The sequence below is a fragment of the Kribbella sp. NPDC004138 genome, assembly GCF_053603655.1.
This window is the reverse complement of the sequence record NZ_JBSGFZ010000002.1, coordinates 1-112,237: the sequence shown is the minus strand read 5'-3', so window position 1 is coordinate 112,237 and position 112,237 is coordinate 1. Positions and strand designations below refer to the sequence as shown.

At 67.8% G+C, this 112,237-nt stretch carries 103 protein-coding genes, 2 tRNA genes and 4 pseudogenes; 45 read left to right on the top strand and 64 right to left on the bottom strand.

Translation table 11 applies throughout. The features are described 5' to 3' along the window. Positions 1 to 21 precede the first annotated feature (21 nt). Positions 22 to 591: an OsmC family protein gene (locus ACWEOO_RS02570; RefSeq protein WP_359939087.1), complete on the bottom strand. Its 570-nt coding sequence runs from the start codon at positions 589 to 591 to the stop codon at positions 22 to 24. Positions 592 to 603: 12 nt separating this feature from the next. Further along, positions 604 to 1,785: an NAD(P)/FAD-dependent oxidoreductase gene (locus ACWEOO_RS02565; RefSeq protein ID WP_452141444.1), complete on the bottom strand. Its 1,182-nt coding sequence runs from the start codon at positions 1,783 to 1,785 to the stop codon at positions 604 to 606. A gap of 148 nt (positions 1,786 to 1,933) precedes the next feature. Here ACWEOO_RS02565 and ACWEOO_RS02560 point away from each other — a divergent pair, with 148 nt between their 5' ends. Then, on the top strand, positions 1,934 to 2,611 hold the full coding sequence (locus ACWEOO_RS02560; protein ID WP_452141443.1) for an AzlC family ABC transporter permease: 678 nt from the start codon (positions 1,934 to 1,936) through the stop codon (positions 2,609 to 2,611). Next, positions 2,608 to 2,925, top strand: coding sequence for an AzlD domain-containing protein (locus ACWEOO_RS02555; RefSeq protein WP_359939096.1), 318 nt, complete (start codon positions 2,608 to 2,610; stop codon positions 2,923 to 2,925). The genes ACWEOO_RS02560 and ACWEOO_RS02555 overlap by 4 nt, the downstream gene beginning before the upstream one ends. Before the next feature lie 1,465 nt (positions 2,926 to 4,390). Here the strand turns inward: ACWEOO_RS02555 and ACWEOO_RS02550 are convergent. Further along, entirely contained in the window at positions 4,391 to 5,302 is a 912-nt protein-coding gene (locus tag ACWEOO_RS02550) for an NAD(P)H-binding protein (RefSeq protein WP_452141442.1), read from the bottom strand. A 457-nt stretch (positions 5,303 to 5,759) separates the two neighbouring features. Here ACWEOO_RS02550 and ACWEOO_RS02545 point away from each other — a divergent pair, with 457 nt between their 5' ends. Both ACWEOO_RS02545 and ACWEOO_RS02540 read left to right on the top strand, forming a co-directional pair. Then, a complete protein-coding gene (locus ACWEOO_RS02545; protein ID WP_452141441.1) occupies positions 5,760 to 6,662 on the top strand; it encodes an NmrA family NAD(P)-binding protein in 903 nt (300 codons plus the stop codon). 59 nt (positions 6,663 to 6,721) lie between these two features. After that, positions 6,722 to 7,528 carry an alpha/beta hydrolase gene (locus ACWEOO_RS02540; RefSeq protein WP_452141440.1) on the top strand — a complete coding sequence of 269 codons (807 nt, stop codon included), beginning with the start codon at positions 6,722 to 6,724 and terminating at the stop codon, positions 7,526 to 7,528. A gap of 108 nt (positions 7,529 to 7,636) precedes the next feature. Here ACWEOO_RS02540 and ACWEOO_RS02535 read toward each other — a convergent pair whose 3' ends face one another. The 7 genes from ACWEOO_RS02535 to ACWEOO_RS02505 all read right to left on the bottom strand — a co-directional run bounded on the left by ACWEOO_RS02535 (position 7,637) and on the right by ACWEOO_RS02505 (position 14,705). Then, positions 7,637 to 8,620: an MBL fold metallo-hydrolase gene (locus tag ACWEOO_RS02535; RefSeq protein ID WP_452141439.1), complete on the bottom strand. Its 984-nt coding sequence runs from the start codon at positions 8,618 to 8,620 to the stop codon at positions 7,637 to 7,639. A gap of 171 nt (positions 8,621 to 8,791) precedes the next feature. Continuing rightward, positions 8,792 to 9,328, bottom strand: coding sequence for a carbonic anhydrase (locus tag ACWEOO_RS02530; RefSeq protein ID WP_452141438.1), 537 nt, complete (start codon positions 9,326 to 9,328; stop codon positions 8,792 to 8,794). Between the two features lie 128 nt (positions 9,329 to 9,456). Then, positions 9,457 to 9,963: a carbonic anhydrase gene (locus ACWEOO_RS02525; RefSeq protein WP_452141437.1), complete on the bottom strand. Its 507-nt coding sequence runs from the start codon at positions 9,961 to 9,963 to the stop codon at positions 9,457 to 9,459. Between the two features lie 53 nt (positions 9,964 to 10,016). Then, a complete protein-coding gene (locus tag ACWEOO_RS02520; protein WP_452141436.1) occupies positions 10,017 to 11,690 on the bottom strand; it encodes an FAD-dependent oxidoreductase in 1,674 nt (557 codons plus the stop codon). A 91-nt stretch (positions 11,691 to 11,781) separates the two neighbouring features. Further along, positions 11,782 to 12,627: an alpha/beta hydrolase gene (locus ACWEOO_RS02515; RefSeq protein WP_452141435.1), complete on the bottom strand. Its 846-nt coding sequence runs from the start codon at positions 12,625 to 12,627 to the stop codon at positions 11,782 to 11,784. A 76-nt stretch (positions 12,628 to 12,703) separates the two neighbouring features. After that, positions 12,704 to 13,534 (bottom strand): alpha/beta fold hydrolase, encoded by an 831-nt coding sequence (locus ACWEOO_RS02510; protein ID WP_452141434.1) that lies wholly within the window; start codon positions 13,532 to 13,534, stop codon positions 12,704 to 12,706. Positions 13,535 to 13,700: 166 nt separating this feature from the next. After that, on the bottom strand, positions 13,701 to 14,705 hold the full coding sequence (locus tag ACWEOO_RS02505) for a helix-turn-helix domain-containing protein (RefSeq protein ID WP_452141433.1): 1,005 nt from the start codon (positions 14,703 to 14,705) through the stop codon (positions 13,701 to 13,703). 125 nt (positions 14,706 to 14,830) lie between these two features. Here ACWEOO_RS02505 and ACWEOO_RS02500 point away from each other — a divergent pair, with 125 nt between their 5' ends. Both ACWEOO_RS02500 and ACWEOO_RS02495 read left to right on the top strand, forming a co-directional pair. Next, positions 14,831 to 15,310, top strand: a complete 480-nt coding sequence (locus ACWEOO_RS02500; RefSeq protein ID WP_452141432.1) for a winged helix-turn-helix transcriptional regulator — start codon at positions 14,831 to 14,833, stop codon at positions 15,308 to 15,310. 48 nt (positions 15,311 to 15,358) lie between these two features. Beyond that, positions 15,359 to 15,778 carry a VOC family protein gene (locus tag ACWEOO_RS02495; protein ID WP_452141431.1) on the top strand — a complete coding sequence of 140 codons (420 nt, stop codon included), beginning with the start codon at positions 15,359 to 15,361 and terminating at the stop codon, positions 15,776 to 15,778. A 52-nt stretch (positions 15,779 to 15,830) separates the two neighbouring features. Here ACWEOO_RS02495 and ACWEOO_RS02490 read toward each other — a convergent pair whose 3' ends face one another. Further along, complete coding sequence (locus tag ACWEOO_RS02490) at positions 15,831 to 16,859, bottom strand: hypothetical protein (protein WP_452141430.1); 1,029 nt, start codon at positions 16,857 to 16,859, stop codon at positions 15,831 to 15,833. 28 nt (positions 16,860 to 16,887) lie between these two features. On the opposite strand from ACWEOO_RS02490, the gene ACWEOO_RS02485 reads away from it, so the two are divergent. Further along, positions 16,888 to 17,358, top strand: coding sequence for a winged helix-turn-helix transcriptional regulator (locus ACWEOO_RS02485; RefSeq protein ID WP_452141429.1), 471 nt, complete (start codon positions 16,888 to 16,890; stop codon positions 17,356 to 17,358). Between the two features lie 51 nt (positions 17,359 to 17,409). Here the strand turns inward: ACWEOO_RS02485 and ACWEOO_RS02480 are convergent, their stop codons facing one another. Then, entirely contained in the window at positions 17,410 to 18,285 is an 876-nt protein-coding gene (locus ACWEOO_RS02480; protein WP_452141428.1) for an alpha/beta fold hydrolase, read from the bottom strand. A 281-nt stretch (positions 18,286 to 18,566) separates the two neighbouring features. Here ACWEOO_RS02480 and ACWEOO_RS02475 point away from each other — a divergent pair, with 281 nt between their 5' ends. Together ACWEOO_RS02475 and ACWEOO_RS02470 are read left to right on the top strand one after the other, a co-directional pair. Beyond that, positions 18,567 to 19,127, top strand: a complete 561-nt coding sequence (locus tag ACWEOO_RS02475) for a TetR/AcrR family transcriptional regulator (protein ID WP_452141427.1) — start codon at positions 18,567 to 18,569, stop codon at positions 19,125 to 19,127. A gap of 617 nt (positions 19,128 to 19,744) precedes the next feature. Then, a pseudogene (locus ACWEOO_RS02470) lies at positions 19,745 to 20,458 on the top strand (transposase); the annotation flags it as partial. On the opposite strand, the gene ACWEOO_RS02465 reads toward ACWEOO_RS02470, so the two are convergent. The 3 genes from ACWEOO_RS02465 to ACWEOO_RS02455 form a co-directional block, all read right to left on the bottom strand. After that, positions 20,413 to 20,598, bottom strand: a complete 186-nt coding sequence (locus ACWEOO_RS02465; RefSeq protein WP_452141711.1) for a hypothetical protein — start codon at positions 20,596 to 20,598, stop codon at positions 20,413 to 20,415. The pseudogene ACWEOO_RS02470 and the gene ACWEOO_RS02465 sit on opposite strands and share 46 nt — an antisense overlap. Beyond that, positions 20,598 to 21,212, bottom strand: a complete 615-nt coding sequence (locus ACWEOO_RS02460; RefSeq protein ID WP_452141426.1) for a type IV toxin-antitoxin system AbiEi family antitoxin domain-containing protein — start codon at positions 21,210 to 21,212, stop codon at positions 20,598 to 20,600. Before ACWEOO_RS02460 ends, ACWEOO_RS02465 begins: the two co-directional genes overlap by 1 nt. A gap of 177 nt (positions 21,213 to 21,389) precedes the next feature. Continuing rightward, the gene (locus ACWEOO_RS02455) at positions 21,390 to 22,085 is read right to left on the bottom strand and encodes a type IV toxin-antitoxin system AbiEi family antitoxin domain-containing protein (protein ID WP_452141425.1); all 696 of its coding nucleotides are present in this window, start codon (positions 22,083 to 22,085) and stop codon (positions 21,390 to 21,392) included. 350 nt (positions 22,086 to 22,435) lie between these two features. On the opposite strand from ACWEOO_RS02455, the pseudogene ACWEOO_RS02450 reads away from it, so the two are divergent. Next, positions 22,436 to 23,161, top strand: a pseudogene (locus ACWEOO_RS02450) (TIGR02677 family protein); the annotation flags it as partial. Positions 23,162 to 23,227: 66 nt separating this feature from the next. Here ACWEOO_RS02450 and ACWEOO_RS02445 read toward each other — a convergent pair. Then, positions 23,228 to 23,881: pseudogene (locus tag ACWEOO_RS02445) on the bottom strand (MBL fold metallo-hydrolase); the annotation flags it as partial. 15 nt (positions 23,882 to 23,896) lie between these two features. Next, positions 23,897 to 25,144, bottom strand: coding sequence for a M24 family metallopeptidase (locus ACWEOO_RS02440; RefSeq protein ID WP_452141424.1), 1,248 nt, complete (start codon positions 25,142 to 25,144; stop codon positions 23,897 to 23,899). A gap of 120 nt (positions 25,145 to 25,264) precedes the next feature. On the opposite strand from ACWEOO_RS02440, the gene ACWEOO_RS02435 reads away from it, so the two are divergent. After that, the gene (locus ACWEOO_RS02435) at positions 25,265 to 25,777 is read left to right on the top strand and encodes a ricin-type beta-trefoil lectin domain protein (protein ID WP_452141423.1); all 513 of its coding nucleotides are present in this window, start codon (positions 25,265 to 25,267) and stop codon (positions 25,775 to 25,777) included. Between the two features lie 113 nt (positions 25,778 to 25,890). Here ACWEOO_RS02435 and ACWEOO_RS02430 read toward each other — a convergent pair whose 3' ends face one another. From ACWEOO_RS02430 to ACWEOO_RS02400, 7 genes are all read right to left on the bottom strand, one after another. Further along, the gene (locus ACWEOO_RS02430; protein WP_452141422.1) at positions 25,891 to 27,954 is read right to left on the bottom strand and encodes a family 20 glycosylhydrolase; all 2,064 of its coding nucleotides are present in this window, start codon (positions 27,952 to 27,954) and stop codon (positions 25,891 to 25,893) included. 1 nt (position 27,955) lies between these two features. Next, positions 27,956 to 29,410 carry a sulfatase family protein gene (locus tag ACWEOO_RS02425; protein WP_452141421.1) on the bottom strand — a complete coding sequence of 485 codons (1,455 nt, stop codon included), beginning with the start codon at positions 29,408 to 29,410 and terminating at the stop codon, positions 27,956 to 27,958. Positions 29,411 to 29,414: 4 nt separating this feature from the next. After that, positions 29,415 to 29,570 (bottom strand): hypothetical protein, encoded by a 156-nt coding sequence (locus ACWEOO_RS02420; RefSeq protein ID WP_452141420.1) that lies wholly within the window; start codon positions 29,568 to 29,570, stop codon positions 29,415 to 29,417. A 64-nt stretch (positions 29,571 to 29,634) separates the two neighbouring features. Next, on the bottom strand, positions 29,635 to 30,402 hold the full coding sequence (locus tag ACWEOO_RS02415; RefSeq protein ID WP_452141419.1) for an ABC transporter substrate-binding protein: 768 nt from the start codon (positions 30,400 to 30,402) through the stop codon (positions 29,635 to 29,637). Next, on the bottom strand, positions 30,399 to 31,181 hold the full coding sequence (locus tag ACWEOO_RS02410; RefSeq protein ID WP_452141418.1) for an ABC transporter ATP-binding protein: 783 nt from the start codon (positions 31,179 to 31,181) through the stop codon (positions 30,399 to 30,401). Before ACWEOO_RS02410 ends, ACWEOO_RS02415 begins: the two co-directional genes overlap by 4 nt. Beyond that, positions 31,178 to 32,005: an ABC transporter permease gene (locus ACWEOO_RS02405; RefSeq protein ID WP_452141417.1), complete on the bottom strand. Its 828-nt coding sequence runs from the start codon at positions 32,003 to 32,005 to the stop codon at positions 31,178 to 31,180. The genes ACWEOO_RS02410 and ACWEOO_RS02405 overlap by 4 nt, the downstream gene beginning before the upstream one ends. Continuing rightward, positions 32,002 to 32,619, bottom strand: coding sequence for a PadR family transcriptional regulator (locus ACWEOO_RS02400; protein WP_452141416.1), 618 nt, complete (start codon positions 32,617 to 32,619; stop codon positions 32,002 to 32,004). The genes ACWEOO_RS02405 and ACWEOO_RS02400 overlap by 4 nt, the downstream gene beginning before the upstream one ends. Before the next feature lie 261 nt (positions 32,620 to 32,880). On the opposite strand from ACWEOO_RS02400, the gene ACWEOO_RS02395 reads away from it, so the two are divergent. Further along, positions 32,881 to 34,374: a family 20 glycosylhydrolase gene (locus tag ACWEOO_RS02395; protein ID WP_452141415.1), complete on the top strand. Its 1,494-nt coding sequence runs from the start codon at positions 32,881 to 32,883 to the stop codon at positions 34,372 to 34,374. Positions 34,375 to 34,457: 83 nt separating this feature from the next. Here ACWEOO_RS02395 and ACWEOO_RS02390 read toward each other — a convergent pair whose 3' ends face one another. The 6 genes and pseudogenes from ACWEOO_RS02390 to ACWEOO_RS02365 form a co-directional block, all read right to left on the bottom strand. Next, the gene (locus ACWEOO_RS02390; protein ID WP_452141414.1) at positions 34,458 to 34,844 is read right to left on the bottom strand and encodes a hypothetical protein; all 387 of its coding nucleotides are present in this window, start codon (positions 34,842 to 34,844) and stop codon (positions 34,458 to 34,460) included. Positions 34,845 to 34,855: 11 nt separating this feature from the next. Continuing rightward, a complete protein-coding gene (locus ACWEOO_RS02385) occupies positions 34,856 to 35,284 on the bottom strand; it encodes a hypothetical protein (protein WP_452141704.1) in 429 nt (142 codons plus the stop codon). 6 nt (positions 35,285 to 35,290) lie between these two features. Next, positions 35,291 to 35,449, bottom strand: a pseudogene (locus tag ACWEOO_RS02380) (TetR family transcriptional regulator); the annotation flags it as partial. Positions 35,450 to 35,542: 93 nt separating this feature from the next. Then, entirely contained in the window at positions 35,543 to 35,992 is a 450-nt protein-coding gene (locus ACWEOO_RS02375) for a hypothetical protein (protein ID WP_452141413.1), read from the bottom strand. 3 nt (positions 35,993 to 35,995) lie between these two features. Then, positions 35,996 to 36,595, bottom strand: coding sequence for a TetR/AcrR family transcriptional regulator (locus ACWEOO_RS02370; RefSeq protein ID WP_452141412.1), 600 nt, complete (start codon positions 36,593 to 36,595; stop codon positions 35,996 to 35,998). 56 nt (positions 36,596 to 36,651) lie between these two features. Beyond that, positions 36,652 to 37,419 carry an IclR family transcriptional regulator gene (locus ACWEOO_RS02365; RefSeq protein WP_452141411.1) on the bottom strand — a complete coding sequence of 256 codons (768 nt, stop codon included), beginning with the start codon at positions 37,417 to 37,419 and terminating at the stop codon, positions 36,652 to 36,654. A gap of 148 nt (positions 37,420 to 37,567) precedes the next feature. Here ACWEOO_RS02365 and ACWEOO_RS02360 point away from each other — a divergent pair, with 148 nt between their 5' ends. The 8 genes from ACWEOO_RS02360 to ACWEOO_RS02325 are packed head-to-tail and all read left to right on the top strand — an operon-like array spanning position 37,568 to position 48,010. Then, entirely contained in the window at positions 37,568 to 38,866 is a 1,299-nt protein-coding gene (locus tag ACWEOO_RS02360) for an ABC transporter substrate-binding protein (RefSeq protein WP_452141410.1), read from the top strand. Beyond that, on the top strand, positions 38,863 to 39,807 hold the full coding sequence (locus ACWEOO_RS02355) for a carbohydrate ABC transporter permease (RefSeq protein WP_452141409.1): 945 nt from the start codon (positions 38,863 to 38,865) through the stop codon (positions 39,805 to 39,807). The genes ACWEOO_RS02360 and ACWEOO_RS02355 overlap by 4 nt, the downstream gene beginning before the upstream one ends. Then, entirely contained in the window at positions 39,804 to 40,634 is an 831-nt protein-coding gene (locus tag ACWEOO_RS02350) for a carbohydrate ABC transporter permease (RefSeq protein WP_452141408.1), read from the top strand. Before ACWEOO_RS02355 ends, ACWEOO_RS02350 begins: the two co-directional genes overlap by 4 nt. A gap of 18 nt (positions 40,635 to 40,652) precedes the next feature. Beyond that, positions 40,653 to 43,154 (top strand): glycoside hydrolase family 38 N-terminal domain-containing protein, encoded by a 2,502-nt coding sequence (locus tag ACWEOO_RS02345; protein ID WP_452141407.1) that lies wholly within the window; start codon positions 40,653 to 40,655, stop codon positions 43,152 to 43,154. Next, positions 43,151 to 44,359 carry an enolase C-terminal domain-like protein gene (locus ACWEOO_RS02340; RefSeq protein WP_452141406.1) on the top strand — a complete coding sequence of 403 codons (1,209 nt, stop codon included), beginning with the start codon at positions 43,151 to 43,153 and terminating at the stop codon, positions 44,357 to 44,359. The genes ACWEOO_RS02345 and ACWEOO_RS02340 overlap by 4 nt, the downstream gene beginning before the upstream one ends. Next, positions 44,353 to 45,006 (top strand): RraA family protein, encoded by a 654-nt coding sequence (locus ACWEOO_RS02335; protein WP_452141405.1) that lies wholly within the window; start codon positions 44,353 to 44,355, stop codon positions 45,004 to 45,006. Before ACWEOO_RS02340 ends, ACWEOO_RS02335 begins: the two co-directional genes overlap by 7 nt. Positions 45,007 to 45,032: 26 nt before the next feature. Then, positions 45,033 to 45,833 (top strand): SDR family NAD(P)-dependent oxidoreductase, encoded by an 801-nt coding sequence (locus ACWEOO_RS02330; RefSeq protein ID WP_452141404.1) that lies wholly within the window; start codon positions 45,033 to 45,035, stop codon positions 45,831 to 45,833. Continuing rightward, positions 45,833 to 48,010, top strand: coding sequence for a DUF5054 domain-containing protein (locus ACWEOO_RS02325; protein ID WP_452141403.1), 2,178 nt, complete (start codon positions 45,833 to 45,835; stop codon positions 48,008 to 48,010). The genes ACWEOO_RS02330 and ACWEOO_RS02325 overlap by 1 nt, the downstream gene beginning before the upstream one ends. Before the next feature lie 305 nt (positions 48,011 to 48,315). Here ACWEOO_RS02325 and ACWEOO_RS02320 read toward each other — a convergent pair. The 3 genes from ACWEOO_RS02320 to tenA form a co-directional block, all read right to left on the bottom strand. Next, positions 48,316 to 48,388: transfer RNA gene (locus ACWEOO_RS02320), tRNA-Lys, on the bottom strand. Between the two features lie 60 nt (positions 48,389 to 48,448). Further along, positions 48,449 to 49,996 (bottom strand): phytoene desaturase family protein, encoded by a 1,548-nt coding sequence (locus ACWEOO_RS02315; protein WP_452141402.1) that lies wholly within the window; start codon positions 49,994 to 49,996, stop codon positions 48,449 to 48,451. After that, positions 49,993 to 50,655, bottom strand: coding sequence for a thiaminase II (gene tenA, locus ACWEOO_RS02310; protein WP_452141401.1), 663 nt, complete (start codon positions 50,653 to 50,655; stop codon positions 49,993 to 49,995). Before tenA ends, ACWEOO_RS02315 begins: the two co-directional genes overlap by 4 nt. A gap of 92 nt (positions 50,656 to 50,747) precedes the next feature. Between tenA and ACWEOO_RS02305 the strand changes: the two genes are divergently transcribed. Next, the gene (locus ACWEOO_RS02305; protein ID WP_363711982.1) at positions 50,748 to 52,472 is read left to right on the top strand and encodes an aminotransferase class V-fold PLP-dependent enzyme; all 1,725 of its coding nucleotides are present in this window, start codon (positions 50,748 to 50,750) and stop codon (positions 52,470 to 52,472) included. On the opposite strand, the gene ACWEOO_RS02300 is transcribed toward ACWEOO_RS02305, so the two are convergent. Next, complete coding sequence (locus ACWEOO_RS02300; protein WP_452141400.1) at positions 52,473 to 53,561, bottom strand: ankyrin repeat domain-containing protein; 1,089 nt, start codon at positions 53,559 to 53,561, stop codon at positions 52,473 to 52,475. Between the two features lie 113 nt (positions 53,562 to 53,674). Next, positions 53,675 to 54,640 (bottom strand): SMP-30/gluconolactonase/LRE family protein, encoded by a 966-nt coding sequence (locus tag ACWEOO_RS02295; protein WP_452141399.1) that lies wholly within the window; start codon positions 54,638 to 54,640, stop codon positions 53,675 to 53,677. A gap of 145 nt (positions 54,641 to 54,785) precedes the next feature. Here ACWEOO_RS02295 and ACWEOO_RS02290 point away from each other — a divergent pair, with 145 nt between their 5' ends. Genes ACWEOO_RS02290 through ACWEOO_RS02280 form a run of 3 tightly spaced genes read left to right on the top strand, consistent with a single transcriptional unit; the run spans position 54,786 to position 57,605 of the window. Then, the gene (locus ACWEOO_RS02290; protein WP_452141398.1) at positions 54,786 to 55,958 is read left to right on the top strand and encodes a sensor histidine kinase; all 1,173 of its coding nucleotides are present in this window, start codon (positions 54,786 to 54,788) and stop codon (positions 55,956 to 55,958) included. Next, positions 55,955 to 56,599 (top strand): response regulator, encoded by a 645-nt coding sequence (locus ACWEOO_RS02285; RefSeq protein ID WP_452141397.1) that lies wholly within the window; start codon positions 55,955 to 55,957, stop codon positions 56,597 to 56,599. The genes ACWEOO_RS02290 and ACWEOO_RS02285 overlap by 4 nt, the downstream gene beginning before the upstream one ends. Before the next feature lie 13 nt (positions 56,600 to 56,612). Next, positions 56,613 to 57,605: a cation diffusion facilitator family transporter gene (locus tag ACWEOO_RS02280; protein WP_452141396.1), complete on the top strand. Its 993-nt coding sequence runs from the start codon at positions 56,613 to 56,615 to the stop codon at positions 57,603 to 57,605. Here ACWEOO_RS02280 and ACWEOO_RS02275 read toward each other — a convergent pair. The 6 genes from ACWEOO_RS02275 to ACWEOO_RS02250 form a co-directional block, all read right to left on the bottom strand. Beyond that, the gene (locus tag ACWEOO_RS02275; protein ID WP_359939147.1) at positions 57,602 to 57,952 is read right to left on the bottom strand and encodes a thioesterase family protein; all 351 of its coding nucleotides are present in this window, start codon (positions 57,950 to 57,952) and stop codon (positions 57,602 to 57,604) included. The genes ACWEOO_RS02280 and ACWEOO_RS02275 overlap by 4 nt on opposite strands. 189 nt (positions 57,953 to 58,141) lie before the next feature. After that, the gene (locus ACWEOO_RS02270; protein ID WP_452141395.1) at positions 58,142 to 58,918 is read right to left on the bottom strand and encodes a hypothetical protein; all 777 of its coding nucleotides are present in this window, start codon (positions 58,916 to 58,918) and stop codon (positions 58,142 to 58,144) included. Between the two features lie 15 nt (positions 58,919 to 58,933). After that, on the bottom strand, positions 58,934 to 59,422 hold the full coding sequence (locus ACWEOO_RS02265) for a SigE family RNA polymerase sigma factor (protein WP_452141394.1): 489 nt from the start codon (positions 59,420 to 59,422) through the stop codon (positions 58,934 to 58,936). A 616-nt stretch (positions 59,423 to 60,038) separates the two neighbouring features. Continuing rightward, a tRNA-His gene (locus tag ACWEOO_RS02260) sits at positions 60,039 to 60,111 on the bottom strand. Positions 60,112 to 60,190: 79 nt separating this feature from the next. Beyond that, the gene (orn, locus tag ACWEOO_RS02255; protein ID WP_359939156.1) at positions 60,191 to 60,814 is read right to left on the bottom strand and encodes an oligoribonuclease; all 624 of its coding nucleotides are present in this window, start codon (positions 60,812 to 60,814) and stop codon (positions 60,191 to 60,193) included. A 51-nt stretch (positions 60,815 to 60,865) separates the two neighbouring features. Beyond that, on the bottom strand, positions 60,866 to 61,771 hold the full coding sequence (locus ACWEOO_RS02250; RefSeq protein ID WP_452141393.1) for a class I SAM-dependent methyltransferase: 906 nt from the start codon (positions 61,769 to 61,771) through the stop codon (positions 60,866 to 60,868). A 77-nt stretch (positions 61,772 to 61,848) separates the two neighbouring features. Between ACWEOO_RS02250 and ACWEOO_RS02245 the strand changes: the two genes are divergently transcribed. Continuing rightward, positions 61,849 to 62,328 carry a GNAT family N-acetyltransferase gene (locus ACWEOO_RS02245; protein WP_452141392.1) on the top strand — a complete coding sequence of 160 codons (480 nt, stop codon included), beginning with the start codon at positions 61,849 to 61,851 and terminating at the stop codon, positions 62,326 to 62,328. Between the two features lie 24 nt (positions 62,329 to 62,352). On the opposite strand, the gene ACWEOO_RS02240 is transcribed toward ACWEOO_RS02245, so the two are convergent. From ACWEOO_RS02240 to ACWEOO_RS02230, 3 genes are all read right to left on the bottom strand, one after another. Further along, entirely contained in the window at positions 62,353 to 62,556 is a 204-nt protein-coding gene (locus ACWEOO_RS02240) for a cold-shock protein (RefSeq protein WP_130381366.1), read from the bottom strand. A 94-nt stretch (positions 62,557 to 62,650) separates the two neighbouring features. After that, a complete protein-coding gene (locus ACWEOO_RS02235; protein WP_452141391.1) occupies positions 62,651 to 63,445 on the bottom strand; it encodes a hypothetical protein in 795 nt (264 codons plus the stop codon). Between the two features lie 12 nt (positions 63,446 to 63,457). Beyond that, the gene (locus ACWEOO_RS02230) at positions 63,458 to 64,012 is read right to left on the bottom strand and encodes a dihydrofolate reductase family protein (RefSeq protein ID WP_452141390.1); all 555 of its coding nucleotides are present in this window, start codon (positions 64,010 to 64,012) and stop codon (positions 63,458 to 63,460) included. 191 nt (positions 64,013 to 64,203) lie between these two features. Between ACWEOO_RS02230 and ACWEOO_RS02225 the strand changes: the two genes are divergently transcribed. Next, positions 64,204 to 65,175, top strand: a complete 972-nt coding sequence (locus tag ACWEOO_RS02225) for a 2-dehydropantoate 2-reductase (RefSeq protein WP_452141389.1) — start codon at positions 64,204 to 64,206, stop codon at positions 65,173 to 65,175. Between the two features lie 53 nt (positions 65,176 to 65,228). Here the strand turns inward: ACWEOO_RS02225 and ACWEOO_RS02220 are convergent, their stop codons facing one another. The 3 genes from ACWEOO_RS02220 to ACWEOO_RS02210 are packed head-to-tail and all read right to left on the bottom strand — an operon-like array spanning position 65,229 to position 68,382. Further along, a complete protein-coding gene (locus ACWEOO_RS02220; protein WP_452141388.1) occupies positions 65,229 to 66,581 on the bottom strand; it encodes an ABC transporter substrate-binding protein in 1,353 nt (450 codons plus the stop codon). 11 nt (positions 66,582 to 66,592) lie between these two features. After that, on the bottom strand, positions 66,593 to 67,456 hold the full coding sequence (locus tag ACWEOO_RS02215) for a carbohydrate ABC transporter permease (protein WP_452141387.1): 864 nt from the start codon (positions 67,454 to 67,456) through the stop codon (positions 66,593 to 66,595). Continuing rightward, positions 67,453 to 68,382: a carbohydrate ABC transporter permease gene (locus ACWEOO_RS02210; RefSeq protein ID WP_452141386.1), complete on the bottom strand. Its 930-nt coding sequence runs from the start codon at positions 68,380 to 68,382 to the stop codon at positions 67,453 to 67,455. The genes ACWEOO_RS02215 and ACWEOO_RS02210 overlap by 4 nt, the downstream gene beginning before the upstream one ends. 135 nt (positions 68,383 to 68,517) lie before the next feature. On the opposite strand from ACWEOO_RS02210, the gene ACWEOO_RS02205 reads away from it, so the two are divergent. Beyond that, entirely contained in the window at positions 68,518 to 69,555 is a 1,038-nt protein-coding gene (locus tag ACWEOO_RS02205) for a LacI family DNA-binding transcriptional regulator (protein WP_452141385.1), read from the top strand. An 81-nt stretch (positions 69,556 to 69,636) separates the two neighbouring features. Here the strand turns inward: ACWEOO_RS02205 and sucD are convergent, their stop codons facing one another. Both sucD and sucC read right to left on the bottom strand, forming a co-directional pair. Further along, positions 69,637 to 70,536 carry a succinate--CoA ligase subunit alpha gene (sucD, locus tag ACWEOO_RS02200; protein ID WP_452141384.1) on the bottom strand — a complete coding sequence of 300 codons (900 nt, stop codon included), beginning with the start codon at positions 70,534 to 70,536 and terminating at the stop codon, positions 69,637 to 69,639. A 1-nt stretch (position 70,537) separates the two neighbouring features. Continuing rightward, positions 70,538 to 71,707 carry an ADP-forming succinate--CoA ligase subunit beta gene (sucC, locus tag ACWEOO_RS02195; protein WP_452141383.1) on the bottom strand — a complete coding sequence of 390 codons (1,170 nt, stop codon included), beginning with the start codon at positions 71,705 to 71,707 and terminating at the stop codon, positions 70,538 to 70,540. A gap of 133 nt (positions 71,708 to 71,840) precedes the next feature. Here sucC and ACWEOO_RS02190 point away from each other — a divergent pair, with 133 nt between their 5' ends. Beyond that, positions 71,841 to 73,175, top strand: coding sequence for an MFS transporter (locus ACWEOO_RS02190; RefSeq protein WP_452141382.1), 1,335 nt, complete (start codon positions 71,841 to 71,843; stop codon positions 73,173 to 73,175). 89 nt (positions 73,176 to 73,264) lie between these two features. Continuing rightward, positions 73,265 to 73,735: a hypothetical protein gene (locus ACWEOO_RS02185; RefSeq protein ID WP_452141381.1), complete on the top strand. Its 471-nt coding sequence runs from the start codon at positions 73,265 to 73,267 to the stop codon at positions 73,733 to 73,735. Here the strand turns inward: ACWEOO_RS02185 and ACWEOO_RS02180 are convergent. Beyond that, the gene (locus ACWEOO_RS02180) at positions 73,687 to 73,944 is read right to left on the bottom strand and encodes a hypothetical protein (RefSeq protein ID WP_363712031.1); all 258 of its coding nucleotides are present in this window, start codon (positions 73,942 to 73,944) and stop codon (positions 73,687 to 73,689) included. The two genes, ACWEOO_RS02185 and ACWEOO_RS02180, sit on opposite strands and share 49 nt — an antisense overlap. Positions 73,945 to 74,066: 122 nt before the next feature. On the opposite strand from ACWEOO_RS02180, the gene ACWEOO_RS02175 reads away from it, so the two are divergent. From ACWEOO_RS02175 to ACWEOO_RS02150, 6 genes are all read left to right on the top strand, one after another. Next, the gene (locus tag ACWEOO_RS02175) at positions 74,067 to 75,776 is read left to right on the top strand and encodes a thiamine pyrophosphate-binding protein (RefSeq protein ID WP_363712033.1); all 1,710 of its coding nucleotides are present in this window, start codon (positions 74,067 to 74,069) and stop codon (positions 75,774 to 75,776) included. 12 nt (positions 75,777 to 75,788) lie between these two features. Continuing rightward, positions 75,789 to 77,027, top strand: coding sequence for a formyl-CoA transferase (gene frc, locus ACWEOO_RS02170; RefSeq protein WP_452141380.1), 1,239 nt, complete (start codon positions 75,789 to 75,791; stop codon positions 77,025 to 77,027). Between the two features lie 73 nt (positions 77,028 to 77,100). Continuing rightward, positions 77,101 to 79,248, top strand: a complete 2,148-nt coding sequence (locus tag ACWEOO_RS02165; protein ID WP_452141379.1) for an acetate--CoA ligase family protein — start codon at positions 77,101 to 77,103, stop codon at positions 79,246 to 79,248. Between the two features lie 64 nt (positions 79,249 to 79,312). Further along, complete coding sequence (locus ACWEOO_RS02160) at positions 79,313 to 80,809, top strand: Nramp family divalent metal transporter (RefSeq protein WP_452141378.1); 1,497 nt, start codon at positions 79,313 to 79,315, stop codon at positions 80,807 to 80,809. Between the two features lies 1 nt (position 80,810). Beyond that, complete coding sequence (locus ACWEOO_RS02155) at positions 80,811 to 81,344, top strand: hypothetical protein (protein ID WP_452141377.1); 534 nt, start codon at positions 80,811 to 80,813, stop codon at positions 81,342 to 81,344. A 605-nt stretch (positions 81,345 to 81,949) separates the two neighbouring features. Beyond that, complete coding sequence (locus tag ACWEOO_RS02150) at positions 81,950 to 82,798, top strand: GNAT family N-acetyltransferase (protein WP_452141376.1); 849 nt, start codon at positions 81,950 to 81,952, stop codon at positions 82,796 to 82,798. Here ACWEOO_RS02150 and ACWEOO_RS02145 read toward each other — a convergent pair. The 3 genes from ACWEOO_RS02145 to ACWEOO_RS02135 form a co-directional block, all read right to left on the bottom strand. Then, positions 82,795 to 83,544 (bottom strand): GntR family transcriptional regulator, encoded by a 750-nt coding sequence (locus ACWEOO_RS02145; protein ID WP_452141375.1) that lies wholly within the window; start codon positions 83,542 to 83,544, stop codon positions 82,795 to 82,797. The genes ACWEOO_RS02150 and ACWEOO_RS02145 overlap by 4 nt on opposite strands. Positions 83,545 to 83,644: 100 nt before the next feature. Next, a complete protein-coding gene (locus ACWEOO_RS02140; protein WP_359939217.1) occupies positions 83,645 to 83,812 on the bottom strand; it encodes a hypothetical protein in 168 nt (55 codons plus the stop codon). A gap of 141 nt (positions 83,813 to 83,953) precedes the next feature. Beyond that, a complete protein-coding gene (locus ACWEOO_RS02135; protein ID WP_452141374.1) occupies positions 83,954 to 84,925 on the bottom strand; it encodes a LysR family transcriptional regulator in 972 nt (323 codons plus the stop codon). Between the two features lie 169 nt (positions 84,926 to 85,094). Between ACWEOO_RS02135 and ACWEOO_RS02130 the strand changes: the two genes are divergently transcribed. After that, a complete protein-coding gene (locus ACWEOO_RS02130) occupies positions 85,095 to 85,862 on the top strand; it encodes an alpha/beta fold hydrolase (RefSeq protein WP_452141373.1) in 768 nt (255 codons plus the stop codon). Here ACWEOO_RS02130 and ACWEOO_RS02125 read toward each other — a convergent pair. The 8 genes from ACWEOO_RS02125 to ACWEOO_RS02090 form a co-directional block, all read right to left on the bottom strand. Continuing rightward, positions 85,844 to 86,917, bottom strand: a complete 1,074-nt coding sequence (locus tag ACWEOO_RS02125) for an acyltransferase family protein (protein WP_452141372.1) — start codon at positions 86,915 to 86,917, stop codon at positions 85,844 to 85,846. The two genes, ACWEOO_RS02130 and ACWEOO_RS02125, sit on opposite strands and share 19 nt — an antisense overlap. A gap of 83 nt (positions 86,918 to 87,000) precedes the next feature. Next, positions 87,001 to 87,696 carry a YdcF family protein gene (locus ACWEOO_RS02120; protein WP_452141371.1) on the bottom strand — a complete coding sequence of 232 codons (696 nt, stop codon included), beginning with the start codon at positions 87,694 to 87,696 and terminating at the stop codon, positions 87,001 to 87,003. Beyond that, a complete protein-coding gene (locus ACWEOO_RS02115; protein ID WP_452141370.1) occupies positions 87,689 to 88,147 on the bottom strand; it encodes a maleylpyruvate isomerase N-terminal domain-containing protein in 459 nt (152 codons plus the stop codon). Before ACWEOO_RS02115 ends, ACWEOO_RS02120 begins: the two co-directional genes overlap by 8 nt. Positions 88,148 to 88,207: 60 nt before the next feature. After that, the gene (dnaN, locus tag ACWEOO_RS02110; protein ID WP_452141369.1) at positions 88,208 to 89,341 is read right to left on the bottom strand and encodes a DNA polymerase III subunit beta; all 1,134 of its coding nucleotides are present in this window, start codon (positions 89,339 to 89,341) and stop codon (positions 88,208 to 88,210) included. A 100-nt stretch (positions 89,342 to 89,441) separates the two neighbouring features. Continuing rightward, entirely contained in the window at positions 89,442 to 90,284 is an 843-nt protein-coding gene (locus ACWEOO_RS02105; RefSeq protein ID WP_452141368.1) for a S1 family peptidase, read from the bottom strand. A 106-nt stretch (positions 90,285 to 90,390) separates the two neighbouring features. Beyond that, positions 90,391 to 90,999 (bottom strand): AAA family ATPase, encoded by a 609-nt coding sequence (locus ACWEOO_RS02100; protein WP_452141367.1) that lies wholly within the window; start codon positions 90,997 to 90,999, stop codon positions 90,391 to 90,393. A 110-nt stretch (positions 91,000 to 91,109) separates the two neighbouring features. Continuing rightward, positions 91,110 to 91,598: a DUF1269 domain-containing protein gene (locus ACWEOO_RS02095; RefSeq protein ID WP_452141366.1), complete on the bottom strand. Its 489-nt coding sequence runs from the start codon at positions 91,596 to 91,598 to the stop codon at positions 91,110 to 91,112. Positions 91,599 to 91,729: 131 nt separating this feature from the next. Continuing rightward, positions 91,730 to 93,337 (bottom strand): ABC-F family ATP-binding cassette domain-containing protein, encoded by a 1,608-nt coding sequence (locus tag ACWEOO_RS02090; RefSeq protein ID WP_452141365.1) that lies wholly within the window; start codon positions 93,335 to 93,337, stop codon positions 91,730 to 91,732. A gap of 240 nt (positions 93,338 to 93,577) precedes the next feature. Here ACWEOO_RS02090 and ACWEOO_RS02085 point away from each other — a divergent pair, with 240 nt between their 5' ends. The 7 genes from ACWEOO_RS02085 to ACWEOO_RS02055 all read left to right on the top strand — a co-directional run bounded on the left by ACWEOO_RS02085 (position 93,578) and on the right by ACWEOO_RS02055 (position 105,937). Next, positions 93,578 to 95,905 (top strand): molybdopterin-containing oxidoreductase family protein, encoded by a 2,328-nt coding sequence (locus ACWEOO_RS02085; RefSeq protein ID WP_452141364.1) that lies wholly within the window; start codon positions 93,578 to 93,580, stop codon positions 95,903 to 95,905. Between the two features lie 222 nt (positions 95,906 to 96,127). Further along, complete coding sequence (locus ACWEOO_RS02080; protein ID WP_452141363.1) at positions 96,128 to 98,524, top strand: LuxR C-terminal-related transcriptional regulator; 2,397 nt, start codon at positions 96,128 to 96,130, stop codon at positions 98,522 to 98,524. A gap of 87 nt (positions 98,525 to 98,611) precedes the next feature. Continuing rightward, positions 98,612 to 100,066 carry a cytochrome ubiquinol oxidase subunit I gene (locus tag ACWEOO_RS02075; protein WP_452141362.1) on the top strand — a complete coding sequence of 485 codons (1,455 nt, stop codon included), beginning with the start codon at positions 98,612 to 98,614 and terminating at the stop codon, positions 100,064 to 100,066. Next, positions 100,063 to 101,103: a cytochrome d ubiquinol oxidase subunit II gene (locus ACWEOO_RS02070; RefSeq protein ID WP_452141361.1), complete on the top strand. Its 1,041-nt coding sequence runs from the start codon at positions 100,063 to 100,065 to the stop codon at positions 101,101 to 101,103. The genes ACWEOO_RS02075 and ACWEOO_RS02070 overlap by 4 nt, the downstream gene beginning before the upstream one ends. Positions 101,104 to 101,181: 78 nt before the next feature. Continuing rightward, a complete protein-coding gene (locus ACWEOO_RS02065) occupies positions 101,182 to 103,038 on the top strand; it encodes a glycoside hydrolase family 15 protein (RefSeq protein ID WP_452141360.1) in 1,857 nt (618 codons plus the stop codon). After that, positions 103,035 to 104,372, top strand: a complete 1,338-nt coding sequence (locus tag ACWEOO_RS02060) for an NAD(P)/FAD-dependent oxidoreductase (protein WP_452141359.1) — start codon at positions 103,035 to 103,037, stop codon at positions 104,370 to 104,372. The genes ACWEOO_RS02065 and ACWEOO_RS02060 overlap by 4 nt, the downstream gene beginning before the upstream one ends. Before the next feature lie 11 nt (positions 104,373 to 104,383). Beyond that, complete coding sequence (locus tag ACWEOO_RS02055) at positions 104,384 to 105,937, top strand: GMC family oxidoreductase (RefSeq protein ID WP_452141358.1); 1,554 nt, start codon at positions 104,384 to 104,386, stop codon at positions 105,935 to 105,937. A gap of 12 nt (positions 105,938 to 105,949) precedes the next feature. Here ACWEOO_RS02055 and zwf read toward each other — a convergent pair whose 3' ends face one another. Together zwf and ACWEOO_RS02045 are read right to left on the bottom strand one after the other, a co-directional pair. Beyond that, positions 105,950 to 107,353 carry a glucose-6-phosphate dehydrogenase gene (zwf, locus tag ACWEOO_RS02050; RefSeq protein ID WP_452141357.1) on the bottom strand — a complete coding sequence of 468 codons (1,404 nt, stop codon included), beginning with the start codon at positions 107,351 to 107,353 and terminating at the stop codon, positions 105,950 to 105,952. Between the two features lie 39 nt (positions 107,354 to 107,392). Next, positions 107,393 to 107,689 (bottom strand): hypothetical protein, encoded by a 297-nt coding sequence (locus tag ACWEOO_RS02045; RefSeq protein ID WP_452141356.1) that lies wholly within the window; start codon positions 107,687 to 107,689, stop codon positions 107,393 to 107,395. A 167-nt stretch (positions 107,690 to 107,856) separates the two neighbouring features. Here ACWEOO_RS02045 and ACWEOO_RS02040 point away from each other — a divergent pair, with 167 nt between their 5' ends. Continuing rightward, positions 107,857 to 109,110 (top strand): Na/Pi symporter, encoded by a 1,254-nt coding sequence (locus ACWEOO_RS02040; RefSeq protein WP_452141355.1) that lies wholly within the window; start codon positions 107,857 to 107,859, stop codon positions 109,108 to 109,110. A gap of 54 nt (positions 109,111 to 109,164) precedes the next feature. Beyond that, entirely contained in the window at positions 109,165 to 110,046 is an 882-nt protein-coding gene (locus ACWEOO_RS02035) for a universal stress protein (protein ID WP_452141354.1), read from the top strand. Positions 110,047 to 110,071: 25 nt separating this feature from the next. Here ACWEOO_RS02035 and ACWEOO_RS02030 read toward each other — a convergent pair whose 3' ends face one another. Continuing rightward, positions 110,072 to 112,159, bottom strand: coding sequence for an alkyl/aryl-sulfatase (locus ACWEOO_RS02030; RefSeq protein WP_452141353.1), 2,088 nt, complete (start codon positions 112,157 to 112,159; stop codon positions 110,072 to 110,074). Between the last annotated feature and the right edge of the window lie 78 nt (positions 112,160 to 112,237).

The window sequence follows — 112,237 nt, the reverse complement described above, 5'->3', positions numbered from 1 at the left end:
GCAGACCGGCCCTGTGGGGGATCAGGCGGTCGCGACGTCGACCGATACCGGGACGCCGTGCGTCATGACGTCGTACACCGCGGAGCGCTTCATCGACTGCGCGACCAGCGCCTTGAGCTTGTCGGCTTCAGCGTCGCCCTTGACGTGGAAGACCACGCGGATCGTTTCGTAGCCGTTGCGCACCTCGGGGTCGAGTCCGAGGATACCGAGCAGGTTGATGTCGCCCTCGACGGTCGACGTGACCTCCTCGAGGTCGATGCCGCGGGCCGCCGCGATGTTCGCGAGTCCGGCGGTCAGGCAGGCGGCGAGCGCGTGCAGCAGATGCTCGGCCGGCGTGGGTCCTTGGTCGGTGCCGCACAGCACCGGCGGGTGGTCGGCGTCGAAGTGGAAGTCCGCGGTACGGGCGTTCTCCTGACCGGCCCCGTAGTAGCGGTTGATCGTGCCGCGGTTGTGGGTGCCGCTGATCCACCGGTTGGTGGCGCGGAACTGGAACCGGGCGATTTCGGGTTGGGCCTTGACGGCGTCGAGGGTCGCGAACAGTGCGGCGGTGTCGACCCCGTTGCGGTGGCTGTCGGTGGCGGTTGCGGTCATGGTGCGGTCCTTTCAAGCGGCGAGATGCGCTGTGAGTCCGGGAAACGAGGCCAGTTCGTCGGCCTCACGCTCGAGTGCCTCGCTGAGCCGCAGCTGCAGTTCGACGAAGCGGTCGGGCGCTGGGAAGGCGGTCAGGGCGCGGGTCAGGTCGAACACCTCGCGCGCCATCAGATCGCGGTTCTGCTGGTACGACGTCATCGCGACCGGCTCGTCGCGCGGGTCGCCAAGACTGTCGTTGACGGCGGTCGCCAGGAGCTCGGCGTCCCGGAACGCGTCGGTGATGCCGTGCCCGGTGATCGGGTCCCGGTGGTAGCCGGCGTCGCCGACGAGCGCCCAGCCGGGGCCGTGGGCCTGGCGACGGTAGTTCGGCAGATCGGCGGTACCGCGGAGTCTCGTGGTGACCTCGCCGACTTGCTCGCCCAGGCGGGGTACGAGTTCTTCGAGCTGCTGGACGAAGACGGGGATGCGCGCCGAGCCCGCCGTACGGATCGGTTCGAGGAGCGGGGTCGGACGGATCAGCCAGACGCAGGCGGTGTCGTCATGCGTCGGGAAGACACCGGCGAAGGTGTCCTTTGCGATGTGGAACTCGTAGGTGTCGGGTCTGAGTCCGGTCACGTACGTGTAGAAGACCGCGCAGGGTGAGGTGAAGTGCTCGAGCGTCTCGGCGCCGAAGTACCCGGCCATCCGCGACCTCCTGCCGTCTGCGCCGATGACGATGCGAGCAGGTAGCTCGATCAGTTCGCCACTCGCGGTTCGACCGGTGATGCCGGTGACGCGCCCGTTGTCCGAGCGCAGTACGCCGGTCGCTGTCACGCCCGTGTGGAGTTCGGCCCCCGCCTCGACGGCTGCGTCGGCGAGCAGGCCGTCGAGGATGTGGCGGCGTGGCGCGACGAGCGCATCCACGCCCGCGCGTTCCTTGATCCGCCGTACCTTTGTCTCGCCCTGCGCATCGAACAGCACCTGGGTGATCGCGGGTGCGCCGCTCGCGAGCACGCGATCGAGCAGTCCCCAGCGCGACAGCTGGACCACACCGCCGCGCAGCAGCCCGTGGGTCGACAGCGTGTCGCTCGGCAGTTGCGCCTTGTCGACCATCACGACGTTGCGGCCCAGCTCGGCCAGCAACTTCGCGGTAGCCGCACCGGCACAGCGTGCGCCTACGACGAGTACGTCGTACATCTTCTGCCCCCATCTCATCGTGATGGGACGACTCTGCGTTGTTGCGGCGGGCAGATGCTTGGAGAGGATGTGGAGACCGGGTGGAGGGACAATCTCCACGAGTTCTCCACATTTCCTGCTGTCGCCGGCCAAGCGGTCTACGCGCGACCGGCCTGAAGGTTGTGGCATGAGGACTCTTGTCGACAGCCGGCCATCTGAGCTGGCGTTACGCGACACCGCGTCGGTGGCGCTGGGGCTGGGCACGTTCGGTGTGACCCTCGGGGTGACCATGTCCGCTCTCGGAATCGGCGCGCTGCCCGGCCTGATCGGTGCGGCCGCTGTGTACGGCGGCAGCGCGCAACTGACCGCGGTGACACTCATCCACACCGGTGCCGCGTTTCTGGCAGTTGTCGTGTCGGCGGCGATCGTGAACGCGCGGATGCTTCTGTACGGCGCGTCGCTGTCGCCGCGGTTCAGCGACCAGCCGACCTGGTTCCGCTGGCTGGCGCCGCAGTTCATCATCGACCAGACGTACCTGCTGTCCGGCGCGCGGCCCGAGCTCGTCGGGCGCGCGTTCCGGCGCTACTGGGGATCTCTCGGCGCGTTCATCCTGGTGGTGTGGTGCGGCTCGATCGCTGTCGGCATGGTCGCCGGCCCCGCGCTACCGGACCTGCCGCACCTCACCTTCGTCGGCACCGCGATGTTCCTCGGCCTCCTGGCACCCCGGCTGACCAGCCGCCCTGCTGTCACTGCCGCTCTGACCGGCGGACTGGTCGCTGCCGTGGTTGCCCTGGTCCGCCCGGAGCTCGGCATCCTCTGTGGAGCCATGAGCGGCGTCATCGCCGGATCGGCGGCCCGACGATGACCGCGCTCCTCGCCCTCCTCGCTCTGGGCGCTATCAGCTGGGTACTCCGCATCACCTTCATCACCCTGGTCCCGGCCGACCGGCTACCTGCCCGCCTCCGCGACGGACTCGAGTACCTGGCGCCGGCGGTGCTCTCGTCGATCATCGCGGTGGAGCTCATGCGCCTCGTCCACGACGCAGAACCCCTCGACCTGACAATCCTCCTGGCCGGCGCCGCCACCATCGGCTGGGTAGCCCACCGCACCCGAAACATCTCCCTCGCCTGCGGGCTGGGCGTCGCCGTCGTACTCATCCTCGACTACGCACCCCTCTGAGCCCAGGCCTACCCGGCGCGGTGTTGTTCGGCCAGGGCGGGCAACGTCAGCCGCTCGGGCGACGAGCTCGAGGAGGTCGCGTCGGAACCGCCATCGCTTCGCTGTCTCGATCGCCGGGATCCGGCCGTCGCGGGCGCGGGCCTTCGTCTCGGCGATCGGCAGGTCGAGGATTCGCGCCGCGTCGCGGAGGCCGACCAGGACGTGGTCACCAGTCGGGGGGCACTGGCCGGCGTACGGCGAGGGTCGGGCGAGTTGGTGGCGCCACAGGATCTGGTGCCGGCATACGGGGAGCAGGGGGTTGCCGGTGGCCGCGAGTGTGCGCGTGTGGATCAGGGCCCACAGGTCGGCGGTGGTGCAGTCGAAGATCGCGATCGCCTCGTGCATGGTGATCGGTTGGGCCAGGTATTCGACGTCGCTGGTTCGGTAGCGGCGGTGGCGGTGCCCGGGGTGGAGGGTGAGGATTCCGGCCTTCGCGAGCAGCTGGACTCGTTGCCGGGTGTCCTGGAGCACGGCCGCGGCTTGGGATGCGGTGAGCATCGGGTCGGCGGCGAGGCGAGGCTCGCCGCTGCCCGGCCTCCGAGGCGGACTTGGTGCGTCCGGTGGCGGTGACGTCGCGGACGTGGCCGTCATGGTCTCGGAAGTTGGCCTTCGACAGGTAGCGGATCGGCTTGCCCTTGTCGTCGGCCTTGTCGACTCGGGAGGAGATGCTTCCCCAGGAGCCGATCTCGAGCGGTGGTCTCGACATGTCATGCCTCCAACCGGAATGAGGTTGGTGGCTCAACGCTGGCCCGCAGGGTCGGAACCGAGGCGATGTGATGTGACGCACAGTCACGATCAGATGAAGAGGCCGCGGTCGTTCAGTGCCGACGGCTTGGTGCTATTTCGGTCCAAAGAGGGACATAAAGGGGTAGCAGCAGGCATGAAGAAGCCCAGGACACTTGCGTGGCCTGGGCTGTTGTGCGCCGCCAGGGACTCGAACCCCGAACCCGCTGATTTCCACCTGAGGTTGATCAGCGTTCGCCGATGGTGAGTGAAAACTCTTGTTGGTAAGGGATCCAGGGATGGTGTTGTACTCATTGGTCCTCATCGCCAGCCATCCTCCCGCGCTGATTGAGGTGCGTAAAGAGACGCGTGGTCGGAGCGTACAGCTGAGACAGCGAGCGAGTTCAAGGCGGGGAACGTGGTCGCTTGGTGTGTCGGCTCGGTGATGAATGCGCGACAGGCTCCCCCCAGACCGCGATCCCGAACCAGCCGCCCGGCATGCTGGCGCGGTGGACAAGGATCGCTGACCAGACCGGTTCTTCGCGACGCGTTGACGCGGGATCGTTGGCAGAACTCCGCTGTTGTGCATCAGCACAACTGATGCACTGGTCCACAGGAAGAACAGTGGATCGCGGCCGGCCGGATCGGGGTGATGTGTGTTCACGGCTGCGGCGCTGCGGTTGGCGACGCTCCTACCGTGAGATCATCCGAAGAGGCCGCGGTGCTCGGCGATGTAGTGTCCGACGGATTCGGCGGGCGTCCCGGTGACGTTTTCGACGTCGTCGGTATGCCGGTTGTAGCGGTTAGCCCGGTGTAGTTCCGCCACGGTGACGATGTGATCGGTCACGTGTGCGGAGATGCCCAACGACTTGATCGCGTTGCGGAAGTCATCTAGCGACATGTCTACGGCGGACACAGGTCGATCGAGACCCAGGGCGTACTGCTTGGCCAGGCCGTTGATGTCAAGGAGCGTAGGTCCGGTCAGTTCATAGACCTGACCGATGTGCCCAGCCGGACTTTGCAGAATCATGGCGACTACGCGCGCAACGTCGGTGGCCGCGACCGGCGAGGTGCGCCCCGTCCCGAACGGCAGCATCAGTTCTCCGCGTTCAGCGATCGATCGTCGTGACAGCAGGGTGAACAGCGGGTTGTCCAGGAACACCGTCGGCCGAACATGGACGGCCGGCACACCAGACCAGTTCATGATTTGTTCCGACAGCCAGTGCCAGCGTTGGTGGTTTGATTCTTCTGTGCTCGTCGAGGTCATCTCTGAGACAGTCATTTGCGACATGTTGACCAACACTTCGAGATCGCCGCGTTCGGTGGCGGCAGCGCACATGACGGCGGCGGCCTCGAGGTAGTCCGCGGAGACTGCCATGTTGAAGAACACCCGGGCCGCCCCCTTCAGGGCCGCGGCGACATCACCTGGATTGGTGAGGTCACCGACGACGATGTCCACGCCGCGATCTCGAAGTGCGTCGGCCCGGCCGTCGTCGCGGTGAACCATTGCACGCACGGATTCGCCGCTGTCGCACAAGAGGTTGGCGACGAGACGACCGATATTGCTGACTCCGCCGCCAACGCCGGTGAGGAGGTACAGACTGCGTTCAGCCATGGTCAGCCGCCTGAGCGAGCGAGCGGGCTCCCCGCTGAAGGGTCATCGCCACCGCAGGGCCGCTTGATACCGTCATCAGGCCTATCTCCATTTCAAGTGGAAGACATGTTCTTTCGCGTGCACCAAGGCGGTGAGCGCGCCAGCGACACCGTATGCGCACGCGGACGGCTGCGTCGGCGCTGTGCAGGCCCGGCATAGTGGCGTGCACACGATGACGACTGCAGGCGATGATCTGGAACTGCAGCTGGCGATCATTTCCTTGACCCTGGAGTGGTGCTCTCCGCGCCCTGGGCATGCGTCATCCCGTGCACGGTCTTATGCACCAAGTGCACGGGATTTGCTTGGCGGAACTGCCTGGCGGGTCCTCCCTATAGCGTCGATATCTGGCCACTCCCCACAATCGAGCGTCGGCGCTTCCGGTCGGCGTGAAACGCCTGCAGATCGATCGGAGCATTTCATGACACGTGTACTGGTGACTGGGGCAACCGGGGCAACCGGGCGCGCCACCGTCCGCGCTCTCCATGGCAGCGATGTCCAGGTTCGCGCGCTGGTGCACAACAATGACGCCCGCGCCGAACCGCTTCGCGAGCTTGGCGCCGAAGTTGTCACGGGTGATCTGCTCGACTTCGACAGTGTGATCTCAGCCCTGGAAGCCGTCGATGCCGCGTACTTCGTCTATCCGGTGCAACCTCAGTTGATCGACGCCACCGCGTACTTCGCCCAGGCGGCGCGCGAGGCAGGGGTGCGAGCAATCGTCAACATGTCGCAGCGTCCCGCCCGCCGCGAATCGAGAAGCCACGCGTCCTTGAACCATTGGATCGCCGAGCGGGTCTTCGACAGGTCCGAAGTGCCGGTCACACACCTGCGTCCGAGTCTGTTCGCCGACTGGCTGCTGTATGCCGGTCAGGTGGACCGCATCATCGATGCGAACGTGCTGGCGCTGCCGTTCGGCAGTTCACGATTCTCGCCAATCGCTGCCGAGGATCAAGGGCGAGTCATCGCGACGATACTTGCCGATCCCGGCCCGCACGCTGGGCAGGTCTACTACCTCAACGGACCTGAGATCATGACAGGCAAGACCATCGCCGAAGCCGTCGGCGACGTGCTTGGACGGACCATCTCCTACTATCCGATGCCGGTCGCTGACTTCCAAGCCATCGTCACAGAGATCCCCTACCTGTCCAAGTTCTTTGCACAACACATCGGTGCTGTCGCCGACGATTTGGCGAACGGTGTCTTCGAGGCAACCAACACCACCGTTGAAGACATCACCGGCGGCGCTCCTATGAGCGTCCGCGACTTCGTCCGGCTCCACATTGACGAGTTCGCACCCCGCGGCCCAGTCACTGACGCATCGTAAACCAGCGTGCCTTACGCCGCTCATGTCCCCAACACCCAACCAAACTTGAGGGAACTCCGATGACATCACCCACCAAAGCCCACTCGGTCCTCTTCATCCATGGGCTGTGGATCCACTCCAGCGCCTGGCAGCCTTGGCTGGAGTTGTTCGAGCACAACGGCTACAGGGCATCGGCGCCGGGCTGGCCCGGCGACTCGCCGACCGTCGAGGAGACTCGCGCCCGCCCCGATGCCATGAACGACATCGGCATCACTGACATCGTCGACCACTACGCAAGCCTTATCGATCCAGCCGCACCGAAGCCGATCATCATCGGGCACTCCTTCGGCGGACTGATCGCCCAGGAGCTTCTGGCTATCGGCCACGCTGCGGCAGCCGTCGCCATCGACCCGGCCGCCATCAAGGGCGCCAAAGCCCTCCCGTTCGCACAACTGAAATCGGCCTTCCCCGTCCTGGGCAACCCGGCCAACCGTCACCGTGCCGTGGCGCTGACCTCCAAACAGTTCCGCTACGCATTCGGCAACACCCTGACCGAAGAGGAGTCCGACGCGCTCCACGCCAACTGGTCAATTCCAGGTCCCGGACGCCCCCTTTTCGAAGAGGCCGGCGCCAACCTCACGCGACACTCCGCGACCACGGTTGACACACACGTCGCCGACCGCGGTCCGCTGTTGTTGACCTCAGGCACAGAGGATCACGTCGTACCCCTCAAAGTCACACAGCAGGTGCACGAGTTGTACGCCGCGGGGCCGGCCGAGACCGACCTCCACATCTTCGACGGGCGCGGCCACTCGCTGACGATCGACAACGGATGGAAGGACGTCGCCGACGTCGCTCTCGAATGGCTCGATCGCAAACGACTCTAGCTTACCGGAGCCGAACGGTGGCCTCGGGGCGAGGAATGGACTCAGCCGACCGTCACCCGGAGGGAAGATCGTCCAGGGGAAATACGGATCATCAACGGCAGATTTCGGTCAAGTGCTGACCAGGCGGTAGGTGGTGCCGCTGCTACTGGGTATCCACGCGTCGGGGAGTGAGGCAGCGAGAGTGTGCTGAGCCCGCCATCCTGTGCAGTGCCCCGACGCGATCAGCTGCGGCGCGAGTTCGGTCAGTGCTGCGACGGTGGGTGCAATGACGGGCTCGAACGCCGGGCCACTGAGGTGCAGTCCACCGATCAGCGCGTGGACGCGGTCGACGCCGGTCAGGCGTTGCGCGTGCCGCAAGATGTTGATTACTCCAGCGTGGCCGCAACCGGTGAGTACCACCAACCCGTGGCCGCGCAGATGCATCACCAACGCTTGGTCATCCACAACCATGGGATCGTGGCGCCACCCCTGGCCGGTCCAGATTTGGTGCTGCGGCGGCATACCGTGCTCAAACTCCGTGGTGCGGTCGATCTCGCCAGTGACCAAGACGCTACCGTTCACAAGGAGCGAGGGTTGCCTCCGCTCGATGACCTCGAACCCTTCCCCGTTCAGGGCTCGTTTGCTCAGCGTGGGCATTTCGTGCGCCCCGTCCGGCGTCAGCAGCCTTCGCCGGCTCCATACCTGCGGGTGGAGCACCATTGGCATTTTCCTTGCGCCGAGTCGATCTGCCATGCCGGTCAGTCCGCCGGCATGATCGAAGTGACCATGGCTGAGTACCACGCCTTGGATGCTGGTGAGGTCGATGTCCAAGCGGTCAGCGTTGCTGACCATCGCCGTTGGTGAGAGGCCGGCGTCGAACAGCAAGCGCGTTTCCCGTTTGCCTTCACGAATCGCCACCATTGCGGAGAATCCGTGCTCGGCCAGGAGGCCGACCGAGGTGTGACCGCCGTCGAACTGGCCAGCTGGAGTGTCGACTGCTCCGAACCCAGCTCGGGTGACCCCCGCGCTACTGGTCAGCAGTGCGTCGAAGACGTTGTCCACCACCGTGGTGATCCGGATCTCGTCGACCGGAGCGAGAGCAATTGGGTCCACTGCATCCCTGTGGACTGGCCGTGGAGCGGAATCGGCGACGTCCCGCGGCGTCGCGTTCGTCGAGTCGCACATGGTTTCTGCTTTCGTCGTTGTGCACGGCGAGCGCCCCGTAGTCAGGATGCAGTGAGGTCGGGTTCGGCTGCTCTGCACTGACATCGCCTTGGGCAGAGTTCAGTCGGTCGGTAGCGGGCTGGGAGCGACGACAGTCTCGACCAAGCCTGTAGAGACGTCGTAGACCAAGCCGGACACCAAGAACTCGCCGCCTCGGATCTCCTTCTTGATGACCTCGACGTCGACTTGAACCGAGGCGATCGGGTCGCTGACCGATTTGGCTTCGAGGTCCTGGGCCCGGATCTCGAAGTACTCCGTCAGCAGATCTGGGCAATTGGCCAAGTCCGTCATCCCGCAATCGGTGTGGTGCAGTATGACCAGGTTCCACGCGCCTGCATGCCTGCTGTCCGCGTTCGCCTGACCGACCTTCCCTAGCATCACCATGGTGCGCAGCGTCGCGGGGGTGATCCGGCCTCCGACGTTTCGGATCACCGCTGCTTCACCCAGTTCGATCCCCAGCACGTAGGCCGGATCGACGCGCGGATCGACACACCCCACAACCGTCATGTTGCCGCTGGGGTTGAGGGCTAGGCCGGTGGTGAATCGCCCTGCAGCAAAGTGTGCGTTGCGGCTGGTCAGATCGTGAATCTCGGTCATCACGCCTCCTGCGAACAGTTTCGTGGTGGATAGGTTCCCTGTAGATCGCCGGCAACGGGCGGGTGAGACCCGCATGGTTCGCCACGGCTCACAGGTCTGGCGTACGCACCGCCTCAGCGGATGAGGCCTTACACAGACTCGACTCGTCCGGTCATCACGTCGTACACGAACCCGGAGACCTGGGCGCCCGCCAATTTGGGCTCGGAGAGCAGTACGGCGACGTCATGGGCAACTGCTTCCCGGGGGTCGCCAACTGTCTGCTCGGCCAAGTGATTCTCGTCGAGTTCGAAGTAGTCGGACAGCAGGTTCGGCTGGTCCTCCAGCAAAGTGATCCCACAGTTCGTGTGCTGAAGGACGATCAGGTTCCAGCCGGGACCGAGATCGGAACCAGCGGCCTGGGTCACTTTGCGGAGCATGACCAGCTCCATGAGCGTCCGCTTGGTGACGCGACCGCCGACATTACGGATGGCCGCGAGTTCGCCCGGTTGAGCCCCGAGTACGGCTGTTGGGTCGACCCGTGGGTCGACGCAGCCGATGACGATCGTCTTCAGTGAGGGCATCATGCGCAGGCCAGAGGTGAACTGGTGCGCTGCGAAGTCCTCGTTTCGCGTGGTCACGGTCTCGATTACGTCCATTTTGTGCTCCTTGGAATCTTGTCTTTGACTTGCTCTGTGTGCCGATTGAGGTCTCACAGCGAGATCCCGATGGCAGCATGAATCGATCTGACCGCGCTGGCGCCTTCACCCACTGCAGCGGCGACCCTCTTCATGGAGCCGACACGGACGTCGCCGGCTGCGAAAACGCCAGGTGTGCTGGTCTCGAAGGGAAGGGGCGCACGTCCGAGAACCTTCCAGACCTGACCGAGTCCATGCGGGTCCAACTGCGCGTCGGTTCGTATGAATCCGTCGGTATCCATGGCAATCCCACGCAGCCAGGCCGTAGCCGGGTCCGCACCGATGAAACAGAACAGGCCGCGGCAGGTTTGCTCGACACTGCTCATTGTGGTGCGGTCCACGAGATTGATGGTCTCGAGGGTTGCTCGGCCCGCCACGCTGCTGATCTCGGTCGACGTCCGCACTGTGATCTGTGGGTCAGCGGCCAGTCGGTCGACGAGGTAGGCGGACATGCCGGAGGCTACGTCATCGCCGCGAACGGCAACAGTGACCTCGCACCCGTGTGACGACAGGTAGAGGGCGGCTTGGCCGGCTGAGTTGGCGCCACCGACGACCGTGACGGGTGCATCGGCACAAGCTTGCGCCTCCAGCTTGGTCGCGGCGTAGTAGATGCCGGCGCCTTCGAACTGTGTCCATCCCAGGAGCGGCAGCGCACGGTAGTTGGCGCCAGTGGCAATAAGGGTGGCCCGTGTGTCGATTCCGGTCCCGTCGGCGAGGGCAACGCGCAAATACTCTCCTCCGCAGTCGAGGTCGGCGACCTGGCAGGGGCTGAAGAGCCGTGCCCCGAACTTGAGGGCTTGGAGCGTGGCCTTCTGGGCGAGTTCCTGGCCGCTGAGGCCGGAGGGAAAACCCAGGTAGTTTTCGATGCGTGAACTGGATGCGGCCTGGCCGCCGGGACCGACAGCGTCGAGCAGGACTGTGTCCAGGCCTTCAGAAGCCGCATACACAGCGGCCGCCAGACCGGCAGGGCCGGCACCAATGATGGTGAGGTCGACCGGGTCGTGTTGTGTCGTTCGGTAGGACAGGCCCAGCATCTGTGCGAGTTGGCCGGGAGTCGCCTGGCGCAGAACGTGGTCGGGCGTGATCGCGGCGGGTAGATCCGTGCTCGCCAGTGGCGTCGAGGACATGATCGCCTGACCCGCCAAAGTCCCGGCATCGAGCCACAGGTGCGGCAGTCGTTGCCGGGCGGCGTAGGTGCGAAGCGCCAACGCTTCGGCTGACATCGCGTTGCCGATGATCTCGAGTCCGCGGGCGGCGATCCCGTCGCGGAGTACATCCCGGCGGGCCAGAAAGGTTCTGAGCAGGACGTCGGAGACGCTGGGATCATCGGCCATCATCCGGCGGAACTGAGGCGGAGAGATGCGGTGGATCCGCCCTGATTCGACCACGCGGGCTACGAGATAGGCAGTCTGGCCGGTCAGCAAATTGAGTTCGCCGAGGAATCCGCCCGGACCGTAACTGGCGATGATTGCCTCAGGTTCGTCGCGGGTGGGCGGAGAGACGAGCTCGATTCGGCCTGCGTCAATGACGATCAGGTCATAAGCCGGGTCGCCTGGTCTGAACACCACGTCGCCCGCGCGTACGTCCTGGGTCACCCCATAAACGATTAGCCGGTCCAGTTGCGACGCGGTGAGTCGCGGCGAGGCGAGTGATTCTCCGGCCGGCAGGTTGGGTTCAGGTTCGGTCATCGGTCGCCTTGTCTGAGCGGGGGTAGGCGGGGACGCGCCTTGCCGGGGCCTGCTCCCCCGCCCGATTCGGCCGGGGGAGCAGGCGCGACTTTCAGCGGCAGGCTGTGAGCGTGGCTGCTGTGACGACCAGGTCAGTGACCACCGCGGGCCGATACACCATCGACAGGTGTGGCGCTTTGAATTGGACGACGTGCGCTCCGGCGCGGGCGGCCATGATCCGCTGTTCGGCCGGCGGGATCACCTGATCCTCGGTGCCGATCAAATCCCACGACGGGATCGTCTTCCAGGCCGGGACGCCGGTCACGGCCTCGTCGAGTGCGCTGGCGACCAGGGGATGCTGTGCCTCCGCGAGCTCAGCCGCCTTGGCCGCTGGGATCCCGCCTGCGAAGATCTGCGGGAACAGGTCCTTCTTCACGTACAGGTCGTAGTTGGTGCCACCGTTGATGGGAACGATGTCGAACACTGTCCGCGGGTCGTCGACGGCCAGCGCGGAACCGTCCTTCGCCCTGGTCAGCTGGTTGAGCGTGTCTCCCTGGTCAGGGATGTAGGCGTCGATGTACACGAGCGCCTTGACGTTCTTGTTGCCGGTCGCGGCCTTGGTGATCAGGATGCCGGCGTAGGAGTGCCCCACCAACACGATGGGTCCTGACAAGGTGGCGAGGTGGTCCGCGAGGTAAGCGGAATCGGAGGCGACCCCGCGCAACGGGTTGGGTACCACGTCGACCGGGTATCCCAATGCACGCAGTCGCGCGGTGACGGAGTCCCAGCTCGATTCGTTGGCCCAAGCGCCGTGCACGAGCACGATCGTGGGTTTGACGATGCGATACTGCGTCGACGCCTCGGCGGTGGCGCTCGAGACACTCGCCGCGGTCAGAACCAGCAGGCCTGCGGCCAACGCGCCGGCCACTGCTCGGGTGAACTTTCTGATGCTGTGCATGATGTTCCTTTGGTGTTGTACCGATCCGGGGTGAGCCTCTGGCAGCCCGGGGTGCAGGGGAGACCGGAGTCCCTTGTTACTTCAAGAAGTCCAGGAGGGCGGCGTTCACCTGGTCGGCGTGCGTCCAGATGATGGCGTGCGGGCCGCCCCCGACGACGACGTGCGTCAGGTCCTTGATCAGACCTGGGAGCCGGTTGCCGGTGAAGACCGGTGGCAGGATGCGATCCTGGTCGCCCTGCATGACCAGCACGGGGACGTCGAGGTTCGGCAGATCGTCGCGGAAGTCGGTAAGCCAGGTGGGAATGCAGACCACCGCGCCCGTGGCGGATGCGGATGTGGCGGTGTTCCAGCTGGACCGGAAACGCTCCTCGCTGACCAAGCTGCCGCCGTACACGTCGTAGTTGTAGAAGGCCTCGAGGAAGCCGGTCATAAAGGCCGGCCGGTCGCCTTTGGCCGCGGCCACGAAACCGTCGAACAGGCTTTGGTCGAGGCCGTCAGGATTGTCGTCGGTCTTGAGCAGGAACGGCGGAACAGGTGCGATTAGCACCGCATTCTTCACTCGGCCGGACCCGTAGGTGCCGATGTAGCGGGTGACTTCGCCGGTGCCCATCGAGAACCCGGCCAAGGTGATGTCGTGCAAGTCGAGCGTGCGGATCAGTACGTCGAGGTCCGCGGCGAAGGTGTCGTAGTCGTAGCCGACGGCCGGTTGGCTGGACCGTCCGAATCCGCGCCGATCGTACGCGATCACCCGATGCCCGGCGTCGAGCAGTGCAGCCTCCTGCTTCTCCCAGGACCGCCCGTCGAGCGGATACCCATGGATCAGGACAACGGGCGCCCCTACGCCGTGGTCCTCGTAGTACAGCTCGATGTCCCCTGAATTTTCCTGGCCCACCCTGATGTGCGGCATGATGCCTCTCCACTGCGCTGACCGTGATCCGGGGCCGGACGGCCCGGCCTTCATCACGCTAAGTGGATCTACGTGCGGCCGGTGCGTCGCACACGAAGGCGTGCACGCGCTGCCGAAGACCGTGCACACCGTGCAGACAGCGGCGGAAGACGCACGGCCTCGGCGGCTACTGCGGCGGTGAGATCACGGTCGCGACACCAGTGACACCAGCCGGATCATGGTGTGCCATGGTCCGCCACTCGCGCGGTGAGAGCCCATAGACAGCACGGAATACGCGGCCGAAGCTGGACGGGTCGGTGAAACCCCAGCGCCGCGCGATCGTTGCTATCGTCAACGATCGCATCCCGGGCCGGGCGAGGTCCTCGCGGCATCCCTCCAGCCTCTGTCTGCGGATCCAGTCACCGAGGGAGATCCCGCCGGCAGCGAGGACGTTGTAGAGATGGCGCACCGAGATGTGGTGCTCGGCGGCGATTTGGCCGGGGTTAAGCCCAGGGTCGCCCAGACGGGCCCGGATGTACTCCAGGATCCGCAACTGCAACGTCGCCTGCCGCGGTTCCTTTCCGAATGCGGTGGCATCCAGGTGGGTCGTAATGAGCGCGCGGACCAGCTCGACGCTCGGGTGGCTCACCGAGGCTGCGTCAGGGTGGGTATAGATCTCGGGGCGGCTCGCCAGCCTATGCAGATAGGTGGCGGCCAGGTCGGCGATCGGATGCCCTGGGCTGAGCGTCGTGGCGCAGATCTGCCTGATCGCGTCGTGCGGCAGGCCCAGGGCGGCGATGGGAATCCGGAAGAAGTGCTGGCGGATCCCGTCAGGGTCGACCAGCGTGTAAGGCACAGTCGAGTCATAGATGACAAGATCCCGCGGGTTCAGCACCGCTTCCCGGCCATCCTGGATTACCAGGCTTGAACCAGTCAGCTGCAGTCCCAGGAAGATGCTCGGCGCAAGGTCGTCCCGGGTCAAGGCCAACGTCCGCTCTACGGTGAGCGCGTTCGAGCGGACCGAACACACCGTGAGCTGTCCGAGCTGGCTGATTGCCCCGTACGCGGCTGCCGGCCCAGCCTCGGTCGGGAAGTCGATCTCGACGCGGACGATCGTGCTCGCAATGGTCTCCCGTACCGCCTCGGCGCGATCAGCGGCAGGGACGCTTCGCGCATCAAGAATGACCGTCATACCGCCACCTTCGATCCCGGCACCACTCACAAGCGTGAACCCGGCGCTGGCTTATGTTTGGATAAGTCAGCTGCGACGGTACGCGCCAGACTGTTGTCGACGCAAGTCAGGTCTACACTCATGACATGACAGATCTACTCAGCCACCGGGAGGCCTGGTCGATGGCCAATTGCCCTGTCGCCGCCTCCATGGATGTTGTCGGCACGCGTTCGGCGATCCTGATCCTGCGGGAGGCGATTTTCGGCACCCGCCGATTCGAGGACTTTGTCCGCCGAGTCGGTATCGGTGAGCCGGCTGCGGCGGCGCGGCTCAAGGAGCTGACTGCCGCCGGTCTGCTGGAGCGGGTGCCCTACCGGGAGCCTGGTCAGCGGACGCGGCACGAATACCAACTGACCGCCAAGGGAGTGGACTTCCAGCCGGTTGTGTTCGCCTTGCTCCAGTGGGGGTCGAAATGGGAGACCGATGAAGCGGGCCCGCCTGTGCTTGCGACTCACCGCGCCTGCGGTGCGGCTGTCGGAGTCCGTATTCGCTGCGACGCCGGCCACGATGTGGAGCCGGGTGACGTCGTGATCGAGGCGGGCCCGGGGCTGATCACACTTTCCTGACTGCCCGCGCTGGTTCGGTTTGAAAACAAACCAAGGAAGGAATGGTCGATGACCGCTCGAGTCGCTCCGTACCTCAACTTCGGTGGCAACGCGCGTGAAGCGATGGAGTTCTATCAGTCGATCTTCGGCGGCGCTCTGGAGATCACGACCTACGCAGATCTTCACCGCGCACAGGACGCCCGCCAGGAGAATCTGGTTGCTCACTCGATGCTGAAAGGAGCGAGCGGCGTCATGCTGATGGGCTCGGACGCCGCGACTCCTGCGGAGTACGAGCCGGGCGGTTCCTTCTCAGTAGCGCTTGGCGGCGACGAGGCGGAGGTTACCGCGTACTGGGCCAGGCTCTCCGAGAGCGGAACGGTCACTGTGCCGTTCGCGAAGTCTGCATGGGGAGCGCTTCACGGACAATGCGTCGACAAGTTCGGCACAGCCTGGCTGGTGAACGTCACGGCCGGAGAGCAGATGCCGTGATCTCCGGCCGAGGCTGCACAGGTCGCGCCAAGTCGCCGACCGCGCAGTTCTGTCACCCGGCGACTGTCTGCATCTCCGGCTCATCGGCGCTCTCCCTCACACCGCGTGCTAGTACCCACTGCCGGAGCAGCACCAAGCCGAGGCCGGCCAGAAACCAGATAGCGAGGACGACGAGCGAGGACCCGGCATGCGATCCGTCGAAGTAGCCGAAGTCATTGATGGCTCGCACGGCTGCGCCGGGGGGAAGCTTCGCGGAGACAGCCTGGGCCCATCCAGGCAGCAGGTCGAATCCGATGGTCGCTCCGCTGGCCGCGTTGCCGACGGTTGTGAGGGTGAGTACAGCCAGACCTATTCCTGCCGGGCCGAGCCAAGCCCCGAGAGCCTTGGTTGCGAACGCGCTAGCGGCCGACAGAAGGACGAGCGACACGGCCAGGAGCGGGAAGGGTGGCGTGAGCGAGCCGTAGATGGGACCTGCGATTGCAGCGGCGATGACGCCGATCGCAACGGCGAAGCCGGCCATCGCGTAGAGCCGGTGGACCAGGCGAACCGTTGCGGCCGCTCCGGTGAGGCCTTGGGCCAAGACGAACGAGGCGAGCGTGACACCGAAGACCACATAGAACGCGGACAGTCCGCGTGCGTCATACCTCACGAGGGGGACGATGTCGCTTTCCTCGACGGTGAATCCGGCCTTACTGGCCAGGCCGCCGACGAGCTGTCGGGCTGTACCGCTTTCACTGAGCCCACTGGCACCGGCATACTCGAGCTGCAGTGTGGTCGGCGAGATCGTACCGATCACGGCGATCGCGTCTCCCTTGCGTACCAGAGCTGCACCCTCTTGGATGCTGGCGACTTGGCGGACGTCCACCGAGTCGCCCAAACCGCTTCGCGTCGTTGCGGTCAGCTGTGGCCCGACCGCAGCTAGCGGCAGGCTGTGCGGTGCCGGTGCTCGCTGGAGCCCGACATAGACCGCGATGAATGCAGAGCCGATGATCAGCCCCGTGAGCACCAGCGGGATCCAGGTTTTGTGCTGGGTGACTTCGGGGTCCGCCGTGCCAGAGCTCGGAACAGACGATGATGACATGACGACTTCCTCGGTTAGAGTGATTTGAATGTCAAACGAAGCGAAGCCGACTGCTGCTGGTTCGGGAGACAGACCGCAGCGTGACTCGCTGGCCGTCGCTCTAGACGCGATCAACGACCGATGGTCCTTGCACATCGTGCGAGCCGTCGCCTTCGGCGCCTCGCGATACACCGACATCCCGCGAGACGTCGGCGCCCCTAGAGACGTACTTGCCTCGCGGCTTCGGAAACTCACCGAATCCGGGATCCTGCAACCTCGCTCACCCGAGAACGGCCGCCTGGCTGGGTATGAACTCACGCAGAAGGGTCGCGACCTCGGGCAGGTCATCTTGGTGCTCAAGCGCTGGGGAGATACCCACCGCGAGAACGCCGTGCCCCAGGTCGACTTCATCCATGACGTCTGCGGCGAAGTGTTCGTCGCCGAAGTCTGCTGCCAGGCGTGCGGCAGGCCGATCCAGTCGGGGGAGTTCTCTGTCGATCACACTTCTCAGGGATGCTGACGGGGCGGGGGCTGTTGCCCCCCGCGCCCGCCGCTGCGCCACGGTGAACCATCAGATCTCGGCGATCATGGCCGCGATCACGGCCGGCTGATCCCACTGAGGCCAGTGAGCAGCATTCGGAACCTCTCGCAGCACTGCCTTCGCGAACAGCGAGTGCAGATGCTGCGCGACCCCGCTGTTCAAATACGGATCATGATCACCGAAAGCAACGGTCACCGGGATGTCGAGTCCGGTGAGTTGACCGCTCGCGATCTGGGCGTTCTGTTCACGAATCCCCGGGAACAGGTCGGCGGTCCAGGCCCGAATTGCGGAGATTGCATCCGTTTGATTTGCGTCGCCATAGAATTGCGGAAGAATAGCCAATCCACCGACGCCGGCGGGATCGGGTGGTCCCGGGTTCAACCTTCTGTCGGTGTAGGTGAGCATCCATCCGAGAATATTGGGGTCGGCGACGATCTCGTCCGCCAGCCGCGCCAGATGAGGGTCGGCCAGAAGACGGATGAATTCAGGAAACTCCAGCGTTGGGGAGTCCCCGAAGAAGGTGTTCAGCAATACCATCCCGCTGACCAGGCTCGGGTTGGCCAGCGTGAACCTGATCGCGACGGGACCACCGATGTCGTGCCCGACCAGGACGGCATCGTTCAACTCGAGAGCGTCGATGACCGCGGCCAACTCGCTTTCGCGTTGGCCGGACTGTATCGGCCAGATTGCGTCTCGCCCAGATAGACCGTGGCCAAGGAAGTCGAAGGTGACGACATGCCGCCCCGCCAACTCCGGCAGGAGGCGGTTGTAGATCCGTGAGTCGTCGGGGAAGCCGTGGGTCATCACGACCGCGGGGCCCTCGCCAGCGTACTCGTTGACGTGAACGTATCCCTTGGCAGTGGCTACCTGGTGTTCGGTCACGGCTAGCGAATCGGGGCTCTTCATGCTAATCCTTCTGATGGTCAGACTGCAGGTGAATGAAGATTCTTCTGCGGATCCCAATGCACGATATGGATGATCAACCAGACAAGACGTTAGGCCCCTTTGTCACCCCGTGCGCTTCACGCGGGAATCCACTGCGCGGAATGTAGACAAGTCTGCACGCACTGCAGAGTCTTTTGATCGATCACGCAATGCGACGCATGACGGTGAACCGATCGGCTATCGAAGTATGCATCGACTGATAACGTGTCTTTCGTCGGGAATTTCGGCGAGTGGAGAAGCGCATGGCGACGAAGATGCGGCTGACCGTGGCGGAGCGGAGCAAGGAGGTGTTGCGGGCGGCGATCCACGCCTTCGGCGCGTCCGGATATGCGGGTACGAAGACCGGTGAGATCGCCCGGCTGGCAGGCGTCTCGCAGCCGTATGTGATCCGGCTGTTCGGGACCAAGCAGCAGCTCTTCCTGGCCGCCGTGCAAGCGGTGTGCGACACGATTGAGCAGACCTTCCGGCAGGCTGCCGACGAGATGGCCGACCTGGAGAGCATCGCCGCGGCATACGAGACGCTGATGGTCGACCGCGAGATGCTGCTGGTTCTGCTGCACGGGTTCTCGGCCGGCGCCGAGTCGGCGATCGGCGATACCGTCCGCGAACGCTTCGGTGGAATCTACCGGCTGGTGCGCGAGCTCACTGGCGTCTCACCGATCGAAGCTCGGGACTTCCTCGCCACCGGCATGCTCCGGACGATGCTGTCGGCGCTTCGGATCAGTGACCCGGCCGCGCCAAGTCTGCCCTGGGGCGAGGAGCTCAACTGCACTTTCCTGAACGACCCCCGGACACCGAGCTAGGCCTCGGCGGAACAGCCTCCCCCGAGGCGAACCAGATCAGAGCCGTGGCGAGCACGAGCACGTTGACGGCGCTCAGCACAGCGGCCCTCGAACTCCTACAGCCTCTTCCGGCCGACGCACGGCCAGGTCGCGAGGGTGGCGGCTCGCAGGAGATGGCAACAATCCTGCCGTTTGCACATTTGGTGCCGCTGTCCACCGAGAACACGGAACGGTTCGCGAAGCCCCATCCAACGAACCAGAACCCACTCGCCAGCAAGACAGTTCAGAAGCCATACAGGTATCGCCTGGTGTTGAAGGCCTCGCAGCTGCCTTCGAGGAGTTCCTCAACCATCGCCCCTACGGGCGGATGGTCGATAGAGCCGAGGCCGTCCTCAACGATTGCCGGCGACGCCATGGCTGCTCTCCTCGGCGAGCATGGAGATGATCTGGTCCGCGTCACCCAGAACCGGAATGTTGGCGTGGTCGCTCGAGAAGATGATCTACCTGGTGCACTTCGCCTTGCGGATGCGCGGTATGACGTCCTCGTAGATGAACCGGTTGTCGAGGTCGGGCCCTGACCCTGGTTCTTGGACACGCTGATTCCAGCAGTTGCTGGGGTAAGCGAGATGATCCTGACTATGGCCCGCAAGAACTACTCCGAGCAGTTCCGTCGGCAGGCCGTCGACTTGTACGAGTCCACCCCGGGCGCGACGCTGAAGGGCATCGCGGCTGATCTCGGGGTCGAACGAGCGACCCTGAAGCGTTGGGTCGACCAGTACGGAACGGGCAAGCAGACGACCGCCGATGGGACCATGACCACCCGCCGCGTGAGCAGCCGAGCAAGCGGCTCGCGGCCGCCGTCGGGGCTGGAGACTGCGGAGGAGAAGATCGCCCGTCTCGAGGCTGAGAACGCCGCGTTGCGGGCGGAAAGACCAAGCTCAGCACCGAGCGAGAGATCCTGCGCCAGGCGGCCAAGTATTTCGCCGGGGAGACGCGCTGGTGACCCGCTTCCAGTTCGTCGCCGACTACTCCACCACCTCCTGCGCTGACCGGAGTGTGAAGCGGCTGTGTGAGCTCGTCGAGATCGAGCGATCGTCGTACTACGCCTGGCTGAAGGCCGCTCCCGCCCGGCAGGCGCGGGCCGCAGCCGATGCTCAGCTCGCCGACCGTATCCGGTCGATCCACGACGAGGACGACACCGTCGGCGCGCCGCGGGTGACCGCGGAGCCAACGACGGTGCTCCCGCAGGTCGGCGGGTGAACCACAAACGGGTCGCCCGCGTCATGCGCGAGCACGGCATCCGCGGCTACAGCAGTCCGCCCTTGAGAACGAAGTGTTCGCGGCCGGCTGGAGATGTGGCCAGCCGATAGAGAAATCGCTCAAGGATGTACTCAACCATGACTTCGTCGGTGGCGCGCAGTTGTCGGCGCGCTGAGTTCCGCAAGTCGTTGTAGACGCGACCGGTCGTGGTGTTGCGGGCTGGATTGACCATCAGGCGAGCACCGCTTCAACGGCTGGCCGGATGACGGAGAGGGCGTGCAGTTCACGCGCAACGCGTTGAAGGTTCCCGACCCCGTCAGGCCCGCTCGTTCGTAGGTAGCGGCCGAGTGCCCCGAGGGCGCGTGTGTGGCCGATTCGATTGCGGTGGCGCATGGCATCAACCACGCTGCGGGCAGCGTCGTAGACCGGCACGGACTCTCCTGGCGCGGCCTCGTACTGCTCGATGTTGAGGTCGAAGGTCTTGGCCGCGTATTGCGCGACCACCACGGGTGGATAGGAGATTGCCGGGCGGCGAGTGCCGCGCGGTACGGCGATGTGTACGGCGGCTGGTATGTCGTCGATCAGATCGTGCAGCGCGAGAGCGGACTCGCAGCAGACGACTGCGTGGGATGCTCGTGTGTGAACCGCCAGCAGATCGAGGTGCGCGGTCTCGGGGGCGTCCGACCGCCGGTAGACACCACGCGAGAGCTCGAGCGCGGTGCCTTCGCTGACCAGCGTCGCCAGATCCCGTGACGGCAGCCCGGCGTGGCGCGCCTGCGCCGTGGTGAAAGTGGCCGGCAGCATCGCCAGCCGTTGGCGTGCGCGAGTCGACTCCACAGACGTCATGTATCAAATCATACCCTGCGATGGCATCGAAGGGTGCGATTTGATACACACATTGGATCTCCGCCTCACAACTGATCAGGACAGACTGTGTCCGTGATCTGGTCGGCGACCGGGTAGAGCCGGAGGGAGGAGTGACCAGCGGGCGGCGCAGATGGAGCCGGTCGGCCCCATGCTCAGTCATGGTCCCATCCTTGCGGGCTCAGCCTGGCCAGCTCGAACAGGTCGTTCGCCAGGGGACTTGCCGCCGCTTCTGTGTCGCGCTGCGATGGGGCTGAGGTGGCACGTGAGCCGGTCGGCTGTGACGAGCTTGCCGGCGCGTGCGGCGTCGCGTACGGCGTCGGCGACCAGGGACAGGTAGGTTCGGAGCTCGACCAGATCCGCGATGGGGCGCTCGACGGTCAGGGTGGGGACTCCGTCGACGTGGATTACGTCGTCACGGGTCAGTTGCCGGATGCGCAGGCGCACGCCGGGAAGCTGGGTTCCTCTGCGTGCGGGCACCATGAAGTCGAAGCCGTCGAGGAAGAAGTCGCCGATGTCGTGGACGATCGCCGCCGTGATGCCGGCCGTCACGACCGATGCGACACCGGCGCTGGTGCGGGGTGCGGTCGTTCCACCAAGGGCCAGCCAGGTCGCGTAGATCGCCTCGTGGTCTTGTGGTGGCGCTCCGGCCATGCGGTAGACGCCTTGTGCCACACGCTCGATCGCGCCGGCCGACGCCATTCGGGAGAGCTGCTTGCGGGAGACGCCGGCGTCTTTGGCCTGCGCAGTGGTGACTAGGCCCCACCGGCGTTCCGCGATGGAGCCGAGCCGTGCCAGCGTCGGATCAGCAACGATTGTGCCCAGTTCCGGGGACAAATGTTGTCGCAGGTGCAAGCTGCCTTGTCCAAGCCAGTTAGCCCGAATGACGAGCCTCCGAGACCGATGACGCCACATCCCCCCGACGCCCCCAGCCGTGGCGTCATCCAGACCTCGGCTGTCCGTCATATCGTTCGACGTCACTCTCTGTTACAGAACTGCCGAGTCCGAATCAGCTCGTCCAGAGGCTGTGCATCGGATCGATTGCGCCGAGATCGGTGTGCCTCAGGGTGGAAGAGTCCGAGGGCGAAGTGCGACGTACGTGGCACCGGCGAACTCGCCGGCCGGGACCTGGCACGCCTTCCGCTGCGTCGTAGTGTCGGTGACTCTCGGTACGCTGGCGTCGGCCGGTTCCGGAGGAGGGTCCCGTGGATGCAGAGTTCACGCCGTTCAGTTACCTGACGGCGCCCAACGAGCGTCTGTACCGGGCCGTGATGGACGCGTTCGTGCAGGCCAAGCGGCGGTTCGTCGTCCATCTGCGGCCGGAGGACGTGCGTACGTCGATGCGGGACGTGGCGGAGCTGCCGGCGATCACCGACGCGCTCGGGCGGCTGGTGGAGTGGGGCAACCTGCGCGCGGACCCGGACACCAGTCGCGTGACGTCGGTCGAGGACTTCCACCGATCGCGTTTCCTGTACCAGTTGACCGTCCGTGGCGAGGCGGTCGAGCAGGCGGTCGCGGCGTACGACGAGGCGCTCGGCCGGCGCGGCGCGCTGCAGGCGGTCGCACTGACGGACATCGCGATGCAGCTCCGCGCGCTCGCCGAACTGTCCCAGGTCGCCGAACCCGATGCGGCGAAGGTGCATCTGCTCCTCAGGGGATTGGTCGACCGGTTCACCGATCTGGCCGGAAACGCCCAGGCCTTCATGAGCTCGCTGCAGCGCACGATCGATCTGCACGACGCGGACGCCGACGTCTTCCGTGCGTACAAGGATCGGCTGATCGACTATCTGGAACGGTTCATCAAGGATCTGGTGAGTACCGGCGCCGAGATCGCCGCCCTCGTCGGCGAGTTGGAGCGCCGCGACGTCGGTACCTTGCTGGACGTCGCGGCCTGGCGGGAGGCCGAGGACGCCGGTATGGCCGTCGCCGGCCGGGCCGTGACCGGGCACGACCGTGTAGAGGTCGGGCAGAGCCGAGCGCATGCGATGCAGGGAGGCCAGGTAGGGATCAGGCCCGCCTTGCAGGAGCATCGGCGCGATGCCGGCGTGGCAGAGATAGTTGCCCGTCCACGCCACACCCGCATCGGGGACGTAGACGATCGTGTCACCCGGCCCGTTGCCCGGACCGAACTGCCAGAGCTTGACGACCCGTTCACCGAGGTCGATTTCGGCCCGGCCGTCGAACGATACGTCAGGCTTGCGCCAGTTGGTGATCGCGTCGAGCAGCGCCTCGTCGCCAGACATGTTTTGCGACCTGAGCTCGCGCTCGCAGGCCGGATCGGACGTGTTGTCCTTGGTGAGGCGTGAGGACCGTACGACGACGTCGTCGGGGAATGCGGCGCTGCCGAAGGTGTGGTCTCTGTGGTTGGTCGTGGTGACGAGGTACCGCACCGGTACGTCGGTGAGCTCGGCGGCGATCTGCTGGATCCGCTGGGCCACTCCGGCGGTGATACCGGCGTCGACGACCAGCGCGGCGCGCCGGCCGATGACGATCCCGGTGTTGTCCTCGGGCGGCTGATTCGCCAGCAGGGCATGGAGACCGTGGCCGAGCTCGCTGATGGTGAACTCCAGACCGACCGGGCTGAGATTCTCCGCCTGGTATCTGTCGGGGCGGGCGGCGAGCTCGCGGTCCTGGACGGGATGAGTGGGCATAAGGTGTCTCCCTCGTCAGCGGCGCAGGAGCTGCGCGGTGAACGTGTTCAGCTCGATCGGGTCCTCTGCGCCGACCACGACGGTGCCGCCGAGGTTGACCAGATGACCGTTGATGACGCAGTTCGGCTCGAAGGAGAACGTCATGCCCGGCTGCAGCGGTAGGTCGCGACCGACGGTCGGGACCTCACCGAGTCCGCCGTACACCGCGGCCGGTGGGAAGGTGCGCAGACCCCGGCCGAACCCGCAGACCGTGCCGTACGGGTTGAGGCCGTGGACCATCGGGTGCACGTTCCACCCGCCGGCGTCCTCGAGGACGGCGAGCATGGCGTCCGCGACGTTGCCGAAGGTGTTGCCGGGACGGAGAGTCTCCAGCCCGACGTCGTAGCCGGCGCGGGCGATCTTGGCGGCTGTCTCGATGTCGGGGTGGACGTCGCCGACGGCGATGGCTACCTGGCTCTGGGTCTCGCGCCGGGCGACGGAGTTGAGGACCTCTGCCATGACGACGTCGCCGTTCCTGATCACCTGACGCTGCTGTGGTCGGTATGCCCAGGGCGCGTCACCCCACGAGACGACCGAGGCGCCGGTGTTGATCAGGATGTGCGGTTGCGCGCCGCGGCGGTATCCGGTGGCCATACCGGCCGCGAGTACGTCGGCGTCGGTGGCGCCGGGGTGCGCCGCCAGCAGCATCGCTTCCGCGATCTCGTCGCCAACGGCCGCGGTGTACTCGACCAGTGCGAGCTCCTCGTCGGAGTTGGGCAGCATCCGCAGCAGCAGCGGGAGCCACGCAGGCTTGAAAGTTGCCTTCGGGAACTCTTCGGCCAACGGGGCGTAGAGAGCAAGCGGAAGGATCGGGAGGATGTGCCAGGGCGGGTACGGCTCGAGACCGACGACACCGATCCTGCCTTCCTGGACGTGATGTTCACGGACCAGCGCGGCGACGTGCGCAGGATCCTTTCCGACCCGGATGTCCTTGGGGGAGATCCACAGGTCGTCCCCGCGCTTGGTCGCCTCGATGTGGTCTGTGACGTGCATCGGCGACCAGACGAGCTGGATCGGGTCCGCATCGCCGAAGAACATCACAATGGTCCCCGGCCGGTCGTTGCTGAAGTAGTTGTCCGGCGCGAACGGCGCCGCTGGAATTCCCTCGTGCTCGCCATACACCAGTAGGGCGTCGAGGCCTTCGACGGCCATCACGTCTCGAGCCAGCGCCCAGCGCCGGTCGCGTTCGGCCTGGCTGTACGTCGGAATTCGGTCCATGGTCATGTCTCAGATCTTCCTCTATGAACCTAGAGGAATGGCAAGTTGAGCCGATGTGATCTGTCGGACATGCGTCGTGTATCTCTACGATGCTAGAGTCTCGCTCGATCGAAAGGTAGGGTGTTGATGAATACAACTGTGCGCAAGCGCCTGGGCTCGACCGTCGCTGCGACGGTCCTGGTAGGCGGTGCGGTGATCGTGTCCGCGAGTCCAGCGCAGGCGATCGTGTACTACACCGTGAAGAACGTCCACAGCCACACGTGCCTGACCGCCGGTGCGAAGCAGAGCAACGGCGCAGCGTCGGTCTTCGTTGCGTCGTGCAACGGCAGTACGTCCCAGCAGTGGACCCAGTCGGGCTCGGACAGTGCCAATTTCCATCTGCTGAAGAATCGGGCGACAGGGCTGTGCCTGATGACGGACCACAAGAGCCATGTCAATGCGGTGTGGGCGAGCGGGTGCGACATCACGCAGCTCGACCAGGTCTGGCAGCACGACTTCACCTCCAGCGGGGGATACATCGTCAACCGCCGTGACTACATCACCAAGATACGAACGAGCCCTCGGGCCGGTGCGGTCTACGCGGACGACACCGATCAGACCGAGTGGTCGTACTTCCAGTGGACCTACTCGTACGTGTAGGCCGTGCAGGCGGGTCGGAGTACAGGGGACCGACCCGCCTGCCGCGCGAGCGGATCACCGAGGGCCTGAGCGTCACCTTGGTGCTGGAGTGAGACGCCCAGAAAACACGGTGATCATCGCTTGAGCGGGTGCGCCGATACGTCGAAGGTCACAGGGCTTTCGATGGGTGCCTGGCCGGGACGGTTGATCGACAGCGTTGCGGCGTACCGTCCGGGTGCGTCGAACGTGCGCGTGACGGCTGTGTGGAACGGGCCGTTCAGTCGCATCTCGGGGATACTGCCTTCCTGGGTCGGGGTCAGCGTGACTGGCTCGGTTATGCCGTCGCTCCATTTGACGGTCGTGACAAGTCCGGTCGAGGTCTCCCCGGGCGCGGTGACGACCCACTCGACCGTGGCCGGTGTACCCACCGTCGTCGTCCGATCGTTCCCGCGGGCGGCGATCGTCCAGGCCACGTCGGCGGTCGGGAAGAAGTTCGTTCCGTTGACAGTCAGCCGGCCTCCGAGTTTCGCCAGGCGTCCGGTGAAATCGCCGTAGTCGCGCAGGGCCTGTGGGGTCCAGCCGACTTCGGCCGTTGCGGCGATCCGGGGATAGGCGTAGTACTCCGCCTGGTCGACACGGCGGATGAACTCGCCCCACAGGGCGGACTCGACGCCGAGGACGCTGGACTCGGCGATCCCCGGGATGAACGTCCCCGGATCCCAGTTGTAGTGGCGGTCGAGTCCGCAGGGGCCACCGCAGGCCCAGGTCCCGCCGACAGGCTGGCGGGAGTCCTGCTTCTGCGGCACGTAGGTGTTCGCAGCCGGTGAGAGTACGACCTTCGCGCCCCGCTTCCGCACTGCGTCCGCGACGGCCGACCGGTTGCCGCTCCAGAACTGGATGACTGCGTTGCCCTGAGGGAGCGCGGCGCCGGAGTACTCGTTCCAGCCCATCACGGTCTTGCCGAGCGCAGCAGCCTGAGCCGAGAAGCGGTCGACCATCGTGACGTAGTCGGCGTGGCTCGTCACGTGGGCCTCGTCGCCGCCGATGTGCAGGTACGGACCGGGCGTCATCCTCGCGATCTCGGTGAGGACTTGCTGGACGAACTCGTACGTGACCTCGCTGCGCGCGTCGAGCGAGGAGTACCCCACACTCGGAGTGCCGTTGTGGGGAACCGTCTCCTGGCCCGCCGCCGGCCGTGGTTGCGACCCGGCCGTGTTGAGCTGCGGGATCGCGTGCAGGGCGGCGTTGATGTGAGAGGGTACGTCGATCTCGGGGATCACGGTCATCCCGTTCGCGCCGGCGTACCGGACGATCTCGGCATAGTCGGCCTTGGTGTAGTAGCCGGTGAGACCGAGTTCGGTGCCCATCAGTTTGCCGCTCGCGTTGTAGGTCACCGCTGTCGCGCCGCTGACCTTGGTGAGCAGGCCGTAGTCGATGCCGGCCGGGTTGTCGGCCGGGTTGCCGATGGCGATTCGCCATCCCTGGTCGTCGGTGAGGTGGAGGTGAAGACGGTTGATCTTGAACCTCGCCGCGTCGTCGATGTACCGCTTCACCTCGGGCACCGGGTAGAAGCTCCGCGCGACGTCGAGCATCACACCGCGGTGCGCGAACCGTGGATGGTCGGTGATCGACACCGACGGCACCGTCCAGGAGTAGTTCAAGCGTGTCGGCGACTCGATCCATTGAGGCAGCAGTTGGCGCAGCGTCTGCACCGCGTTGAGTGCGCCGTTCGTCGTACTCGCCACCAGGTCGACCCGCTGCTTCGAGACGGCGAGGTGATAGCCCTCTGCCTCGTGGCCCGCGGGACCGGCGCCGGGGCGCACTCGCACGACGATCGGGGCCGGGCTGTTGCCTCTCGGCAGGTCCGGTATCGCGGTGTCGGGTACAGGTGTCACCGGAAGGGCGTAGCCAGTCGCAGGCCGCAGCGCCGAGGCGAGATACCTCGCCGGAGCGACGGCTGCCGGCCCCGCCGCGAGGATTCGTGTTCCGGCGTCGAGGTGGAAGGGCTCGCCGGCGGAGTCGGTCACCGAGACCGGCTTCGGGACCAGACCGAGTCCGGGCGCGGTCGCGGCGCCCTGGTCTCCGTCGGTGGCTGTGGCCGCTGTCGCAGCTGGCATCGCTGCGGACAAGGCAGCGGCGATCAGGACGCCGGCCAGAGTGAGTCGGCGGCGTCGTCTCGAGGTTGTGAGAGTGGGCATGTCAGTCCTTCCCGGTCGGGCGGTTCGCGGGTTGGTCGTCGTACGGTGTATCGCCGTAGTGGTACTGGAGTCTTGTCAGCTCTGTCTCGAGTTGGTCGCGGATGCCGGCGTGGGTGGGATCGTCGGCGATGTTGTGGAGTTCGCGCGGATCCGCCTGCAAGTCGTACATCTCCCACTCGGGTGGATAGGTGGTGTCCGCGGAGCCTTCGACTCCCAGGCCGTCGGCGTAGAAGTAGACGAGCTTGTGAGTCCGGGTCCGTACGCCGTAATGCGCCCAGGCGTGATGGTGAGGGTCGTCGTGTTCCCAGTAGCGGTAGTACATGGACTGCGGCCAGTCGGCCGGCGTACGCCCGCCGAGCGCAGGACGGAAACTGCGACCTTGCGAGGTGGGTAGCTCCCGATCGGCAGCGATCCCGCACAGGTCGAGCAGCGTTGCCGCGACGTCCACGTTGGTGGTGATCCCGTCGGGCGTGCTGCCTGCGGCGATCTCGCGTGGCCAGCGGACCAGGAACGGCATCTGCAGTGACTCGTCGTAGATGAATCGCTTGTCGTACCAGCCGTGGTCCCCGAGGAAGAAGCCCTGGTCGGAGGTGTAGACGACGATCGTGTTGTCGCGCAGTCCGCTCTCGTCGAGGTAGTCCAGGACGCGTCCCACGTTGTCGTCGACCGACTGGACGCACTGCAGGTAGTCGCGCAGGTAGCGCTGGTACATCCATCGGGTCCGGTCTGCCCTGCGCTCGTCGGGCTTCAATTCGGCGGGTAGTTCTTCCTTGACGTCGCCGGCCTCGAGGTCGTCGGCGATGGTCATGGTTGCGGCCCGAACGGCGGCGCTCCTGGTCGCGTAGTCGTCGAACAAGGTGTCCGGCTCAGGGATCGAGCCGATCGGGTAGAGGTCCTTGTGCTTGGGGTCCGGGATCCAAGGACGGTGCGGCGCCTTGTGATGGATCATCAGGCAGAACGGCTGCCCGGGTTCGAGGCGGGCCAGCCAGTCCAGGCTGAGGTCGGTCACGATGTCGGTGGCGTACCCCGGCGCCACCTCTTCTCCGTGGGGGGAGATCATCAGCGGGTCGACGTACTCGCCCTGTCCGGGGAAGATGCGCCAGTCGTCGAAGTCCTGGGGGAGTGCCTGCTCGGACTCGCCCAGGTGCCACTTGCCGAACAGCGCCGTGCGGTATCCATGCCGGCGAAGCACCGCCGGGTACGTCGGGGTGCGGTGGTCGAACTCGGCGTAGATCGACGACACTCCGTTGACGTGGCTGTAGGTGCCGGTCAGCAGTGAAGCCCGGGACGGCGAGCAGACGGCGTTGGTGCAGTACATGGCATCGAGGCGTGCACCATCGGCCGCGATCCGGTCGATGTGCGGCGTGCTGTTGATCCTGCTGCCGTACGCCGAGATGGCATGGGCGGCGTGGTCGTCGGTGAGGATGAAGACGATGTTCGGCCGGTGTGGAGGCATGTGCTCAGGCCTTCGCGTACTCGGCGCCGAGGTAGAACTCCTTGGCCGGTGCGGGGTTCTTGACCTTGCCGATTCTGGCGAACAGCTTGCCAAGGGTGTCCAGCCAGCCGTCGATCGTCCCATCGGTGCTCTTGGCAACCAATTCGTCGGTGCCGAGCACCTTGACGTACCTGGCCTCCGACTCCAGCCCGGCCTTCGGTGCCTTGAGGAAGCCGGCGAGCAGGTCAACGGTTTCTGTTCGGTGCTCGTGGTTCCACTGGTTCGCCTCCTTGGCGACGCCCTGGAACCGCTGGAGCAGATCGGCGCGCTGGGTGATATCGGGCGGCGACGAGCGCGGACGGGAAGGCGAGCTCGGGAAAGACGGTCGACTTGACCAGTTCGACCAGGTCCGGTTTCCGGGCGGCGACGGTCGCCACATGCGGGTACCAGATCGCGGCCGCCTGGATCTGTCCGGAGATGAAGGCGGAGATGGCCGTCGGCGGGTCCATCACGACGCGCTTGATGTCGCTCATCGTCATCCCCTCCTTCTCCAGCGCGAGGTTGAGCAGCATGTCGCCGCTGGTTCCCTCGGGGACGCCGACGGGCTTGCCGGCGAGATCCCTGAGGCTCGCGGTTCCCGGTTGTGCGATGACCCTGTCGGCCTGTCCGAGCGACACCAGCGCGACGACCTTGGCCTTGCCCGACATCGGCAGCCACAGTGCGCCCGGACCGATGTAGGCGAAGTCGACGTCGCCTGTGCCGAGTGCCTGGATCGCGAGCGGGCCGCTGGTGAAGACGCTCGTCCGTGCACGCAGCCCGTGCTTCGCCCAGACTCCTTGCTGATCCGCGACGGCGACCGTCGATGCGCCGTTGCCGTCCGCGATGTAGCCGACCTTCACGTCGGTCAGCTTGCCCTGGCCTGCTGCGCTGCCCGAGCAGTTGGTGATCAGTGGGGCCGTGGCCAGGGCGGCGACACTGCCCAGCAGGGTCCGGCGGGAGAGCTGCGTGTTCATGCGATGTCCTTGGTGTCCTGGTGGTAGACGGAGTTCCAGACGTGGTTGCGTAAACGGGCGAAGTCGTCCGACAGACGAAGTACCTCGGTTCTCGGATACGGCAGGTCGACAGGGATGATCGAGTGGATCCGGCCGGGGCGCGCGGCCATCACAACGACTCGGTTGGCCAGGTACACGGCCTCTTCGACGTCGTGCGTGATGAACATGACGGTGCGCTTCTCCTCGGTCCAGGTCGCGAGCAGTTGGTCCTGCATCCGTACCCGGGTGAGGGCGTCCAGGGCCCCGAACGGTTCGTCCATCAGGAGAACCGTGGGATCGACGGCGTAGGCGCGGGCGATCGCGCAGCGCTGTTTCATCCCGCCGGACAAGTTCTTCGGCAACGCGTCGGCGAAGTCCGTCAGCCCGACCAAGCCGAGGATCTCGTCGACTCGGCGGCGTCGCTCGGCCGTGGGCATCCCGCCGAGCTCGAGCCCGAACTCGACGTTCTTGCGAACGGTGAGCCAGGGAAACAGCGCGTACTGCTGGAAGATGACGCCACGCTCCGGACCTGGTCCGCTGACGGTCGTCCCGTCCACCCGGACGACGCCTGACGTCGGCCGCAGTAGCCCGGCAGCCAGGTTGAGCAGGGTGGACTTGCCGCAGCCCGACGGTCCGACCACGGTCACGAACTCGTTGTCGGAGATGTCGAGGCTGACCCGGTCGACTGCCGTGAAGGGCGCGCCGTTCAGCTCGAACACGCTGGAGACCGAGTCGAAGGCGATCTTGGGCTGTGCGTTCATCGGCGCTCCTGCCAGGAGGTGAGTCGCCGGTCGGCCCAGAGCAGGCACCGGTCCATCAGGAGACCGAGAACGCCGATGGTGACGAGTCCGACGAAGATGGTCGCGATGTCGTAGTACACCTGTGCTTGCTGCATGCGATAGCCGAGACCCTGCTGCGCCGCGATGAGCTCCGCGGCGACCAGCGTTGCCCAGGAGGCACCGAGCCCCTGCCGCATCCCGACGAGGATGAACGGTACCGAGGCCGGTACGGCGATCCGGCGGAAGATCACCCAGTCGCTCGCGCCGAGCACCCGGCCGGCGTTGATCAGCGTGCGGTCGACGGTCACCACGCCCTGGAACGTCGCGATCACACACACCAGGAAGCTCGCGAGGGTGATGACGAAGATCTTCGGTATTTCGCCGATGCCCATCAACACGATCGCGAGCGGGATGATGGCCAGCGGTGGAATGGTGCGGAAAAACTGGATCCAGGGTTCCAGGACCGCCCGCGCGGTCCGGTACCAACCCATCAGGAAGCCGACCGGGACTGCCAACCCGCAGCCGATCACGAAGCCGATCAGCACCCGGCGGAGGCTTGCGGCGACGTCGGTCAGCAGCGTTCCGTCGCCGGCGAGTTCGCCGAACCGGACAGCCACATCGAGCGGACCCGGCAAGGTCGTCGGATTGAGTACCGAAGCCAGCCACCACAACGCGACACCGGCGCACACCGAGGCGATGCTGATCAGGCCCGAACGAGAGGGCTGCCGCGGGGTGGGTTCGCCGACGTCCTCGGCGCTTTCTGCTGCAGTCGCGACGGGCTTCGCGCCGGTGCTGACCGGGGTCATGACGAGGTCCCTTCGACAGGTGCCGATCTGAGTTGAGCCGGTCGGCCCCCGTTCTGCTTGATCAGGGTCAGTTCGCGCTCGGTCAGTTCGAGCCACGAGATGTACAGCGAGGTCGATGCCCAGCCGCGGGAGTGCGACAGCCAGTCGATGTACGCGAGCCAGTCGGGTTCGATGGACAGCACCGGGTCGACGTCGGCCGATCCGCCGAAGGGTCCCTGCTCGTCGGCGCGTTGCTTGATCCGGTAGGCGAGTTCGGTGCGGACGATCTCCAGCGCGTAGTCGACACCGAGTTGCCCGGCGAAGTTCAACCGCACGATGAACGCCGGATCCATCGGCCTCGGCGCCGGCACGAACGGCTCGCCGGCCCAGTCGATCAACGCGTTCTCGCCGGCCTCCGTGAGGCTGTAGACCTTGCCGTCCGGACCCGTGTCGCGACGGTCCACGGTCGCTTCGATCCAGCCCCGTTCGGTCAGGTCCGCGAGCGCCCGGTAGATCGGCGACATGCTCGCTCGGCGCCCGAGAAAGATGCCGTCCCGCCGGAGCCAGCGGCCGAGGTCGTAACCGGTCGCCGGCCGCCGGGCCAACAAGCCGAGCAATGCGTAGTCCGGGTTCATCGTCTCTCCGTCGTCTGAATGCCTTGGGAATGACCAAGTGGGCATACCTTGCCACGGCGATTCGCGGGTATGTCAAGGGGCGAGCTACAACCACGCGGGTATAGAGATGCACGCATGCCTCGAACTTGACGGATGCGCGAACATGCGCGATTCTTCATGTATTGCGCTCATTCGATCAGGATGGCGCGAGCCTGACCCGCCGCGAGCACCTCGGCCGGACACCTGTGGAGTTTCTGTGACTCGACGTTGGAGACTGATCCGATGCGCGCGGTGAACGCGATGCCGAGCGTTGTCCCCGGGCTGCAGCAGTGGATCGGCGGGGTCGGTGAGGTCCGGCTCGCTGCCGGGCTGCGGATCAGCCTGAGCCCCGACGACGCTGTGGCGCTACGCGGTGTCGCCGACGAGCTCAGCGCGGACCTGAAGGAGCTCACGGGGTGGACCGTGCCCACGGTCTTGTCCATCGAGCCTCGACCGCGAGACATCGCGCTCACGCTGGATGCGGCCGCTGACGTGGGGCCGACCGCGGTCGCCGCCGCCGAGGGATACCGGCTGGACGTGACCGACGGGGTGCGCATCACCAGTCGCACGTCGACCGGGGTCTACTGGGGCACCCGGAGCCTGCTGCAGATGCTGATCCGGCAGAACCACGGGGAGGTGACGCTCCCCGTGGGCAGCGCGGTCGACTGGCCCGACTACGCGGTCCGGGGATTCATGCTCGATATCGGACGGCGTTGGTTCGGCCAACAGTTCATCCGCGACTACGTCCGCCACCTGAGCTGGTTCAAGCTCAACACGTTCCAGGTGCATCTCAACGACAACGGGTTCGGAGGTCCTGGCGGCGACTGGTCGAAGGCACAGTCGGCATTCCGGCTCGCGACCGACAACCCGCGGTTCGCCGGTCTGGCCGCTGAGGACGGTGCCTTTACCCGCGCGGATTGGGACCACCTCGAGGACGTTGCCGCCGCACACCGCGTCACGATCGTTCCGGAGATCGACGCCCCGGCACATGCCCGCGCGTTCATCGAGTTCGACCACAGCCTCGGACTCAACGGCGGCAACTCGGACCATCTCGACCTCGGCAAACCCGGGACGACCCTTTTCATGAGGGAGGTCTTCGACGAGTTCGTGCCGTGGTTCCGCGGACCGGCCGTGCACATCGGGGCCGACGAGTACCCGCGCGAGTACGAGCCGCAATACCGCCAGTACTTCAACGACATGGCCATGCACGTGCGCGGGTTGGGCAAGGACGCCTGGGCGTGGGGAAGCTTCTCGAGGATGGCCGGCAGCGCTGCTGGATACGACCGGAACGTGACGATCAGCTCGTGGAACAACGGGTGGTACGGGCCGCAGGAAGCGGTGGCCGACGGCTACACGTTCATCAATACCAATGACGACCTGCTCTACATCGTCCCGTTCGCGGACTATTACCACGGAAACGGGCTCGACGGCCGTTGGCTGTTCGACAACTGGCAGCCGAACGTCTTCCCGGGCGGCCAGTCGGTGACCCCCGGAGAGCCACTGCTGCGTGGGGCGCTATCGGCGGTATGGAACGATCTGGTGAACAACGCCTACGACGCCACGGACGTGCACAGCCTCGTGGAGCCGACCTTCGGCGTTCTCGCTCAGAAGATGTGGCGGGGCACCGAGCCCGGCACGACTCACGAGACCTTCATGAGCCGCCTGTCCGGGCTCGGTATCGGCCCCGGCTCGGAGATGCTCACGACCACCTTGCCGCAGCCGAAGACCCACGTCTGAAGCTGGTCCTCGGCTCCACGGCGCCCTTGCCGGCCGGCCGTGCCCTGCAGGAGCGTTTCCGGTAGGTGCCCGATGGCGGGACGTCAGATCATGGTGGTCCAGATCTCCGTAGATGCCGAATTGCCGACGAAGGGATTGTTGACGGCCCAGAGCAGTCCGCTGTTGTTCTCCGGGACATCGAAGTCGCACAGCACCCAACCGGCGTCCGCGCCGCGATCGTTGAAGCACCGTCGGGCCCAGCCCGGTCCTTGGATCGTGCCGGCCGCGCTGTCGCCGTTCGCCTTGGTGTCCTTGACCCAGACTCGGTCGCCGTACTCGTGGAAACAGGCGGTCGCCCCAGTCGTCGATACGCACCACAGACCCAGGTCGCCGTAGGGCGGCGGGCCGCTCGGGGTCCCTGTCGTCACGGCTTCCGCTGTGTTGGTCGATCCCGCCGTGACCAGTGCTGCCGCTGCGATGATCGCGGCCATCTTGCGCCTCATCATGCGACACCTGCCAGGGTGTGCAGCCAGCCATCGATCGGGCCTCGTACTTCCTCGAGGTCCGCCAGTTCCCTGTCGGCACGGAGGCCGTAGATGCGGTCGAAGAGCAGTCCTTCGAGGAGCGCGACGAGATCTTGCGCGGCTGCCTGCGGGTCGGTGGCGCCGAGGGTTTCGAGCAGACGTGCGGCGACATCAGGATTGAAGAAGCACGTTGCCAGAGCGGCCCGGAGTGCCTCGTCCTGCTGAGCGTCGGCGAGAAGTGCGTAGCGGGCCAGAACGTCCCGGCGGCGAGACTTGAGCAGACCTCGGAGTTGCGCGGCGACCAATTCGGCGGCGCCTCCCATCGTCGGTGGGTCTTGGTGCTCCGGATCCTTCAGTGCGGCGAAGGCATCTCGCGTGACGGTTGCCAGGTGATCAACGGTGGCCATCAGGAGCTCCTGCCGGCTCCGGAAGTAGTACGACGTCGAGCCCTGGGCGATCCCGAGCCTCTTGTCGACAGTCTGGTGAGTCAGTGCGTGGCTCCCTCCCTCCGCGGCCAGATCGAGCGCAGCCGCGCAGATCTCCGTACGGTGAGACGACTGAGCTGAGGGCATCTCTCCTCCGATTCCTCTGGATCGTCGATTGTTGACTCTAGGATCATAGAGGATCGATGTGGTGAGTGAAAGGCGAGATGCGGGGGCTGCCGGTCAGGCGTCGAACCAGGCCATTGAGGTCATCTTCCAGCCGGCGGGGGTGTGGATGAACTGGGTGGTCTTGTAGCCGGTGCCTTCGAACGGCTCGCCGTCGCGGAAGCCGGACTTGCGGTACTCGCTGAGGCGGTGTCCGATCGTGCCACAGATCTCGGTCTGCTCGGAGACCTCCCATTCGGAGAACTCGGTGAGTGTCCCGTCGGTAAGCATCCGTTCCCGGGGCTCGATGAAGGTGTCGAGCGTGTAGATGATTGGCCCGGCTCCGACGTTCGCGATGATGATGCCTTCAGGGATGAAGACTTCGCGGACCGCCTGTACGTCGGGGTGCCGGCCGCCGGTGTTCGTGAACGCGCCAAGGAAGGTACGCATCAACTCGTCGAGTTCGGCCTTGGCGGCCCTGTCGGAAGTTCCTGGTTGCGCGGGCTGATGCCGTTCAGACGAAGGCATCGATCAACCCTGGTTCTGGAGGGCCTCGAGCCAGAGAGCTATCGGCCGGCGGAGGTTGTTGAGGCTTGAGCGAGTACCGGGGGAGATGCTCACCCGGGAACCGTAGACGCGATCGAAGAGGAGACCCTCGAGCAGGCTCAGGAGGTCGCGCGCGGCGCGGGCCGGATGTGGTGCGCCGAGTGATTTCATCAGCTCGGTGGCTGGTTTGTGGCCGAAGAGGCAACCGGCCAGCCCGGTGCGCAGCTCCTCGTTGTCGAGAGTGTCCGGGGCCAGTGCGTACCGGGCCAGGACGTCGCGACGGCGTGGGCCGAGGAGCGAGTCGAGGTACTTGGCAAGGAAGGTCGCTGCGTTCGCGGTGGTGAGGTCGGTTGGCCGGTGAGCAGCCTGGGCCGACTGGAAAGCGTCCCGCGTCAGTTCCGTGAGATGCATGATGGTTGCCTGGACCAATTGCTCGCGGGTCCTGAAGTAGTACGAGGTCGAGCCCTGCGCGATGCCGAGTTCCTTGTCGATCTTCTGATGGGTCAGGGCGTGGTTGCCGCCCTCGGCCGCGAGAGTGAGTGCGGCTTCGCAGATCTCCGTGCGGCGGTTCGATGTTCTCGGCATGCCCGGAAGTCTAGTTCCTCTACAATGCTAGTGCTCGGCCGCGAACCGGAGGGCCCTCAGGCGGGGGTGGGCGGGAACGTGTCGGCGAGGCGGTGGAGGAGTTCGGCGACCTCTGTGGTGCGTTCCAGCGGCAGCCTCGCGGACGGGGCCGAGACGCTGATGGCGTTGCTCGCGCCGGGCGTCGGGAGCACGATCGCGACCGCACGCATCAGATCGGCGCTCTCCTCGTCGTCCACCGCGAAGCCGTTGGCGCGAATGGTTTCAAGCTCGGAGCGGAGCTTGCGCCGGTCGGTGATGGTGGCCGGTGTGAGCGAGCGCAATGGTGCCGGCAGCAACTGATCGACCTCCTCCCAGGAGCGCTGGGCCAACATCGCCTTGCCCATCGCGGTCGCGTGCGCGGGGAGCCGCCGACCGACTGCGCTGTACATCCGCAGCGGGTGCGGCGACTCACGTTTGGCGAGGTACACGACGTCGGCGCCGTCCAGTCGTCCCAGGTGCGAGGCTTCCTGCAGCTGATCGGTCAAGGCGGTCAGGATCGGCTGGACCATTTCGACGATCTTGTCCACGTCGACGTACCGCGTGCCCGCCAGCAGCGCTCGGAGACCGATGCGGTAGCGGCTGTGCGAGATCTCGTCGGTCTCGACCCAGCCGCGGCGCTCCATCGTGCCGAGCAGCTTGTGCAGGCTGCTTTTCGGCATGCCCAGCCGGCGGGCGATGTCGGACAGCGTCAGCCGCTCCTCGGTCCCGGCCAGGAGTTCGAGCACATCCAAGGTCCGCTCGGCGGACTTCACACCCTGTGGTGCCCCGTTCACTGTCGCACTCATGAGGTCACTATAAGCGATTGTTCCAAATGAGGAACGACGATTCCATCCGTGAACCTTGACACGCTCCAGCAGCAACCCTAGCGTGTACAAACAGAAACAGTGTTCCCATATGGGAACATCTCATCCAGATTCGAGCAGAGGAGCTCCCATGAGTTTCCGGACTTGGACGGCCGCGGGCCTCGTCCTGATCGCCGCCGCAGCGACCGCCGGGTGCGGCGGCGGCGGAGGCAAAGAGGCCTCGAACGACGGCCCCGTGACGATCACCTACGCCGCCCCTGGGAACGGCGACGGCCTGGCCCATGGCGAAGGTCCGATCATCAAGGCGTTCGAGCGGGCGAATCCCCAGATCACCGTCAAGATCGAGGAGATCCCGTTCGCGGAGTACAACACCAAGCTCACCACCGTGTTCCGCGGCGGGCAGGGCCCGGATCTGGGACGCGTGAACCACACCGACATCCAGACGTTCGCCGGTGGCGGCTTCCTGGCGCCGCTGGACGACGTCATCCGATCGGACAAGATCGCGATCGACTCGTTCATTCCCGCGCTGGTCGACACCGGCAAGGTCGGCGGCAAGCAGATGACGCTGCCGCTGACCACCGACACCCGAGTCCTCTTCTACAACCCGAGACTGCTGAAGTCCAAGGGGATCGCCAAGCCACCGGCCACCTGGGACGAACTGATCAGCGATGTCCAGAAGTTCGCCGGCAGCGGCGTGTACGGCTACGGCTTCCCCAGCGACAGCGACTACGCCCTCACCTACGAGACCGTCGGTCCGTACATGAAAGCTGCCGGTGGCGAGATCCTCAGCGGTGACGACGAGCCACAGGCCAAGGCGGCTGAGTCCGCAGGCACCGTCGACGCCGTCAAGCTGATCCAGGAACTGGTCAAGACGAAGGCTGTCCCGCCAGGTACCAGCAACATGAAGGCCGACGCGCTGTACCAGCTGTTCTCCCAGAACAAGATCGCCTTCATGCTCGGCGGTCCCTGGGTTCGTACGGCGTTGCAGACCAACAAGCCGGCGATCGCCTACGGAACCGACTACGCGACCGCCCCGGTCCCGGTGAAGACCGCGGGTGACCCCTCAGGGTCGACCGCAGGTGGCTGGCAGATCGGCGTGTTCAAGAACTCCAAGCACCAGGAAGCGGCCGGCAAACTGCTTGCCTTCATGCTCGAGCACGACAACCTCGTCGCGATCAACAAGGCAGAGGCGTTCCCGCCGCTCAAGGACGGACTCACCGCCAAGCCGTGGTCGGACGATCCCTTCTACCAGGCGTACGAGGACGTCCTGCCGCATTCGGGACTTCCGCTGCCCCCGATCGCCCGGATCGCCGAGGTGTCGGCGGCGTTCGAGAAGACCGTGCTGCCGGTCATCGTCGATCCCAGCAAGCCGGCCGAGCCCGCTCTGAAGGACTTCGACGAGCAGGTGAACCAACGGATCCTCGGATGAGCGTGCGAGAGCGCTCGGCCGCCCAGGCGGCCGAGACCGCGGTGCCGGTAAGGCCTTCTCGCCTTCGTCCGGACAGCAGGTCGCGCCACGAGCGAGCCTGGCCGTACGCGGTCCCGGCGTTCGGGGCGTTGCTCCTGGTCCTGGCGTACCCCTTGGCCTACAACGTCTGGGTCAGTTTCCATGTCCAGCGGCTGAGCCCGTCCGACGGTCGGTTCGTCGGCTTGAGCAACTACCAGCGCGTGTTCGACAGCGGCGCGCTGACCGACACGCTTGGCCGGACGATGGTCTTCACGGTGGGATCGCTGGTCTGCCAGTTCGTCGTGGGCCTCGCGACCGCGCTGGCGCTGGAAGCCTTTCCCCGGGCAGCGAAGGTGATTCGGCCGCTCCTGCTCGCGCCGTGGGTGATGCCGGGAGTCGCGGTGGCGGCGATCTGGCTGTCGATCCTGAACCCACTCACCGGCCTCGGCAGCCGGCTTCTCGACCTGGTCGGGCTGCCGCCGGTGCAGTGGCTGGCAACAGGGTGGTCGGCCATGCTGAGCCTGATCGTCGTGAACACGTGGAAGTCGGCGCCGTACTGGATGCTGATGCTCTCGGCGGCGCTCAAGACGGTGCCGCGAGAGGTCGTAGAAGCCGCCAGGGCAGACGGCGCGTCGTACTTCCGCGTCGTCTGGCATGTACAACTACCCGGGATCCGGCCTGTCCTCGCCACCACGTCATTGCTGGCCTTCGTCTGGACCTTCAACTACTTCGACCTCGCCTACCTGCTCACCAACGGCGGTCCGAACGACGCGACCAGCACGCTGCCGTTCGCGATCTGGGAGTCGGCGCTGAAGTTCAACCGGTTCGACCAGGCGGCCGCGTACTCGGTGGTCTCGATCCTGCTGACCGGAATCGCGATCGGCTTCTATCTCCGAGTCTCCCGACGGCAGGCGGCAGCATGAGCGCGCACCGCGTCTTTCGTTTCCCCTGGGGCGCCGGCCTGGTCCTGGCCGTGGTGCTGGCCGGCACGTTGCTGCCGGTGTACTGGATGGTCGCGTCGTCGCTGAAATCGGCGGGCGAGCTGAGCGCGATCCCGGCGACACTCTGGCCGCATTCCCTCAGCCTCGACCAGTACCGGAAGGTCCTGGCGGAGGGGTCGTTGTTCGCGGCGACCGCCCACTCGCTCTTCATCGCCGCGACAACCACACTGCTCGTCGTCGTCCTGGGCTGCTCGGCCGCGTACGCCGTCACTCACCTGAGGTTCCGGCTGGGACGGACGATGCTGTCGCTCGCCCTGGTCACACAGCTGCTGCCGCAGGCCGCCACGCTGGTTCCCGTCTTCATCCTCTGGACGAAGCTCGGCCTGGTGAATCAGTTGCCCGGCGTGCCCCTCGCGTACGTCGCCTTCCAGTTGCCCGTCGCGGTCTGGATCATCACCGGACACTTCGCCGCGATTCCGAACGAGGTCATCGAGGCCGCGCAGATCGACGGGAGTGGATCGGTGCGAACGCTGACCTGGATCGTCATACCCATGGCCGCGCCCGGCATCGCCGCGGTGGCGATCTGGTGCGTCATCGGTTGCTGGAGCGAACTCCTGTTCGCGCTGATCCTGCTGGGCGGCGACACGCACACTGTCCCAGTCGCGCTGGCGGGCCTGATCGGCCAGCACGTCACCGATGCCGGTCAACTGCTCGCGGCCGCCACCCTCGCGGCGCTGCCGCCGCTCGTCTTGTTCTTCTTCGTCCAGAAGTACTTCTCGAACAGCCTGGCCGGATCGGTCAAGGGCTGACCCGAAGGGATATACCCCATGCCCACTCGCTCCGTCGCGATCATCCCGACCTCCCACCTGGACCTGTTCTGGCTGGGTGACTACCGCAACTGCCTTCGACGCGGCGACGAGGTGATCCGCTCCTACCTCGACCGGGCGATCGAGTCCGGCGACGAGACCTTCGTCATCGACACCGCGATCTTCGCCGAGCACTTCCTGGCCGAGAACCCTGCCTACGAAGGCAAGGTACGAAAGTTGCTGGCCGAGGGCCGGCTCGAGATCGGCGCGGCCTACATCGACCGCTGGGAGAACCTGGTGCTCGGCGAGTCGATCATCCGCAACATCCAGATCGGCCGGGCCTGGGCCCGCGAACGGCTCGGCGTGGACGCCCAACTGGCGGCCCATCCCGACCTGCCCGGACTGAACGCTCAGACAGGTCAGATCTACGCGCAGGCAGGGATCCGGTACTACGTGACCAGCCGGAAGATCTTCCACGAGGGAAGGATCTGGCGCCATCGTGGTCCTGACGGCTCCGCGATGACCATGGTCACCTGGCCGCAGCACTACGTCTTCCTCGCACTCAACGAGTCCGGTCTCGACCCGCGCACGCATGGTTCGTTCCTGGAGGGCCGAACGCTCAGCTTCGACGATCTGGAGAGCCGGTATCCGCACGGTGTCGTCGCCGTCTCCGGATCGGCCGGCGATCTCACCGCCGCCGGGGACTTCACCACCCGCTACGGCAAGGACCTCCGCGAGTACGTGGGCCAGTACCGCGCCGAGGAGCCGGATCTGACCATCAGTTACGCGATCCCGGCGACCGTCGTAGCGCCGTACCTCGCGACCGATACCCCGCTGCTGGAAGTGTCCGGCTCACTGCCGAGCGTATGGGGCGTGGCGCCGGACGAGGAGATGCGGTTCTTCCACCGCGTCCGCCGACTCGAAGCCTTGCTGCTGGACGGCGAGACAGCGAGCGCGATCGGCGTCGCGGCTGGTCGCACACCGCTGCCGGAGTCCGCCAAGAAGTGGCGCGGCCTGTACGGCGAGGACGCGTTCTTCGACCAGGACGACTACGCCCCGGACGGACGCGAATGGGAATGGCTCTGGCGCATGCACGTCTTCACCCAGGATCACAACGGCGGCGGGATGGACGGGCAACTGTCGATCTTCCAGAAGAAGGTCCGGCATGACCGCGCCCTGGGTTTCGCGAGCGAGGTCCTGGACCATGCCGTCGGCCGGGGCGAGTCGGACCAGCCGGCCCTCGTGCGCACGAGGCTGGGCGACTCCGACCGGCACCTGATGCTGGACGAGTCACTCTCCGAACACCTGGCCAAGTGGCTGGCGAGGTGCCCGGAGGACAGCGTGCAGTTCCTCGAAGGGCCCGGCGACACGTGCCAGGCCGTCCTTCGGACGGCCGCGGGCGCGGGCGTCGGTTGCGGACCGATTGACCCCGCGCCGATCACCCGAGCGCCGGAGGTCCACGAGACCGAAGCGGTCATCACCATCCACACGGACCACGTCGACGTCTCGATCGACAGGGCAACGGGCCGCCTCGATCTGCGCGATGCGGTCACCGGGGCCCTGTGGACCGTCCCGGTCGGCGGTGCGTACGCCGTACCTGAGCATGGCAACGACGTCACGCTGGCGACCGACGAGACCGCCGCGACGCCGGCCGTCCTGGAGTCGGTCGAGCTCACGGATCGCGGACCGGTCGTGGCTCGTGTCATTATCCGCTGGCAGTTGCTGGACGTTGTCTTCACCAGCGCCGTCCGGGTGTGGGCCGGCGAGCCACGCGTCGATCTCGAGACGACGGTGGACTGGCCCGGCTTCGAGAACTGGCAGATCAGGTTGCCGCTGGCAACGGCTGACCGGTCCACGGTGTCGCACGGAACCCCGTTCCACGGCTCGGGCTGGGATGAGGTCGATGCCCGCATGAGGCCGTTGATGCCGGATGAGATCTCCCCGGAGAACCTGCGGGCCTACCGCGAGGTCCAGCACTGGTTGCACGTGGATGCACCGGAAGGTGGGCTCGCCATTCTCACCGAGCACCCTGCCTTCCGTCACGCCGGAGAGCGACTGGAGGCGGTTCTGCTCCGGACGGCGCCGTCCTGTGGAGATCCGCGGATGGCCTGGGCGAACCCCGGCCGGACGGCTTGGACGCTCCGACTGGTTCCCACCGGCGCGGGCATTGCGAGGGCGGAGGTCGCGGAGATGGCGGATGTGGCCTGGCGTGCTCCCCGGATCGTGCCGGATGCAAGCCCCCAGGTTGTGGAACTCCTGCGCAACGAGGGCGACGACGTACGGCTGTCCGCGCTGTTTCTCGACCAGTACGGCGCGAACGCCCGCCTGGTCAACCAGTCGGACGCGCCGGCAACCGTACGCCTCACCGGTGCGGCGGTCGGAGCGTCGGCCGATCTCGTCGATCTCGACGACAACGTCGTGGAGACAGTCGAGAGCATCGACGGCGAGGTACGACTCACCTTGCCGCCGTGGCGCATCCAGACCCTTCGCCTCGGACAGATCCGCCAGGGAGAACAATCATGACAAAGCTCACGATCGCGAGCGTCGAAGCGTTCGAGGTGACGGTGCCGATCGAGGCTCCGCTGCGCCATTCGTACGGCGTGCACGAGGCGTTCACCCGGACGATCGTCCGGGTCCACACCACGGACGGTCTGGTAGGGCTGTCCGAAACCGCCGCGTCCGCGGCCGAGGTCGAGCGGGCCGGAACGATCGTCCTCGGCATGAGCGCACTGGAGACCGGAGCGATCCGGATGCGGGTCACTCAACGCTTCTACTGGAGCAAGAACCCGCTGGTGGCGGCCGCACTCGAGATGGCGTGCATCGACATCGTCGGCAAGGCGCTCGACGTCCCGGCGTACCAGGTTCTCGGCGGGGCGTTGCGGGACTCCATCGACCTGGCCGCGTACTGCTTCTACCGGCACCCATCGGCCGCGGAGCCGGCGGTCACGACGCCCGACGAGATGGCCGAGCATGCCGCCGACCTGGTGCGCAGGTACGGGTTCGGTACGGTGAAGCTCAAGGCCGGCGTGCAGGATCCGGCGACCGAGGTGGCGACCCTGCAGGCGATCAGGGACCACTTGCCGGACGTCCGGCTACGGATCGACCCGAACGGCGCCTGGGCGACCGGGACCGCGCTGGGGCTGCTCGACGCTCTCGCCGAGATCGGCCTGGAGTACCTGGAGGACCCGGTCGCGGGCCAGGCCGGGATGGGCCTGGTTCGGTCGAAGGCCTCGATGCCGCTGTCGACCAACATGTGCGTCGTCGACTTCCAGGACCTACCGGGAGCCTTGGCGCTCGGCAGCGTCGACATCGTGCTGTCCGATCCCTGGTACTGGGGCGGGCCGCTGGAGACCAAGGCACTCGCCGCCATCTGCCAGATCCACGGCCTCGGTGTCGGCATGCACTCGGGAATCGAGCTCGGGATCGGGATGGCGATCATGGCCCACACCGGCGTGACCATCCCCGAGCTGACCCTCGCCGTCGACGCCCACTACCACCACCTGGTCGACGACGTCATCGCCGGACCGCGGCTGCTGCCCGACGGCGACGGCCGGCTCGAGCCGCCGGCGGGCGCAGGGTGGGGCATTGAGCTGGACGACGACAAGGTGGCCCGGTACAGGGAACTGCATGCGACGGGCAGATTCGCCAACCTGTACGTCGAAGGAGACTCGGGACAGGGTGCGGATCCGTTCCGGCCGAGCTGGACGCCGGTGATGCCGGCATGGTGACCATCGACCTGCAGAAAGTCCGCTCCGAGCTCGGATCGGCGATTCTGTCCGATGCGCTGGACGCGCGGGGTCTCCGAGCGCAGTGTCTGGCGCCCGGCCTCGTCCCGCTCGACCCGGACACCGTGCTGGCCGGTTGGGCTTTCCCGGTCAGCATTCACCGCGTGTACGACGTACCCGAACGTCCGTTCGCCGGGTTGGTCGCAGCGCTCGACGCGATCGCTGCCGACGAGGTCTTCGTGACCCCGACACAGCGTGCCACCGACATCGCCGTCTGGGGTGAACTGTTGTCGACCGCATGTCAGGCTCGTGGCGCAGCGGGTGCGATCACCGACGGCCTGGTGCGCGACACCCGACAGGTACGTGGGCTGGGGTTTCCGGTCGTCTCCGCCGGAACGATCCCGTACGACAGCCTCGGACGGCATGAGATCGACCAGCACCGGGTGCCCTGTGTGATCGACGGCGTCCGGATCGAGCCCGGCGATCTGATTGTCGCTGATGCCGACGGCGTCGTTGTGGCACCCGCCGGGATCGCCGGCGAAGTGGTGGCCGCGGCCTTCGCCAAACGGGCCGGCGAGGTGAAGTTCCGGGCCGCGGTCGCTGAGGGCATGTCGGCCTCGACCGCGTTCGCGACCTTCGGCGTACTCTGACCCACGGTCTCACTGGAGGACCCACCATGTACTTCGACCGGCCTCTCTCCGGCCTGCGCGCGTTGATCACCGGAGCCGCGCAGGGCATCGGCGAGGCGATCGTGCGTGCCTTCTTCGCTGCCGGAGCCGACTGCGTTCTCCACGATCGCGACCAGCAGACCGGAGCAGCGCTGGCGGCAGAACTGGGCTGCCAGTTCGTTGCCGGTGATCTTGCCGATCGGGCAGCACCCGACCGGATCATGGACGCTGTCACGGCGCTGGGCGGACTGGACGTCTTGGTCAACAACGCTGGTATCGAAATCCCCGCTCGACTCGATCAACTCGAGTCCGACGCGTTCGCGGAGGTCCTCGAGGTCAACCTGATCGCGCCGACGGCGCTGAGCCGCTTGAGTCTGCCGTTGCTGCGGCAGAGCGCCAACGCTTCGATCATCAACGTGACGTCCATCCACGAGTCCGTGCCGGTCAGCGGGAACGGCGCGTACGCCGCGGTCAAAGCCGGCCTCTCCTCCTTCACCCGCACGGCGGCTGTCGAGCTCGGGCCGGAGCGCATCCGCGTCAACGCGATCGCCCCGGGCGCGATCCGTACCCGGATGAACTCCGACCTGATCGATACCATCGGTTCGCAACAGTTCGCCCGATGGATCCCGTTGGGCCGGGTCGGCGCCCCCGACGAGATCGCGGACGTCGCGGTCTTCCTCGCGAGTCCGGCCGCCCGCTACATCACCGGAACCTCGCTCGTCGTCGACGGCGGCTACAGCAACAACCTCGTCCGCTACCCACGCGAGGCCGAATCCGGACCGACCTCCCACACGACAAAGGACTTCTGATGCTGGTTGACAGCTGGCGGGCCGGCGAGCAGGACGCCGAGACCTCAGGCGGATCGTCGGATTTCGCCAAGATTCATGTGGTCTTCAAGACGCATCTGGACGTCGGGTTCACCGACTTCGCGGCGAACGTACTCAGGCGCTACCGGGACGAGTTCATCCCGGGGGCGATCCGTCTTGCCCGCGATCTGGCCGAGCGGTCCGGACGCCCGGAGTTCGTCTGGACCACCGGTGCCTGGCTGATCGCGCACGCGCTCCGCGAGGGCACGGCCGCGCAGCGCGCGGATCTCGACGCGGCGATCCGGGAGGGCTTCGTGTCCTGGCACGCCTACCCGCTGACCACGCAGACCGAGCTGCTCTCGCGCAGCCTGCTCGATCACTGCATGACCTATTCGGCCCGGCTGGACGCAGATTACGGCCGGGTCACGACCGCGGCGAAGATGACCGACGTTCCCGGTCACACGATCGGTCTGGTCCCCGCCCTCGCGGCCGCCGGGGTGCAGTACTTGCACATCGGCGTCAACCCGGCGTCCCCGGTACCGGACGTTCCCGCGAACGCCCGCTGGCGTGCGCCGGACGGCAGCGAAGTCGTGCTGTCCTACGACCCCGAGTACGGATCCGACCCGGCACGCGCGCTGCCGCGTGCGGTCCCCGGATCGGACGAGGGTCTGTTCTTGTCGTTCACCAACGACAACCAGGGGCCGCCCCTCGCAGAGGACGTCCGGGCGCTGCACGCGCGTTACCCGGACGCCGAGGTGATCGCATCGGATCTGAACGCCTTCGGCCGGGCCGCGCGGGAGTCGCGCACCAATCTGCCGGTCCTCACCCAGGAGATCGGCGATTCGTGGATCTACGGGATGGCGGCCGATCCGATCACGACGGCGGCACTGAAGCGCCTCGGCCGGCTGCGCGAGACCTGGATCGCCGATGGTGACCTTGTCCTGGACAGCGACGCGGAACGAGCCCTGTCCGAGCAGCTGATGCTCGTCGCCGAGCACACCTGCGGCGGGGACCACAAGCACTTCCTGCCCGACTACGTCTCGTACGACAAGGAGGTGTTCCGTCAGCGGCGCGAACGTGACGTGATCCAGCTCGACGAGACCATCCCGCCGATACTGGCCTACACGAAGCTGTTCATACCTGCCCGCGACGAGCCACACCGCTACTCCGAGGCGATCGCCACCTTCGACGAGAAGCGCCACAACGCGCTGGCAGCGGCTCAGGCGCTACCCGAGCCGCTGCGCGCCGCGGCAACTGCTGAACTGGACCTGGCCGTGCCGGTGGCGCCGGACAGTGCGACCGCTGTGGGCAGCACCGTCGACAGCGAGCGACTGCGGCTTCGTGTCGGCAGCGACGGATCGCTGGCCGGACTGCTCCTCGACGGCTGCGAACTCATCGCGGACGACGCCGATACCGTCGGCCAAGCATCACGCGCTCTGGGCGCCTACGAATACTGGACCTACGGCGCGGCCGATGTGCAGCGATGGCTGGATGCCTACAGCCGCGACCCCTACCGCAACGGCTTCTGGGCGTTCCCGGATTTCGGCAAGCCCGGGCTCGACCTGCTCCGTCCGGTGCCCAGGACACGGCGCTTCCTCCCGCGGGTCCTGGACAGCATGGCCTGGCAGGCGGCCGATGCCGTGCACGTGCGCAGTCGCCTCCGCCTCGACGAGGAGGCCTGCGAGAACGCCGGCGGCCCGCGCACCATCACTCTCGAACATGCCGTCACGCCTTCGGACGAGCCGTACACGGCGAGCGTGCGCACCACCCTCTGGCTCGGCGACAAAGACGCGTTCTACGCCCCGGAATCCTCCTGGCTGCGCTTCAACCCTGCTGCCCGTACGCCGAGCCGGTGGCGACTGCACAAGTCCGGAGTCCCGATCGATCCGCTCGACGTCGTCCGCGACGGCGGGCGGACCTGGCACGCGATCGAATCAGCCCGTTACGCGGATGACTCGGACGAGATCGCGATCGAGCCCCTCGACGCTCCCGTGGTGAGCATCGGGCGGCCGAGGTTGTACGAGTTCGACAATGATCCGGGCGACCCGTCTACCGGTTTCGCTTTCACGTTGCACAACAACGCGTGGGGGACGAACTTCCGCCCCTGGTTCGATGACGACGCCCGGTTCGAGGTCGTGACCACGCTGCGCCGCAGCGGATCCTCGGCCGCTCGCCGATAGACCCCCGGCAGGCCCGACTCAGCGAGTCCGGCCTGCCGTTGGTCTTGGTGACGATTTCTGCCCAGGTGCGGTGGCTTCGGCATGCTTGCCTCCAAGCGCGGTGCGTGCGTTGCCTGTTCACCGCACGGCCGGTGCAGAGGACCGCAAGTTCGATGACACCCGAGGCCGATGTGACGTGACACACAGTCACGAGCAGCTCAAGGCCGCAGGGCTGGGTCGATGGGAGACCCGCGGCAGAAAGGTCGAGTAAAAGGTGACCTGTGGGCATGAAGAAGCCCAAGTCACCTGCGTGACCTGGGCTGTTGTGCGCCGCCAGGGACTCGAACCCCGAACCCGCTGATTAAGAGTCAGCTGCTCTGCCAATTGAGCTAGCGGCGCTTGGTGTTGCCTTCGAACGAAGAGGATCGTAGCAGGGGGATCGGGGAGATGCGAAATCGGTTAGCGGGTGAGGATGGTCATGGCTGCGTTGTGGCCGCCGAGGCCGGAGACGGCGCCGCCTCGGCGGGCGCCGGAGCCGCAGATGAGGAGGTTCGGGACGTCGGTTTCGGTGCCCCAGCGGCCGGCGTCGGCGGGGTCGGTGGCCCAGGGCCATTGGAGGTCGCCGTGGAAGATGTGGCCGCCGGGCATGCCGACGGACTCCTCGATGTCGTACGGCGTCTTGGCCTCGACGCACAGGTTGCCGTCGGCGTCCCGGGCGATGCAGTCGTCGAGGGGTTCCGCGAGGTACGACTGGAGGCCGGCGAGCACCCGGCGTACGGACTCGGACCGGGATGAATCGTTGTCGGAGGCAAACAATCGGGCGGGGAAGTGCACGCCGAACACGGTGAGGGTGTGGTGGCCGGAGGCAATCAGGTCGGGGGAGAGGATCGACGGGTCGGTCAGCGAGTGGCAGTACACCTCCGACGGCGGTACGGCGGGCAGCTCGCCCGCCGCGGCGGAGCGGTACGCGGCCTCGAGCTGGCTGTAGTCCTCGTCGATGTGGAACGTGCCGGCGAAGGCCTGTGCCGGGTCGTCACCTGACTTGAGCGCGGGGAGGTGATTCAGCAGCAGGTTGACCTTCAGCTGCGACCCCTCCGGCTTCTCGATATCGGTCTGACCGCGCAGCGTGGCCAGTGTCGGCGGGGCGACGTTCGAGAGCACCCAGGAGCAGTCCACGGATCGCTCACCGTCACCACCGAGCCAGGTGACCGATCCGCGGGTCCCGTCGACCTGGACCGACGTCACTGCCGCGTCGGTGACCAGGGAGGCGCCGGCGCGTCGTGCTGCTGCCGCCAGCGCGTCGGTGACCGCTCCCATACCGCCCACCGGCACCCGCCACTCGCCGGTGCCGTTGCCGATCAGGTGGTACAGGAAGCACCGGTTCTGGATGAGTGACTCGTCGTGCAGCCCGGCGAACGTGCCGATGATCGCGTCGGTCGCGACAACCCCGCGGACGGTGTCGTCGGTGAAGCGCCGTTCGATGGTCTCGCCGAGCGGCCGCTCGACCAGCTCGTCCCACAATGCGCCGTCGACCCGGGAGCGGAGGTCAGCCGCCGTCCTGAGCGGCTCCAGCAGCGTGGGAGCAACAGCAGCGGCCACTGAGCCGACCGCGCCGTAGAACGCCGCCCACGCGTCGTATTCCGCGTCACCGCCGGTCAGCGCAGCGAACGAGGCACGGGTGGCCGCCCCCTCGCAACGCTCGACCATGAGGCCGACGTCGCGCCCGTCACGGCGTACCGGGGTGTACGACGCGACTGTCCTGGACCGGAGCTCGAGACCGAGGCCCAGGTCGGCCACGATCTTGTCGGGCAGCAGGCTGACCAGGTACGAGTAGCGCGACAGCCGGGCGTCCACGCCCGGGAACACGCGCTGGCTGACCGCGGCGCCGCCGGTGTGCGGCTGCTGCTCGAGAACGAGGGTAGAGAGCCCGGACTGGGCCAGATACGCGGCCGCGACGAGCCCGTTGTGCCCGCCGCCGACAATCACGACGTCGTAGAAGTCCTTCATCCCACCGGCCAATCGAGTTTGTTGTACGCGGCGTCCCAGAACATCCATTCGTAGCGGCACGTCATGGCGAAGTGCTGATGACAGCGTTCCCGCTCAACTGCTCCGACGTCCAGTCCGTCCGTGACGGCGAGTACCGACTCGACGACTGCGTCGAACTCCTCCGAGCCGTACGTCTCGATCCATTTCCGGTACGCCGGGTCGGGGGACGACCGCTTGAGCAGCTCACGCCCCACGTCGCGGTAGATCCAGTAGCAGGGCAGGACAGCGGCCACTGCCTCGGCGTACGTCCCGGTGGCGCACACGGCGGTCAGATAGGACATGTACGCCGTGGTGGTGGGACCCGAGCCGGCCGCGTCGACGTCCGCCGCCGTCAGCCCCAGAGACGCCAGCAGTGACGTGTGGAGCTCACGCTCGACAGCTATCGCGTTGGCGGCGTGCAGCGCGAACATGCTGACCGCGTCCTCGTCCAGGGCGCGTCCGGCGACCAGGCTGAGCGCTCGCGAGTACGCCCGGAGGTAGTGGCTGTCCTGGATGATGAAATACCGGAAGGCGTCGTGGTCGAGGGTCCCGTCGGTCAGGCCGGTGATGAACGGGTGCCGGACGATCTCGTCGTACACGGAGGCGGCCCCGCGGTTCCACAGCTCGCTGGAAAACGTCATCCCCACTCCTCGCCGTCGACTGCACCGACCTTATCCACGAGGCGCGCAGCGATCACCGAGACGCAGGTCACGTCCGCGCCATACTCTGAGACATGGGTATCCAGGGGGAGCAGGCGGAGATGCCGCCGGAGTCGCCGTTGCTGCGACGGATCCGGGCGTCGGTGATCGGTGACGACCAGGTAATGCCAGGGCCGTACGGTCCGCGGCGCGTCACGTACGCCGACTACACAGCCTCCGGGCGGGCGCTGACGTTCTTGGAGGACTTCATCCGCGAGGAGGTCCTCCCGCGGTACGCGAACACGCACACCGAGTCGAGCGGGACCGGGCTGCAGACCACCCGGCTGCGCGAGGACGCCCGGCGCATCATCCACACCAGCGTCGGCGGTGACGACGAAACCGCGCTGATCTTCTGCGGCTCGGGCGCGACCGGGGCGATCGACAAGCTGATCGGGATCATGGGCCTGCGGATCCCCGCCGAGCTCGACGACCGGTACCACTTGACCGACCGGATCCCGCGCGACGAGCGCCCGGTTGTCTTCATCGGCCCCTACGAGCACCACTCGAACGAGCTGCCCTGGCGCGAGTCGATCGCCGATGTGGTGGTGATCTCGCAGGACGCGGACGGCCACATCGATATCGACCAGCTCGAGTCGAGACTGCGGGAGTACGCCGACCGGCCGCTGAAGATTGGCTCGTTCTCGGCGGCGAGCAACGTGACCGGCATCGTCAGCAACACGCAGCGGCTGTCGGCGCTGCTGCATCGCTACGGTGCGCTCTCGTTCTGGGACTGTGCCGCGGCGGCGCCGTACGTCGAGATCGACATGTACGGCGGGCGCGACCAGGACCCGTTGTCGTACAAGGACGCGATCTTCCTCAGCCCGCACAAACTGATCGGCGGCCCGGGCACACCCGGCGTGCTGGTCGCGCGCCGCGAACTGCTTCGCAACCGGGTACCCGATGTGCCGGGCGGCGGCACGGTCGCCTACGTGAACCCGCTCGAGCACCGGTATCTGGACGACCCGGTGCACCGTGAGGAGGGCGGCACGCCGGCGATCATCGGCTCGATCCGCGCCGGGCTGGCCTTCCAGCTGAAGCAGGCGGTCGGGATCGACGTGATCCGGGCTCACGAGGATGCCTACCTGCGGCGCGCGGTCGCGGCCTGGACGGCCGAGCCGAACCTGCAGATCCTCGGCAACCTGGACGCCGAGCGGCTGTCGATCGTGTCGTTCGTGGTCAAGGCGCCCTCGGGGCGGTACCTGCACCACAACTTCGTGGTCGCGCTGCTGAACGACCTGTTCGGCATCCAGTCCCGGGGCGGCTGTTCGTGCGCCGGGCCGTACGGGCATGCGCTGCTCGGGATCGACCTGGACCGGTCGCACGAGTTCGAGCACGAAATCATGCACGGCTGTGAGGGGATCAAACCCGGCTGGGTGCGGGTCAACTTCAACTACTTCATCTCCGAGGCGGTGTTCGCGTACGTCGTCGAGGCCGTCAAACTCGTCGCCCGGGACGGCTGGCGGCTGCTCGGCGACTACCGCTTCGACCCGGCCAACGGGCTGTGGCGGCACCACCGCGGCCCGGTCGAGCCGCCGATGCGGCTCTCCCAGGTCGGCTACGACGCCGACGGCAAGCTCCGGTACCCGCGCCACGACCACACGGCGCCGGAGTCCGCCCTCGACGACTACCTCGCCGAGGCCCGCGACCTGCTGTCCACCTGTCAGCAGGACCGCACCGACTCCGAGGGCAGTGTCAACACCGATTTCGATCACCTCCGCTGGTTCGAGCTCCCGTCCCGCTGTCTGACCCGCGACCGCTAGCTAGCGGGCTCCGGCGGCGCGGAGGGTCTTGGCGATCTCGTCGTACCCACGGGACTCGGCGTGGCGGAGCGGGCTGACGCCGTCGGCATCGGCCAGGTTGGGATCCGCGCCGGCGCCGACGAGGATCTTCACGATCTCCTGCCACTGCTGCGTGCCCTTGCCGAGGGTGATCGCCTCCAACAGGGCGGTCCAGCCGAGGTTGTTCACGTGGTTGACGTTGGTCTTGGTCTGGACGACCCGCCGGACGTAGTCGACGTGGCCGCGTTCGCCGGCCGGGATGACCGAGATGCCGCCGAACCGATTCCGCAGGGTCAGATCCGGGTTCGCGGGCAGCAGGGTCTCCAGCATCGCGACACTCCCGGTGACGCCGGTGACGAGCCAGGCGGAGTCTTGCCGGTCGTCCTGCGCGTCGGGGTCCGCGCCGAGCGCCACGAGCAGCCTGGCCACGTCGACCCGGTCGTTGAGCGAGGCGAGCAACAGCGCCGTACGGCGGTGGTCGTCGCGGGACTCGATCGGAGCGCCGGCAGCCAGCGCTGCGGCGACCTTGTTGGCGTCACCCGACGCCGCAGCGTCCAGCAGTGCATCCGCCTTCGCCTGGGTGTCCAGGACGGCGCTGACGGCTGTCTGGCCGCGGTCCTTCGCGGCCTGGACCGGTGTGGCGCCGTCGTTGACGGCAGGCTTGACGCGATCGGCCCCACCCGCGATCAGCAGCCGGACGGTGTCGACGTACTGCGGGGTGCCCTTGCCTAGCAGCACGGCCTCGTGCAAGGCAGTCCAGCCGAGGTTGTTGACGTGATTGACCGCTACGCCGGCCTTGATCAGCCGGCCGACCACGGCGGCGTGACCACGCTCGGCGGCCCGAATGAGCGCCGTGCCGTGATAGCTGTCGAGGCTGCGGACGTCGGCACCGTGGGCGAGCGTCAGGTCGAGCAGTTCCAAGTAGCCCTCGCTGGCGGCGATCAGGAATGCGCTCTGGACGGTGTCGTCGACCGCGTTGACATTCGCGCCGGCAGCGATCAGGCGCTTGGCCCCGGCCACGTCGTTCTTCCAGGCGGCGGCGATCAGCTGACTGTCGAGTGTGGGCGGCACGGTTGCGCTCCTGGAGGGCGTGGGCGAGGTCGTAGGCGCACTGCTGGTCTCAGTGGAACACGCTGTGGTCGCCGCCATCAGCAGGACGGCGGCCACAGCGATCGGGCGGCGATTCATCGGCGCGGATTGAGCGTGATGACCTGGTACGGCGGGACAGCGGTCGCCTCGTCGAATTTGCTGTCGACGACCAGCAGCCGGCCCTGGGCAAGCTTCGCGGTGGTCAGCACCCGATCCGGGTCGGTCGGCGTCGCGGACATCAACCGCGCGATGCGTCCGTCGGCCGACACCTGCAGGGTGCTGAGCACCTTCGAGAAGTTGCGCACGACCCAGAGGCTGTTGCCCTGCTGGACGAGACCGTCTGCGTTCACCAGGTCGGCGCCCGCGGTGTCGACCGCGGTGGCCTGCGCGGTCCGCAGGTCGAACCGCCACAGCTTGCCGACGTTGCCCTGGGCCACGACCAGCGCCTTGCGGTCCGGCGAGAGCACGATCCCGCCGAGGTTGAAGCCGGTTGTCGTGTCGATCGTCCCGGTCGCGTCGGCCCAGGTCCTGACGGTCCACCGGCCGTGCTGCTCGGCGACCCGGAAGATCTGTGGAGCGTTCGAGTTCGTGAAGTACGCCGCGCCGTCCGGACCGATCACCAGATCATTCAGGAACGCGTTCGGCACGCCGGTCCGCAGCGCGGCCAGCAGTTGCCCGTCGCGGTCATACACCCACAGGTCCGGCGCGCCTGGGTGGTCGATCCCGTTCGGCCCGCCGGCGACATATACCCGGCCCTGGGAGTCGACGTTGACGCCGCGGGCCGTCCAGCGGCCGTCGGTGCCGTCGCCCTGCAGCCACTCGGTCGCCGCTCCGGAGCGCAGCTGCCCGCGGTGGATCTCACCGCCGGTGGTCTCGGACACGTAGTAGTTCTTCGTGCGCGCGTCGAACCCGATGCCCTCGAACTTGGAGCCGCCGGGGTCACCGGGGAGCTCGTAGGTGCTCGGCCGGGTGTGTGCCGGCGAGGCGAAGGCCGCCGAGGCTCCGGCGCCGAGCAGGGTGGCGGACAGCGCGAGGGTGGCGGACAGCGAACGGACAGACATCTGAACCTCTCAGGACGGTCGGTGGATTCGAGCTGCCTCCAGCCTCCGTCGGCGGGACCGGTCCGCACGACGGGTGTTCGGCCACCGATGGATAGCCGAACGGATGATTCGGATCCGGGGCTGAGCGGCCTACGATCGGCAGAACATGTCCACTGCGCACACTCCGTCGATCCTGAGTCACGCGACGCGGCTGGTGACCGCACTGCACGCGGCGCTGGTCGTCCTCGTGCTGGCGTCCGCGATCCGCTACCTGACCGGTCACGGCCTGGGCGACCGCGCGCCGTGGGTGCTGCTCGGCGCAGCGGTGTTGCTGGCGACGTACGGCGCCTACCGGCTGCTCCCCAGCCGGGTCTGGCTGGCGCTGCTGGTCGTGGAGTGGTGCGCCCTGGTCCTGCTGGCTCCGTCGTTCGCCTGGTGCGCCGTGCCACTCTCTTTTGTTGCCCTGCGCATCCTGTCGTTCCGCCCGGCCTGTCTGGTCGTGGCCGGCATGGTGGTGGTCACTGTGGTCCAGTGGACCCGGATGACCGACCGGTTGGACCCGACGATCGTGCTGGGGCCGGTCTGTGTCGCAGTGCTTGCCGTGGGCGCCTACCGGGCGCTGGAGCGGGACGCGCTGGCCAGACAGGCGCTGCTGGACGAGCTGCATGCCGCGCAGGGCGACCTGGCCGACGCACAGCACCAGGCAGGAGCCATGGCAGAGCGAGCCAGGCTGTCGCGGGAGATCCACGACAGCGTGGCGCAGGGTCTGTCGAGCATCAACCTCTTGCTGCAAGCCGCCGAGCGCGAGTGGGACGCCCGGCCCGCTGCAGCGCGCGAGCACGCGGCCCAGGCGGCCGCCACCGCCCGCGACGGACTGGACGAGGCCAGGAGAGTGGTCCGCGACCTCGCACCGGCCGAGCTGGCCGCGGGCCTGCCGGAAGCACTGCGCAAGACCTGCGAACGGCTGGCGGCCCACACAGCCCTCGACGTCCGGGTGCAGGTGCATGGTGAGCCGGTGACTCTCGACTCGGAGGTGGAGACCGCACTGTTACGCACCGCTCGCGGCGCACTGGCCAATGTGCTCGAACACGCGCACGCGGAAACGGCCTTCGTGACTCTCACGTACCACCCCGACGCGGTGGTCCTCGACGTTGTGGATAACGGCCGGGGCCTTCCGCGATCTCATGTCACCATCGATTCCGACCGCGGCCATGGCCTGGCCGGAATCCGGGAACGACTGAGACAACTGGGAGGAACGCTGGTGCTGGAGAGTGAACCGGGGGACGGTACGGCGCTGGCCGCGTCGATCCCGCTGCGGACGACGGCGGAGCATTCATGACGAGCGATGCCGCGGCCCCGGCGATCCGCGTTGCGCTGGTCGACGACCATCCCGTCGTGCGCGCCGGCGTCCGCGCGCTCGTCGAGGCCCAGGACGATCTGATCGTCGTCGGCGAGGCGTCCGATGCGCACAGCGCGGAGCAGCTCGTCGCGGGCCTGCACCCGGACGTCGTGCTGATGGATCTCAATCTCGGCCCAGGCCCCGGCGGTGCCGAGGTGACCGCGCGGCTGCGGGCACTGCCCGAGCCGCCGTACGTGCTGATTCTGACGACCTATGACACGGAGGCCGACATCATGAGCGCGATCGACGCCGGCGCCTCCGGATACCTGCTGAAGGACGCGCCGCCGGAGGACCTGTTCCGCGCGATCCGCGGCACCGCGCGCGGCGAGACCGTGCTCGCACCGGCCGTGGCGGCGCGGCTCGTCCGGCGCTCCGGCCCGATGCTCACCGAGCGCGAGGTGGAGATCCTCGGCCTGCTCGCCACCGGCAAGTCGAACCGGGACCTCGCGAAGAAGTTGTATGTCAGCGAGGCCACGATCAAGTCCCACCTGGCGCACATCTACTCGAAGCTGGGCGTGGACACCCGCGCGGCCGCCGTGGCACGCGCGATCGAGCAACGCATCATCCGGCCGGTGAGCTGAGTATGGTCGGACCGTGAGCAGCTCGGACGACGAGGCGACCGGCGGCGAGAGCCTGCTGACCGTCCTGATCGCGCTCACCGCCAACCTGCTCATCGCGCTCGCCAAGACAGTGGTCGCGGTGATCACCGGATCCGCCTCGATGACGGCGGAGGCCGCGCACTCGTGGGCCGACACCGGCAACGAGGTGTTCCTGCTGATCGGGGAGCGCCGGGCGCGGAAGCCCGCTGACCGGTTGCACCCGCTCGGGTACGGGCGGGTCAGCTACATCTGGTCGATGTTCGCGGCGTTCGGCCTGTTCACAGTCGGTGCAGCGGTCTCGGTGTGGCATGGCATCCAGTCGCTGCAGCACGGCGAGGCGGAAGCCACGTCGTACGGCTGGGCGTATGCCGTGCTCGGGATCTCGTTCGTGCTCGAGGGGATCTCGTTCGCGCAGGCGCTGCGGCAGACCAAGGCGGGCGCGTTGGAGCGAATGCTGCGCCCCTGGCGGTATGTCCGGCTCACGTCGAATCCGGTGCTCCGTGCGGTGTTCGTCGAGGACCTGTCGGCGCTGATCGGCATCCTGATCGCGGGAGTCGCGATCCTGCTGCACCAACTCACCGGCAACGCGGTCTGGGACGCGATCGGCTCGATCGTGGTCGGCATCCTGCTCGGTACGGTCGCGCTGTTCCTGATCAGCCGGAACATGGATTTCCTGACCGGTGAGGCGGTCACCCCGCTGGCCCGCAACCGGGTGCTCCGCGCGCTGCTCGCGCACGAGGACATCGAGCGGATCAGCTTCCTGCACATGGAGTGGGTCGGCGCCGACCGGATCTTCCTGGTCGCCGCGGTCGACGTCGCCGGCAACGACGTCGAGTCCGAGGTCGCCGCCCGGCTGTACGCGATCGAGGACGCGCTGAACGCCCGCCCGGAGATCCAGCAGGCGATCCTCACGCTGTCCCGGCCCGGCGACCCGACGAGCCTGGAGCCCGGCGAGCTGCCGCGCTGGTACGTCGAGCCGCCGGTCTAGGGCACGTTCGCGAGGAAGCGTTCGCGGTCGACGACGACCCGTTCGAGCTCACCGTCCGCGACGAGCTGGCCGGCGGAGTTGGTGGCGCGCACCTGGAAGCGCAGGTGCCGGCCGTCCACCTCGGGGCCGTCCGCGGCGATGTCCACGGTGTCGCCGACGCGGGTCGGGAGGCGGTGGCGGATGCGGACCGACGTACCGACCGAAGTCTGGCCGGGCTCGAGCGCGGTAAGGGCGAGCTGTGCGGTGGTGTACTCGAGCCAGGTGATCAGGCGGGGCGTGGCGAGGACCTCGACATCGCCGCTGCCGACGGCGAGTGCTGTGTCGGCGGCGGTGACCTCGTGGCGCACGGTGGCTCCCCTCAGAGGCTTGTACGCTCCCGACCGTGGGGCCGGTACACATTGCGGTTTCGGCACTGGCTGCATTGTTGCCGATCGTGAGCCCGATCGGTGCGCCGGCCCGGGCGCGATCGTACTCGCCGCGAAGTGAGCCCATCGCGATCGCTCCGGGGGAGCAGTCGCGATGGGCTCGGGGTGGGGCTACTTCGTGGGCTTCGCGCCCTTGGTGCCCTTCCACGCCTTGGTGGGGGAGACCGGTGGGAGCTTCCAGGACTTGCTCTTCGCGAGGGCAGTGAGGGCCTCGGTGGAGAGCAGCGGCTTGGGGCGCGTGTGTTGCTTGTCCTTTTCCGCGGGGCCGTTGTAGCTCGTGAGGCTGATGGCGCGGCCGTCGTGGCGGTACAGCAGCACGTAGTTGCTGATGACGCTGTACTGCGACTGGCGGCTGTCGCTGTACACGGGGGACTCCTTGGACACGTACACGACCGAGCCGTCGGGGAGGGTGCTGCAGCCCTGGCGGACCGGGACGCACGGGTTCGCCTCGCCTCCGCCGGACAGGAGCACGTCGACCCGGGCGGCGCCGTGCCCGTCGTCGACGACGTACGCCGCGCCGGCGTAGTCGCCGCCGCCCCAGGTCTCGGGGCTCGAGAGTGTCCGTCCGGGCGCCGTGACGAGCGTCTTCAGCGTCGCGAGCGTCTCTTTCAGGTTGACCGCGGGCGGCTTGGCGGTCGGTGTCGGCTTGGCCGACGGCACCGGGGAGCCGGCGACGGCGACGTTCGTCGGGGAGCCGGCCAGGTGGATCCCGCCGGCGATCAGGCCCGCGGTTGCGAGTACGGCGCCGGCGCCGGACGCGGTCAGCAACGCCGTACGCCGGCGTCGCAGCCGTAGTCCTTGCGCGACGGTGCGTTCGAGCAGGTCGGGTGTGACCGGCTCGAGGTTCTCGGTGGCGCGGTGCATCAGGTCGGTGAGTTGGGTGTTCATGGTTCTCCTCGCCTTTCAGAGCGCGATCAGCTGGTCGGCGCCTTCGCCGAGGACGGCGCGGAGGCGGTCCAGGGCGCGGGCGGTGCGGGTGGTGATCGCACTGGTCTTCTTGCCGAGATCGAGCGCCACTTGTTCGACGCTGCGATCTTCGAAGAACCGCAGCACCAACACGGCCCGATCCAGCGGCGCCAGCTCGGCCAGGGCGCTCTGCAGGGCCATCCGCAGCTCCGGATCCCCGGCCCGCTCCGCAATCTCCGGCACATCGGCCGTCGGCCGCTCCGACCAGCTCTTACGCCGCCGCTGCGAGATGTACGTCCGCACCAGCACGGTCCGCGCGTAAGCCCCCGGGCTGTCGATCCGCTGCCAGACTTTCAGCAGGTTCGCCAGCGTTTCCTGCACGAGATCCTCGGCGTGATGCCGATCGCCTGCCAGCAGCCAAGCAGTCCGATAAAGCCGCGGTATCTGTGCCCGCGCGAACTCCTCGAAGTCCTCGGTCGTACCCATCCACACCTCCTGTAGATGCCTCTGCCCCACAAGACGCACCCACGGCGGGCCTGGGTCACACCCAGCTCAGAAAACCTTCGAGAGAACCCAAACGGCAAACGCCAAGAACCCCACCACAAACGTCACCACAACCACGACGCCGTACCCCAACCAAGCACTCCCACTCAACTTCACCAGCGAATCCTCCCACGCCCACCAGCCAACCCACCCTCACCCAGCACCCGAGCTGACCGCCCAACCCAACCCCAACCCCCCAACAGCGACCGCGAAACCCACCCCAGCCCCCGAGCCAACCGCGAAACCCAACCCCACCCCGGCGCCGACCGCGAAACCCAACCCCATCCCCGGCCGCGAAACCCCAACCCAGGCCCCGGCGCCGACCGCGAAACCCAACCCCAACCGCGGCGGCCCGCAAAACCCAACCCAGGCCCCGGCGCCGACCGCGAAACCCAACCCCAACCGCGGCGGCCCGCAAAACCCAACCCAGGAGCCGAGCGAAGCGAAGGCGAAAGGGGGTGCGGGTGGCGGAGCCCCCGCCGGCGGCAAGCGAAGCGCAGCCGCACAAAATGACGAAGCCGACCAAGCCTGCGCTCTCCGCAGGCATGGCCGGCCATCGGGTGAGTGACGGGACTCGAACCCGCGACCACCTGGACCACAACCAGGTGCTCTACCAGCTGAGCTACACCCACCATTGCCGTCCGAACCGCGACGGCTGAGCAATCATAGCGATGAACTGTCAGGACCAGAAATCGAGGCCGGATCCGCAGGTCAGGCGCCTGTTGGACTGTCCTCGGGGGCGCCGTCGACGATGAGGCTGGCGGCGGCGCGGGCGGTGGTGGAGTCGGGGCCGGGCTGTGGCACGAAGACGGTTTCCCGGTAGTACCGCAGCTCGTCGATGCTTTCGGTGATGTCGGCGAGCGCCCGGTGGTTGCCGGTTTTGGCGGGTGTCGCGTAGTAGACCCGCGGGTACCAGCGCCGGACGAGTTCCTTGATCGAGCTGACGTCGACGTTGCGGTAGTGCAGGTGGGATTCGACGCGCGGCATGTCGCGGACGAGGAAGGTGCGGTCGGTGCCGACGGAGTTGCCGGCGAGGGCGGCTTTGCGGGGTTCCTTGACGTACGACGTGATGTAGTCGAGGACCTGCTGTTCGGCGTCGGCGAGCGGGATGCCGTTGGCGAGTTCTTCGAGCAGTCCGGACCCGGTGTGCATGTCGCGGACGAAGTCGCCCATCTGGTCGAGGGCAGCCGGTGGGGGCGCGATCACCACGTCGATCCCGTCACCGAGCACGTTCAGTTCGTAGTCGGTGACGAGCACCGCGACCTCGATCAGGGCGTCGTTCGCCAGGTCGAGGCCGGTCATCTCGCAGTCGATCCACACCAGCCGGTCGTTCATGGGCACCCACCTTACGGTGGCGCGCCGACAGCGCGGTGACGGCGTGCCTTGTCAGCGCGGCGCGTGCCCCAGGTGGACACTGCGGACGGACAGTACGGCGAGGTCGGAGCGCCGCCCGAGGTACTGCGGCCTGTCGGGGTCGAGCAGTTGCCGCCACACCTCGACATCGTCCGGCGTCAGCCACTCCTCATCACTCACGAGATGCCCATGACCGTGCCCATGCCCGTGACCATGACCGTCCCCGCTGTCGCCGCCGGTCAGCCGCTCGATCCGCGTCCGGAACGCCCGTACGACGCCTTCCAGCCGCTCCGGCGGCAGCGGTGCCGGCGTCTCGGTCAGCACGCTCCGCGTGGTGGCTCCGGTCAGTCCGGCCCGGGTCAGCGTCTCGGTCCACCCGTACGGCATCGGCACCGATCCCGGCAGCGAGTCGCGCATCACCTTGAACCACCGGTCCTGCGCCAGGTCGAGCCGCAGTTCCAGGCCGGGTTCGCCGACCCCCAGGTCCCACGGCAGGTACCGAGCGGGCAGACCGCCTTCGGCGAGCGCCAACCGCCCGCCGGGCGCGAGCAGCGAGGCCAGCGCGTCGACAGCGGCCTGCTGGTCGGCGGCGTGGTGCACCGAGGCCGATGCCCAGATCAGGTCGGCGGGCGCGGCGATTGCCCGGCGCAACGGTGCCGCGCCGTCGTCCATGGAGGCGAGCTCGCACCGCACCAGGCCGGCGGTGTGTTCGCGGGCCTGCTCGAGGACGTCGGGATCCGCGTCGATCGCCACCACTGTCGCACCGGGCAGTGCCTCGGCGAGCGCCTTGGCCATCCCGCCGCCTCCGCAGCCGACGTCCGCCAGGACCTTGTCGCCGTCGCGCACGAGGCTGCGGGCCACTGCCGCGTTCCAGTCCGTCTCGCCCTCGGCCGACGCGCGCAGCCGTCCGGCCTCTCCCGCCCAATCGATCTCGATCATGCCGACAGTCTCGCGCCGTCCAGGGACGTTGTCTGTCTCAGGTTGCTGTTTCGGCAAAGGGCGTTACCGTTGCGCGGGTGATCACCACGGACCGCCTGACTTTGCTGCCGCTGCGGGTCGAGTACGCCGAGCCGATGGTGGAGGTGTTGTCCGACCCCGCGCTCTACACCTTCACCGGCGGGGAGCCCCCGTCCGTGGCGGAGCTGGAGGCACGCTACCGCCGCCAACTGGCCGGTCCGGGACGTCCGGACGAGCAGTGGCTCAACTGGGTGATCGAGTACGACGACGCGCTGGTCGGCTATGTCCAGGCGACGGTGACCGACGGTACGGCGGAGATCGCCTGGGTGATCGGCACTGCCTGGCAGGGCCGGGGTCTGGCGAAGGAGGCCGCCCAGGGATTGGTCACCTGGTTACTGGCTCAGGGAATCGGCCGGATCGTCGCGCACGTCCATCCGGATCACGATGCGTCGGCCGCGATCGCGGCCGCGGCAGGTCTCGCGCGCACGGACGTACTGGACGACGGCGAGTACCTGTGGTGCACGGCAGACCCGGCCTGAACCGGGTCTGCCGCCAAGCTCAGATCAGACCGGGCGAACGTTCTCCGCCTGCAGGCCCTTCGGGCCCTGGGCGATCTCGAACTCGACCCGCTGGTTCTCGTCCAGGGAGCGGAAGCCCTGGGTCTGGATCGCCGAGTAGTGCACGAACACGTCGGCGCCGCCGTCCTCCTGGGAGATGAAGCCGAAGCCCTTCTCGCCGTTGAACCACTTCACTGTTCCCAAAGCCATTTTTTTCTCCTGATACGACAAAACGCCCAGCGGATCACAAATCCGCGGGCGCTTCGACACGAACGTGGAACTGCAACTGCAACAATCAGAAACCCTAGCACGCTGGATGAGCCGTCAGCCAGCCCTGATCGCGGCGCGCGTCGTACTCGTCCGGTGTGCCCGCCCATGTGGCAGCACAGCCGGACGTCCCACATTCGCAGGCGAACGGGTACGGCGGCAGCTCGGCCAGCCCGATGTCCGCCTGCCAGAGCCGCCCCTGCCGGCACGCTGCGAGGTTCTCGTACCGTCGCTGTCGGCTCAGCTCCGCGCCCGGCGCAAGACGCGGTGGCGGCCCCAGCGCGTCCTCGACCGCTTCGGTGATACCTGCCCAGTCCGGTTTCGCGGACACCTCGATGAGTACCCGCCCGCGTTCGAGCGCCTCTCGCCGTACCAGCTCAGCCAGTACGGCGTCCCGCGCCAGCAGGCTCTCGAGACGGGCGCGCCCGGCCGGATCGTCTGCCCGGGCCAGCCGCTCCTCCCGCGCCCTCCGGGTCTGCTCGGCGTCCGGCAGCAACCACACCGCTGCCGGAACCGAGTCAGCCATCGACGGGAAGAGCTGCGGTCCCTCCACCACCGCGGGTACGTCGCCCAGGTCGCGCTCGCGGACGTCCGCGACAACGAGGTCCAGCCTCAGCCGCGCGACGTCCACGAAGGCCTCGGCGGCAGAGTCCGGTCCCTTGGCCAGCTCCTCCGTCAGGGGCCGGAGTGGCGGCAGCCGGTCGAGGTGCGCATACGTCCACAGGTCCACCGGGTGCAGAGGTAGATCGGCGCGCCGCGCGAGTCCCCGCGCGATCGTCGACTTCCCCGCGCCCGGAGCCCCGCCGATCCACACCATCGCCGGCCAGGTCATCGGAACATCTTGCTAGGCCCGCACGTACGTCGCCAGTGACGCCGCGCCGGTCTGCGCCACCGAGGTGAGCTGGAAGTGGACGGGTGCGTCCGACGGGCCGAAGAGCTGTGAGCCGGTGCCGATGATCGACGGGAAGGTCATCAGCCGGTACTCGTCGACCAGATCCGCGGCCTGCAGCTCCCGGATCACGCTGAGGCTGCCGGTGACGGCAATGGTGCGCGACTCCGACCGCACGTACTCGGCCAGAGAGCCCTTCATCAGCGTGGAGTTGGGGAAGGCGGACAGGTCGGTCAGCGAGTGCGACGCGACCACCTTCGCGATCTTGTTCATGCGGGTCGAGAACTCGTCGGTACGGTTCGGCCAGAGCCGGCTGAACAGCTCCCAGGTGGTCCGGCCGAGCAGCAGTACGCCGGTGTCCATCAGGTCGCCGAGGCGGAACTTGTCGCCGCCGACCGTCTCGGGACCGTGCCGGAACGCCCAGCCGCCGGCCGGGGTGCCGCCGGAGCCGTCGGGGTCGGTGACGATGCCGTCGAGGCTGACGAACGCGGTGACGATGACGTGGCCCATGGTTCCTGCTCCTTGCGTCGGGTGGGTTGACGCAGGTACTTACCGCCGGCGATGCGCCGATTCATCGGTCCCCGGCGAACTTTTTGGGCGAGCGCTTGCCGGGGAATGTGATCTTGACCGCATTCGGCCTCCAGCCTACTGTATCCCGTATACCAAGCCTTATCCGCCCTCCTCGGAAGGCAGGGACTCCTATGAGAGTTGCGGTTCTCGGCGCCGGTGCGATCGGTGCGTACGTCGGCGCGGCGCTGCACCGTGGTGGGACAGAGGTCCACCTGGTCGCCCGCGGCGCGCACCTGGACGCGATCCGGTCGAACGGTGTGACGGTGCGCAGTCCCCGCGGTGACTTCACCGCCCGTACACCCGCCACGGACGATCCGGCCGCGATCGGCCCGGTCGACTACGTCTTTCTCGGGCTCAAGGCGAACTCGTACGCGAGCGCCGGCCCCCTACTCGAGCCGCTGCTGCACGACCGCACGGTCGTCGTCGCGGCGCAGAACGGCATTCCTTGGTGGTACTTCCACGGGCTGAAGGGCCCGTACGAAGGCCGCCGGATCGAATCGGTCGACCCCGGCGGCGCCGTCACCGAGGTGCTGGACCTCGGCCGCGCGATCGGCTGTGTCGTGTACTGCTCCACCGAGCTCGACGGCCCGGGCGTCGTCCGGCACCTGGAAGGCACCCGCTTCTCGATCGGCGAACCCGGTGGTGGGCAGTCGGAACGCTGCACCCAGTTCAGTACGGCGATGATCGCCGGCGGACTGAAGTGCCCGGTCGAGGACGACATTCGCAAGGACATCTGGATCAAGCTGCTCGGGAACGCGGCGTTCAACCCGATCAGCGCGCTGGCCCGGGCGACGATGGTGGAGATCGCCACGCACCAGGGCACCCGGCAGATGGTCCGGATGATGATGGAGGAGTCGCTGGAGATCGCCGCCGCGCTCGGCTGTCATCCGGAAATCTCCGTGGACAAGCGCCTCGACGGCGCCGAACGCGTCGGGGAGCACAAGACGTCGATGCTGCAGGACCTGGAGAAGGACAAGCCGCTCGAGCTCGACGTCATCCTCGCCGCGGTCGTCGAGCTGGCTGACCTCACGGGCGTCAAGGCTCCGACGCTACGCGCGGTCCATGCCGTCGCCGATCTCCTGGCGAGCAAGGTCGGCGTGTAACAGACCAGGTGGGTCCGACCACAGCGACGTCGGACCCACCTGTTCCATCAACGTCAGCCGTTGACCTGGAAGCCCTGCTCGTTGCCGTACTTCACCAGCGCTTCCTGCCACGCCGTGAGACCGGCGTTGAGGTCGGACTTTGACTGGTACGCCTTGCCGACGGTGTCGCCGTAGATGCTGTTCGCGTACAGCTCGTACGGCAGGTAGCTCCAGCCCTTCACGACCTGGCCGGCCGCGCTGGTGAGCACTTGGTTGATCTTCTGGCCGCCGAAGTACGCGCTCGCCTTGTCCACGAACGCCGGGTCCTTCAGGTCGGCCGTGGTCGCCGGGAAGCCGCCGCTGGCCAGGAACGGCTTCACACCCTCGTCGTGGTTCAGCCAGCGCACGAACGCCGCCGCGAGGGCCGGGTTCTTGCTCTGCTTGATCACGGACTCGGTGCTGCCGCCGTTCTCCGCGGTGGCCGGCTGACCGTCGTACGTCGGCATCGGCGCGACTGCCCACTTGCCGGCGCCGGCTTTGACCGAGGACTCCATCACGCCGGGCATCCACGCACCGGTCGGCAGCGTGGCGATCGTGCCGTCGCCGAGCGCCTTGAACCACTCGTCGGTCCAGCCGGGGATGTTCGACACCAGTCCGCCCTGGACGAGCTGGTTCCACATCCCGGTCCACTTCTTGGAGCCGTCGTCCTGCAGGTTGATCGTGACGTTCTTGCCGTCGGTCTTGAACGGCTGCCCGCCGGCCTGCCAGATCATGCTCGTGGTGAAGCCGGCGTCACCGGAGTCGTTGGTGATGTAGGACTTCGGGTTCGCGGCGTGCAGCTTCTTCGCGGCCGCGACGTACTCGTCCCAGGTCTTCGGCACGGCGATGCCGTACTTGTCGAAGACCTCCTTGTTGTAGAACAGCGCCATCGGCCCGGAGTCCTGCGGCAGGCCGAACAGACCGCTGCCGGCGTGGACTGCGCCCCAGGTCGAGGCCGTGTACGCCGACTCGTACTGCGAGAACCCGAATTGGTTCAGGTCGACGAGCGAGCCGGGCAGCGCGAACTGGGGGAGTGCCTGGTACTCGATCTGGGCCACGTCCGGGGCACCGGAGCCGGCCTTGATCGCGTTCTGCAGCTTCGTGTAGTGGTCGTTGCCGGTACCGGCGTTGACGTAGTTCACCTTCACGTTCGGGTACTGCTTCATGAACGCGGTGACCTGGGCCTGCGCCGACGGCGTCCAGCTCCAGTAGGTGATCTCGCCGCCCGCCTTGAGCGCGGCGTCGACGGCGTCGGCCGAGCCGGTCGTCGTCCCTCCGCTCGCGCTGTCGTTGGACGACCCGCCGCCGCACGCGGCCACGACCGCGAGGGCCGTGAGGGCGGTTCCGGCAACCACCAGCTGCCGGACCCGGCGCCACTGTGACTTCATCTGTGTCCCTTTCACTTGACGCTCCCTGCGCTGAGGCCCGACTGCCAGAAGCGCTGGAGAAGGAGGAAGGCGACCACCAGCGGAACGATCGTCAGCAACGATCCGGTGACCACCAGGTTGTAGATGGGGCGGGCGCCCACGCCGGTCGCCTGGTTGCTCCACTGGGTGAGCCCGACCGTGAGTGGGTAGAGGTTGGGTTTGCTGAGCATGATCAGCGGCAGGAAATAGTTGTTCCAGGTCGAGACCATCGCGAACAGCAGCGTGGTGACGATGCCCGGGGCCAGCAGCCGCAGCGCGACGGTGAAGAACACCCGGACTTCGCCGGCGCCGTCGATCCGGGCCGCCTCGAGCAGTTCGCCCGGCACGGCGTCGGTGGCGTACACCCACATCAGGTACAGCCCGAACGGGCTCACCAGCGACGGGATGATGATCGCCCAGACCGTGTTCGTCAGGCCGAGGTTCGAGAACATCAGGAACGTCGGTACGGCGAGCGCCGTCCCCGGCACCGCGACCGCGCCGAGCAGCACAGCGAACACCGCGCGGCGGCCGGCGAACTTGTACTTCGCCAGTCCGTAGCCGGCCGCGGTCGCGAGCAGCGTCGCGCCGCCCGCGCCGACCACGACGTACAGCACCGTGTTGCCCAGCCAGCGCAGGAAGATGCCGTCGTTGTAGGTGAGCGTGTCCTTGATGTTGGTGAAGAACGCGAAGCTCTTCCCGAACCACAGGCCGGGCGTGGAGAGCAGGTCGTCCTGGGTCTTGGTTGTGCTGAGCAACAACCAGGCGAGCGGGACGATCGTGTAGAGCAGGTACAGCACCATCACGCCGGTCAGCAGCTTGGAGCGCTTCTGGCGCAGGGGAGAGGTCAGGGCGCTCACAGTGACTCCCGGGATCCGCGGAGTTGGACGACATACGCGATGACCGCGGTGATGATGCCCATCACGATCGCGATCGTGGCCGAGTAGTTGAACTGCTGGCCGGCGAAGGACAGGTTGTAGGCGTACATGTTGGGCGTGTAGTACGTCGTGATCACGTTCGGCGCCAGCGTCCGCAGGATGTTCGGCTCGTTGAACAGCTGGAAGCTGCCGATGATCGAGAAGATCGTCGCGATCACGATCGCGCCGCGCAGCGCGGGCAGCTTCACCGCGAGGATCGTCCGGAACGTCCCGGCGCCGTCGATCGCGGCCGCCTCGTACAGCTCACCCGGCACCGTGCGCAGCGCCGAGTAGAAGATCAGCATGTTGTAGCCGACGAACTCCCAGGTCACGATGTTGGCGATCGACGGCAGCATCCAGCTGCTGCTCAGCGGCTGGATCGCGGTCGTGCCGAGCAGGTCGTTGAGGTTCGCCGCCAGGCCGAAGTTGTCGCCGTAGATGTAGCCCCACATCAGCACGGCGACCACGCCCGGTACGGCGTACGGCAGGAAGATCACGATCCGGAAGAAGCCGGCCGCGTGCAGCCGCGCGCTGTCGATCGCGAGCGCCGCGAGCAGCGCCAGCACGAGCATCACCGGCACCTGGACGACCAGGAAGACCGCCACCCGGGCGAACGCCTCCCAGAACTTCGGGTCCTGCAGCGCCTGGGTGTAGTTGTCCAGCCCGACGAACACGGTGCCGCCGAAGAACGCCTGGTTGCGATACAGGCTCAGGTAGATCGCGTACCCGATCGGGGCCAGGAAGGTGAGCGCGAAAACCGCCAGGAACGGCCCGACGAACAGCCACCCCTTGCCGTCCTTGAACACCCTCCGCCGCCTGCCGGTCGCGCCGGCCCGTGCGACGTGCTGATGGGCCACGGACTCCGCCATGTCCGGGGACCTCCTCTCGCTTTCCGCGCCCGGAAGTGGGCGCGACGCGCGATGTTGACGTCAACATCGACGGCGCGACGGTAACGTGTTTACGTCAACATGTCTACACTCCGACGCAAGACCGAGGAGGTGCGGATGCCAGCGGAGGATTCAGCGGGCCGTCGGCGGCGCGGCCCGTCGATGGCGGACGTGGCGCGGCTGGCGGGGGTTTCGGGGCAGACCGTGTCGCGGGTCGCGAACGACCGGAACAACGTCGACGCGGTCACCCGGGACCGGGTGCAGGCCGCGATGCGCCAGCTCGGGTACCGCCCGAACAGCGCCGCCCGCGCCCTGCGCAACGGCGAGTACCGCAGCATCGGCGTGATCGTCTTCGAGCTGCACAGCTTCGGTACGACGCGGACGCTCGACGCGATCGCCACCGCCGCCACGATCAGCGGGTACGCGATCAACCTGGTTCCCGTGCTGGACGTCACGCAGAGTGCGGTCACGAACGCGTTCAGTCGGCTCGGTGAGCAAGCGGTGGACGGCGTCATCATCCTGATCGAGGCGCACACGCTGGACGAGGCCGGCGTACGGCTCCCGCACGGTCTCCCGGTCGTGGTGGTCGACTCGAGCGCGCACTACGACTATCCGATCGTCGACACCGACCAGCGGCAGGGCGCACGGCTGGCGACCGAGCACCTGCTCGGGCTGGGGCATGCCACGGTGTGGCACCTGGGCGGCCCGCCGACCTCGTTCGCCGCGGACCGGCGCCGGCGGTCGTGGGAGGCGACGCTGCTGGATCACGGCCGGGAGGTCCCGCCGGTGCTCGACGGGGACTGGACGGCGACCTCCGGGTACTACGCCGGCCGGCGGTTGGCCACCAACGCCGAGGTGACCGCCGTGTTCGTCGCGAACGACCAGATGGCGCTCGGCCTGCTCCGCGCACTCCATGAACACGGCCGGGACGTGCCCGGCGACGTGAGCGTGGTCGGTTTCGACGACATGGAGGAGTCGGCGCACTTCTGGCCGCCGCTGACCACGATCCGCCAGAACTTCGTCGACGTCGGCCGGCTGAGCGTCGACGCGCTGATCCGCGAGATCCACGCCGGCGAACACCACCACGAGCCGGTCGCCGTCGCCGCCAAACTCGTCCACCGCAGCAGCACCGCACCCCCGCCCACCGCTGGGTAGGTTTTCCCGTTTCGCTGGTCAACCAGCCAAGTGGGGGGTTTGCCACCCTGGATACGGGTGACAAACCCCGCATTTTGCTGGTCAACCAGCCAAATGGCGGGCGGCGGGGGTGAAGGTGGTGCGGAGGAGGTGGGCGGTTTCGGTGGGGGTTTTGCCGACGCGTACGCCGGCCGCCTCCAACGCCTGCTGTTTGGCGGCGGCGGTGCCGGAGGAGCCGGACACGATCGCGCCGGCGTGGCCCATGGTCTTGCCCTCGGGCGCGGTGAAGCCGGCGACGTACCCGACGACCGGCTTGGTCGCGTTCTCCTTGATGAACGCGGCCGCCCGCTCCTCGGCGTCACCGCCGATCTCGCCGATCATCACGATCGCGTCGGTGTCCGGGTCGTCCTGGAACGCCTGCAGCGCGTCGATGTGCGTCGTCCCGATGATCGGGTCACCGCCGATCCCGATCGCGGTCGAGAACCCGAAGTCCCGCAGTTCGTACATCATCTGGTAGGTCAGCGTGCCCGACTTGCTGACCAGGCCGATCCTCCCGGGACCCGCGATGTCCGCCGGGATGATACCCGCGTTGGCGCGGCCGGGACTGATGATGCCCGGGCAGTTCGGGCCGATGATCCGCGTCCCGTTGGCCTGCGCGGCGGCGAAGAACGCGGCCGTGTCGTGCACCGGCACGCCCTCGGTGATCACGACGACGAGCGGGATCCCGGCGTCGACCGCTTCGAGTACCGCGCCTTTGGTGAAGCGCGGCGGGACGAACACCACCGACACGTCCGCGTCCGCCGCCTTCACCGCGTCCGCACACGACCCGTAGACCGGGATCGACTGCCGCGCGAAGTCCACCGACTGGCCGCCCTTGCCGGGTGTCACGCCGCCGACCACCGTGGTGCCGGCGGCCAGCATCCGGCTGGTGTGTTTCTGTCCCTCGGACCCGGTCATGCCCTGCACGACGACCCGGCTCTTCTCGGTCAGGAAGATCGCCATGTCAGTTTCCCTTCTCTGCGGCGAGTTCTGCGGCGAGCTCGGCGGCCCGGGCGGCGGCGCCGTCCATCGTGTCGACCACGGTGACCAGCGGGTGAGCGGCCTTGGCGAGGATCGCGCGGCCCGCCTCGACGTTGTTGCCGTCCAGCCGGACGACGAGCGGCTTGTCCGCCCGGTCGCCGAGCACGGCGAGCGCCTGCACGATGCCGTTCGAGACCGCGTCGCAGGCGGTGATCCCGCCGAAGACGTTCACGAACACGCTGCGCACCTGGGGGTCGGACAGGATGATCCCGAGCCCGTTCGCCATCACCTCGGCCGACGCGCCGCCGCCGATGTCCAGGAAGTTGGCCGGCCGCACGCCGTACGGCGAACCCGCGTACGCCACCACGTCGAGCGTGGACATCACCAGACCCGCGCCGTTGCCGATGATGCCGACCGAGCCGTCCAGCTTCACATAGTTCAGGCCCTTGGCGTGCGCCTCGGCCTCGAGCGGGTCGGCGGCCGTCTTGTCGTCGAAGCCCGCGTGGTCCGCGTGCCGGTACGCCGCGTTGTCGTCGAGCGTGACCTTGCCGTCGAGCGCCTCCAGCGATCCGTCGCCGAGCTTCACCAGCGGATTCACCTCGACCAATGAGGCGTCCTCGGCGATGAACACGTCCCACAGTCGCCGTACGACGGTCGACGCCTCGGCGGGGAATCCGGCTGCCGTCACGATCTCCGCGGCCTTCGCGTCGTCGACTCCGACGGCCGGGTCGATCGGCACCTTCGCGATCGCGTCCGGGTTGGTGTGCGCGACCTCCTCGATCTCCACACCGCCTTCGGTGCTAGCGATGCAGAGGTACTCGCGGTTCGCGCGGTCGACCAGGAACGAGAAGTAGTACTCCTCGGCGATCTCCGCGGCCGGCGCGAGCAGCACCCGGCGCACGGTGTGGCCCTTGATGTCCATCCCGAGGATCTCGGCCGCCCGGGCCGTCGCCTCGTCCGGTCCGGCGGCCAGCTTCACTCCGCCGGCCTTGCCGCGCCCGCCGGTCTTCACCTGCGCCTTCACCACCACGCGCCCGCCGAGCTCGCGGGCCGTGGCCGCCGCGTCGGCGGGGTCCTCGATCACCCGTCCGAGCGTCACCGGGACGCCGTGCCGGGCGAACAGTTCCTTGGCTTGGTACTCCATGAGGTCCACGTCGCCTCCCTGAAAGTGTGGTGACGACTGTATGCGGTATGCAATCCACTCACAAGACCCGCTCAGGTCTGGACAGGCGGTGACGGGAGGAGTACCACAGACTTCATACGGTATGCAGTAGTCAGGAGGCGCAATGGATCACGTTGACGTACGTGACGTCTATGGCCGGCGGTACCGCATTGGTGAAGGGGCCCGGGAACTGACCGGCCGTTCGCGCCGCTGGCAAGTCTGGGCGGCCTGGGCCTGCATGGTCGCGATCAGTCCGCTGCAGTACTCGTTCGGCACCGCGGCGCTCGGTCTGTCGTCGGATCGCGGGTGGGGCCCTGCCCGCACGCTGTGGCTGCTCGCCGTCTTCGTCGCCTGCCAAGCGCTGGTCGCGGTCCCGGCGGCCTGGGCCCATCGGGTACGACGGGCCACGCCGACGCAGCTCGTCATCGCGGGCGGGGTGCTTTCGGCGATCGGACTCGTCACGCTCGCGCACGTCGATGCGTACGTCGCGGTCGTGGCCGGCTACTCACTCCTCGGCGGCACCGGCGCGGGCCTCGTGTACGCCGCCTGCATCACCACATCGGCCCGCTGGTTCCCGGACCGGCGGACGGCGACGATCGGATTCGTCACCGGCGGCTTCGCGGTCGGCGCGGTGCCGAGCATCTTCTTGCTTACCTGGCTGGACGAGTCGTTCGTGTTCGACCTGACTGCGCTGGTGGTGGTGCTGGTCGTGCTGGTCGCCGGCGGGCTGTTGAAGGATCCGCCGCGGTACTGGTGGCCCGCGCACATCGACGCTCAGGCGTGGGCGGTCGACCGGAAGCTCAACCGCAGCATTCCCCACAATGCGCCCGCGGTCCGGCACTACCGTCCCGCGGAGGCGATGAAGACCGGTGCGCTGCCGCTGATGTGGTTGCTGCTGGCAATCAGCGCGGCGTTGTCGCTGCTCGGGATCGCGTTCGTGGCCGGCTACGCCGTCGACACCGGCCTGGGGACGGCAACGGCGGCCTGCGCCGCCGGATTGCTTGCCGCCGTCAACGGTCTCGGGCGATCGTCGGCGGGCCACCTCTCCGACCGCTTCGGCCGCCGCCGCGTGCTGGCCGCCGTACTGATGGTCGAGGGGTTCGCGCACATGGGACTCGTGACCGCCGGAGCCGGATGGGTGTTCGTGGTGTGTGCCATGTTCGCCGGCCTCGGCGGCGGTGCGTTCTACGCGATCATGGCCAACCTGGTGCTGGAGTTCTTCGGTGAGAACAGCCTGGTGCAGAACCAGGCCATCCTGTACTCCGCGAAGGCGGTCGGCGGGCTGGTCGGTATCGGTGTCGCCGCCTCGGTGATCGCCGCCGTTGGATACCGGCCGGTGTTCCTCGCCGCAGGGCTGCTCGGCGTACTGACCGCGCTCAGCGTGCGGCTGCTCAAACAACCCGGCCGGCCGGCGCTGCCCGTCCGTCCGCAGCTCGGTACGCCGGTGGCAGGCGAGTGAACGGCTACGGGAAGGTTCAGCGGGATCCCTGTGTGATGGAGCTGGTGTCCCGTTTGGCACGAGAGCCCTGGACGGATCGTCCTGGATGCGTGCACCCGGTACTGAGTGCCGTGGCGCGGGTCGCCCACGACCACAGCACGTCGACCGGTCGACGCGAGTTGCTGCCGCTGGCTCCGCGGTTCATCGACACCAACCGGGCGGGCTTCGAGTCATCCGCCCGGTTGGTCGCGCTCTGCGTGTCGACAGCGCTGACGACCGGCGAGCTCCTGCGTGACGAGCGCTGCCGCTTGACCGAGGCACACCAGACAGCCCTGCACCTGCTCGGTTCCGAAGACAGCCCTGGGGGAGCGGCGCGATGGTGGCTACCGGTGCTTTCGCCGCTCAAGTGGAGCGAGCCCTTCTACCGCTCGTTCGTCGCCACAGAACACGCAGCCGAGGCGGTGGCGATCACCGCCCGAGCGGCCAATCCCGACGTACGGCTGCGAAGCCTGCTGAAGCTGTGCCTCGCAAGTCAGCCCAAACCTTCGTGCTCGGCATCCGCCCAGAAATCGTGGTCGTAGTCGTCGTCCGGGATGACCACGAGCTCGTGCCGGCGGGGCGCGCGGACCTGCTGCTCGAGGCGGCGGAGGTCTGCCGTGCAGCGCTCCAGGTCGTCGAGCAACCGCAGGACGTCGAGGTGCGGACCGAGGCGATTCCTCAACGCCACAAGGGATTTCTCCAGCGCGAGCAGCGCGGCGCGGGTCCGGTCGAGTTCGTCGGAAATCGTCATCACAGCCTCCTGGGTGCGAACTCTGGACAACCACCGCGGCCTGGGATAAGACTACGACTACACCATACGGTATGCAATCTACATCCAAGCCGCTAACCGGCCTTTCCGAGGAGTGACTGCAGATGGCGCAGACAGTGTCGGAGACCCACCCCGTCGCGGAAGTCAAGGAGCCGGAGACGATCTCCGGGGGTCACCTCGTCGCGAAGGCCTTGAAGGCCGAGGGCATCGACGTGATCTTCACGCTCTGTGGCGGTCACATCATCGACATCTACGACGGCTGCGTCGACGAGGGCATCGCAGTGGTCGACGTACGGCACGAGCAGGTCGCGGCGCACGCGGCCGACGGGTACGCGCGGGTCACCGGCAAGCCCGGCTGCGCGGTCGTCACCGCCGGCCCCGGCACGACCGACGCGGTCACCGGTGTCGCGAACGCGTTCCGTGCCGAGAGCCCGATGCTGCTGATCGGCGGCCAGGGGGCCCTGAACCAGCACAAGATGGGGTCCCTGCAGGACCTGCCGCACGTCGACATGATGACGCCGATCACCAAGTTCGCCGCGACCGTGCCGCACACCGCGCGGGCCGCGGACATGGTCTCGATGGCGTTCCGCGAGTGCTACAACGGCGCGCCCGGCCCGTCGTTCCTGGAGATCCCGCGCGACATCCTGGACAACTCGGTGCCGGTCGAGTCCGCGACCGTTCCCGAGGCCGGCCACTACCGCGCGTCGACGAAGAGCATCGGCGACCCGGCGAGCATCGAGGCGCTGGCCGACCTGCTGGTGAGGGCCGAGAAGCCCGTCGTCCTGCTCGGCAGCCAGGTCTGGACGTCGCGCGGCAGCGAGGCGGCCGTCGACTTCGTCCGTACGCTCGACATCCCGGCGTTCATGAACGGCTCGGCCCGCGGCACCCTGCCGCCCGGCGACCCGCACCACTTCCACCTGTCCCGGCGGTACGGCTTCAACAACGCCGACCTGATCCTGATCGTCGGTACGCCGTTCGACTTCCGGATGGGGTACGGGCGCCGGCTCCCGAAGAGCGCCACCGTCGTACAGATCGATCTCGACTACCGCACCGTCGGCAAGAACCGCGACATCGACCTCGGCCTGGTCGGCGACCCGGGAGCGATTCTGGCGGCCGTCACGCAGGCGGCGTCGGGCCGGATCCAGAAGACGGACCGGAAGGCCTGGTTCGCGGAGCTGCGCGCCGAGGAGGACTCGGCGTACCAGAAGCGGCTGCCGCGGCAGCTGTCCGACGCGAACCCGATCCACCCGCTGCGGCTCGCGCACGAGATCAACGAGTTCCTCACCGAGGATTCGATCTACATCGGCGACGGCGGCGACATCGTCACGTTCTCCGGCGGCGTCGTGCAGCCGAAGTCGCCCGGCCACTGGATGGACCCGGGCCCGCTCGGCACGCTCGGCGTCGGCATCCCGTTCGTGCTCGCGGCCAAGTACGCGCGGCCGGACAAGGAAGTGGTCGCGCTGTTCGGCGACGGCGCGTTCTCGCTGACCGGCTGGGACTTCGAGACGCTGGTCCGCTACCAGCTCCCGTTCGTCGGTGTCGTCGGCAACAACTCCTCGATGAACCAGATCCGGTACGGCCAGGAGGCCAAGTACGGCAAGGACCGCGGCCGGGTCGGCAACACCCTCGGCGACGTGAAGTACGACGAGTTCGCGCGGATGCTCGGCGGGTACGGCGAGGAGGTTCGCGACCCCGCGGACATCGGGCCGGCGCTGCTGCGGGCCCGCGAGTCGGGGCTGCCGTCGCTGATCAACGTCTGGGTCGACCCGGACGCGTACGCCCCCGGAACCATGAACCAGACCATGTACAAGTAAAGGGGACCCGTCATGACAGCGTCCACTCAGAGGGCCCTCGAAGGCGTCCGCGTACTCGACATGACCCACGTGCAGTCCGGACCGTCCTGCACCCAGATCCTCGCCTGGCTCGGCGCCGACGTGATCAAGCTCGAGGCACCGACCGGCGACATCACCCGCCAGCAGCTGCGCGACCTGCCGGACGTCGACAGCCTCTACTTCACGATGCTGAACTGCAACAAGCGCAGCATCACGCTGAACATGAAGTCCGACCGGGGCAAGGAGATCTTCACCGACCTGGTGCAGAACTCCGACGTCCTCGTCGAGAACTTCGCGCCCGGCGCCATCGACCGGATGGGGTTCACCTGGGAACGCCTCCAGGAGATCAACCCCGGCCTGGTGTTCGCGTCGATCAAGGGCTTCGGCCCGGGCCGGTACGAGAACTTCAAGGCGTACGAGGTGGTCGCCCAGGCGATGGGCGGCGCGATGAGTACGACGGGGTTCGAGGACGGACCGCCGACCGCGACCGGTGCGCAGATCGGCGACTCCGGCACCGGGATCCACCTGGTGGCCGGCATCCTCGCCGCGCTGTTCCAGCGGACCAGCACCGGCAAGGGTCAGCGGGTCACCGTGGCCATGCAGGAAGCCGTCCTGAACCTGACCCGCGTGAAGCTGCGTGACCAGCAACGGCTGACGCACGGCCCGCTGCGCGAGTACCCGAACGACAACTTCGGTACCGAGGTCCCGCGGTCCGGCAACGCGTCGGGCGGCGGCCAGCCCGGCTGGGCGCTGAGGTGTGCGCCGGGCGGCGCGAACGACTACATCTACGTGATCGTCCAGCCGCCCGGATGGGCCCCGATCGCCGAGCTGATCGGCAAGCCGGAGCTGGCCGAGGATCCGGACTGGGCGACGCCGGTCGCGCGGCTGGACAAGCTCGACAAGATGTTCGCGCTGATCGAGCAGTGGACCGAGCAGCACACCAAGTTCGAGGTGATGGACAAGCTCAACGCGCTGAACGTACCGTGCGGGCCGATCATGTCCACGGCCGAGCTGATCGCGGACGAGACGCTGGCCGACCTCGGCGCGGTGGTCGAGGTCGAGCACCCGCAGCGCGGCACGTTCAAGACCGTCGGCTGCCCGATCAAGCTGTCCGACTCGCCGGTCGAGGTGCAGACCTCGCCGGGCCTCGGCGAACACAACTCCGTCATCTACGGCGCGCTCGGTCTCGACACGGGAGAGCTCGAGGAACTGAAAGCCGCCGGCGTCATCTGAACGTCCGAAGAAGCGGAGGCACGTGACGCCGCTTCTTCGGACGCAAGCACCGATCACAGAGGAGTTGCAGCGCATGACTTATGACAAGGCAGCAGTCCGGACCATCCTCGACCAGGCTCTGGCGGACGGCCGCACCTCGCTGAGCGCGCCGGAGGCCAAGCTGGTGGCCGACGCGTACGGCATCCCGACACCGGGCGAGGGGCTGGCCACGACTGCCGAGGGGGCCGCCGGCCTCGCGGCCGAGATCGGGTTCCCGGTCGTGCTGAAGATCGTCTCGCCGGACATCCTGCACAAGACCGACGCCGGCGGCGTGGTGGTCGGCGTCGACAGCGAGGACGCGGCGCGGGACGCCTTCGACAAGATCCTCGCGAACGCGCGGGCGTACCAGGCCGACGCCGAGATCACCGGCGTACAGGTCCAGAAGATGCTGGTCACCGGCGGTGACATGCAGGAGGTCATCGTCGGCGCGGTCACCGACCCGACGTTCGGCAAGGTGGTCGCGTTCGGGCTGGGCGGCGTCCTCGTCGAGGTGCTGAAGGACGTCACCTTCCGGCTGGCTCCGCTCGGTGCCGACGAGGCGCGGGCGATGGTCGACGGGATCGGCGCCCACGAGATGCTCGACGGCGTCCGCGGCGCCCGGCCCGTCGACAAGGACGCCCTGGCCGACCTGGTCCGGAGACTGTCGGACCTGGTCACCGACTTCCCGCAGTTCGCGGAGGTCGACCTGAACCCGGTGCTCGCCGCGCCGGACGGCGCCACCGCGGTCGACTTCCGGATCATCGTGGACGCCGAGGCCGGGAAACCGGTCGAGCGGTACTCCCAGGAGGAGATCCTGACCGCGATGACCCGGATCATGAAGCCGCGCGCGGTGGCCGTGATCGGCGCGTCCAACGAGGACGGCAAGATCGGCAACTCGGTGATGAAGAACCTCGTCAACGGCGGGTACGCCGGGGACATCTACCCGATCAACCCCAAGGGCGGCGAGGTCCTCGGGCTGAAGGCGTTCGCCAGCATCGTGGACGTACCGGGTGACGTCGACGTCGCGGTGTTCGCCGTACCGGCCAAGTTCGTCGGCGGCGCGCTCGAGCAGTGCGGCCAGAAGGGCGTCGCGGGCGCGATCCTGATCCCGTCCGGGTTCGCCGAGACCGGCGAGCAGGAGCTCCAGGACGAGGTGGTCGCGATCGCCCGCAAGCACAATGTCCGCATCCTGGGACCGAACATCTACGGCTACTACTACCTGCCGGAGAGCCTCTGCGCGACGTTCTGCACGCCGTACGACGTGCGCGGCTCCGTGGCCCTGTCGTCGCAGTCAGGTGGCATCGGGATGGCGATCCTGGGCTTCAGCCGCTCGAGCCGGATGGGAGTTTCCGCGATCGTTGGGGTAGGCAACAAGGCCGACATCGACGAGGATGACCTCCTGACGTTCTTCGAGAGCGACGACAACACCAACCTGATCGCCATGCACCTTGAGGACCTGAAGGACGGCCGGGCCTTCGCCGAGACGGCGGCCCGGGTGTCGAAGAAGAAGCCGGTCGTCGTACTGAAGGCCGGCCGTACTTCTCTGGGCGCGCGGGCGGCAAGCTCGCACACCGGCGCCCTGGCCGGCGACGACAAGGTGTACGACGACATCCTGCGGCAGAGCGGCGTGGTCCGGGCGCCGGGGCTGAACGAGATGCTGCAGTACGCGCGCGGCATCCCGCTGCTGCCGACGCCGAAGGGCGAGAACGTCGTCATCATCACCGGCGCGGGCGGCTCCGGCGTACTGCTGTCGGACGCCTGCGTGGACGCCGGGCTGACGCTGATGGACATCCCGCCGGACCTCGACGAGGCGTTCCGGGCGTACATCCCGCCGTTCGGCGCGGCCGGGAACCCGGTCGACATCACCGGCGGCGAACCGCCGTCGACGTACCGGAACACGATCGCGCTGGGGCTGTCCGACGAGCGGATCCACGCGCTGATCCTGGGGTACTGGCACACGATCGTGACACCGCCGATGGTGTTCGCGGAGCTGGTCGCCGACGTGGTCGGGGAGTTCCGGGCCAAGGGCATCGACAAGCCCGTGGTCGCCTCGCTGTCCGGCGACGTCCAGGTCGAGGAAGCCAGCCAGTACCTGTTCGACCACGGTGTGGTCGCGTACCCGTACACCACCGAGACCCCGGTCCAGGTCCTCGGTGCCAAGTACCGCTGGGCCCGCAACGCCGGGCCGCTCGGCATCAGTTGATTGGAGGAAGCAGTCCGCGGGGGTGTGGTAGTCCGCTAGTTGGCGTCGATCTAAGGAGTCCGCCTTGGACGTCACGAGCAAGACCTCAGAAGTACCCGATGAGCCGGCGGCCGCGGTCACCGAGAAGGTGTGGAAAGCCGGCCGGCTCGAACCGATGCCGATCCGGAAACTTCCGGACGCACCGCCCTCGTTGCACATCCTCGGCCCGACCGTCTTCCTGGTCGCGCTGGGCGTGGGCATGGGGGAGTCGTACATGTGGCCCCGGCTCGTCCTGGTGTTCGGGCCGGACATCCGCTGGTTGTTCATGGTCGGTGTCACGCTGCAGGCGTTCGTGCTGCTGGAGATGGCGCGGTACGCGATGGCCACCGGGGAGAGCATCTTCTTCGGCGCGGCCCGGATCTTCAAACCGCTGATGTGGTTCTTCTACGCGGCGGCGATCCTGATCTACATGTGGCCGGGCCATCTGTCCGCCGGCGCGGCCGCCTTCGAGGAGATCAGCGGCATACCCTGGCAGGTCACCGCGTGCGTGGCTCTGGTGTTCGTCGGTGTGCTGTTCAGCCTGTTGTCGGTGATCTACAACTTCCTCGAGAAGCTGCTCGGCCTGCTGATCGGGCTGCTGGTCGTCGGTACGTCGGTGATCGCGGCGCTGGTCGGCAGCTGGGACGACCTCGGCCGGACGCTGTCCGGGATGTTCGCGTTCGGGTACTTCCCGGACGAGGCGATGACGTCGGCCTGGTTCCCGGTCGTGGTCGGTTCGATCGCGTTCGCGGGACCGTCCGGGATGCAGCAGATGTGGTACACGCTGCAGCTGCGGGACAGCGGCGCCGGTATGGGCGCGCACATCCCGAAGATCCGCGGTCTGCGGGCGGCCGGCGAGGCCGAGTCGATGCCGTCCCGCGGGTTCATGTTCGACACCGAGGACCCGGCCGAGATGGCGAAGTGGAAGGGCTGGCGCAAGTGGGTCACGTTCGACGCGCTGCTGCTCTTCTGGGGCATCACGATGCTGGTCACGATCTCGTTCACCGTGCTGGCCATGTCGGCGTCCCGGGAGAACCCGAACGTGGCCACGCTGATCGAGGGCGGTGACCGGGAGGCGGCGCTGAAGGCGATGTCGGACGCGTTCGCGTCGGCCGGCTCGCCGATCCTCGGCACGTTGTTCTTCGCCTTCATCGCACTGATCGGGCTGAACGCGACCCTCGGTCTGTTCGACTCGTTCTCCCGCGGCCAGGCGGACATGACGTACTACTTCGTGCCCGGCGCGAAGCGGTTCTCGATGTCGCGGCTGTACGCCGGGTTCCTGTGGGGCGTGATCCTGTTCGGGATCCTGATCCTGCTGTTCGGGCCGGCCGACGGTCCGGCGGGGATCCTGGACACGCTCGCGTTCCTGTCCACCTTCGCGATGGGCGCGTACTGCATCGTGCTGCTGCTCACCAACAACATGCTGCTGCCGAAGAAGATCCGTCCCGGCCCGGTGCGGAACGTGATCATCGGCTTCGGAGCGGTGTTCTACCTCGGGATGCTGTTCTACTGCCTGTTCCGCTTCGGCGTGGCTGTGGGCTGACATGGCGGATCTGAAGCAGTTGGCGGAGTACTCGGTCCCGGCCGTCTCGGTCGGTGCCGCGGCAGGGTTGATCGCCGGTGGACTGGCCGCATTCGTCGGCCAGCCCGCCGGCTGGGCGGTGCTCACCGGGCTCGGTCTCGGCGTACCGCTGATGGTGTTCGGGACGGGGTACGCCGTCCTGGTCGCGTTGGGGAAAGTCCCCGCCGGGGTGTTCGCGCCGGCGGCGGTCTACTGGGTGATCGCGTTTCCGCTGGCGTTGCTGGTGCACGCGGTCGTCACCGAATGGGTGGTCGCCGGTTCGCCCGGTCTGCCGCCGGAACCGTGGAAGTTCCTGGCCTTCCGTGCGCTGGTGAGCATGGGATTCGCGATCGGCTTCCTCTGGATGCACGAACAGATCGGCCGCCTCTGGTGGCCGCACATCCTCGACCGCAACATGTACGCCCGACGGGTTGTCGAGCAGTACACCCACCTGGCCACCGCCCTGGAGGCCCGCAAAGCCGCCACCGGCCGAGGCCGCAAGAACCGCACCGCCTGACAGTCGCCCGTAACCCTTGAGGTTGCGGGCGACCAAAGGTCGCCGCTTCGCGGCGGCTGTCTTGTTGCCGCCTTCGGCGGAGCGTGGACTGTGCTGAGCGCGACTGTGAACGGCGCACGGCACCCAGGGTGACGGTTGCCGTTTCGCCTTGGCGTGCCTGGCCGGAGCGGGGGTTTCCGGAAGAGATGGCACCCTGTGACGATTTTGTTCCGCAAAGAGGCTGTTGCAGATGCCGAGCTGTCTGCAGCGGATCTGCAGCACTCATCAAGCCCGGCCATCACTCGGCAGACGCCTGCAGTTGAGCGTGCGGACGTCCCGGCGGACCTGGTTGGTGAGTGGTGGAGATCCGCATTTCAGCGGCGTTGCGCGCGCCACGGCGTACGCGAGTGAGGGGTTCAGCGGCAGATGTTCGGCAGATGTTCCTGGCCTCGGATGACGCCGGTGGTGTGGAAGTTCCCGTAGTGGCCAACGGCGGCACTCGCACGGAGGTGGCAAGACAGGAGTCACCGACCGAAGCTCATCCACCTCTTCACCTTCGCACGTGCCGGCAGACGTCACGCGTGCGACCTGTGGACAATGTTCGTTCGGCCAGGGGATGGTTGGGGATGATGGGGATGGGTTGGCGTTCTGCAGCTGCGGGTGATGCGGGGTTTCTGGCTGAGTTGGCGAGTCAGGCGTCGGGTAGCAGGGTCAGCCCGGGTGATGCGGCGACTTTCCTCGAGACCTGGCGCGTCGAGATCGACGACGAGGGCACCGCGGCGGTGGCGGTTCTCCCGCCGGCCGACGGTCATGCGCGGGGTTACGGCGCCTGGTGGGGACGCCGGGACTCGGCCCACCGCGACGTCGTGGACCGCTTGATCCACCTGGCGAGCTCCGTGCCTGGCCTGAGTGTCCTGCAGATCTCCTTGCCCGACGGGCAAACTGTCGATGAACCCCGGTTCGAACGCGCTTATCCGCTCTGGACGATGGTCCACGACGGGACTACCTGGCCGCAGCGGGCGCCGGTTCTGCCGGTACCTCTTCGCGTCGGCCGATGGTCAGACGTGGTGCCGGGCGAGTTCGAGACCGCCTACGCACAGTCGTACCGCGACCAGCGGGTGGTCGAACCGCATGGCGCTGAAGCCTGGGCCTTGCTCGCCCGCGGTGATGCATTTGCCGCGGAACTCGGCGTTCTGGCGATGACCCCTGAGGAGCAGGTAGCGGGATTCGTTCTCGGGTTCAGGCATGGGCGCCGCGGCGTCGAACTCGGTCCGATCGGAACCGTCCCGGCCTGGCGAGGGCGCGGTGTCTGCTCAGCGCTGCTCGCGTCCGTGCTCAGGTGTTGCCGAGAGAACGGACTCGCTCCAGTAACCCTCACGGTCGACGGCGAGAGCCCCACGCATGCTCAGAACCTGTATCTGAAGCACGGGTTTCGCGTGACCGAGCGTCTGACCGCCTACCAGGTACGGCTTTAGCTCCGGCGTCGGCGGCGGGAGGGTTCGGGGTCGGGGGTTTCTGCGGGGGGTGTGGAGGCCTGGAGGTCGTGGTAGGCCTTGCGGGTGTGTTCGGTGTGTTCGCGCATGATTTGGGCGGCCTTGTCCTCGTCGCCATCGCTGATGGCCTTGACGAGGCGGTTGTGTTCGCGCCAGGACGCGGCGCCGCGGACGGGGGCGACGGGCGTGTAGTACCAGCGGACGCGGCGGTCGACCTGGGCGGCGAAGTCGACGAGGAAGCGGTTGCCGGACATCTGGGTGATCAGGCTGTGGAGCTCCGCGTTGGTGCGGACCGTGCCGTCGATGTCGCCGGCTTCCTGGTACGCGGTGCCGACCTTGCACAGCTCGCGCAACCGCGCGACGTCGTCCTTGGACGCGTGCCGGGCGGCGAGGCGTGCGGACTCCGATTCCAGGGCGGCGCGGGCCGCGAGCAACTGGTCGACCTCGTCCTCGGCCGGCACGTGCACCATCGCACCGAACCCGGGCCGCAGATCGACCCAGCCTTCGTTGTTCAGCCGTTGCAGGGCCTCGCGCACCGGCTGACGGGAGACGCCGAGCATCCCGGCGAGCTCGACCTCGACCAGGTGCCGGCCGCGCTCGAGGGTGCCGTCGATGATCATCTCGGTGAGGGCCTCGTACACCGATTCCCGCAACGGCTGCGGGCGCTTGACGTGCCGCACACCGGCCGGTTCCGCACCCGCCCCTGGGCCTGCGCTGATGGTCGTCATGAGGTCCCTTCCGGTCCTACAGTCATGGCACTTGGTAGACAGTCTACCAAGTGCCATGACCTGACATATAGCTCCGGCGACAGAGTGTTCTGTGCCGGACTCAGGCGGCCGACTCGCGGTCGTCGTCGTGGGTACCGCGGCCCTCCTCGGCCGTCAGCTTCGCGAGCTCCGCATCGAGATCGAGCGGCGTGCTCAGCTCCTGCAGTTCCGGGGCGTCCGGGAACTGCGGCCGCGCCGCCAGAGCACCGAACCTCCGCGTGAAGATCATTGCTGTCCTTTCCTGAATTCTGCCTTCTGTATACATTCAACCAGCAGTACTCACCGGTTATGCCCACGTCTCACGTGATCCCCGTTACGTACGCCGTGATCCCGCTTACACGATCAGGTAGGCACTTCCACCATCGCCGGGTCAGTGGCCGGCGGTCAAAGACTTGGTTGCTATGTCGAGATAGCCCGAATCCATCAGATGTACGTCGAGCAGATCGTCGAGGGCCTTCTGTACGCCGGCCTGGCGCGCGACGTCGAGCAGCGCGCGGGCGAGCACGGGCTCGGGGCTGCGGGCGGCGATCACCAGGCCGACGCGCGGGCCGTGCGCCGGGCGCTTCAGCGGTACGACGCGCATCCCGTCCGGTACGCCGAACATGTGCAGCCACGCGTGCGAGATGACCGTCGACCAGTGGTTGCCGTGCAGGTGGCTGTAGAGGCCGGAGACCGTGTCGCTCTCGATCGAGGGTGTCGCGGTCACGCCGTCGTCGGTGAAGTACCCGTTCATGATCCGGCGGTTGCGCATGTCGGGGGAGAGCAGGCACAGCGGCAGGCCGGCGACCTCCGCCCAGGTCGCGAACGGCTGCTCGGCGAGTTCGGTGCCCTTCGGCGTGAGCAGCAGGTACCGCTCCTCGTACAGCGGCGTCTTGCGCACCTGGCCGAGCGTGTCGTCGTCGAGGTACGTCATCGCGACGTCCAGCTCGAACTCGGCCAGCTTCTGGGTGATGTCGCGCGACGACAGCGACTCGAGCGTGACGCGGGTGTTCGGGTGCCGCTCACAGAATGGGGTGGTGAGCAGCGAGACGACCGGCATCGCGGTCGGGATCGCGCCGAGCCGGAGTGTGCCGTTCAGGCCGCCGCGCATCATCGACAGCTCGTGGCGGAGCGCGTCCTGCTCGGCGAGGATCCGCTGCGCCCAGAGCAGCACCCGCTCGCCCTCGGGAGTCAGGCCCTCGAAACGCCGGCCGCGGCGCACGATCGGTACGTCGAGCTCCTGCTCGAGCTTGCGGATCGCCGCGGACAACGACGGCTGGGAGACGTAACAGGCGTCCGCGGCCCGCGCAAAATGCTTCTCGCGGGCGAGGGCGACGAGGTACTCGAGCTGACGGAGCAGCATCAACGGCCTCGGGCTGGTGTGCAGTCGCCTGTATACATAATCCAACTGTAGTGAGACCGGTCGCGCACGGAAAGATCCCGGCCTACTGTGATGTGGGTCACACGATGTCTCGGGTGGACCGCGCCGTTCGACGGTAGGGCAGAGAGATTTTTCGGGCGAAGGAGCAGTGATGGAGAAGGTTGTCTCGAAGGACGGCACCGAGATCGCGTACGACGTGATCGGCAGCGGACCCGCACTCGTGCTGGTCGCCGGCGCGTTCACCGACCGGTCGAGGTACGTCCAGGACGCCGAGGCGCTGGCGTCGGCGTTCAGCGTGGTGAACTACGACAGGCGAGGTCGCGGTGATTCCGGCGACACGCTGCCTTACGCGGTCGAGCGCGAGTGGGAGGACCTCGCGGCGGTGCGCGACGCGACTGGCGCGCGGTTCGCCTGCGCGTACTCGTCGGGGTCGATGGTGCTGCTGCAGTCCCGGGTGCCGTTCGAGAAGCTGGCGGTTGTCGAGCCGCCGTTCCGGGTGGACGGCGCACCGCCGGCGCCGCAGCGGTACCTCGAGCGGTTGCAGGAGTTCGTCGCGGCCGGGAATCCCGGTGGCGCGGCGGAGCTGTTCATGGTCGAGGCCGTCGGGCAGCCGAAGGAGATGGTCGACCAGATCCGGGAGACGCCGATGTGGGCCGGCCTGGAGGCGATCGCGCACACCCTGGTGTACGACGCGCTGCAGATGGGCGACAGCGCGGTGCCGACCGCACTGCTGTCGTCCATCGACATCCCGGCGCTGGCGCTCTACAGCAACGCGAGTCCCGACTGGCTGAAGGACTCGGTCCGGCAGACCGCGGACGCGTTGCCGCACGGCACGGCCGAGGGCCACGACGGCACGTTCCACACCATCGCCTCGGAGAACCTGGCGCGCGAGCTGGCAGGTTACTTCCGCGCTGCGTGAACCGGGCGGCGACCGGGGAGACCTCGGTCCAGGAGGCGTTTGAGACGCGGGGCCAGCGGCCGCTCGACGCCGTAGTGCAGGGCGGCCGCGACGCCGGTCATCAACACCATCGTGGCGGCGACCAGGAGGACGTGGTTCACCTGGTCGCCGAGCCGCTCGAAGATGATGAAGCCGATGTGTGCGTGCACCAGGTACAGCGGGTAAGTGAGCGCGCCGAGCACCGCGAACCACGGCCGGCCCAGCCGGTGCGTGAGCCTCAGCGCGACCGCCAGCATGACGCCGAAGATCGCCAGGATGATCGCGACCACGACCGTGCGGTCGATCTCGGTGTGGTACCGGAGACCGACGCGGTCGGCGAACCCGATACCGCGGTAGATCGCGTTGCCGAGCGAGACCGCGACGAGGGCGAGTGTCTGCGGCGTCGCGCCGTACCGGTGGATCAGGCACAGTGCCATACCGGCGATGAAGTAGTGCGAGAACTGGGTGTTCAGCACCAGGTCGGTTGCGTGCGGCAACAGCCCGGCCTGGAACGCGAAGGTTGCGGCGAGCCACGCCCAGAGGAAGATCGTCACCCGGCGGGCGGTGATGCCGATCCAGGTGAGGACCAGGATCATCGCGTAGAACCGGAGCTCGGCCCACAGCGTCCAGTACACGACGTCGACGTTCTCGATGTTCGGCAATGAGTTGAACATCGTCAGGTTCGCCAGGTACTGCGGAAGTGAGACTGGGAACCGCCCTTGGCTGAAGGCGAGCGAGACGAACGCGGTGAGCGTGACGGCGATCCAGTACGCCGGATACAGACGCACCGCCCGGGAGCTGACGAACGAGCGCGGCGCGCGGTCCCAGGCGCTGAGCAGGACGACGAAGCCGCTGATCGTGAAGAACAGGTCCACGCCCAAGTAGCCGTACCGTGCGACGACATCCACGTGCGGAAAGTGAAGACCGCTGAGGCCGCCGGCGTACGCGGAGAACAGGTAGTGGTACGCCATCACCGAGACCGCGGCGAGGATCCGCAACAGGTCGATTTCGTGGAGCCGGCCCCGTGAGGGTTCCACAGCCTTCCTTCCGTCGGGTCCCCTCACTACACCGCACGCGCGTGCCTCGATCGTCAGCCCTCAGCACGATCTGGAGCTGCGACCTACGGATGACGGTCGGATGCGGGGTATGCGCCGACGAGACGGTTGTAAGCGGCAAGTACTTCGTCCGGAATGTCGACGTGGTCGATGAAGTTGCGGCCGCGGGGACCGTAGACGTCCGGCGACAGCCGGTGGATCTCGCCGAGCAGGAGGGAGCGGAAGCGCTCGCGGCTCCAGATCTCAGGCGCGCCCGCCGTCGCGCCGGCGTGATCCGGACCGATCCACGGGATGACCGGCGCGTGGCTGATCATCGTGCTGCCGGGCAGGTCGGCGAAGGATCGCTCGAAGCAGGCGTGCGTACGACGCTGCATGGTCGGGTCCTGGATCAGCAGCAGCGTTTGCGGGTGGCTGATCAGCGCGCGGGTGAACGCCGCGTTCTCGCCGCAGTTGGTGGATCGGTCCTCGACGACGATCTGATCGTCCGGGACGCCGTACCTCAGCAGGAGCTCGCGGAAGACGTGCGACTCCGGCCGGTCGGTGGCCAGGTCGAGCCCGCGCCGCCGGACGGCCTCGTCGAGGAACTGTGTCGAATGCCCGATCCCACCGCTGACGAGAATCGGTGCGCAGTGCGCGCGGTGCACCTCGGCCGCGACCTCCACCGACTCCACCACGGCCGAGCCCATCAGCACGACCCGATCGACCGGCCGATCGATCGGGTCCCGGCGCGCGAGCCAGCGCGCGATGACGTCCTCATCCAAAGCTGACTCGCTCCCGGTAGTACTCGAGGAGGTCTGTGTCGCCGTCCACCTCGAGATTGTCGTCGCGGCGCTTGTACAGATGTAGCAGGAGGTCGGTCAGCGAGCCGCGGACGGTGACCGCGGCCCGCTCGGTGCTGTGCCGCCAGCGGATCGAGTCGCCGGTCAGGTCGACGACCCACCCGGCCAGCTCATCGACCGTTTCGTCGGTGCAGTCGGACGGGTCGGCGTACCAGTGCGTCGGGTCGCGGAACGCGTCGTCGGGTGGCGCTTCGCCGGTCCGGGCGATGACGGTCGCCTCCCGGTGCGCGCCGCCGACGTGGCGCACCAGCTGCCCGACGTTCCACCCGGGGCACGACGGGACCGCAGTGCTCAGGTCCTTGCCCGTGCCCAGGTGGCCGGCCAGCAACTCCGCCTGCTCGACGATCAGCTCGCAGTGCCGCTCGAACTCCATCTGCCAACCCTCCGCTCGGTCCTTTGCCGGGTGGTCGGAGCCGAAAGCGGCGGTTTGACGTCAGGTCGGGAGCCGCATCGGCATCAGGATGTAGGCGGCGTCGGACGGCGGTGTGTCCTCGGGGGAGCTGAGGCCGGTCAGGTTGGCCGGCTTGGTGGGCTGGGTGAAGGCGAAGTGCGCGATCGGTGCGCCCAGGGACGCCAGCCCGTCGAGCAGGTAGCCGGCGTTGAACCCCGTCACCACCGGATCGCCGTTGAGGGTGACCTCGACGGACTCGGACGCCTGTGCCTCCTCGCCGTTGCCCGCGTCGAGCGTCGCCGTGCCGTCCGCGAAGGTCAGCCGGACCGGCGCCGATCGCTCGGCGACCAGTGCGACCCGTTTGACGGCCTCGAGGAGCGCGGCGGTGTGGACCGTGACGGTGCTGGTGATTGCGCTCTCGGCCGGGATCAGGCCGCGCACCTTCGGGAACTCGCCGTCGATCAGCCGGCTGGTCGCATGCCGCCCGCCGCCCTCGAACCCGATCAACCCGTCCCCGGCGCCGGTCGAACCGAGCGAGAGGGTGATGTCGTGCCCGGACATCGCCTTGGCGACGTCGGCGAGCAGCTTCGCGGGAACCAGAGCGTTCGTCTCCAGAGCTGGATCGACGGGCTCCCACGGGACGGTCCGGACGGCCAGCCGGTAGCGGTCGGTCGCCAGCAGCGAGATGGTCGATCCGCGGATCTCCAGCCGGATCCCGGTGAAGACCGGCAGCGTGTCGTCGCGGCCGGCCGCGCTCACCACCTGCGCGACGGCGCGCGCGAAGACCTCCGCGTCGACGATGCCGCTCGCCGCCGGGACCTCCGGGAGCGGCGGATACTCGTCGAGCGGCAAGGTGTGCAGCACGAACCGGGCCGCCCCGCTGCTCACCTGGACCCGGGCCGCTTCGCCGCTCAGATCCACCGAGTCCCGCGGCATGCTCTTGCAGATGTCCGACAGCAACCGCCCGGAGACCAGCACCCGTCCCTCGTCGGCCACCTCGGCCGGCACGCTGACCTGCGCCGAGCTCTCGTAGTCGAACCCGGACACCGTCACCTGACCGTCGGCTGCCTCGACCAGCATCCCGGCCAGGATCGGCACGCTCGGCCTGCTCGGCAGCCCGCGCGCAACCCATCCGACAGCCTCGGCCAGCACCTCGCGCCCGACTCGAATCTTCATCCCTGCTCCTCCCCATCGAGAGGAACGACTCAATCAGGCGGCACCGACAGTTTTCGGGACGGACCGGCGGACCGGCCGGTCCGTCCTCAGGAAACGACGATCAGAAGATTGTCACGCCGTACGCGTTCGCGGCTTCGCGGACGGGCTGGAAGAACGTCGTCCCTCCGGTCCGGCAGTCGCCGCTGCCACCGGAGGTGATGCCCAGTGCCTTCGTGCCGTCGTACAGCGGGCCGCCGGAGTCGCCCGGCTCGGCGCAGACGGTGGTCTGGATCATGCCGTCGACCTTGCCGCCGCCCTGGTAGCGGACGCTGACGTTCAGTGCGGTGACCCTGCCGCTGTGGATGCCGGTCGTCGAGCCCTTGCGGGTGACGGTCTCACCGACAACCGCGTCACCGACCGTGAAGCCACCCGGGTGGCTCAGTGACGTGTTGGTGTACTGCACCAGGGCGTAGTCGTTGCCGGGGAAGCTGTAGCCGATGGTCGGGCCGATCAGGGTGCTGTGGTTGGAGTTGGTGAACCACTCCTTCGCGACCTTGCCGCAGTGCCCGGCGGTCAGGAAGTAGTAGCTGCTGCCCTTCTGCACGTTGAAGCCGAGCGAGCAGCGGTACTGCCCGCCGTAGATCGCATCACCGGCCGAGAGCAGCGGCTTGAACACCCCGTTGGTGCGATTGACCTGCACACCGTCGTGCTGCAGCGCCGCAAGCCCCTTGGCAGAGACGGTGCTGTCTGCTGTCACCACGACCTTGCCGGCGGCCGCGTCGGTGTACCAGGCGACGCCGCCGACGCCGGACCGTTCGACCGCGGATTGCGCCGCGGCCAGCCGCGCGGCCGGTGACGGAGCCTTGGCTTGCGCCGGTAAGGCGTACAGGGATGCTGCGACCGCGCTGACGGCGGCCAGGAGCTGGACGGTACGGCGCACGCGTGACGTACGTTCGATCCTCACTGTTCCTCCTGCGACATCGCGGGACCGTATGGGCGGGGTCCCTGGAATGTCGTCGGCGCCTGTCAGGGGTGAGCACCGCCGACAGTGCACATGTTCCCGCCTGAAGTCAGTTGCAACCAGACCGTAGGCGCAGATCACCGAACGTAATCTGCTCGACCTGCTCGGCGTCCCGTCTGGTCAGAACGACCGCGGACAGTGCACCAGGTACGACGCGGCCCGGGTCGCTCGCCGCCTTCCGGACCACGTCCGGCCAGCGTCGGCAATGTGTCTCCATGCTGGCCGACCGTACGACGCGGCCACGGGCCCACTGCCCCGAGCGGGCCACGTCGCCCGGTACGTCGAGCAGGATCAGGTGCAGCGGCAGGCCGGCCTGGCGGGCGCGCCATCCGATCAGGGTCCGCGCCCACGGCCTGGTGGCGCAGTCGTGGATCACCAGCGGGCCGCGTCCGGGGCGCATAGCCGTAAAGAGCGTCACGTAGTACACGAGATGCACCAGCGGGCGCCACAGGGCATAGGGGAGGACTCCCAGGACCGGCATCCACCGGTCGCGGATGTGCGCGGAGTCGTACACGCGCACGTCGTCGTTGCCGGCGAACACCCGGCGCAGGAGCGTGCTCTTCCCTGCGCCGGGTATTCCGGCCAGCAGTACGACCGCGTCGACCGCATACCGCAGCTCTCGTCCCCGCAGCACTCCTTCGACAAGTCCCGTATGCACCACGCACGTCCTTCCTGCACTCGCCAGGTACAGGTAGGACGAACAGGATCCGCCGGCGGCCCCGAAAGAACGCTGAGAAGTGGTTAGGAACTCCCTGAGAGATCGTGTGGTCAGTGAGTTCCGAAGGTCTCCAGCAGGATCTGCCGCTCGCCCTCGGTGAGGTTGGTGTCGATCAGCTTGATCCCCAGGCCGTGGAACCGCTCGCCCAGCCGGTCGAGGTCACCTTGGTCGGTGACGACGAACAGAGCCGAGGTTCCTTCCGTCACTTCGCTGTGGATCTTGTGCAGCTGTTCCTTCGTGATGCCGACGTCTTCTGTCGCTTTGCTGATCGCACCGATCGCCGCTCCGACGGCGCCGCCGATCAGCGGGACGAAGAACAGTGCACCGAGCAGCAAGCCCCAGAACGCGCCCCACCCGGTCCCTCGCCAGGTCTCCTCGTGACTCTGGTGCGTCGTCGGCTTCGACTGGCCCTTCGGCCAACTGACCACCGCGTGGTCGAGGATCTTCACCAACCCGTCCGCACTGGCCCCCTTCAGTATCCGGACGGCTTTGTCGGCGCCGTCCGGGTCATCGAACTTCCACACCGTGAACGTGGTCATGCCACCGCTCTCCCCTCGAAGGTCCGGCGCAACCCGCGTGCCCCCAGGGGGCTACGCCCTGTGTCGAGCGTAGCCCCCGTCGGACCGCCCCTGAAGACTGCGCGACAACCCTCTGACCTGCGGCTTTCCGGTCAACGCCGGAGGTCGCGCCGCTGGTGCATCCGGCCGTCGCCGTCGAGCTCGACGACGGTGTCGACGCCGATCCGTTCCAGAAACGCGAAATCGTGGCTGACGACGAGCAAAGCTCCGCGGTACGCGTCGAGAGCCTCCGCGAGTTGCTCCACGCTCGTGAGGTCCAAGTTGTTGGTGGGCTCGTCCAGTACGAGCAGCTGTGCCGGCGGCTCCGCGAGCAGCAGTCTGGCGAGTGAGACGCGAAAACGCTCCCCACCCGACAACGTGCGCACCGGACGGTCCGGGCTGTCGCCGCGGAGCAGCAGACGCGCGAGCTGGTTGCGAATCGTGCCGACTGGCGTCTGCGGGGCGAGGGCCTGCACGTTCGCCAGTGCGCTCTCGTCGTCGTCGAGGCCGTCGAGGCGCTGCGGGAGGTAGCCGACCAGATCGGTCAGGAGCTTCCCGTGCGGTCGTCCGGGCGTCGCAGCCGTCCCGTTGACCAGCTGACTGAGCAGCGTCGACTTCCCGCTGCCGTTCGCGCCGACCAGCGCGACCCGCTCGGGGCCCTGGATCACGACAGTGCGGTCGTTGTCGTACAGCTCGGCGATCCGCCGCCCGCGCGGCACGTCGGGATCGGGCAGCACGAGGTTGATGTGCCCCTCCTGGCGTACCCGGGCGTCCGCGGCGTCGACCGCTGCCTGGGCCGACTGCACCTTGTCTTCCAGCGTCGAACGCATCGCGCCGGCCGACGCCTGCGCCTTACTCGCGCGGTTGCCCGCCAGGATCTTCGGTATGCCGCCGTGCTGCTGTGTCTTCTTCGCGGTGCGTTCGCGGCGGGCCAGTTTGGTCTCTGCCTCGACGCGTTGCCGCTTCTCCACCTTGAGCGCCTGCTGAGCAGACCGTGCGGCTTGGAGCGCGGCCGCTTGTTCTTGTTCCTGGTGCTCCTTCCAGGCGCTGTACGGACCGCCGTACGTGCTGAGCATGCCGTCGTACAGCTCTGTGGTGTTCTCCATGTGCTCCAGGAGCTCGAGGTCGTGGCTGACGACAACGAGCGTCCCGGGCCACTTGTCGACGAACTCGGCGAGTTTGGCGCGCGTCGGCCGGTCCAGGTTGTTGGTCGGCTCGTCGAGCAACGTGATCGGCGTACGGCGGACACGCAGCCCGGTGATCGCGATCAGCATCGCCTCGCCGCCGGACACCTCGGCGACCCGGCGGTCGAGGTCGGCGGCGGAGAACCCGAGCTGGTCGAGCGCCTCGCCGGCGCGGGCCTCGATGTCCCAGTCGTCGCCGATCGTGTCGAAGTGGCGCTCGTCGGCGTCACCGGCCCCGATGGCGCGGATCGCGGCGACGATCGCGTCGACCCCGAGCAGCTCGGCGATCGTGGCGTCCCGGCGCAGCGTCAGCGTCTGCGGCAGGTACCCGACCTCGCCGCTCACGTCGATCTGCCCGGACGCCGGTCGGAGCAGGCCGGCGATCAACCGCAGCAGGGTCGACTTGCCGGCGCCGTTGCGCCCGACCAGACCGGTCCGGCCGGCGTTGATGGTGCCGCTGACGCCGGACAGCGCGACAACGCCGTCTGGCCACTCGAAGGTCAGCTCGCGCAGCGTGATTGCGGACTTGGAAGACATAGGTGTGCTTTCGTGGATCGAGGTCACGCGCGTCGGAACGCCCGGACCCGGGGAACAGGTCGGCGCGAAGCGGACAGGCCGGACGTGGCTCAGGCGGACCGCGGGACAGCACGGGTCGGACGCAACTGAAAGCCACCGGCGGTCCGGTGGCTAGATTCTGTCGACCTCGATCTCCACGACACCGAGCCTAACAGGTGCCACCATCGGTTCTAGCGGGGCGAATCAGGGGAGGTGGCGGCCATGGGCGGTGCCGTACGCCGGGTTCCGACCTACTGCCCGTTGTGCGTGTCCAAGTGCGGCGCGACCGCGGTGATCGAGGACGGCGAGTTCGTTGCCCTGGAACCCGATCCGTCGCACCCGACCGGGCAGGCCGTCTGTATCAAGGGCAAGGCGGCGCCCGCCGTGCTGAGCCATCCCGATCGGCTGCTGTACCCGGTCCGACGGACTGCACCGAAGGGCGCCGCGGACCCTGGCTGGCAGCGGATCAGCTGGGACGAGGCGCTGGACACGATCGCCGCGAAGCTGACCGCCGCTGCGCGGGAGTACGGCCCGGAATCGGTCGTGTTCGCGAGCGCGTCCCCGTCGACGTCGGCGATGTCCGACTCGATCGACTGGGTGGACAGGCTGCGGCGCGCCGTCGGCAGCCCGAACTTCGCGGTCTACATGGAACTCTGCGCGTGGGGCCGGATGGGTGCGCCGCTGTTCACGTTCGGCGCGCCGGTTCCCGCGGCGTACATGCCTGATCTCGACAACGCCGGCTGCATCCTGTTCTGGGGTTACAACCCGTCGGTGGCGCGGTTGGCGCACGCCACGGCGACGACCGCCGCGCTGCGCCGCGGAGCCAAGCTCGTCGTCGTGGACCCGCGGCGCGCAGGACTGGCGAGCAAGGCGGATCACTGGCTGCGGGTCCGGCCCGGGACCGACGCCGCTTTGGCCCTGGCGATGACGCACGTGATGATCGCGCGCGGCTGGTACGACGAGGACTTCGTACGTCGCTGGACGAACGCGCCACTGCTTGTCCGCAGCGACACCGGGCAGTTGCTTCGCGCGGACGGCGATCCGGCGGGGTACGTCGCGTGGGCGGGTCGCCCGGTCCGGTACGACCCCTCAGCAGGCCAGTACGAGGTCGACGAGTCGCAGTTGGACCTCTCCGGAACACATGTCGTGCCGACGGCCGCCGGGCAGGTCGTGTGCCGCCCTGTGTTCGCCGTACTGGCCGAGCAGTGCGCCCGCATGACGCCGGAAGCGGCGGAGGACCTGACAGGAGTGCCGGCGGAAGAGATCGAGGCGTGTGCGCGGACCCTGTGGGAATCCCGCCCGGTCGCCTTCTACACATGGAGCGGACTCGAGCAGCACAGCAACGTCACGCAGACGGTCCGTGCGATCGACGTGCTCTACACACTGACCGGCAGCCTCGACGCTCCAGGTGGCAACGTGCTGTTCTCGGCGGTCCCATCGAACCCGGTGGCGGCGAGGGCCGCGCCGGCAGAGCAGGTGCAGACTCTCGGGTTCACTGAACGCCCGCTCGGCCCGGCGCGGCTCGGCTTCGTCACCGGGTCCGCCTTGTACGAGGCCGCGCTCGACGGTCGCGTCCGGGCGCTGCTGACGTTCGGTGCGAACCTGGTGATGGCCCACGGCGACAGCGCGCGCGGCCGGAAGGCACTCGCCGCCGTCGATTTCGTCGCGCACGCGGACCTGTTCATGAACCCGACCGCCGAACTCGCCGACATCGTCCTGCCGGTGGCCGCCGCGTTCGAGGCCGAGGCGCTGCGGATCGGCTTCGAGACCAGCCAGGACGCGCAGTCGCTCGTCCAGCTGCGCACCCCGCTGGCGGCGCCGCGCGGGGAAGCCCGCTCCGACCTGCAGATCGTCTTCGCGCTGGCCGAGCGCCTCGGCGTCGGGGACCAGTTCTTCGGCGGGGACATCGAGGCCGCGTTCCGTCACCAGCTCGAGCCGGCCGGTATCACGCTGGAGCAGTTGCGGGACAACCCGGCGGGCGTTCGCGTCCCGCTCACCACGGCGTACCGAAAGTATCGCGACACCGGCTTCCGCACGCCGACCCGCAAGATCGAGTTGTACTCCGAGACGCTCGGGGCCGCGGGTGCTCCGCCGCTCCCGGCGTACTCCGAGCCGGCCACCAGCCCGCGGTCCCGCCCCGACCTGGCCGCGGAGTTCCCGCTCGTCCTCACGTGTGCGAAGTCGCTGTGGTTCTGCGAGTCGCAGCACCGCGGCATCGCCGCCCTCCGCAAGTCCACGCCGGACCCGCAGGTCGAGCTGCACCCTGACACGGCCGGTGCGCGTGGGATTGCAGCCGGCGATTGGGTTCGCATCTCCACTCCGGCCGGCAGCGTCCGGGCCCGCGCCAAGTTCAACGCCGGCCTCGACCCGTCGGTGGTCTGCGGCCAGCACGGCTGGTGGCAGGGCTGCGCTGACCTCGACCTCCCTGGCTACCCGGTCGAGGGCCCCGGCAGCGCCAACCTCAACCTCGTGCTGCCCCAGCAACCTGGCGACCCGATCAGTGACAGCGCGCCACTCCGCTCGTCCCTCTGCGACATAACGCCCCTGTGAGGCAACGCGAACAGCCTGTGGTCCGCGATCGCGGTTTCACCCAGTGCGGGCGATGCCGCGGGGTCAGCGGCGAATCCACAGTCGAACGAAGACCGCTCACATCGTCCGGGTCCTGCCGGACGTGTGCAGCAGGCTGCGGGGAGGGGTCGGGGGGATATGAGGGCAGATTTGCGCACGGAGCGCATCGGACAACACACTGCGGGTACGTACGGTCTCAGACGCGTGACCGACTCGGCCGTCCCGCCCGACCGGATCCGTCCACCGGGGCCGCCGCCGTTCCGGGTCGTCCAGCGGCCGCGGTTGCTCGACCTCATCTCGCGGGGCGTCCGCGAGACCCCGCTCACGCTGGTGAGCGCAGGTGCGGGTTCCGGCAAGACGGTGCTCACCGCAGCCTGGGCGAGGCACCACCGACGGACGCCGGTCGCCTGGCTCTCACTGTCCGATCGTGACGACACGTTCATCCCGGATGTGTGCAGTGCGCTCGCGGGCGCCGGTGTTCTGGACGCCGACGACCCGCATCTGACCGACGTCGAGGCGCTGTCCGCGCACTTGCTGCTGCTGGACGAACCGGTGGTCCTCGTCCTCGACGCCGCCGACCGCGTACGGCGCCAGGTGGTCTTCGAGCAGTTGGGCAGGCTGCTCGACGCGGCCGGGGAGCGGCTCCGGGTGCTGATGACGACGCGGGCGGATCCGCCGCTGCCGCTGCACCGGCTCAGACTCGAGGGGACGGTCTCGGAGGTCCGCTCCGACGACCTCGCCTTCACCGCCGCCGAAGTCGGGGCACTGCTCGGCGTCCACGACATCGAGGCGCCGGAGGCGGTCCAGGAGGTGTTCGAACGGACCGAGGGCTGGGCCGCCGGCGTGCGGCTGGCAGCGCTCGCGCTGTGGGCCGGCGATCACAAGACCCTGCCGACGGGGTTCGCGGCCGACTACCTGGCTGCCGAGGTGTTCGCCGATCTCGACCGGGACGATCGGGACTTCCTGCTCAGGATCAGCCTGGTGGACGAGCTTCCGGCAGAGCTCGCTGCCGCGCTCGCGGATCGCCCGGACGCGGACAGCGTGCTGCGACGGATGGCGATCGGCAACACCTTCGTCCAACCTGTGCACGGCCACTACCGGATCCACGGGCTGGTCCGGGAGTTCCTCCGCGCCGAGCTCGTCCGCACCCTGCCCGGCGCGATCGACGACCTCCGGCGGCGGGCCGCGGACTGGTACGGCGCGAACGGCCGACTCGTGCAGGCCGTCAGCCATGCCGCCGAGACGGGCGACTGGGAGCGCGCCGCCGGCTTCGTGGTCACCGGGCTGGGCGTCGGAGACCTGCTGCTGCGGACCGGAGTCGGCACGGAGCTGGCCCGTGGCCTGTCGGACATGCCGGCCGTGGATTCCGTCGACGTACAGCTCGTTCGCGCCGCGATCGCCGTCGCCAACGACGACGTCACCGCGGCCAGGCAGCACCTCGCGGAATGCGCGGTTGACCACCCCGTCAGCGGTGACTGGTCGGCGTCGGCCGCTGCCGTGACCACCTTGCTGTACGACAAGTCGGGCAGTGTCGACCAGACATTGCTCGCCGCCCGAGCGCAACGGGAGGAACTGGCCGCGCACGGCAACGCAGTACTGAACGCACTGGTACTGGGCGCGGAGGGCAAGGCGCATCTGCGGGGCGGCGACCTCGATGTCGCGTGTGCGGTGCTCACCGACGCGGTCCGGACGGCCGCAACGGGTGACTGCGCGGATCTCCGGTTGCTCTGCCTTGCCACGCTGGCGCTCGCCGAAGCCTGCCGGGGCCACCTGTCCCGCGCCCAAGGGCTCGCGGACACCGCCGAGCGCCTCGCTGCGGAGTCCGTCGCCGCGGCCGAGCGTCCCGCCGCAACACATCTGGCGCACGCCTGGGTGGCGCTGGAGCGTCAGGACCTCGCCGGAGCGCAGCAGTCCCTCGACCGCGCTCGCCGGCTCCGTGAGACGCACAGCGACCACCTCTTCAGCTCGATGTTCTCGCTGCTGAGCGTCCGGCTGATGCGGGACCGGGGCGACCGGATCGGCGCCCGCGGCGCGCTGGCGGACCCGGAACCGCCGGACAGCTGGCTGCGCAGGTCCATCGACGCCGAGGCGGCGGGCGTCGGTCTGGACCGGGCCGGGCGGCACGACACGACCGGGCGCGGGACGGTCACCGCGTCGCAGCAGATGCAGAAGCTCCTGGACCAGGCGCTGGCCGAATGGCTCGACGGGAACGTCCGCGACGGCCGGTCCGACATCGCCAAGGCGCTGTCGCTCGGTCGCGCCGAGCGGCTTCGCCGTCCGTTCGCGCACACGTCCGCCCGGATCCGGGCAATCATCCGCAACGACGCCGCGCTGCGCTCACTGGCCGGCTGGCTCGGCCCGGACGAGCTGACGACCGGGGACCCGTCGGACGGCCCGGCGCCGATCGTGGAGGAACTGTCGGAACGGGAGCTCGAGGTCCTGCGGCTGCTGGCGGCACTGCGCACCACCACCGAGATCGCCGCCGAGCTGTTCATCTCGGTCAACACGGTGAAGTCGCACATCCGCAACATCCTGCGGAAGCTGTCGGTCTCGAGCCGCAACGAGTCCGTCCGCCGGGCGTGGGACCTGAACCTGATCTGACCAATCACTCCGGGCGAGTGATGCCGGGCGCCGTCCGGACCGGACAGAGTCGGGGCCGGAGAAGTCCGGCGGGCAGGGGGAGGCTCGATGATCGTGGGGGAGACCGTGATCGGTCTGGCCGTCGCGGCCGCCGCGGACCCGGTCCCGTGGGCGCGGTCGCAGATGGCGTTCACACTCGCCTTCCACATCGTCCTGGTGCCGCTCGGGGTGTCCTGGGCGTTCATGGCCCTGATCGCCAACTACCGGGCGGTACGGCACGACGACCACGACGCGTTGCTGCTCGCGCAGCGGTGGTCGAAGTACATGGCCGTGACGTTCGCCGTCGGTGCGGTGACGGGGACCGTGCTGAGCTTCGAGTTCGGCCTGCTCTGGCCGCGGTTCATGGGCACCTGGGGCGACGCGTTCGGGATCCCGTTCGCGTTCGAGGGCCTGTTCTTCTTCACCGAGGCGATCTTCGTCGCGATCTACATCTTCGGCTGGCGCCGGCTGAAACCCTGGACGCACTTCTGGACCGGCGTACCGATCCCGGTCGCCGGCGTCTTCGGCTCGATCTCGGTGGTCGCAGCGAACGCGTGGATGAACGCTCCGGGCGGATTCACGATGAACGCGAACGGCGAGATCACCGACGTCGATCCGGTCAAGGTGATCTTCAACGACGCGATGCCGTTGCAGGCCACGCACATGGTGATCGCGGCGTACCTGGTCGGCGGGTTCCTGGTCGCGTCGGTGTACGCCGCCGGGATGCTGCGCGGCCGGGACGATCGGTACCACCGGCTCGCGTTCACGATCGCGTTCACGGTCGCCGCGGTGGCCACGCCGATCCAGATGGGGGTCGGCGATGCGCTGGCCCGGTGGGTGTTCAACAACCAGCCGGTGAAGTTCGCCGCGATCGAGCTGGTGCCGACGACGAGTTCCGACGTACCGGAGCGGTTGCTCGGCAAGCTGAATCCGGACGGCAAGGTCACCGGCGGCATCCCGATCCCGGGGCTGGCGTCCTGGCTGTCGGATCCGAGCACCGGTCGATCGACCGTCGTCGAGGGGCTGAACAGCGTGCCGGCCGACGAACGCCCGACCGTCGACGAGACGAACATCGTCCATCTCTCGTGGGACGTCATGGTCGGGATCGGTACCGCGCTGTTCCTGCTGTCGGTCTGGTACGGCGTGATCTGGCTTGTCCGCCGCCGGATGCCCCGGAGCAAGTGGTTCCTCCGCGCCGCGGCCTGCTCCGGTGTCCTCGCCGTGATCACCATGGAGGCCGGCTGGATCGTCACCGAGGTCGGCCGGCAGCCGTGGATCGTCTACCAGCGGATGAAGGTCGAGGCGGCCGCGACCGCGAACACCGGCGTCTGGCTCACCTTCATCGGCGTCTTCGTGCTGTACGCCGCCCTCGGCGTCACGTTGATCCTGGTGCTGCGCGGGATGAGCCGGCGCTTCCGCCGCGCGGGCGGTTTCGTCGAGGGGGACACGCCGTACGGACCGACGGAGGCGGCCGCGGCCGAGGAGGTCGAGACGGCCGAGCAGGTCGAGGAGCGGACGCCGTGAGTACGACGATCGCGGTGGTGCTGCTCCTCACCCTGGCGACGTACGCCGTGTTCGGCGGGGCGGACTTCGGCGCCGGGTTCTGGGACCTCGTCGCGGGCGGACCGGACCGCGGCGCGGAGCCCCGCGCGGTGATCGAGCGCTCGATCGGTCCGGTGTGGGAGGCGAACCACGTCTGGCTGATCTTCATCTTCGTCGTCACCTGGACCGCGTTCCCGGCGGCGTACCAGTCGATCATGCTGACGATGTTCGTCCCGCTGACCGTGGCCGCGCTCGGGATCGTGTTGCGGGGTGCGAGTTTCGCCTTCCGCAAAGGGGTCGTGACGCTGCGGTTCCGGCGGATCTTCGGCGGGGCGTTCGCGTTGTCGTCGGTGCTCGTGCCGTTCTGCATGGGTGCGATCGCGGGTGGCATCGCGTCGGGGCAGGTGCCGTCGGGCGGCAAGGCCGGCGACCCTGTGGACAGCTGGCTGAATCCGACGTCCTTGCTGACCGGCGTGCTCGCGGTCGTCGTGGCGGCGTACCTTGCCGCGGTCTATCTGGTCTGGGACGCTCGCCACTTCCGCCAGTTCGCGATGGCCGAGTACTTCCGGCGCCGCGCCGTGGTGAGCGCCGTCGTCGCCGCGGTGGTCGCGGTGGCCGCCCTGTTCGTCCTGAACGCCAAGGCGTCGCACGTCTTCGACGGCATGACGTCGAGGGCGCTGCCCGCCGCGATCCTCAGTGTGCTGTGCGGATTCGGCGCGCTGGTGCTGCTGATGCGGTACGCCGCCCGCGGTGCGCGGGTCCTCGCCGTACTCGCCGTGGCCGGGATCATCGTCACCTGGGGCATCGCCCAGTGGCCGTACTTGTTGCCGGAGAGCTTGACCGTCGCGGCGGCGGCCGCACCCGACGACACGCTGGTCGCGTTGCTCGTGGCGGTCGGGTTGGCAGTGCTGATCGTCGTGCCCGGCTTCGTCCTGCTCTACGTGCTCGACCAGCGGGCGCTGCTGCCCGACGAGAGTGTCGAGGACGTCGGCGACCGTCCAATCACCTCTGGCGGGTGATTCCTTGTCCTGCACGGCCGCAGATCGTGGAGGCAGTCCCGTGACGTCGCGTGTCACGACTGTGAAGGAGCTGCCGCCATGACTTCGTCGCCGTTCCCGCCGATCGCCGATTACGCCTTTCTGTCGAACTGCCACACCGGTGCCCTGGTCGCTCCGGACGGATCGGTCGACTGGCTCTGTCTGCCGTCGTTCGACGCACCGAGCGTGTTCGGCAACCTGCTGGACCGCGGGGCCGGGTCCTTCCGGTTCGGTCCGTACGGGATCAACCAGCCGACCGCCCGGACGTACGTGCCGGGTACGAACGTGATGACGACCACGTGGCACACCCCGGCCGGCTGGCTGCTCGTCCACGACGCCTTGACGATGGGCCCGTCACAGGGCCCGGACACGGTGACCCCGCACACCCGTCCGCCGGCCGACGACGACGCCGAGCACGTCCTGATCAGAACCGTCGAGTGCCTCGAGGGATCGGTCGAGATCGAGCTCGTCTGCGAACCGGCCTTCGACTACGGGCGCGTCCCGGCCGAATGGGCGATGGTCGGCGACGACGCGCACACCGCGGACGCGTCCGGCGCCGGCCGGACGTTCCGGCTGAGCACCGACATGCTGATCGGGATCGAGGGGGGCTCCGCCCGGGCCCGGCACGTCATCTCCAAGGGGGAGAAGGCGTATTGCGCGCTGTCCTGGGCCGACGGACTGGCGTCACCGGCCGACCTCGCCGACGCGGAGGCACGCATCGCCGCGACGATCCGGTTCTGGCGCAACTGGCTGGCCCGGGCCCGGATCCCCGACCACCGGTACCGGCATTCGCTGGAGCGGTCGGCACTGACCATCAAGGGCCTGACCTACATGCCGACCGGGGCCACGATCGCCGCACTGACCACCTCGTTGCCGGAGACGCCGGGCGGCGAACGCAACTGGGACTACCGCTACACCTGGATCCGCGACACGACGTTCACCTTGCAGGCGCTGCACTACCTGAACCTGGACTGGGAGGCCAACGAGTTCATGCAGTTCGTGGCCGACCTGGAGCCCAACTCGGACGGCGCGCTGCAGATCATGTACGGCATCGACGGCCGCCGCGACCTGGCCGAGTCGACCCGCGACGACCTCAGCGGCTACGAGGGCGCCAGCCCGGTGCGGATCGGCAACGGCGCGTTCGACCAACGGCAGAACGACGTGTTCGGCGCGGTGCTGGACTCGGTGCTGCTGCACACCGTGCGGAGCAAGCGACTGCCGCGCCGGCTCTGGCCCCTGGTCGAGTCGCAGGCCCAGTGTGCGATGTCGTCGTGGCGCGATCCCGACCAGGGCATCTGGGAGGCCCGTGGAGATCCGCAGCACTATGTCTCGTCCAAGCTGATGGGCTGGGTGGCCCTGGATCGTGCGTCCCGGCTGGCCCGGATCCGCAACGACGAAGACCTCGCCGAGCTGTGGGCGAAGACGGCCGAGGAGATCCGCGACGACATCCTCGAGCACGGGGTGAGCGACCGCGGTGTCCTGCGCCAGCACTACGACACCGACGCGCTGGATGCCTCGACCCTGCTGGCCCCGTTGTTCGGCTTCCTGCCGGGAAGCGACGAGCGGATGCGGGCGACCGTCGACGCGATCGACAACGAGCTGACCGAGAACGGCTTCGTGCTGCGCTACCGGACCGACGAGACCGACGACGGCATGTCCGGCAAGGAAGGCACGTTCCTGATCTGCTCGTTCTGGCTGGTGTCCGCGCTGGCGGTCATCGGTGAGATCGACCGTGCCCGCAGCCAGTTCGAGCGGCTGCTCCGGATCGAGTCGAAGCTCGGCCTGTACGCCGAGGAGTTCGAGGTGGACCGGGCCCGGCACCTGGGCAACTTCCCGCAGGCGTTCTCCCACCTGGCGCTGATCGGAGCGGCCGGCCGGATCATCCTCGCAGACTTCCGGGAGGAGTTGTCGCTGTGAACGCGCAGGGACAGGAGAGCCCGCACGTCGTCGTACTCGGGGGCGGGCTCGGCGGGGTCGCGTGTGCGCACCGCCTCGGGGACGAGGGGGTCCGGGTCACGCTGGTCGACCGCAACGACTATCACCAGTTCCAGCCGTTGCTCTACCAGGTCGCGACGGCGCAACTGCCGGCCGAGGACATCGCCCGGCCGCACCGGGCGATCTTCCGCGAGCATCCGACCGTCGAGGTGCGCACCGCCGACGTCGCGCAGATCGATGCCGGCAACCTCACGCTGAGGTTGACCGACGGCGACACGATCACCGGATCGCACCTGGTGATCGCGGCCGGCGCGCGACCGGAGTACTTCGGGGTTCCGGGCGCGGCCGAGCACGCGTTCGCCCTGTACTCGGTCGCCGACGCGGAGCGGTTGCGGATCCACGTGCAGTCCCTGGTCCAGGCCGGCGCCGAGCCGAACGCGGACGAGAGCGAGCTCGACATCGTGGTCGTCGGCGGCGGCCCGACCGGCGTCGAGATCACCGGGGCACTCACCGAGCTGATGGCCGCGCTGGTGGCCACCGAACGGATCCCGCGGCCGGGCAAGGTCATCGTGGTCGACCGCGGTGACACGTTGCTCGGTGCGTTCTCCGAGAAGTCGCACGAGTACGCGCACGAGCGGCTCACCAAGGAAGGCGCCGAGCCGAGGCTCGGTACCGGGGTGTCCGCGGTGCACGCCGACCGCGTCGAGTTCGACGACGGGACGTCGATCCGCACCCGGACGGTCATCTGGGGCGGCGGCGAGTCGGCCGCCTCGGTGGTGGCGAACGCGCCCGGGCTGCCGACCGGCCGCGGCGGGCGCATCGACGTCCTGCCGGACCTCACGGTCGACGGCCACCCGCACGTCTACGCGGTCGGCGACGTCGCGAACATCCCGGCCAAGGACGGCTCGATCCTGCCGCAGCTGGGCTCGGTCGCGCAGCAGTCCGGTGCATGGGCCGCCGGCAACATCCTGCGGGAACTGCACGGGGACAAGGCCAAACCGTTCCACTACAAGGACAAAGGCATCATGGCGATGATCGGCCGGAACGCGGCCGTCGCCGAGGTCGGCCGGCATCGGCACCAGGTGGAGGGCCCGGTCGCGTTCGCGGCATGGCTCGGCGTCCACGCGATGCTGGTCAGCGGTGCGCACAGCAGGACCGACGCGTTCCTGTCCTGGGCCTGGGACTACTTCGACCGTGACCACGCCGCGACCGTCGAGTGGTCCACCACGCCGGAGCGGATCGCCTGGGGCGACGACGCCGCCGACGTTCCGCACATCGACCTGGACCGAGGCGACCCGACCGCCCGCGACGCCTGAGGAGAACAGACATGTCCGACCACTACGACGTCGTCATCGTGGGATCAGGAGCAGGTGGCGGCACGCTCGCACACCGGCTCGCACCGTCGGGACGGCGGGTCCTGATCCTGGAGCGGGGGGACTGGCTCCCGCGGGAGGCCGAGAACTGGGACGCCGAGGCCGTCTTCGTCGACAACCGCTACGTCTCACCGGACCAGTGGTTCGACAGCGAGGGCAAGCCGTTCCAGCCCCAGGTGCACTACTTCGTCGGCGGTGCGACCAAGTTCTACGGCGCCGCGCTGTACCGGCTGCGCGAGCGGGACTTCGGTGAGCTCAAGCACCATGGCGGCGTCTCGCCGGCCTGGCCGATCTCCTACGACATGATGGAGCCGTACTACACGCAGGCCGAGCAGCTCTACCAGGTTCACGGTGTCCGGGGCGAGGACCCGACGGACCCGCCCGCGTCCGCGCCGTACCCGTTCCCGCCGGTGTCGCATGAGCCGCGGATCCAGAAGCTGTTCGACGACATGGCCGCGGTCGGGCTGCATCCGTACCACGCGCCGTGCGGTGTGATGCTGGACGAGAGCCGGCCCGCGTTCAGCACGTGCGTGCGCTGCGCGACCTGCGACGGGTTCCCGTGTCTCGTGCACGCGAAGTCCGACGCGGACGTCATCGCGGTCCGGCCCGCGATCGAGCACGACAACGTGACGCTGCTGCGCAACGCCGTCGTACGGCGCCTCGAGACCGACGCGACCGGCCGCACGGTGACCGCGGTCGTCGCCGACGTCGAGGGGGCCGAACAACGGTTCAGCGGCGACATCGTCGTGCTGTCGGCCGGCGCCGTGAACTCGGCGCGGATCCTGCTCGCGAGTGCCGGCGACCGGCATCCGAACGGGCTCGCGAACGGGTCCGACCAGGTCGGGCGCAACTACGTGTTCCACAACAGCCGGGCCTTCCTGGCGGTCTCGACCGAGAAGAACGACACCCGGTTCCAGAAGACGCTCGGGCTGAACGACTACTACTTCGGCGACGCCGACTTCGACTACCCGATGGGCAACCTGCAGATGGTCGGCAAGTCGTCGGCCCCGATGTACCGCGGGGAGAAGCCGGTCGAGACCCTCCTGGCGCCGACGTTCGCGCTGCGCGACGTCGCCGCGCACGCCGTCGACTTCTGGCTGTCGGTCGAGGACCTGCCCGATCAGGACAACCGGGTGACGCTCGACCGGGACGGCGCGGTCGTCCTGAGCTACACGCCGAACAACACCGAGCCGATGACACAGCTGTACCGGCGGATCAAGAAGAACCTGGGCCGGCTCGGCATGCACCCGCGCCACCTGATCCCGCGCAGCGTCTACATGAAGAATGACATCCCGGTGGCAGGCTGCGCGCACCAGGCCGGGACGGTCCGGTTCGGGCACGATCCGGAGACCTCGGCGCTGGACGTCAACTGCCGCGCGCACGAGGTCGACAACCTGTACGTCGTCGACACCAGCTTCTTCCCGAGCATCGGCGCGGTGAATCCGGCGCTCACCGCGATGGCGAACGCGCTCCGGGTCGGTGACCACCTGCTGGAGCGCCTCGGCTGATACAGCTGTGCGTCAGCTCGGGATCCAGGGATGCCGCCAGCCGCCGTACCCGGCCGGTACTTCGGCGGCCGCGGCCGGCCCCCAGGTCCCGGGCTGATACGTGTGGATCGGCGTCGGTGCGTCGAGCAACGGTTGCATGACCCGCCACTGCTCCTCGACGGCGTCCTGGCGCGTGAACCGGGTGCTCTGCCCGGTCATCGCCGCGTGCAGCAGCACCTCGTACGGCGTCGGGCCCTCGCCGCCCTCGGCGGCGAACTCCGTGTCCAGGTCGATCGGCGCGATCCGTGACATGTCCGCACGGTGCGCGTCGATCCGGACCCGGACGCCGGTCGACGGGTCGAGCTTGATCACCAGCTGGTTCGGCTCGGCGATGTGTCCCCGCGGCCCGAACCCCAGCCGCGGCGGGCGCTTGAAGACCAGCCGGAGCTCGGTCTGGGTCGCCGGCAGCCGCTTCCCGGTGCGGATGAAGAACGGCACACCGGCCCAGCGCCAGTTCTCGATGTCGAGCCGGAGCGCGGCGTACGTCTCGGTGGCCGAACCCTTCGCGACCCCGTCGATCCCGAGGTAGCCGTCGTACTGACCGCGGACGTAGTGGGCCGGATCGGCGTCCTCCACCGCGCGGAACAAGATGACCTGCGAGTCCTTGAGCGTGCTCGGATCGCCGCGCGACGGCGGCTCCATCGCGGCCGCCGCGACCACCTGCATCAGGTGGTTGACCACGACGTCGCGCAGCGCGCCGACCGGGTCGTAGAAATGGCCGCGGTCCTCGACGCCGAAGCTCTCCGCCATGGTGATCTGGACACAGTCCAGGTAGTTGCGGCTCCACAGCGGCTCGAGCACCGCGTTCGCGAACCGCAGGTACAGGATCTCCTCCAGCCCCATCTTCCCGAGGTAGTGGTCGATCCGGAACAGCTGCGACTCGTCGAGGTACTGGTGCAGCTCGGCGGCCAGGTCGCGGGCCGACTGCTGATCGTGACCGAACGGTTTCTCGACCACGACCCGCGCCCCGGTGGTCAGCCCGGCCTCGGACAGTCCGCGGATCACCCGGCCGAACAGGAACGGCGGGATCTCGAGGTAGAACACCGGGGTCTGGGCGCCCTTGATCGCCTCGCCGACCCGCTCGTACAGCGGCGCGTCGGTGAAGTCGCCGCCGACGTACGACAGCCGGTCGGCGAACCTGTCGAAGACGGCCTTGTCGATCGTGACACCGGTCCCCTCGATCGACGTCCTGGCCCGCTCGATCAGCTGGTCGACGGTCCAGTCGTCGGCCGCCACCCCCACGATCGGGCAGTCGAGCAGACCACGCGCCTCCAGCTGGTACAGCGAGCGGAACGTCATCACCTTGGCCAGGTCGCCGGTGATCCCGAAGATCACCAGGACGTCCGCCGCCTTCGGGCCGGTTGCCGTCTCTGCCATGACTACCTCGCCTCTGGATATCTCTGGGTGTCTCGGGGATCAGGCCGGGCGCGCCTGCCGGCCCGGGATCTGGTTGCGCTGCGTCGCGCTCGCCGCCCAGTGCCCGAGATCGAGCAGAGCGGCCAGGCCGATCCAGAACCAGTCGAACCCGTGGAGGCCCCCGGGAGCCCACAGGAACAGGTAGATCAGCGTCGTGAACGGCAGGAAGATGATGCCGAGCAGCGGCCACAACCAGGTGCTGAACGCCGCGTCGACCCGCTCCGGCCGCGCGACCCAGACGATGAACACCCCGAGCCGCGGAAACACGCCGGCCATCAACGCGAACAGGCAGCCCATCGGATCCCCCTGAAGTCCTCCGACCGCCATTCGGTCAGACGTCGCACCATGGTGGCTGCCGCTCGGTCGGGTGCGAATCACCCGCAACGAATGATTCGCCCGGCCCGCCAGTTCGGCCGCCGTCAGCGAGGGCCGCGCTACTCGTCGGGAACACTTACTGTGGTCGTATGGCGAAAGCCAGGCCCGAGCAGGGGCCGGACATTTCCCCTGAGAAGGGGTACGTCGCTGGTCGGTCCGCTGCCGGCGGCTCGGCGCCTGCGGCCACCGCTGTTGACGGTGGCCAGGTCGCGCAGCGCGCCACCTGGCTCATTGCCGTCGAGTGGTGCGGTGTCGCTGCTTTGATCTACCTGCTGATCTGCGCGGTGAGCATCATCAGCCGCGGATTCGCGGGACTGGGCAGCGAGGCGGCGCACACCCTGTTCGCCTTCGCCGAGCACCCGTTGGTCGGGCTGAGCGTCGGCATCCTCGGTACGGTCCTGATCCAGTCATCGACCACGACGACAGCCATCACTGTCACCGCCGTCGGATCCGGCGCGTTGTCCGTTCACAGCGCGATCCCGATCATTCTCGGCGCGAACGTCGGCACCACCGTCACGACCAGCCTGGTCGCCCTCACCTTCGTCGGCAACCGCACCGAGTTTCGCAGGGCGCTCGGCGCGTCCACCGTCCACGACTTCTACAACTGGCTCGCGCTGCTGATCTTCTTCCCAGTCGAGTTGCTCTGGCATCCCCTGGAACGCGTCAGCGGGGCGTTGACCGACGCGCTGTACGGCACGGGCTGGCTGCCGAATCCGGCCCACTTCAACTTCATCCGGGCGGCGACCCGGCCGGTGGAACACGCTGTGATTCATGCGACCTCGCAACTCAGCAGTGCGCTCGGTCCGCTGGTCACGATCGTCATCGGCGCCGGTTTGATCCTGGTCGCGGTCCGCTACCTCGGAAAGTTGCTCAAGCAACTCATGGTCGGAAAGGCCCGCGATGCCCTGATCAGCGCGGTCGGCCGCAATGCCTACCTGGCCATGGCGTCTGGCATGGGAGTCACCGTCGTCACCCAGTCCTCGACCATCACCACGTCCGTGCTGGTCCCTTTCGCCGGCGCGGGGATCCTGACGCCGGCGCAGATCTATCCGGTCGTCGTCGGCTCCAACCTCGGCACGACCTTCACGGTGGTACTCGCGGCGTTCGCGGTCGTCGGACAGGACGCGAAGATCGGCCTGCAGGCAGCCTTCGTGCATTTGCTCTACAACGTCTTCGCGATCGTGGCGATCTACGTCATACCGCTCCTGCGTCCCGTACCGCTGTTCTGCGCCCAGAGCCTGGCCCGCGTCGCGTCCGAGCGCAGGTGGGTCCTCGCCGTCTATCTCATCACCGTCTTCATCGCGCTCCCTGCCGCGATCATCATCCTGATAGGCGTGCTATGAGGGGTGTCGCACGCTAGATTCGGGTTCCTGGGCTCTCTCGCGGGAGGACGTCACATGACCGGTCGGATCGTCGTCGGCATCGACGGCTCACAGCAAAGCGGCAACGCGCTCGAGTGGGCGGTGGAGCGGGCGCGCCTCGGAGGCGAGCAGCTCGAGCTGCTCAACGCCTACACGCTCGTTCCAGAGCTCAATTTCTACGGCTTCTACGGCGCACCAAGCCAGCCTGTGGATTGGTACATCGACTTCTCCGGGCAGCTGCTCGAGGCCGCGGCGACACGGGTACGGGAGCTCGCGCCCGCTCTCACCTGCAAGCTGACCTCGCAGCTCGGCCACCCGGCCTACTTGCTCGCTGAGGCTTCAGAGGCCGCGGACGCCGTCGTGGTCGGCCGGCGCGGGCTGGGCAGCGTCGCGAGCACACTGATGGGTTCGGTGAGCAACCGGCTGACGAGCCAGGCGAAATGTCCGCTGGTCGTGGTCGGGGAGGAAAAGCGGCCGACGACCGGCCCGATCGTGGTCGGCATCGACGGGTCGGAGTTCGGCGTGCGCGCGCTGCGCTACGCGCTCGCCGAGGCAGCCGTGCACAAAACCACGGTCCGCGCCGTCGCCGCCTACGAGCTGCTGCATCCCGCGCTCCGGGACGACCCGGAGCTCGTCGCCCGCATGCAGGCCGACGTCGAGCGGGAGACCGCCGACACCATCGCCCATGCGCTCGACGAGGTGAAGGGCACGGACACCGCCTCGGTGAGCGTGGAACCCGTCGCGGTGCAAGGCCCCGCCGCGGAGGCGATCCTGGGCCACGCCAAGGACGCGCGGCTGATCGTGGTCGGCACCCACGGCAAAGGCCTGGTACGCCGGATTCTGCTCGGATCCGTCAGCCGGCGAGTGCTGAACGACGCAGACCGACCGGTCGCCGTGATCGACGTTCCCGAAGCCTGACAGCGAGCAGCCGGGCCGTAGAGATTCACGGGGTGACGATCGCGAAGGCTGGGTCGGGCTGGTCGGTCAGGCTGATGATCTTGGTGAAAATCGTCGGATCGCCGTCGAACTGGACGTCGTCGCTGCCCGCACCGCCGAGCATGCGGAGCAGTTGCGGTTCGGTGAGCGTGATCACGAGGTCCGCGTCCTTGGTTCGGCTGGTCGGGTGATGAGTGAGGACGCCGTTGGACAGTTCCATTCGGTAGCTGTCGCCGGTGTCGCTGAAGCGCCAGAGGATGGACGCCTTGAGATCCCAGGCGCGTCTTCCGTCGACGCGGATCGCGAGGCTGTCGAACAGTTGGGTGACGGTGAGGGCACTTGCCATCCCGGCCGAGCTCACGGGGGCGGGTGCAACCGGACCATGAAGTTCTTGTGCGCCGGTGAGGAAGTTGTTGCGCCAGGTGCCGCATTCCGATCCGTGGCCCAGGCGGGTGAACACCTCGCCGAGCAGCGTCTTCGCGCCGGCGTGGGCCGGGTCGGCGAACACGGCGTGACTGGCGAGCTCGGCCGCGAAGCGGAGGTCTCCGGACTCGGCGAACTCGCGAGCCCGTTCCACCGTGGCCTCGACGCCCCCGATCACTTGGACGTAGCGGGCGGCCGCGGCCTCTGGCGGGTGCTGCCAGAGGTGGGCGGGGTTGCCGTCGTACCAGCCGAGGTAGCGCTGGTAGATCCCTTTGACGTTGTGGCTGACAGAGCCGTAGTAGCCGTGGGTGTGCCAGACCGCGTCCAGCTCGGGGGGCAGTTCGAGCGTTTCGGCGATCTCGCTGCCGACATAGCCCTGGTTCATCAGCCGCAGCGTCTGGTCGTGCAGGAATGCGTAGAGGTCACGTTGTTGCTTCATCAGCGTGACGATGTTGTCCGAGCCCCAGGTCGGCCAGTGGTGGGACGCGAACGCCACGTCGGAGTCGTCCCCGAACAGTTCGATGGCTTCGTTGATGTAGCGGGACCAGCCGCGGGCGTCACGCACCTCGGCACCGCGCAGCGTGAGCAGGTTGTGCAGGTTGTGGGTAACGTTCTCGGCCAGGCACAGGGCGCGCCGCTGCGGAAACTGAAAGTTCATCTCGGCCGGCGCTTCGGTGCCGGGCGTGAGCTGGAAGACGATCCGCACACCGTCGAGGGTCTCCTCCTGGCCGGTGCGCGTGATGTCGAGCGTGGGGGCGATCAATCCGACCGTGCCGGTCGAGGTGCCCGGACCGAGGCCGACTCCGAGGGTCCCGGTCGCGCTCACCGGCAGGCCCATTCCGGTGTGGTACAGCCCGCGGCGAAGCATCGCCGTTCCGGCGTAGACGTTCTCCGACACCGCATGCTCGAGGAACCCAGCCGGCCCCACGATCGGCACCTCCGTGTCGGCATCCACCACGCCGAGGACACCGCCGAAATGATCGATGTGCGAATGTGTGTAGATCACCGCCTGTACCTGTCGATCGCCGCGGTGCTCGCGGTAGAGCGCGAGACCAGCAGCAGACACCTCGGCCGACACCGCAGGGTCGATCACGATCACCCCTGCGTCGCCTTCGACGATGGTCATGTTCGACAGTTCGATGCCGCGCAGCTGGTAGATGCCCTCCGTCACCTCGAACAGGCCCTGGATCGACGTCAGCTGACTCTGCCGCCACAGACTCGGATTCACCGTGTCAGGACACGCTCCGGACGTGGCCGCGGTATAGGCATCAGCGTCATAGACGACCCGGCCGTCGGCTGCTTTGATCACCCCTGGCTCCAGACGCGCCACCAACCCCCGCGTTGCGTTCTCGAAATCCGTACGGTCGCTCAGGTCTGCAGGCACAATCAGGCTCCCTGGTCGTGGTGAACGCATCTGCCGCCACCTCACAATCGAGCCAGGCGAATCGCCTCCCCCTCGGTGGATGAGCTCGGCCTGGGCCACCGGCGAAGCGGGCGCAACCGCGCGGACAGCCACTTTGGCTCCGCCCCGCGGGCAGACCCTGGCCAGATATCGCGGCAGCGGGCACCGGGGCACGGCCGAATCTTGTTCCAGAGTCGAACCTGGGCAGACACCGGTCCGGTATCTGCCCAGGTCACAGCTTGCGCGCCCGGCAGTGTTGTGGTTCAACACATCCCGGACGGGTGTCTCACGACATACCGGACTGATGTCTCACGACATCGGAGACAGTTCGTGGATGCTCGGGGATGT

Bases quoted from the DNA above. Each gene is read 5' to 3' on its own strand.
- ACWEOO_RS02570 (WP_359939087.1), bottom strand. From the start codon at position 591: ATGACCGCAACCGCCACCGACAGCCACCGCAACGGGGTCGACACCGCC.
- ACWEOO_RS02565 (WP_452141444.1), bottom strand. From the start codon at position 1,785: ATGAGATGGGGGCAGAAGATGTACGACGTACTCGTCGTAGGCGCACGC.
- ACWEOO_RS02560 (WP_452141443.1), top strand. From the start codon at position 1,934: ATGAGGACTCTTGTCGACAGCCGGCCATCTGAGCTGGCGTTACGCGAC.
- ACWEOO_RS02555 (WP_359939096.1), top strand. From the start codon at position 2,608: ATGACCGCGCTCCTCGCCCTCCTCGCTCTGGGCGCTATCAGCTGGGTA.
- ACWEOO_RS02550 (WP_452141442.1), bottom strand. From the start codon at position 5,302: ATGGCTGAACGCAGTCTGTACCTCCTCACCGGCGTTGGCGGCGGAGTC.
- ACWEOO_RS02545 (WP_452141441.1), top strand. From the start codon at position 5,760: ATGACACGTGTACTGGTGACTGGGGCAACCGGGGCAACCGGGCGCGCC.
- ACWEOO_RS02540 (WP_452141440.1), top strand. From the start codon at position 6,722: ATGACATCACCCACCAAAGCCCACTCGGTCCTCTTCATCCATGGGCTG.
- ACWEOO_RS02530 (WP_452141438.1), bottom strand. From the start codon at position 9,328: ATGACCGAGATTCACGATCTGACCAGCCGCAACGCACACTTTGCTGCA.
- ACWEOO_RS02525 (WP_452141437.1), bottom strand. From the start codon at position 9,963: ATGGACGTAATCGAGACCGTGACCACGCGAAACGAGGACTTCGCAGCG.
- ACWEOO_RS02520 (WP_452141436.1), bottom strand. From the start codon at position 11,690: ATGACCGAACCTGAACCCAACCTGCCGGCCGGAGAATCACTCGCCTCG.
- ACWEOO_RS02515 (WP_452141435.1), bottom strand. From the start codon at position 12,627: ATGCACAGCATCAGAAAGTTCACCCGAGCAGTGGCCGGCGCGTTGGCC.
- ACWEOO_RS02510 (WP_452141434.1), bottom strand. From the start codon at position 13,534: ATGCCGCACATCAGGGTGGGCCAGGAAAATTCAGGGGACATCGAGCTG.
- ACWEOO_RS02505 (WP_452141433.1), bottom strand. From the start codon at position 14,705: ATGACGGTCATTCTTGATGCGCGAAGCGTCCCTGCCGCTGATCGCGCC.
- ACWEOO_RS02500 (WP_452141432.1), top strand. From the start codon at position 14,831: ATGACAGATCTACTCAGCCACCGGGAGGCCTGGTCGATGGCCAATTGC.
- ACWEOO_RS02495 (WP_452141431.1), top strand. From the start codon at position 15,359: ATGACCGCTCGAGTCGCTCCGTACCTCAACTTCGGTGGCAACGCGCGT.
- ACWEOO_RS02490 (WP_452141430.1), bottom strand. From the start codon at position 16,859: ATGTCATCATCGTCTGTTCCGAGCTCTGGCACGGCGGACCCCGAAGTC.
- ACWEOO_RS02485 (WP_452141429.1), top strand. From the start codon at position 16,888: ATGTCAAACGAAGCGAAGCCGACTGCTGCTGGTTCGGGAGACAGACCG.
- ACWEOO_RS02480 (WP_452141428.1), bottom strand. From the start codon at position 18,285: ATGAAGAGCCCCGATTCGCTAGCCGTGACCGAACACCAGGTAGCCACT.
- ACWEOO_RS02475 (WP_452141427.1), top strand. From the start codon at position 18,567: ATGGCGACGAAGATGCGGCTGACCGTGGCGGAGCGGAGCAAGGAGGTG.
- ACWEOO_RS02465 (WP_452141711.1), bottom strand. From the start codon at position 20,598: ATGGTCAATCCAGCCCGCAACACCACGACCGGTCGCGTCTACAACGAC.
- ACWEOO_RS02460 (WP_452141426.1), bottom strand. From the start codon at position 21,212: ATGACGTCTGTGGAGTCGACTCGCGCACGCCAACGGCTGGCGATGCTG.
- ACWEOO_RS02440 (WP_452141424.1), bottom strand. From the start codon at position 25,144: ATGACCATGGACCGAATTCCGACGTACAGCCAGGCCGAACGCGACCGG.
- ACWEOO_RS02435 (WP_452141423.1), top strand. From the start codon at position 25,265: ATGAATACAACTGTGCGCAAGCGCCTGGGCTCGACCGTCGCTGCGACG.
- ACWEOO_RS02430 (WP_452141422.1), bottom strand. From the start codon at position 27,954: ATGCCCACTCTCACAACCTCGAGACGACGCCGCCGACTCACTCTGGCC.
- ACWEOO_RS02425 (WP_452141421.1), bottom strand. From the start codon at position 29,410: ATGCCTCCACACCGGCCGAACATCGTCTTCATCCTCACCGACGACCAC.
- ACWEOO_RS02415 (WP_452141419.1), bottom strand. From the start codon at position 30,402: ATGAACACGCAGCTCTCCCGCCGGACCCTGCTGGGCAGTGTCGCCGCC.
- ACWEOO_RS02410 (WP_452141418.1), bottom strand. From the start codon at position 31,181: ATGAACGCACAGCCCAAGATCGCCTTCGACTCGGTCTCCAGCGTGTTC.
- ACWEOO_RS02405 (WP_452141417.1), bottom strand. From the start codon at position 32,005: ATGACCCCGGTCAGCACCGGCGCGAAGCCCGTCGCGACTGCAGCAGAA.
- ACWEOO_RS02400 (WP_452141416.1), bottom strand. From the start codon at position 32,619: ATGAACCCGGACTACGCATTGCTCGGCTTGTTGGCCCGGCGGCCGGCG.
- ACWEOO_RS02395 (WP_452141415.1), top strand. From the start codon at position 32,881: ATGCGCGCGGTGAACGCGATGCCGAGCGTTGTCCCCGGGCTGCAGCAG.
- ACWEOO_RS02390 (WP_452141414.1), bottom strand. From the start codon at position 34,844: ATGGCCGCGATCATCGCAGCGGCAGCACTGGTCACGGCGGGATCGACC.
- ACWEOO_RS02385 (WP_452141704.1), bottom strand. From the start codon at position 35,284: ATGGCCACCGTTGATCACCTGGCAACCGTCACGCGAGATGCCTTCGCC.
- ACWEOO_RS02375 (WP_452141413.1), bottom strand. From the start codon at position 35,992: ATGCCTTCGTCTGAACGGCATCAGCCCGCGCAACCAGGAACTTCCGAC.
- ACWEOO_RS02370 (WP_452141412.1), bottom strand. From the start codon at position 36,595: ATGCCGAGAACATCGAACCGCCGCACGGAGATCTGCGAAGCCGCACTC.
- ACWEOO_RS02365 (WP_452141411.1), bottom strand. From the start codon at position 37,419: ATGAGTGCGACAGTGAACGGGGCACCACAGGGTGTGAAGTCCGCCGAG.
- ACWEOO_RS02360 (WP_452141410.1), top strand. From the start codon at position 37,568: ATGAGTTTCCGGACTTGGACGGCCGCGGGCCTCGTCCTGATCGCCGCC.
- ACWEOO_RS02355 (WP_452141409.1), top strand. From the start codon at position 38,863: ATGAGCGTGCGAGAGCGCTCGGCCGCCCAGGCGGCCGAGACCGCGGTG.
- ACWEOO_RS02350 (WP_452141408.1), top strand. From the start codon at position 39,804: ATGAGCGCGCACCGCGTCTTTCGTTTCCCCTGGGGCGCCGGCCTGGTC.
- ACWEOO_RS02345 (WP_452141407.1), top strand. From the start codon at position 40,653: ATGCCCACTCGCTCCGTCGCGATCATCCCGACCTCCCACCTGGACCTG.
- ACWEOO_RS02340 (WP_452141406.1), top strand. From the start codon at position 43,151: ATGACAAAGCTCACGATCGCGAGCGTCGAAGCGTTCGAGGTGACGGTG.
- ACWEOO_RS02335 (WP_452141405.1), top strand. From the start codon at position 44,353: ATGGTGACCATCGACCTGCAGAAAGTCCGCTCCGAGCTCGGATCGGCG.
- ACWEOO_RS02330 (WP_452141404.1), top strand. From the start codon at position 45,033: ATGTACTTCGACCGGCCTCTCTCCGGCCTGCGCGCGTTGATCACCGGA.
- ACWEOO_RS02325 (WP_452141403.1), top strand. From the start codon at position 45,833: ATGCTGGTTGACAGCTGGCGGGCCGGCGAGCAGGACGCCGAGACCTCA.
- ACWEOO_RS02315 (WP_452141402.1), bottom strand. From the start codon at position 49,996: ATGAAGGACTTCTACGACGTCGTGATTGTCGGCGGCGGGCACAACGGG.
- tenA (WP_452141401.1), bottom strand. From the start codon at position 50,655: ATGACGTTTTCCAGCGAGCTGTGGAACCGCGGGGCCGCCTCCGTGTAC.
- ACWEOO_RS02305 (WP_363711982.1), top strand. From the start codon at position 50,748: ATGGGTATCCAGGGGGAGCAGGCGGAGATGCCGCCGGAGTCGCCGTTG.
- ACWEOO_RS02295 (WP_452141399.1), bottom strand. From the start codon at position 54,640: ATGTCTGTCCGTTCGCTGTCCGCCACCCTCGCGCTGTCCGCCACCCTG.
- ACWEOO_RS02290 (WP_452141398.1), top strand. From the start codon at position 54,786: ATGTCCACTGCGCACACTCCGTCGATCCTGAGTCACGCGACGCGGCTG.
- ACWEOO_RS02285 (WP_452141397.1), top strand. From the start codon at position 55,955: ATGACGAGCGATGCCGCGGCCCCGGCGATCCGCGTTGCGCTGGTCGAC.
- ACWEOO_RS02270 (WP_452141395.1), bottom strand. From the start codon at position 58,918: ATGAACACCCAACTCACCGACCTGATGCACCGCGCCACCGAGAACCTC.
- ACWEOO_RS02265 (WP_452141394.1), bottom strand. From the start codon at position 59,422: ATGGGTACGACCGAGGACTTCGAGGAGTTCGCGCGGGCACAGATACCG.
- orn (WP_359939156.1), bottom strand. From the start codon at position 60,814: ATGAACGACCGGCTGGTGTGGATCGACTGCGAGATGACCGGCCTCGAC.
- ACWEOO_RS02250 (WP_452141393.1), bottom strand. From the start codon at position 61,771: ATGATCGAGATCGATTGGGCGGGAGAGGCCGGACGGCTGCGCGCGTCG.
- ACWEOO_RS02240 (WP_130381366.1), bottom strand. From the start codon at position 62,556: ATGGCTTTGGGAACAGTGAAGTGGTTCAACGGCGAGAAGGGCTTCGGC.
- ACWEOO_RS02235 (WP_452141391.1), bottom strand. From the start codon at position 63,445: ATGACCTGGCCGGCGATGGTGTGGATCGGCGGGGCTCCGGGCGCGGGG.
- ACWEOO_RS02230 (WP_452141390.1), bottom strand. From the start codon at position 64,012: ATGGGCCACGTCATCGTCACCGCGTTCGTCAGCCTCGACGGCATCGTC.
- ACWEOO_RS02225 (WP_452141389.1), top strand. From the start codon at position 64,204: ATGAGAGTTGCGGTTCTCGGCGCCGGTGCGATCGGTGCGTACGTCGGC.
- ACWEOO_RS02220 (WP_452141388.1), bottom strand. From the start codon at position 66,581: ATGAAGTCACAGTGGCGCCGGGTCCGGCAGCTGGTGGTTGCCGGAACC.
- ACWEOO_RS02210 (WP_452141386.1), bottom strand. From the start codon at position 68,382: ATGGCGGAGTCCGTGGCCCATCAGCACGTCGCACGGGCCGGCGCGACC.
- ACWEOO_RS02205 (WP_452141385.1), top strand. From the start codon at position 68,518: ATGCCAGCGGAGGATTCAGCGGGCCGTCGGCGGCGCGGCCCGTCGATG.
- sucD (WP_452141384.1), bottom strand. From the start codon at position 70,536: ATGGCGATCTTCCTGACCGAGAAGAGCCGGGTCGTCGTGCAGGGCATG.
- ACWEOO_RS02190 (WP_452141382.1), top strand. From the start codon at position 71,841: ATGGATCACGTTGACGTACGTGACGTCTATGGCCGGCGGTACCGCATT.
- ACWEOO_RS02180 (WP_363712031.1), bottom strand. From the start codon at position 73,944: ATGACGATTTCCGACGAACTCGACCGGACCCGCGCCGCGCTGCTCGCG.
- ACWEOO_RS02175 (WP_363712033.1), top strand. From the start codon at position 74,067: ATGGCGCAGACAGTGTCGGAGACCCACCCCGTCGCGGAAGTCAAGGAG.
- frc (WP_452141380.1), top strand. From the start codon at position 75,789: ATGACAGCGTCCACTCAGAGGGCCCTCGAAGGCGTCCGCGTACTCGAC.
- ACWEOO_RS02165 (WP_452141379.1), top strand. From the start codon at position 77,101: ATGACTTATGACAAGGCAGCAGTCCGGACCATCCTCGACCAGGCTCTG.
- ACWEOO_RS02155 (WP_452141377.1), top strand. From the start codon at position 80,811: ATGGCGGATCTGAAGCAGTTGGCGGAGTACTCGGTCCCGGCCGTCTCG.
- ACWEOO_RS02150 (WP_452141376.1), top strand. From the start codon at position 81,950: ATGATGGGGATGGGTTGGCGTTCTGCAGCTGCGGGTGATGCGGGGTTT.
- ACWEOO_RS02145 (WP_452141375.1), bottom strand. From the start codon at position 83,544: ATGACGACCATCAGCGCAGGCCCAGGGGCGGGTGCGGAACCGGCCGGT.
- ACWEOO_RS02140 (WP_359939217.1), bottom strand. From the start codon at position 83,812: ATGATCTTCACGCGGAGGTTCGGTGCTCTGGCGGCGCGGCCGCAGTTC.
- ACWEOO_RS02135 (WP_452141374.1), bottom strand. From the start codon at position 84,925: ATGCTGCTCCGTCAGCTCGAGTACCTCGTCGCCCTCGCCCGCGAGAAG.
- ACWEOO_RS02130 (WP_452141373.1), top strand. From the start codon at position 85,095: ATGGAGAAGGTTGTCTCGAAGGACGGCACCGAGATCGCGTACGACGTG.
- ACWEOO_RS02115 (WP_452141370.1), bottom strand. From the start codon at position 88,147: ATGGAGTTCGAGCGGCACTGCGAGCTGATCGTCGAGCAGGCGGAGTTG.
- dnaN (WP_452141369.1), bottom strand. From the start codon at position 89,341: ATGAAGATTCGAGTCGGGCGCGAGGTGCTGGCCGAGGCTGTCGGATGG.
- ACWEOO_RS02095 (WP_452141366.1), bottom strand. From the start codon at position 91,598: ATGACCACGTTCACGGTGTGGAAGTTCGATGACCCGGACGGCGCCGAC.
- ACWEOO_RS02090 (WP_452141365.1), bottom strand. From the start codon at position 93,337: ATGTCTTCCAAGTCCGCAATCACGCTGCGCGAGCTGACCTTCGAGTGG.
- ACWEOO_RS02085 (WP_452141364.1), top strand. From the start codon at position 93,578: ATGGGCGGTGCCGTACGCCGGGTTCCGACCTACTGCCCGTTGTGCGTG.
- ACWEOO_RS02075 (WP_452141362.1), top strand. From the start codon at position 98,612: ATGATCGTGGGGGAGACCGTGATCGGTCTGGCCGTCGCGGCCGCCGCG.
- ACWEOO_RS02065 (WP_452141360.1), top strand. From the start codon at position 101,182: ATGACTTCGTCGCCGTTCCCGCCGATCGCCGATTACGCCTTTCTGTCG.
- ACWEOO_RS02055 (WP_452141358.1), top strand. From the start codon at position 104,384: ATGTCCGACCACTACGACGTCGTCATCGTGGGATCAGGAGCAGGTGGC.
- zwf (WP_452141357.1), bottom strand. From the start codon at position 107,353: ATGGCAGAGACGGCAACCGGCCCGAAGGCGGCGGACGTCCTGGTGATC.
- ACWEOO_RS02045 (WP_452141356.1), bottom strand. From the start codon at position 107,689: ATGGGCTGCCTGTTCGCGTTGATGGCCGGCGTGTTTCCGCGGCTCGGG.
- ACWEOO_RS02040 (WP_452141355.1), top strand. From the start codon at position 107,857: ATGGCGAAAGCCAGGCCCGAGCAGGGGCCGGACATTTCCCCTGAGAAG.
- ACWEOO_RS02035 (WP_452141354.1), top strand. From the start codon at position 109,165: ATGACCGGTCGGATCGTCGTCGGCATCGACGGCTCACAGCAAAGCGGC.